Genomic DNA, 105,147 nt, shown 5'->3' with positions numbered 1-105,147 from the left:
CGTTGAAACAGGAAGCCCCACCCTCAAGCGCGAGCCGTCAGGCGAGCGGTAGGGTGGGGTAGTTCACTGGTTGCTAATCGGTAACACCTTCCCCCTTCCGCCCCCCTTTTAGGTGGTAGACCGTAGAAATGGAGTACGATGTCGACCGACGTATCCATCGACGCGGAGTGGGACGAGCTCTATATCGACGGTGAATGGCGGGCCAGCGAGAGCGGCGAAACGATCGACGTCGAGGACCCCTCGACGCGCGAAGTCGTCACCGAGGTCGCCGCCGCGACCGAATCGGACGTCGACGCGGCGTACGAGGCCGCCGCGGCCGCCCAAGCGGAGTGGGCCGACGCGCCGCCCGCACGGCGACAGGCGGTCATCGAGCAGTTCGACGAGGCCCTCCACGAGCACAGCGATGAGATCATCGACCTCCTCGCTCACGAGGTCGGCGGATCGGCGATCATGGGAGAGACGTCCATCCAGATCGCCGGCGACCACGCGAGCGAGGCCGCGACGCTGCCGCGCCGGATGAAGGGCGAACACGCCGCCTCTAACATCCCCGGCAAGGAGAACATCGTCCAGCGTGGCCCGAAGGGCGTCGTCACCGTCATCTCGCCGTGGAACTTCCCGCTGAACCTCTCGATGCGCGCCGTCGCACCCGCGCTCGCCGCGGGTAACGCGGTCGTCCTCAAACCCTCGACCGAATCGCCGATCACCGGCGGGCTCCTCTTCGCGAAGCTCTTCGAGGAGACCGACCTCCCCGAAGGCCTGCTGAACGTCGTCACCGGCCGTGGCTCCGCCATCGGTGATCGGGTTGCCTCCCACCCCGAGAGTGATGTCGTCTCCTTCACCGGAAGCACCGAAGTCGGTCAGCACGTCGCCGGTCTCGCGGGCGAGAACCTCGCCGTTCCCGCCATGGAGCTCGGCGGGAACAATGCCTTCGTCGTCACCGACGACGCCGACCTCGATCGCGCGCTCGACGGCGCGACGTTCGGCTCGTTCGTCCATCAGGGTCAGGTCTGTATCAGTATCAACCGCCACATCGTCCACGAGGACGTCTACGACGAGTACGTCGAACGCCTCGTCGAGCGCGCCGAATCGCTCCCGTTCGGGAGCGCACACGACCCCGAGACGATCGTCGGCCCGATCGTCAACGAGAGCCAGCGCGACCAGATGCTCGACTACGTTGAGCGGACGGTCGAGCAGGGCGCGACGCTCGAAACCGGCGGCGAGACAGCCGCCCTCGACGGCGTCGCGGACTCGCTCGTCGTGAAGCCGACGGTGCTCTCCGGCGTCACCAACGAGATGGCGGCGGCGTGCAACGAGCACTTCGGGCCCATCGCCCCCGTCATCCCCTTCAGCGACGTCGACGAGGCCGTCGAACTCGCCAACGACACCGAGTACGGCCTCTCCGGTGCGGTTCATTCAGGCGACCTCGAAGTCGCAAAGGACATCGCCGACCGGATGGAGACCGGGAACGTCCACATCAACGACCAGCCGATCAACGACGAGGCCCACGTCCCCTTCAGCGGCACGGGCGCGTCCGGCCTCGGAACCTACAACAGCGACGCCTTCCTCCACGAGATCACCGAGACGAAATGGATCTCGATCCAGCACGACGCCCGCGACTATCCCTTCTAGTCGACCTTTTACTGTGAGCGCGCGAAGCGCGCTCTGGTAAAAGCTCGACCAAAAGCCCGTCGCGACCCCCGGGGTTCGCTTGGGCCCGAGCGCTCCGCGCTCGGTGGGAAACGGAATGCACCGCACCGCCCCGAACCGGCGCACCGCTCCGCATCGTCTCGAACTGCTTCCTCGCTCCACATCGCCTCTCCGTCTTCGACCGCGATTCGCCGCCTCGTTTCCGCTCGTTCAGTAGCCAGTCGCGAGATACGTGTGGACGCCCTGCGGCTCTTCGAGTTCGTCGACGAGCGCGAGCGCGAAGTCCTCCATCGAGATGTAGCTCTCGCCCTCCTCGTCGGTGACGAGTTCGCCCTCCGCGGTGCGGTAGTCGCCGGTGCGCTCGCCGGGTTCGATGAGCGCGGCCGGGGCGAGATACGTCCAGTCGAGGTCGTCGGCCTCGCGGAGGATGTCGAGCGCGTCGATCGCGGCGCTCGCGACCGGCTTCCACTCCTCGGGGAACTCCGGCGTCTCGATGAGCGGCGTGCCGTCGCCGGCGTCGAGGCCACCCGCACCACCGGTCCAGACGAGTCGCATGACGTCCGCGCGGCGCGCCCCGTCGATCGCGGCGCGCATCATCTCCGAGAGGATCTCGGGCTCTTCGCCGTCGCTCGGGCCGAGCGTGGACGCGATCGCGTCGTGGCCCGTGGCGAGTTTCGTGACGTCGTTCGCGTCGGTCGCGTCGCCGGCGACCGCGACGAAGTCCGGATCGTCGATGTCGTCGATCCTGCCGCTCCGTGAGACCCCGGTGACGCGATGCCCGCGTGCGAGGAGTTCGTCCGCGACCCGGTGACCGATCCGTCCACTCGCGCCAAGGAGGAGTACGTCCATCTCGGCTGTTCCCTCCACGTCCGCCCGTATAGCGCTTTGCCAAACGGCCGTCACCGCGGGTTTCGAACCTCGCAGGACGGCGCAGTCTTTACCAGATTGAACGACGATCTAACGATCGTGAGCGCTATCGACGCGGAGCATCTCCGATTGACGTACGCGGACGGGACGGAGGCCGTCGCCGACGTCTCGTTGACCATCGACGAGGGCGAGTTCTTCGGCTTCCTCGGCGCGAACGGTGCCGGGAAGACGACCACGATCAAGATGCTGGTGACGCTGCTCCGGCCGACCGATGGCTCCGTGCGCGTCGCCGGCCACGACGTGACCGACGACCCGCGTGCCGTCCGCGCGTCCATCGGCTACATGGCCCAGGAGACGAGCATCGACGAGGAGCTCACCGCCCGCGAGAACATCCGATACGCCTGCGAGGCCTACGGCGTCCCGAAAGACGCGCGCGCCGATCGCATCGATCAGCTGCTCGACCTGGTCGATCTGGCCGACGTCGCGGACAAGCAGGCGAAGGGGTTCTCCGGTGGGATGCAAAAACGCCTCGACGTGGCGAGCGCGCTCGTCCACGAGCCGCCGATCGTCTTCCTCGACGAGCCGACGACCGGCCTCGACCCGAAGGCCAGAAACCGCCTCTGGGACTACTTCCGGCGGATCAACGAGCGCGGGACGACGGTCTTTCTCACCACGCAGTATCTGGAGGAGGCCGACCAGCTCTGCGAGCGCATCGGCGTCATCATGGACGGCGAAATCGAGGTCACCGGCTCGCCCGCCGAGCTGAAGTCGCTCGTCGGCGGTGACGTCCTCGAAGTCGAGTTCGACGAGCCGAGCGACGACGATCTCGAACGCGCCCGCGGGGTCGCCCTCGACTCGGCGCTCGTTGACGACCCCGCCGCCGTCGATTGTACCGAATCGGGGCTGGTCGTCACGTCCGATGCGGCTCGGCGTCATGGGACGGACCTGCTCGTCGCGCTCCGCGAGGCCGGCCTGACGATCGTCGGGTTCAACGTGCGGAGCCCGACGCTCGACGATGTCTTCCTCACCATCACGGGTGAGGCGTACGACGCCGGGGATGAGCGGCCCGCCGAGACGGACGCGACCGCCGTGGAGGGGGCGTAGTGAGCGCTGATCCCGCGTCGCGGACGACGGGCAACGACTTCCTCACGGATACCTGGGTGAACCTCAAACGCTGGATGTTGAAGACGACCCGGAACCCGTTCGTGATGACGTTCTCCCTCCTCAACCCGATCATGTTCCTCGTGCTGTTCACGCAGGTATTCGGCGGGGTCGTGGGGAGCGCGATCGGCAGCGACACCGGCGGTGGCGCGAGCTACGTCGCCTATCTCGTGCCGGCCATCGCCATTCAGGTCGCGCTCATCGGTGCGACCTCGTCCGGCATCGGGCTCGTCGAGGACATCGAGAGCGGGATGTTCGAGAAGGCGCTCGTCTCCCCGATGCACCGGGGGGCGATCTTTCTCGGGAAGTCACTCTCCGAGGTGTTGCGCATCGTCGTCCAGGTCTGCATCATCCTCGCGGTCGGCTTCCCGATGTTCCTCCTCGATGGTGGCTCTGCCGGGAACTACATCCAGACCGGACTGCTCGGCGCGCTCGGCATCGTTTGCGTCGGCGTCGTCTTCGCCGTCTGGTTCACGGCACTCTCGAACATCGTCGCGCTCGTCACACGCGATCAGGAGTCGACGATGATCGGCGTCAACATCCTCCAGTTTCCGTTGCTCTTCCTGTCGAGTGCCTTCCTTCCGCTCGACGCCCTTCCCGGGTGGGTGCAGGTCGTCGCTGCGCTCAACCCCGTTACGTACGGCGTGAACGCGGCACGCGCGATCATGTTCGGCCGCGACGTCGCGACGCCGATCGACGTCACAGCCTTCGGCGGCCTGTGGGACACGCTCGTTCCCGCGCTCGCCGTGCTCGTCGCGCTCGACGTCGTCCTCGGCGCGATCGCGGTTCGATACATCTCGCGGGCGACGAGTGCTGACGTGCGCTGAGCGCTCAGAATCCGCCGCGGCTGACGATCTCGTCGAGCGGCTTCCGGCCCTTCGGGGCTTCCTGCTCGCGGAGGTCCTCGGGAAGCGAGTCGGTGGGCGCGCGCTCGCCGATCGCGATCATCGCCTCCACGTCGTACGACGCCGGCGCGTCGAGCCGCTCGGCCGCCGCCTCGTGGTCGAAGCCGCCCATCGGGTGGACGACCAGCCCGCGGCGCGTCCCCTCCAGCGCGAGGTTCTCCCACGCCGCGCCCGCGTCGAAGCTGTGCGCGGACAGAGTATGGCCCTCCCCGTCCGTCGTCTTGGAGAAGAGGACGGCGAGCACTGCCGCGTCGGCCGCCCACGACCGGTTGAAGTCGTGGAGGAGATCGACGAACGTCTCCCACTCGTCGTCCCCGCGCGCGGCGTACGCGAAGCGCCACGGCTGGCTGTTTCGTGACGACGGGGCCCAGCGTGCGGCCTCGAACAGCGGGCGGTACGCCGACTCGTCGAGCGGCTCGCCGGTCATCGCGCGTGGCGACCAGCGATTGACGAACAGCGGGCCGACGTCCTCGCTCGGCTCGCGGTGCGCGGCGACCTCGTCAGTGAGCGACTGCGATGGATCGGTGTCTTCCATATCGCGGCGTAGCGCGCACGCCGGCATACGGCCTTCGGCTCCGGCGAGGCGGGTCGTGTTCCGGTCGAACGACTCGGGCCGGCGTTTTATTGAGCAGGACGCGTCCGCGCCGAGATATCGATGACGAGATATATACGCTCGGACGCGAACAACTCGGACGTATGCTTCGCCCTCCACGAACGCTCGCCCGGTGTGGCACGTATCGCGGGCGGGACGCCTATCGTGTTCGATCCGGCGTCGTCGCCGGCACGCGGACCGCTCCAACGGCCACGCGACCCGCACGGGGTGATCGGCGATGAGCTCGCAGGACCCGGATCCGTTCAGCATCGAGAGCGACGTCGAGCGCTGGCAGGTCGTCGCGGGCGCGGTCGTCGCCGTCGTGCTCGGGATCCTCAACTTCCCGGCCGTTCACGGCGCGCTCTACGGGCTCTTCGTCGGGACGCCGGCGCTCCTCCAGTGGGCCGCCGTCGCACTCGTTGTCGGTGCGATCGGCTATCGCCGGCGGAGTCGCCCGCTCGTGATGGCCGCCGTCGCGGTCTTCGTCGTTCTCGGTCTCTTCGCGGGGCCGATCGTTGGCGGCATCTACGCCCACGAGGACGTCGCCGACAGCATGGGGAACGAGGCGACGCAGCTCGACACGCTCCCGAACACCTCGACGGAGAACGTCCGGATGCTCCCGCGGAGCGTCGCGGACAACTACGCCCAGTCGTCGATGCAGTACCCCCAATACCGGCTCACGGGCTCGGACATCACGTACCGCAACGGGACCTACGAGTGGTCGTACGGCATCGTCCCCGACGCCTTCCTCGTCTCCGTCCTCGGGAATCAGCGCGGCGCGATGTACGTGAACATGACGACGACGAACAAGGACATCGCCACCGAGGAGACGCGCTTTACGAACGGGCGCGGGCAGCTCTTCTTCGACTCCTATCGCTATCAGAGCGTCCTCAGCGCGCCGCTCGAACGCCACGCTTGGGACACGACGTTCAACGCCCGCGCGAATGGGACGAGCTACATCGCCCATGCGACGACGACGTACGAGTGGAAGGTCCGGCTCTTCCCGCTCCCACAACTCTACGCCGTCCCGCAGTTCGGTGGCGTCGAGGTGATGCGCCCAAGCGGCTCGATTAGCCACCTGTCCCCCGAACAGGCCGACGAGTCGGCGCTCCTCCGCGGGCAGAACGTCTACCCCTACTCGCTGACGACGTATCGCGTCCAGTCGATGCAGTACGTCCACGGCGCGCTCAACAAGTGGTTCTGGAAGGAGGACGTCCTCAAGGTCGCGACCCTCCCGGAAGGCGGGAACGAATGGCCGCTCGTCGTCCCCACGGACACGGACAACGGGCTGACGTACTTCGTCGCGACCGAACCGACCGGGAGCGGCAACGGCGTCTATCAGATCTGGACGTTCGACGGGCAGACGGGCGATGTCGGCGTCCAGCAGTACGACGACGCCCAGATCGGCCCGCAGCGCGCGATCGACTTCGTCTCGCGCAACCCCGAAGTGAACCGCCTCTCGAACGCGCAGGCGGTCTCGCCGATCCCGATCGTGAAGGACGACGCCCTCTACTGGCACGTAAAGGTCGTCCCGCGCAGCGACTCGGGCGTCACCTACACGGCGTTCGTGAACGCCGGGACGGGCGACGTCACGATCCTCGAAGGCGACGACCCTGTCTACGCCTTCTTGACGAAGGCCGAGGTCGCGGCCATCGAGAACGAGACGAGCGGACAGTCCGGCCCGTCGGCAAGTGACACGACGGTCCGCGTCGTCGTCACGGACGCGAACGGGACGATCACCGGCACGCAGAACATCACCGTCCCCGAGGGCGGCGACGTGCAGGTGACTGTCGCGAATGACGCGCCCGGTAGCGCGAGCGCTGACGGCAACGCGACGGCTACCCGGTCCGGCTGAGCGCGCTGACAGCCCGATAGTCGACGATCCACGGCCGACGACGTGTGCCGCGTTTTCCAGTTATCCGTCGTACTCGTGGAGCGGCCGGCGCTCGATCCGTGATCGGAGGGCGCTCAGCGACGGCGCTGTCTCGGCGTCGAACTGCGCGCAGATAGCGGCGACTTCCGCGTGCGAGATTTTCACGTTCCCCTCGGTGACGACGTCCTCGGGTCGCGCCTTGAGCTCGCGGATCGTTCCGACGGCGAGTAAGTAGGGGATCGCCCACGCCGCGATGGTGTTGCCGCGCGTCTCCGGCATCGCGGTAAGCCACGTCTTCGCGCCGTCGAGGTACTCCTCCGCGCGTTCGGTAACGCGTTCGATCACGGGCGCGATCGCGTCGCTGCGCGCCGGGTCGGCGAGCGACGCCGGGGAGACGTCGTGGGCGTCGAGGAGTTCGGTCGGAAGGTAGACGTTGTTCTCGTCCTCGATGTCGCGCGCGGCGTCCTTCGCGACGTTGACCAACTGGAGCACCATCGCGAACGCCGTCGCGTTCTCCTCTAACGGCGTCCTCGTCGCCCGCGGTGCGCCGCGCGAGACGAGTCCCGTCACGAGCTCGCCGACCGTGCCGGCGGCGTACCAGCAGTACTCCTCGAGCTCGTCGAGGGTCCGGATCCGGAGCCCGCCCGCGTCCGCGTACCGCTCGACGAACATAGCCATGCCCTCGGTGAGTTCGCGGACGGCGGGCCGGATCGTCTCGCGTGATTCGGCGTCGAGCTCGCGGAAGACGCCGACGATACGGGGGGCGTTCGCCACGACCGTCCAGTCCTCGTCGGGGTCGTCGGGGACCCATTCGTCTACCGCCTCGCGAAACCGCTCGATTTCGACCGGTTCGTCGGGATCGAGCGCCCGACTGTACCGTTCGAGCAACTCCGATTGTGCCGCCGGATGGACGTGGTTTGCGTCCTCGACCGTGTCGGCGACGCGACAGAGGAGGTAGCCGACGCAGATTTCGCGCGCCATCGGCTCGTCGAGTTCCTCGATCGTCAGGCTGAACGTACGGGATACACCGTGCACGGCCTCGTAACACCACGCGACGTCGTCTGCTGGCGACCGGTTGGGGCGGTTCGGCGGCATTCGTTCGGACAGAGACGCCCTCCGAAGAAAAATGAGCGGGGTCTTCGACCGACCAACTGGCGACGCTTTGCCCCGTGTCGTCGCTCACCACGGAAGACCTTTGACTGATTAGTCAGTAAATATCGAGTAGATGCGTGACGATCACGGTCTCGGGAGGGCGATACCGCCGTCGGGGTGCGGACGCAGCGGACGGACGGTGTGCCGCCGACGCGGTCCGTCCGCGCCCACGGCGTGGGAGGTGGGGTACTGATGGGCCTCCGCGACCGGATCGAGGGGCTGTTCAAGGGGCCCGAGGAGTTCGACCTGACGAGCGGCGGGATCGCCAAGCCGCTGTTCTTCCTCTCGCTTCCGATCGTCATCACGAACCTCTTCCAGACCGCCTACAACCTCGCCGACACCTTCTGGCTCGGCCAGTACAGTACCGACGCGCTGGCGGCGATCAGCTTCGCGTTCCCGATGGTGTTCCTCCTCATCTCGCTCGGGCTCGGAATCTCCGTCGCCGGCAGCGTGCTCGTCGCCCAGTTCACCGGCGCGGGCGCGCAGGCCGAAGCCGAGTACGCTGCCTCGCAGACCGTCACGTTCGCCGTTCTCGCCTCCCTGCTCCTCGGCGGGATCGGCTACGTCTTCGTCGATGAGTTCCTCGCGATCATGGGTGCCTCGGCGGACGTCCTCCCGATGGCGACCGGCTACATGGAGTTCATCTCGCTCGGGCTCTTCTCCATGTTCGGCTTCGCCGTCTTCGTCTCTCTTATGCGCGGCTACGGCGACACCGTGACGCCGATGCTCGTCATGTTCGGTTCCGTCGTCCTCAACATCGTCATCGACCCGTTCCTCATCTTCGGCTGGGGGCCGTTCCCCGCGCTCGGGATCGAGGGGGCGGCCATCGCGACCGTGTTCTCCCGGGCGCTCGCGTTCGCCGTCGGCCTCGCGATCATGTTCCGCGGGACGCGCGGCGTCCGGATCCACCTCCGCGATATGGCTCCGGACTTCGACTACCTCCGGCGACTCGCCCGCATCGGCATCCCCGCGTCCGTCGAGGGGACGGGGCGCGCGCTCTCGATGAACCTCCTCCTGCTCATCGTCGCGTTCTTCCCCGACACCGTCGTCGCCGGCTACGGCATCGGGACGCGGGTCTTCTCCGTCGTCTTCCTGCCCGCCATCGCCGTCGCGCGCGGCGTTGAGACGATGACCGGGCAGAACATCGGCGCAGGCGAACCCGACCGCGCGGAGCGGGCCGCGACGCTCGCCGCACAGACCCTCTTCTGCGTCCTCACCGTTGCCGGAATACTGACGTGGATCTTCGCCGCTCCGATCGCGGACGTCTTCACGACCAACCCGGCGGTCGTCGACGCCGCCGCGACCTTCGTGCGGTACGTCGCGCTGACGTTCGGCTTCATGGGTGTGATGCGCGCGTACACGGGGAGCTTCCGCGGCGCTGGCAAGACGCTGACCGCCGCGGCGCTCTCCGTGCTGATGCTCGGCTTCGTCCGCTTCCCCATCGCCTGGTTCGCTTCCGGGTGGGTCGGCGAGACCGGGATCTGGCTCTCCTTCGCCGTCTCGAACGTCCTCGGCGCGCTCGTCGCCTACGCGTGGTACCGGCGCGGGGGGTGGCGCAGCGGCGACCTCACGCGCGACCGCGTCGATGTCGAGGACGCCGCGATCGAGGGCTCCTCGTCCGACGGTTGATGGCGTGTCCGGTCTCTCCGGGTCGAGCGGCGTCCGCCCGACCCCACCGTGTCCGCCGTTCCGGCGGGCCGGCGTCGTCGGTTGTCACTCGGCGGCCGAGAGGTCACGGTAGAGCGCGGACGCCCGCGTGTGGTCCTCGACGATGGCGGCCGACGGCGTGACACTCGTGCGGAGGTCGTCGAGTTCGTCGCGGAGGGTTTCGTATCGCTCGTCGTCGCGCAGCGCCGCCGGGTCGTGGGCGGCCTCAAGGGCCGCACGCCGCGACGCGAGCGCGTAGTAACGCGTCACGTCGCGCTCGTAGGTCCGCCGCTCGTCGAGGGCGTCGACCGTTTCGACGAGTCGTTCGCCGTCGACCGGCTTGACGAGGTAGTCGTCGATGTCGACGGTCGCGATCTCCAGACCGGGATTGATGCCGGTGACCGCGGCGACGAGCGCCCCGTCGGTCAGGTTATCGAGGTCGTCGAGGTAGTCGAGGCCGTCTCCGTCGGGAAGCCGGCGGTCGAGTACGACGATAGCCACGGCCGGGTCCGCAGCGTCGAGGGCGTCCGCAGCGGTGCCCGCCGTCCGGACGCTGTATCGGCTTTCGAGCCGCGTCGCGTACAGCGCCCGTAGCTCCGGATCGTCCTCCGTCACGAGCACTACGGGTGCCGTGTCATCCGCTCCCATGGGTTGGGGTATGCGTTTGGAAGGGAGGTATCTTACCCTGATATAGAATGCCTATTAAGTGTCAGAACGAGGTCGGCCCGAACACACATGACGGATGCTCGCGGATACGGGTGAATCACGGTGTGCCGCGTGTTCCCCGCCACGGTCGGCGCGACGCGCGGCGGGCGTCGGGCGGTCGCCGATAGCGGGCTACGGCGTGTGCGTGACGGTGGTCGCGTGGCGGACTGAGCGGCTGGCGGGCCGTTTGTCTGGTGGACTACCCGGACCATCGCGCGAACGTCGTGCCCGGATCGATGGGATACGTTGCGTCTCAGGCGCTGTCGCCCGCACCCGGCTCGGGCGTCTCGACGCCCTCCTTCGTGCGAATGCGCCACCCCGTAACACCCATCACGAGGAGAATCGCGGGGCTGAGGAAGCCGAAGAAGTAGTAGGGGGCGTAGCCGAGGAACTGGAGGTCGAGGAGCCCGCCGCTCCCCATGCTGACGCCGATCGGGACGACGCCGAGGACGCCGGCCATGTAGACGCCGCCGGAGTTCCACGGAACGAACGCGCTCGTGGTGGTCCCGGCGGCCTCGACGGCGCGCGAGAGGTTCGCCGATTCGAGCCCGAAATCGTCGTAGAGACCGCGATAGGTCATCCCGGGGACGACGATGCTGATGTACTGGTCTGCGGCGAGGACGTTCATCGAGAACGCGGTAACGGCCGTCGTAGCGGTGAGCGAGCCGACGCTCCGAGCGCGCGCGGCGATGGCGTGCGCGACGGCGGCGAGGACGCCCGCGCGGGTGAGCATCCCGCCGAGCGCGAGCGCCGCGAGGACGATGGTGACGACCCACGACGCGCCCGTGAGCCCTGAGGAGGAGAGGAGATTGTTGACGAGATTGGAGGCCGTGCTCGGGCTCGTTCCGCTCTGCGCGGCGGTGACGGCGGCCGTGACGGGCCCGCTGTGGAAGGCGAGGGGGTCGGTGGTGACGACGGGGCCCTCCTGGAAGACGATGGTGGTAAGGATGCCCGCGAAAACGCCGGTGCCGAGCGACGGGAGCGCGGGAACGCCGTAGAGCGCGAGCGCGAACGTGACGACGAGCGGGAGGAGGACGTAGAGACCGACGTCGTAGCTCCCGACGAGCGCGCTCCGGATGGCATCAACCTGTCCGGTGGGGATGTCGCCGCCCGCGTGGAGCCCGAGGGCGGCGTAGCCGACGAGTGCGATGAGGAACGCGATTGCGGTCCCGATGCGCATCGCGTCGACGTGCTCGAAGAGGTCGGTCTCGGTCGCGGCCGCCGCGAGGTTCGTCGTGTCGGAGAGCGGGCTCTGCTTGTCGCCGGCGTACGCCCCGGAGAGGATCGCGCCCGCGGTCATCGGCGCGGGGATGCCGAGGCCGTGCCCGATGCCGATGAAGGCGACGCCGAGCGTGCCCGCGGTCGTCCACGAAGAGCCGATGGAGAAGGCGACGACGGCGGCGAGGGCGCAGGCCGCGGGGAGGAACACCTTCGGCGTGAGGATGCCGAGGCCGTAGTACATGATCGCGGGGATGGTCCCGGCGGCGATCCACGTCGCGATGAGCGCGTAGACGATGAAGAGGATGAGTACCGCCTGCAACCCCATCGTGATGCTGTCCGCCGCGCCGTCGTAGAGCTCCCGCCAGTCGAGGTCGAACCACCGGCGCGCGCAGAGGGCGGTGAACGCGATCCCGAGGAGCAGGGGGAACTGCGGGTCGAGACCGAAGACGAGTCGTCCGGCACCAAGGAAGACGAGCATCCCGGCGACGGGGACGAGCGCCTGCGCGAGCGTTGGGCGGCGCTCCGGCGGGAGTTCCTCGTAGGAAAGCGGGTCGAAGTCGAGGTCGCTCATGGGTTCAGTTCACGCACACTCGGTAGCCGGCGCTCTTGTGCGTGTCGTCTCGGAAAAACGCTCTCCAGGTCACCGCGGGATCCGTTCAGGATCCGAACGCGAGTCCGTCCTCCACCGTCGGGTGACAGTCCGCACAGACGTGTCCGTCGAACCCGGCGTCGGTGTGTTTCCAGAGCTGTCGTGGCGAGCCACCGCAGCGATCACACGTGGGCATCGCACTCGTCACTTCTCCATTCTAGCACATAGTCGTTGCGCTCGTCCCCACCCCGTCGAAACTGTATGTGCGATATGTTCTCACACCCCTGATTCTCACGTCGTGGGAACCGGGTCGCGGTACTATGTGACAGTGCTTCGACTCACCGAACACGCGAGCGTTGGGTGACCTAACGATGCAAGCAACGACTACGGCCGCCGGCCGAGAACGTGAAGGGAACGAGACGACCACCGAGCGCGAAGACGCCTGTCCCGAATGTGGCGCTGCGCTCGAACACGACGAGACGCGCGGCGAGGTGTCGTGTCGTGCGTGTGGGCTCATCGTCGACGAGGACGTCGTCGATCGCGGCCCCGAGTGGCGCTCGTTCGAGGGCGACGACGGCGAGAACCGCTCGCGCGTCGGCGCGCCGACCACGAACCTGATGCACGATAAGGGGCTGAGCTCCGTCATCGGCTGGCAGGACAAAGACGCCTACGGGAAGCGGATCAGCGGCCGGAAACGCCGCCAGCTCGCCCGACTGCGCAAGTGGGACGAGCGCTTTCGCGCCCGCGACGACCAGGAGCGCAACCTGAAGCAGGCGCTCGGCGAGGTCGAACGGATGACGAGCGCGCTCGGGCTCCCCGAGACCGTCGGCGAGACCGCGGGCGTCGTCTACCGGCGCGCACTCGACGAGGACCTCCTCCGCGGGCGTTCCATCGAGTCGGTCGCGACCGCGAGCGTCTACGCCGCCGCGCGACAGGCCGGCGTCCCGCGCAGCCTCGATGAGGTAGCGACCGTCTCCCGGGTCGATCGCCTCCGCGTCCAACGCGCCTACCGGCAGGTGAGCCGCGACCTCGGGCTCGAAGTGCCCCCGACGGACCCACGCGAGTACGTCGAGCGCTACGCGAGCGACCTCGACCTTCCGAGCGAGACGGCACGCCGTGCCCGCGAACTCCTCGACGCCGCCATCGAGGCGAACGTCCATAGCGGCAAGAGCCCGACGACGATGGCGGGCGCGGCCGTCTACGCCGCCGCGCGCCTCACGAACCACTCGGTGACGCAGGCCGACGTGAGCGAGGTCGCGAACGTCGCCCGTGTCACCATCCGATCGCGGTACAAGGAACTCCTCGAAGCCCAAGAGTGACTGCCGTCACCGAGCGTGACGTCGCCGCACCGAACGGCCTAACCGCCCCGCCGCCGAACCTCGAGGTATGACCGGTCGTGACCTCTCGCCCGGCCGTGCCGCGGCCGCCGTTTCCGCCGCCGTCGTCGGGTTGTTCGCGCTCTACTTCGTCGCCACGACGCTCGTTCCCGACCTCTTCGGGTCGTGGCCGCGAATCGGCGTCGGTCTCGGCGTCGCCATCGCCGCCACTTGCTTCGTCGGCTGCTTCGCCGCACGAGCGCGAACCGTCGGTCCACTTCCGTGGCGCGTCGCCGACACCGCTGTCGCCGCGATCTCCGCCCTCCTCCTCGTGCAAGCGGTCTCCTTCGTCGTCAACGCCCCACTCGCCGTCACCGCCGACGGGGGCTCGCTCGCGTTCGTCCACCTCGTTCTCTGGGTCGGCGCGCTGAGTACGGTCGTGCTCGTCGGCACCGCGCTCCGCGCCGTTGGGGCCGGCCTCCCGGATCCCGCGCTGTGAGCCACTCTACGCCCCGTCGGCGTCGACCACACGCTTAATCCCGCTGCTGCTTTTCAGTGTACACATGCGCGCGTCACCGTTCGCTCCGGATCGACTCCTCGCCGGCGCGTTCGCGCTCGCGCTCGCCATCGCGACCGTCGTCGTCCTCCACGGCGACATCCACCCCTTCGTCGACGACATCCTCCGGCCGATCGCGTACGCCTCGCTCTGGGCGTTCTTGGGAATCTACGCGTTCGCGACGCTGTTCTGGACGTACGAGGTCGTCTCGTCGTGGCGCGACTACCAACCACCCGAGGCCGTCTACGACCCGGCGGACTGCCAGCTTCGCATCCTCACCGTCGACGCCGAGGCTGTCGTCCAGAAGACGGTCGACGCGCTCCCCGAGACCGTCGCGCCCGACGACAGGCACGTCATCGCCGAAGCGCCGATCGACGTCGACGGCGCGACGGTCCACGTCGTCCCCGACGACTTCGACAGTCAGGCCTCGAATAAGGGCCGTGCCCTGGAGTGGGCGCGCCTCAACGTCCCTTGTGAGCGCGAGTTCGTCCTCTTCCTCGATGAGGACTCCCACGTCCGGTCCTTTGATGGGTTTCCCGATGCCGATATCGTCCAGTTCCGCGAGTGGCCGGCGTACACGGGCTCGACGCTCGCCTTCTGGTGCGAGCTCGTCCGCATCGGCTATCAGGCAGAACAGCAGGGATTCGGCCTCCCGGGCGTCCCCCTCTACGCGTGGGGTGGGGGGATCGCGGTTCGCACGTCCCTCGAAGACGAGGTGACGTGGGAGTACCCGACGCTCATCGAGGACACCGTCTTCGTCTGGCGCGCCATCCTCGAACACGACGCCGAGTACGTCGTCACGGCGGATCGCTTCCGGAACCAAGCGCCGCCGTCGATCCGCGAACTGATCGAGCAGCGCCGTCGCTGGCTCTCCGGCGGCCTCCGCGACGAACCCGTCCTTCCGCGGCGCTACTGGGCGCTCTACGCCCTCCGGAACGTCACATGGGCGTTCTCTCCGATCACTCCCTTCCTCCTCCTGATCGTCGGCTATCTCCCCGGCTCGATGCCCGGCGTGCACCTCTATCACGTCCTCTCGTGGGCGATGTTCGCCTACGCGCTCGTCTGGTTCGTCCGCGGTTGGCGCTACTACGACGACATCGCCTATCGCCACTGGATCGCCGTCCCGCTCTACCGCTCGTCGTCGCCGTCCACTCGCTCGGCGCGGCGTGGGGGTTCGTCGACGAGCCCGACACCTTCCGCGCGACCGAGAAGCGCGCCCAGGAGCGCGACCGCGACTGAGGGCGTGGGAGCGACACGACCGCACTGTTCGTCGTTCCTCACTTTCGTTCGGCCCGACGTCGCCCGCCACTTTCGTATATCCCCACCGCCTCCTCCCGAACGTATGCCCGCACACCCGGAGCTGTTCCGACGCCGTGGCGACGTCCTCGCCGACGACCGCGGCTCGGGCTCCCCCGTCGTCTTCGCGCACGGGACGTTCATGGACCGGACGATGTTCGACCCGCAAATCGCCGAACTGACCCCGGAGTACCGCTGTCTCGCGTACGACTCCCGCGCGCGGACGGACGCCTACGCCGGCGACTACGACATCGACGATCTCGCGGCGGATTGCGTCGAACTGCTCGACGGAAAAGGGATCGACTCCTGCGTCCTCGTTGGCATGAGCGTCGGCGGCTTCACCGCGCTCCGCGTCGCGCTCGACTACCCCGACCGCGTGGACGGCCTCGTCCTGATTGATGCGCCCGCGGGCCCGACGACCGACGCGGAACGCGACACCTACGAGCGCATCGTCGCGGAGCTCCGCGAGAACGACCTCGTTCCGGGGACACTCGCCCGTCAGGTCGCAGAGCGCGTGACGAGCGAGACGACCCACAAGGAGCGCCCCGAACTCCTCGAGACGTGGGCCGAGCGCTGGGAGACCTACCCCGGCGACGCGGTCGCGAACGAGTACGAGGCGTGGTACGCGAAGGAGGGCGTCGAGGACCGCCTCGACGAGATCGATATCCCGGCGCTCGTCGTCCACGGCGAGGCGGACGTCTTCGACATCGAGCGCGCCGAACGCACCGCGGCGGCGCTTCCGGACGGCGACCTCGTGCGCGTGCCCGAGGCGGGCCACCTCTCGAACCTCGAACGCCCGGCCGCCGTGAACGACGCGCTCTCCGCGTTCGTCGCGGACGTGTACGACGACTGAGCCGAATGACGCGAACCGATGGTGATTTATCGGTTTAGGCTAGCCTAAACTACATGGCCGAACGAACGCGGACGCGACGCGACTACCTCGTCGGAACCGGTGCCCTCGTCGGCGGCGGGCTCCTCGCCGGTTGTAGCGGCGGTACGGGCGGGGAATCGACGAGCACGACGACGAGCGCGGAGTCGACCACCGAGCAGACCGGGACGAGCGAGTCCGGCGACGGCTCGTACACCGTCTCGATGGAGCCCGTCGGCGACGTAACCTTCGAGTCGGTCCCGGAGACGTGGCTCTCGTACACCGCTGACTACGCCGATATGGGCGTCGCGCTCGGGCAGGTCGACGGCCTCGAAGCCATCGGCGTCCCCGCGCGCTTCGGGACGCACTACTACGAGGGGCTGCCGGGCGTCTCCGTCGACAAGAGCTCGCTCACCCCGCTCTGGCAGGACGGTGGCACCAGCAAGGAACTCTTCTACTCGATCAACGCGGACGTCCACGTCGTCGACCCGAACTTCATGCGCAACCGCGTGCAGTGGAATCAGGGCGACGTCGACGAGATCGTCGAGAACATCGCGCCGTTCCTCGGTAACACGATCTTCACGCAGGTCTACGACTGGCACGACTACCAGTATTACTCCCTTTACGAGGCCTTCGAGAAGATGGCCGACCTCTTCGATCAGCACGCGCGCTACGAGGCCTTCAGCGCCTACACCGACGAGGTCACCGCGACCGTCGCGGAGCGGACACCCGACACCACCCCGGACATCGCGCTTCTCTACCCCGCGGGTATCCCGCCGGACTCCTTTTACCCCTACCTCATCGGCGAGGGGACGGCCTCCAAGCAGTGGCGCGAGCTTGGCGTCGACGACGCGCTCGCCGCGGCCGACGTGACCGACGCGCAGGCCGGCGGCGCGACGCTCGACTACGAGGCCCTCCTCGACATCGACCCGGATGCCATCGCCGTCCGCATCCAGGGGAACATCAGCGATCAGTACTTCCAGAATACGGTCGTCGAGCACCTGAAACAACACGAAGTCGCAAGCGAACTCAGTGCCGTCCAGAACGACCGCGTCTTCTACGCCGGCCTCACCTACCAGGGTCCGATCATCTACCTCTTCCAACTCGAGATGGCCGCGAAGGGGCTCTACCCCGACGCGTTCGACGCGGACGAGGAGCTCTTCGATCGCCAGCGCGTCGCGAACATCGTCAACGGGGAGTTCGACGCATGAGCGCAGACACCACGCGGGCTGTCGACGTCGTCGTCGTCGGTGGCGGACCGAGCGGCGCGAGCGCGGCGATCTTCGCGGCACGCTACGGCCTCGACACGCTCGTCTTCGATCGCGGCCCCGCCGCGCTCCCGCGGTCGGCATTCCTCGCTAACTACCCAGGGTTCCCCGCGGGCATCGACATCGAGACCTATCGCGGTCTCCTGCATGACCACCTCAACGAGGCGGGTGCCGACCTCGTCGCGGACACCGTCGAGATGGTCGAACACGCGGCGACGGGCGGGGACGCGAACGACGACGGTGCGATGCGCTTCGTCGTCTCCACGGCCGAGAATCGCACTGTCAGCGCGCGTCACGTCGTCGCCGCGTCGTGGTACGACGGCGACTACCTCCGCCCGCTCGTCGGCGACGAGGCCTACGAGCGCCACGAACACGACGGCGAGGAACACGAGCACTTCGACGGCGACTACCCCGACAGCGACGGCCGGACGGACGTCGAGGGCCTCTACGTCGCCGCGCCTGCCGGCCAGCGAAACGTACAGGCCGTGATCGCCGCCGGGCAGGGCGCACACGTCGCCCGATCGCTGATCAAGGACGTCCGGCTCGCGACCGGCTACCCGGCCGAACTCGCCGAGCACTACGACTGGCTGCGCTCCGCGAGCGAGTTCTCGGGCGACTGGGCGGAACGCGGGCGCTGGCGCGAGTGGTTCGACGAGCACGTCCCCGCCGAACGCGAGGGGGACGCCGACATCGCCGACCTCCGCGAGGCCTACATCGACGCCGCCTTCGAGACACGCCGCGACCCCGAAACAGTCGAGGATCTCCGCGAGCGCGCGCACGACCGTCTCCTCGAACACCTCGACGACGAGCGCATTCGGGCGTACGTCGCCGACCTCGACGAGACGGCGACGACCGCGACGGACGACGCCGACGACTGATCGGGGCACCGACGCGATCGACTGAACGCACCCTCGTCGCCAACTGAACGCACCTGCCGTCGCCGACTGGACATCCGTGCTGTCGTCGGTGGCTATCTTTAATCGAGGAGAGAATCCCGCCCTTCAGGGCGGGCGTGAATCCGGCACGGTGCGAACCAACCGCCGTCGGTTGCCCACCGAAACCCCAACGCTTAGTACATACCGTCTTGTACTCGTTATCAAGGGTTACGTCGGCTCTCGGCACTTGCGCGGGAGTAAGAGACGCGCTGAAACCAGCGTCCCGAGTATTTCGGGGCGTCGGTTCCCACGGGTCGGCTCTGCAACCGACTGCGGGGTTCGCGTCGTTCGTCAGCACGGGAACCCGGCCCACGGGCCGGGGAAGTGTGACCGGACCGACCGTGCCGCGAGGCATGACCGCTTGGGAGAGAGACGCCCCGAGAAACCGGGCGTTGATGACTCGCTTGCGGATGGGAGCGCCCGTGACAGCGTCCCCAGAACGCTTTGCGTTCTGGTGTGCGAACGAGACGCTTCGCGTCTCGTTAACGCCACAGGACGCTCCCGAGCGAGGGACGAAACCCGTCCCACCGACCTCGGGAGAGAGGGTCCTGAAACCTGCTCGGCAACAGGCCGGGTTTCCTCGTGCGGGGGAAGCCCCGTCGTTTACGACGGGGAGGATGTCACTACCGTCTGCCGCGCCATCCTCTCCTCGATGCGCAAGTTCACCGTCGGGCGGATCTGGGACATCCCGATCCGTATCGACCTCTCGCTCGTCCTCTTCCTCCCGTTACTCGCCTGGTTCCTTGGAAGCGAGGCACAGATCGACACGTACGCCGGCGTCATCAACGCCGTTGTGCCGCACGCCTACGACACGGCGACGCTCCACACCGGCGCGAACCCATGGCTCATCGGCGTGCTCGCCGCCGTCGCCCTCTTCGCCGGCGTCGCGATCCACGAACTCGGCCACGCTTATCGAGGAGGCCGTCGAGAACGACTGTTCACACATCGTGTTTGAGGATTTGACCCACATTCGGGAGAGTATCCCCGGGGCGACTTACGCGATGTAGCCCGCTTGGCCCATGAACGCGAGCGAGAGCGAAAAGGCGGTGACGAGCACCGCGATCAGCATCTCGGCGTAGAGGACGCGGCGGCCCCAGCGATACCAGGGCTCTGAGTCGGCGTCGGTCGCCATTCAGTCGTCACCCCCAGGGGCGACGGTCTCGGTGTCGGGCCCGAGCCAGCGTTCGCGCGAACCGATCCCGTACTGTGCGAGCGAGCGATCCGAGCGCATCACCCACACGAAGAACAGCGTGAACGGGACGAACAGCGCGACTGCGACGAGCGCGTACCCGCTGTGAATGTTCGGTACCCATCCGAACGCGAGCGGGTAGACGATGCCGCCGGCGGTCGAGACGCCGCCGACGAAACCGGCGGCGACGCCCGGCCGATCCTCGAACATCACGGGGACGATAGCGAAGACGCCGCCCGTCCCAAAGCTCACGGCGATCCCGAAACCGGCGAGGATGACGACGGACAGCGGGAGCACGCCAAGGTAGCCGGCAACGCTAAGCGCGCAGAGGAGCGTGATGATGAGACAGAGCGCGGTGAACAGCCAATGGACCCGCGGGGCGTACCCCTGTTCGGTCGAGAGGAACGAGTAGGGCGTCCACCCCTTGCGCTGCCAGAGGTCGGACATGTATCCCGAGAACGGCCGCCAGAGCGAGGCGTTGAACGACTGGACGGCCGCGAACGTCCCCGCGGCGGTCTGGATAGCCGCGACACCGGTGAAGCCGAGGCCGGCGATCGCGTCACCGAACCCGGTCGCGTAGTAGGTCGGGAGCCACGAGTTCATCGCGATCTCGAGGCCGAACGACATCGCGTAGGCGAGCATCAACCCGATGGCGGCAAAGCGCGTCCAGACGTAGAGCGTGGACTTCAGGTTCGAGTTCGCGCGCGCGGTTTCGGCGGTGGCCCGGTCCTTCGCGGGCTTCCCACGCCACTTGTAGACGACGGCGATGACGAGCGCGACGACGCCCAAGTGGAGGAAGGCCTGATCGAAGTTCGTGCCGTAGAGTCGCGGGAGGACGAGCGCGCCGACGCCCGCGCCGGCGTTCCCGGTGCCCGCGTAGATGCCCTCCGCGGTGCCGATCTCGTGCTCGTCGAACCACTGCGAGACGTGCTGGATGCCGACGACGAAGCTGATGCCGGCGGACGCGACGATTAGCCGTTCGACGAAGAGGACGTCGTAGTTCATCGCGAACGCGGACGCGATGCTCATCAGCCCGGAGTAGGCGAGGATGAACGCGAAGATGTTGTGCGCGCCGAAGCGATCGGCCGCCCACCCCGCGACGACCCGGCCGGGTGGCGCGAGCCAGAGCGCGCTCGACGCGAGTAGCGCCAGCCCTCCGGTCGTGAGGGTGAACGCGCTCGAAATCGAGGTGCTGAACGCCGCCGTCGAGAACCACATGAGGAACGCCCAGAAGAACCCGACGGTGGCGATGAGCAGTTGCTCGGTCTTCTCCTGCACGCGTCAGTGCACCTCCGTATCGCCCGGGTCGGCGACGTAGAACTCGTCGTGATACTCGGCCGTGATCTCGCGATCGGCACGGGCCGTCAGATCGGCGCACGCGTCAGCGGCGGTGTCGGTCGCGCGATCGGTGCCACTCGTGGTCTCGGTCGCACGATCGGCACGCGTCGCGGCATCGTCGCGTCCGTCGGCGCTCGTCCCGGTCGCCCCCAGCCGAACACGCTCATCGTCAGTCATCGCTCTCCACCCCCAGCGGGGTGCCCTCGGCGTCCGTCGGTGCGGGCCCGTCGCCGTCGGCGAAGGGGTACCACGCCTGCTTGGCGTCGGTGAGACACGGATCGACGTAGTCGGTCTCCTCGGGTTCGGCGAGCTCTGCGATCGTCTCGTGGCCCGTCGCCGCGACCCACTCGCGAAACGTCTGCCCCTCGTTGCGCATCTCGGCGTACGTCTCGATGATGTTCGCGAGGAGCCCGGGCACCTCGTCGGCGGGGACGCGCTGGTGGACCCAGTCGATGAACGTCGGCTCCTGCCCGATACTGCCGCCGACGCCGACGTCCATCGCTTCCACCATCTCGCCGTCCTTCCGGGCACGCATCCCCTGGAGGCCGATGTCGGCGCTCATCGCCTGCCCGCAGTCCGCCGTGCAGCCCGAACAGTGGATCTTCAGTTGCGTCACGTCGTCGGGGACGTCGACGTTGCGCTGGAGCCACCCGAGCGTCTCCGCCATCCGGGTCTTCGTCTCCGCGAGCGCGATCGAACAGAACTCCGTGCCCGTACACGCCATCCCGCCGCGCGTGAAGACGCTGGGATTCGGCGAGTAGGTCTCCAAGAGCGGCTCCTCCAAGAAGTCGTCGACGCGCTCGTCGGGAACGTCCATCACGAGGGGATTCTGCCGGCGCGAGAGCCGCACTTCGCCGCTCCCGTACTCGTCCGCGAGATCGGCGAGCTTGAGGGCGTCCGCGGCGGGCATCCGACCGACTGGGACGGAGACGCCGACGTAGCTCAGCTCCTCGGTCTGGTCGTGGACGCCGACGTGGTCGTGGTCGCCCTCGTCGTCCGACTTCCCCGCGTTGTAGGTGTACTCGTCCCGGAAGTCCGTGCCCGCGTGCATGAGGTCGAAGTCGAGGCGCTCGTCGAGTGTCTCGCGGATCTTCTCCGTCCCCCAGTCGTCGACGAAGAAACGCGCGCGGTTCTTGTTCCGGTTCTGTCTGTTCCCCTCCTCGCAGTAGAGTTCGACGAACTCCCGGACGGTCTCGTAGGCGTGCTCGGGCGTGACGAAGAGGTCGAGCGAGCGCGCCTTCCGGGGTTCGCGCCCGCCGAGGCCGCCGCCGACGCGGACGTTGAACCCCCGGACGTGTTCGCCATCGACCGGCCGGTGGGCGGGCTCTAAGGCCACGTCGTTGATCGAGTCCTGCGCACAGCCCTGTTTGCAGCCCGTCACGGAGATGTTGAACTTCCGCGGGAGGTTCGCGAGGTCGTCGTCGCCGCGGATGCCGTCCTCGATCTCGTCGAGCAACCCGCGCGTCGGGACGTACTCGTCGGCGTCCTTCCCGGCGACGGCACACCCGGAGATGTTCCGCATCGTGTCGCCGCCCGCGGAGCGACTGGAGACGCCGACGGCCTCCAGCTTCTCCCAGATCGCGGGGATGTCCTCCAGCTTCAGCCAGTGGAGCTGGATGGATTGCCGCGTCGTGTAGTCGATCCACCCGTTGCCCCAGCGCGGGTTCTCCGCCGGCCCGCGGGCGTACTCGTCGGCGACCTCCGCGATCGCGCGCAGCTGCTCGGGTTCGAGGACGCCCCCACAGTTGTTCAGCCGCATCATGAAGTAGCTCTCCTGCCCGTCGCGCTGGTGGAACACGCCCCAGAACTTGAAGCGGGTGAACCACTCCTCGCGCTCGTCCTCGGGGATCGACTCCCACCCGGACTCGGCGAACTCCTCGAGTTTCTCCCGCACCGCATCACCGTACATCCCCGCCTTGACGTCTTCCTTCTTGTGTGCCATTGTGTGTATGTATGGATGACCACTTCTTGGATTCAGAAGTGGACGAGCTTGGTCTGCTTTCGATGATGTGTGTCTACTCGGTAAGTAAAAAGCTTGTGAGTGATGTTCATCTATTTCCTAAGCTAGACTAAGGACATCAATATACACGGGAATTGAGGTTCGTATTTTTGCTAAATTTCCCCTATCTACACCCAATCATGGTATTTTGTCGCCACTTCGGGAGTCGAAGAGCCAGGAGAGGAATAACGGAGACCGGACGCGTCGGTGCGTCAGTCCGAGACTTCGCTCGCCGCGCCCGCACCGCTCGTCTCGACCGCGTCCGCGCCGTCCGTCCGCGGAACGAGGCGCGTCGCACACTGCTTGTAGTTCGGTTCCGCGGAGCGCGGGTCGACCGCGGGGAGGGTGAGCCGGTTTGTCGCCGGGTGGTGGATGGAGAGCCAGACGACGCCCGCCGGGACCGCCGGGTCGGTCGCGACGACCGCCGCCGCCGATCCGCGTCGGGTCTCGACGCTCACCCGGTCGCCGTCCGACGCGTCCGCGGGGTTCGCCCGCACCGTCGGCACCGCCGTATCGCCGCCGCGAGAGCGAACACCCGTGTTGTAGCCGTCGCTCTCCCGGCCCGTGGTGAGCGTCAGCGGATACGCGTCGCTCGTCGGCTCGGGGAGGTCGTCGTCGGGCGCGCCCGTCGAGAACTGTGCGTTCTCGCTGACCGTCTCGAACGTCCACCCGTCACCATCGCGATAGCGGTAGGCGACCGACGTCTCCGCATCCGGAGCCGGCCAGCGCACCGCGCCCACGTCGTCGAGTCGCTCGTAGGAGAGCCCCGAACAGTCCGCGGGCGTTCCGGCGGTGAGCGCCGTCATCTCCTCGAAGACCGCCTCGGGTTCCGGGTGGCGATCGAACGTCCCCGAATGCACGCCGTTTGCGACCGTCGCGATGATGTCGAGGTCGGTCCGCACGCCCGCCGGGAGGTCGGTGACGGCGCGCACGCGCGAGACGGCGCGCTCCATGTTCGTCGTCGTCCCCTCACTCTCGCCCCACGTCGCTGCGGGCAGGACGACGTCCGCGTACTCAACCGTCTCCGTGTGGAAGGCGTCCTGTGCGACGAGGAAGACGTCGTCCAGCTTCGCCGCCGCGTCGTCGGCGTCCGGGAGCCCCGCTGCCGGGTTCGTCGCCACCGTCCAGAGCACCTCGATCGACTCGCCGACGTCCGCGAACATCCCGACGGGACCCGGCCCGGAGTCGTCCGGGAGACGCTCGACGTCCACACCCCACGCCTCGGCGACGCGAGCGCGGGCGGTCGGGTCGTCGTAGTCGCACATCCCGGGCCATCCGCCCTTCGACGAGCAGACCCGCGTCCCCATCGAGTTCGCCTGGCCGGTCAGCGAGAAGGGGCCCGTCCCCTCGCCAAGATTCCCGGTGGCGAGACAGAGGTCGATCAGCGCGCCCGCCGTCGCCGTCCCGCGCGTGCTCTGATTGACGCCCATACCCCAGTAGAGGAGCGTCTTCGCGTCGAGCGCGTCAGCGAGCGCCTCGACGTCGCTTCGCTCGACGCCCGCCGCCTCGCAGGCCGCCTCGACCTCCGGCAGGTCCTCGCACGCCGCCGCGAACCCCTCCGTGTGCGCGTCGACGAACGCCTCGTCGACACGCCCGGTCTCGACGACGTGCGCGAGTACCGCACGGGCGAGCGTCAGATCGGCCCCCGGATCGGGCTGGACGTGTACGTCCGCGGCCTCGGCGCTGTCCGTCTCAACGGGGTCGACGACGATCAGCTCGCCGTCGCGCGCGCTGTCCGTCACCCACCGGAAGAGCACGGGGTGCGCAACGGCTGGGTTCGCTCCCCAGACGACGTGGCTCTCCGCCGCCGGGATGTCCTCGTAACTACACGGCGGCGCGTCGCTCCCGAACGCGTCGTAGTAGGCGGCGACAGCCGATGACATGCAGAGCGTCGTGTTCGCGTCGTAGTGGCGCGTCCCGATCGCGCCGCGTGCAGCCTTCCCAAGAGCGTACGCCGCCTCGTTCGTCTGCTGGCCGCTCCCCAGCACACCGATCGAATCGGGGTCGCGCTCACATGCCGTCCGCATCGCCTCGGTCACTTTCCCGACTGCGACGTCCCACGTCGTCGGGACGAGTTCGCCGTCGCGCCGGACGAGCGGGCGCGTAAGGAACGTCCCATCCGGGTCCGCCGTCTCGCTGACGCCGCGCTGGCAGGCGAGCCCGCGGTTCGTCGGGTGATCCGCGTTCCCGCGGACAGAGTCGACGCCGTTGCCGAGGTCCGCGCCGCGCTGGAGGTGCCCGCACCCGACCGCACACCGCATACACGTCGTCGGCACCCACCCGGTCATCGCCGCCCCCCCGTCGCCCACCCGCCGGCAGTTTCGCCCCTCAGAACAGAAACGATCGTACTCTTATCCATCGTCCTTTGCATAGTGTTTCCCACATAAGAAGATACTCGTTCCCAAACGACCAATTATCACCTTCTCAGTGTTCGTATCGAATACTATGCGGTGAGATCATATCATAAGTCTGTCATAGAGACAGGCTGTCACCCGGCAAATATCTCAAACCAGCGCACGGGCCGGACCTGATCGATCCGTGTCGCGTCTCTTTCACTCCGGCGTCGCGAGATCATCGGGCGCGCCGGCGAGCCCGCAGAGCGCGTCCGCCTCGACGTGGTGGAGGTCACCGGGGACGATCAGCATGTGGAGCGGGTCGCCGAAGTCCGCATCCGCGAGCGCGGCGAGGCGATCGGCACGGACGACCGGGTCGGGACTACCCGCACGCGCGACGACGACGCCGAGCGCGTCGGGGTCCCACGACTCCGCGAGCAGGCCCGCCGCGTAGTCCGCGCTCATGTACTCCTCAAAGTCGGGGTCCGCGCCCTCGGGGCCGCGACCGACCTTGATGTCGAGATAGCAGAGCGTGTGCAACCCCCGGGTGCGGTTGTCCTCGATGGTGTCGATCACCGAGCCCGGGACCACGTCCGCGCCGTGCGCCCACTCGAAGGGGAGCGTTGTCGCCTTTCCGAAACGGTAGTTCTGGAGGCCGGTGAGCGACGAGGCGGCAGATTCGGCGGTCGGCGCGTGGATCACGCGCGTCTCGATGCCGCGCTCGTGTGCGCGCAGGCGGAGATCGACGTGCGTCGTCGAGATCATCGTGTCGCCAGCGGTGAGGAAGACAGCGTCGCCCGACGCGCCGGCATCGAGGATCGGCTCCGGGCGCTGTTCGACGCCCACGCGGTCTCGAACCTCGATCTCGACGTCGTGGGACGCCTCGATGTCGGCGACGTCCGCGCCGACGAGATGGCTCGTGTAGAACTCCGCGAAGACCGCATCGGCATCCGCGTCGGCGATCGCGTCCCGCCCCTCGACGGTGATGGAGGACTCGTCGTAGAGGCCGAGTCCGACGAACGTGAGCATACGTGCGAGTGGGGTCGCGGCGTGGATACGGGTTTCGTTGCGCGGGATCACTGGTACGGCCACGCGGAACGCCAGCCGTAAGGCTGGCGGGCGCGCAGATTGCGTATGCACGCGTCCTGCGTCCGCGTCCCGACCGAAGAGGGCGAAGCGACGCGCCGCCACCTCGCCGACACCGACCTCATCGTCGAGTCCCTCGACATCGTCGTCGAGGACGGCGCGCTCTACATCCCGGTCACAGACCCCGACGCCGTCCCGGAGGAGTACGAGGTCGTCGAGCGTGACGTCCCCGAACGCGAGACGCCCACGTCCCCCGCCGACGTCTTGGGCTTTGAGCCGTCGTACGAGCGCCTCGGCGACGTCGTCATCCTCGACGAGGACGACCCGGCACGCGCCGCGCGGATCGCCGACGCCATCGTCGAGTCGAACGTCCGCGCAGAGACGGTCGTCAACCGCGCCTCGAAAGTGAAAGGCGAGACGCGCGTCCGCGACTGGGACGTGCTCGTGGGTGACAACACGGAGACCGTCCATCGCGAGTACGGCTGCGAGTTCGCCCTCGACATCGCCGAGGTGTACTTCTCGCCGCGCCTCGCCACCGAGCGCCATCGCGTCGTCCAGCAGGTCGACGCGGGCGAGCACGGCTTCGACATGTTCGCGGGCGTCGGCCCGTACGCGATCCCGATGGCGAAAGCCGGCGCGGACGTCGTCGCAGCCGACATCAACGAGGCCGCAATCGACTACCTCCGCGAGAACGCCGAGCGCAACGACGTCGCCGAGCAGATCACCGCGCACTGCGGGGACGTTCGGGAACTCGTCGCCGACTACGAAGGGCGGGCTGATCGACTCGTGATGAACCTCCCCCACACCGCAAACGAGTTCCTCGACACCGCCGTCGCCCTCGCCGGCGAGGAGTGCGTGCTCCACTACTACGACATCCAACACGAGGACAATCGATACGCACCTGGCGAGGCCGCTATCCGCGCTGCCGCCGAATCCAACTACAACGTGACGGTTGAGACGCGCCACACCGTCCGATCGTACGCGCCACACGAGTACAACGTCTGTCTGGACGTCCGACTCACCCGCCGTGACTAGTCGCGGCGTCGCACGGGCGACCCCGACGGCGTGGTGCTGCGGCAATACTGAGCCTCGATTCGCAAGCCTTATTTCTTCCATCCGGCTACGGGAGAGTGAGTACGAGCGCCCGACGCGGGCGACGTGCGCCGGAGTAGCTCAGCTGGCAGAGCGATTCCTTCGTAAGGAATAGGCCGAGGGTTCAAATCCCTCCTCCGGCTTCTTCCGTTCGATCACGAACCGAGGACAGTAGCGCCGACTCATCTTCGTTGTGCCATCCGTGAATCAGTTGCAGGAGTGATGGGTGGTCATCCGGCGACCCGTTCTAGAATCTGTCCACAGCGTGCGAGGGAGCCACGCGTACTATGGGTCTCGGGTGAGTAGCACGTCGTATGCAAGCCGCCGAACTCCTCGTCGAGTGTCTGGAACGGGAGGGGGTTGAGCACGTTTTCGGACTGCCAGGTGAGGAGACCGAAGACCTCCTGTTCGCAATGCGGGACTCCACGGTCGAGTTCGTCCCGTGTCGCCACGAGCAGGGCGCGGCGTTCATGGCGAACGTCCACGGTCGACTCACCGGCGAGGCTGGCGTCTGCCTCTCGACGCTCGGACCCGGGGCGACGAACCTCATGACGGGCGTCGCGGACGCGAACCTCGATAAGGCACCGGTCGTCGCGCTGAGCGCACAGGGTGGCCTGGAGCGCCTGCATAAGGAGAGCCACCAGGCGCTCGACATCGTCGGGCTCTTCGAGCCGATCACGAAGTGGAACACCCGAATCTCCGACCCGGAGATCGTCCACGAGTCGGTGCGCAAGGCGTTCAAGCTCGCGGAGCACGAGAAACCGGGCGCGACGCACCTCGAGCTTCCGGAGGACATCGCCGCGGAGGAGACCGAGGCGACCCCGCTGCCGAACCGGGGGAATGTCCGGCGGCCCGACCCGGACGTCCAGTCCGTCGAACGCGTCCTCGAACTCCTCGACGAGTCGGAGCGCCCGCTCGTCATCGCGGGCAACGGGGCGGTTCGGACACGGGCGGCGCGCGAACTGCGGAACTTCGTGGACGAGACGGAAATCCCGGTCGTCTCGACGTACATGGGGAAGGGCGCGGTGAGCGATGCGGACGCACACTCGCTGATGACGCTCGACTCGGGCGACGATGCGGAGGCCTCCTCGGCCATCGCGTCCGCGGACCTCGTCGTCACGGTGGGGTACGATATCGCCGAACACGACCCCGCGGGGTGGAATCCGAGCGCGGAGACGACCATCGTGCACGTCGACTCGGAGCCCGCGGAGGTGTACGAACACTACAACCCGGACATTGAGGTCGTCGCCGACCCGGGCGCGACGCTACGCGCTCTCACGAGCGCCTGCCCGGACATCGACGCGAATTACGACGACGCGTGGTACGCCGACCTCCGCGCGGATATCGTCGAGGACGTCTCGGCGCGCGGGAGTGTCGACGACGACGTGACGGTTCGCGGGGCGCTCCCGTACCTCCGCGACGCCCTCGCGGACGACGACGTACTCGTCTCCGATGTCGGGAGCCATAAAATGGCGATCGCGCAGAACTACCCGACGTACGAGTCCAACACATGCATCATTTCGAACGGCCTCGCGTCGATGGGGATCGCGGTGCCGGGCGCGCTCGCGGCCGACCTCGCGGTCGATTCGAACGTCGTCGCGGTGACGGGTGACGGTGGCTTCCTGATGAACGCCGCGGAGCTGGAGACGGCGAACCGACTCGGCTGCGGGTTTACCGTCGTGCTCTTCGTGGACGACGACTACGGTCTCATCAGCGAGAAGCAGGAGGCCGATCGCGGCGAGCACTTCGGCACGGAGCTCGACAACCCCGAGTTCGGCGCGTTCTGCGAGAGCTTCGGCGCAGAGCATTATCGACCGGAGAGCTGGGACGAGATCGACGCGGCGTTCGCGGACGCGACGGCGAGCGGCGACCTGAGCGTCGTCGAGGTCCGACTGGACTAGGGCGAGGCGGGAGGACGAGGTGAGGAGACGGGACACCGAGATGGGAGACGGAACACCGAGATGGGAGACGGAACACCGAGATGAGGAGACGGGACACCGAGGTGAGGAGAGCGAAGTGAGACATCCGGCGCGCCCCCGGACCGACCCGTAGCTACAACTGTCGGGCGGCCGTTGTCTCGCGCATGGAACGCGTGAACCCGGCGACGGGCGAGGCGCTCGAATCGATGGAGTCGGACGGCGAGACGGGTATCGAGGACGCGCTCGCGACGTCCGAGGAGGCGTTCGAGTCGTGGCGTGACGTGCCGCTCGGCGAGCGGGAGGAGCTGCTCGCGAACGCGGCGGACGTACTCCGGGAGAACAGCGAGGAGTACGCAGAGGTGATGACGGAGGAGATGGGCAAGCCGATTGCGGCGGCGCGCTCCGAGGTCGAGAAGTGCGCGTGGGTCTGTGAGTATTACGCCGAACACGCGAGCGAACACCTCCAAGACGAGCGAATCGGGACCGAGCCAGGCGTGGACTCCTTCGTCTCCTACGAGCCGCTCGGCCCGATCCTCGCCGTGATGCCGTGGAACTTCCCGTTCTGGCAGGTGTTCCGCTTCGCCGCGCCGCACCTCACGTCGGGGAACGTCGGCCTCCTGAAACACGCCTCGAACGTCCCGGGCTGTGCCGAGGCCATCGAGGAGGTGTTCCACGAGGCCGGCTACCCCGACGGCGTCTTCCAGACGCTCCTCGTCGGCTCCGACGCCGTCGACGACATCATCGAGGACGATCGCCTGAAGGCTGTGACGCTCACCGGGAGTGAACCCGCGGGGCGTGCCGTTGCGGAGACCGCCGGCGCGCAGATCAAGAAGACCGTCCTCGAGCTCGGCGGGAGCGACCCGTTCGTCGTCCTCGACGACGCGGACGTCGAGGCGGCGGCCGCGACCGGTGCGCGCGCCCGCACCATCAACTCCGGGCAGTCCTGCATCGCGGCGAAGCGCTTCATCGTCGTCGAGGACGTCTACGACGAGTTCGTGGAGGCGTTCGTCGAGGAGATGAACGCTCTCACCGTCGGCGACCCGCGCGACGACGTCGACCTCGGCCCGCAGGCCCGCGAGGACCTGCTGGCCGACCTCCACGACCAGGTCGAGCGGAGTGTCGAGGCCGGCGCGACGGTCGAGCTCGGCGGCGAACCCCTCGATCGGGACGGCTTCTTCTATCCACCGACGGTGCTGACGGACGTCCCGCGAGACGCGGCGGTCGCGACGGAGGAGGTCTTCGGGCCGGTCGCGCCGATCTTCGAGGTCGCGGGCGAGGCTGAGGCGATCGCGCTCACGAATGACACCGACCTCGGGTTGGGTGGATCCGTCTGGACCGAGGGCCGCGAGCGCGGGAAACGCGTGGCTCGGGAGATCGAGAGCGGCGCGGTGTTCGTGAACGAACTCACGAAATCCGACCCGCGTCTACCGTTCGGCGGGATCGGTGACTCCGGCTACGGACGCGAGCTCGGCGAGATGGGGATCCACGAATTCGTGAACCGCAAGACTGTCTGGGTGCAGGACGCCGAGATGCCGGAGGACGAACCCGCTGGGGAGTAACGAGATCCGGGGGATCTCGGGGAAACGTGAGCGGCACAAGCCGCGGGTAGCGCGGTTCCGAGCGGTAGCGAGGAACCGCAGTAAGGCGAGCGCGAGCGAAGCGACGTCCTCGCGGCACACCCGCTCATCGTCGTTCGCTCGCGTGCCCACGGGCTCGGCATCGAAGACGGCAGTGAACGTCGGGACGCCGTTCCCGGTGGCCGAGAACGTCGCAATCACGAAGGTCGTCATACGCGAGGTCAGCGTCGCGGGCGGCATCAAGTGTGGGGCGATGTGCATACCCGAGATGTACGGTTCACGACGGTTGACCGTTACTAGGAGCGTTTTGGAGTGGTGGGGACCGCTCAGTCTCCGTTGGAGCAACTACGGATGACTCCGGGGGTCTCGGCGGCGGGGACATTCCCCCATTCTGTGCCTGCACCCCCACACACCACTGCTGCAAGTGTTTCGACGATCGGAACGGGGGGTGGGGGGATCGGGAGTGAGAGATGAGGGAATTAGGTGTGGAGATAATTAAGAGTGGAACGAGCACTGTGACCAGGCGGGGCGGATCAGCGACCCACCCCCACACACCACTGCTGCAAGTGTTTCACCGATCAACGGGGGTGTGGGAAAGAATGGGTCGGGATGAGTCGAGGTGAGTCCGCGTCCGTGGAGCTAGTCCAGCGAAGAGGGAGAATAATCCGGTCGATATGAAAGAACCCGACCGGTATGGAGACCACGACCGGCATGGGGAATCCGGCCGACACCGGCGACGAACTCCGCTGTACGCCCGGCAAAACGGACGAAACAAACGCAACACCTGCAACAGTTGCATCGGTGGGTTTTAGCCCACCGGGTGATTCCGTCGGGGTATGACGGTGTTCGAGCGGACCCACGCCATCTTCGACGACGAAGACGTGCTCCGCGATGACTACCAACCGGAGCGGATCGAGGAGCGCGACGAGGAGTTAGAGGAGTACAAAGCGTACTTCCAGCCGGTGATCAACGGCAAACAGCCGCGGAACATCTTTCTCTACGGGAAGACCGGCGTCGGGAAGACGGTCGCCACGAAATACCTCCTCTCGCACCTCGAACGCGACGCCGAGCGCTACGACGACCTCGACGTCACGACGGTCTATCTCAACTGCGAACACCTCACCTCCTCCTACCGCGTCGCCGTCAACCTCGTGAACGAACTCCGCGACGACGGCGAGCAGATCTCGACGACCGGATATCCCCGTGACGCCGTCTACGATATGCTCTGGGAGGAGTTGGAGACGGTCGGCGGGACGATCCTCGTCGTCCTCGACGAGATCGACTACATCGGCGACGACGACAGCCTCCTCTACCAGATCCCGCGGGCGCGCTCGAACGAGAACCTTCACGACGCAAAAGTCGGCATCATCGGCATCTCGAACGACTTCAAGTTCCGCGAGCAACTCGATCCGCGAGTCGAGGATACCCTCTGCGAGCGCGAGATCCATTTCCCGCCGTACGACGGGAACGAACTCCGGAATATCCTCGAAAAACGCTCGTCGCTCGCGTTCGAGGACGGTGTGCTCTCCGAGGACGTCGTCCCGCTCTGTTCGGCACTCGCCGCCCAGGATCGGGGAAGCGCCCGACAGGCTCTCGATCTCCTCTTCGAGGCTGGCGACCTCGCGCGGCGGAACGGCGACGAGCGCGTCATCGAACACCATGTCCGCAACGCCCGCGCACGCTTGGAGAAGCGACAGATCGAGGAGTCGATGAAGGACCTGACGAGTCACGACCACCTCACGCTCTACACGATCACCGCGCTGACGGTCTTCGGCGAGGAGATGCCAGTTCGTCGACAGACGATCTACGACCGCTACGAGGACGTCGCGACGAGTACCGATCACGATCCGCTCGCGATGCGGAGTCTCCATGCACACCTCTCCGATCTCGTGATGCTCGGCATCCTCGAACGCCACGAGCGCAACGAGGGACGGAGCGGCGGCGCGTACTACGAGTACGAACTCGGCGTCGACCTCGACGCCGTCGTCACCACGCTCGACGGCCTCGCCATCACCGGCAGCCTCAACACCGACCGTCTCCGGGCCGCCGCAGAACGCCAAGGGCTCATCGACTCGTCCTCGCAGTAACGATTCCGCTCCGACCGATCGAAACGTCCCGAAACGCCGGAAAAGACCAGAAACAGCCGTTTCGAGCATCCTTCGTCGTTCTCTCTTTCAGAAGCACGACGGAAGCTAATTCGATATGAATAGCTTTTACGGTAGAGGGAATTATAACTAACACACGTATCGCTAACAGTGTGTATAGCTATCTCTACTACTAGTTCTAGCTAGTAACTAGCTAGAAGAAGAAGAATCGGGACGAACGGACTCGTGGTAGCCAATCGGCGTCTTCACTCTTCATACGCACTCTTGACGGTGTTACAGTCACCTCGTGTTCGTCGCCATCCTACGGAAGCAACCCACTCAGAAATCAGCGAAACACTTGCAGCAGTGGTGTGTGGGGGTGGGGGTTGATCTGTTCCGCTCGGTTCCATCGTTCGGTCACCACCCCACACCGATCCACGAAACACTTGCAGCGGTGGTGTCCCCCCGTCTACCGCGACGGGCCCCACGTCTATCGATCACGACAGCAGAGGCTCCACACCCATCCCACACCTACCCCCATCCCACCTCCTTCACCGAGAACACTTGCAGCGGTGGGGTGTGTGTCCCACCTCCCCCATCCATACCCATCGCGTCACGCGTAGGTCTGACGGGCGAGCGTCGTGCCGTTCGCGGCGCGAACGGTTACGGTGTCACCGCCGTTGTTCCACAGTGCGCTCCCCGCGTTCCAGTAGTAGTGGCCGTTCCCGTCAGTCCCTGTGCCGGTGTGGAGCGTGAGCGACGCGCCGGGGGCGAGCGTCGCCCCAGCGGGGAACGTGTACGTGTGCCCCACGGCGTCGCTCACCTGTACGCCGCCGAAATCGAGTCGGTCGCGGCCCGTGTTTCGCAGAACGACGTACTCGTCGTTCAGGTTCTCGTTGTCGGGGCCCGCGGCGTCGGCGTGGGCGTCGACGTCGATTGATCCCCGCGCGTTCGCCGCACCACCGCTGCCCTCGGTCGTCCCATCGCCATCGTTGCTTGTCGAACCCCTACCGTCAACCCCGAGCGCCGCACACGTCCAGAGGCCCGTGCGGTTCTGGTACGCGGCCGCCTCGAAGCGATGGAAGGCGGTATTCCGCGAGAAGTCGCTCGCGTCGTAGACGCGCGCGAGACCGTGCTCGACGAGCGCCGCATTGTGGTTCGTCCCGTTGACGTAGACGTACGCGAGCAGTCGACCGTAGTACCCTCGCCGATCGGTGTTCGGGTCGAACGCGAGCGTGACGTCCGCGCCCGCGAGGCGTGCCGCCGTGTAGTCGCTCGCGTTGTGCCCCCATCCGCGGAGGCAGTCACGTCCGGCGCTCGTGGTGGGGACGCCGCGGAACTCCCCCGGCGTGTTCGCGACCCACACTTCTGGGGTGTCGACGCCGACCAATCTGATCGTCTCCTCGGTCCCGTTCGCAAGCCTGACATCGACGGTGTCGCCGTCCGCGATGTCGACGACGGTGGCATTCAGCGTCGTCGCGAACGCGGATGCGCCACCCGCGTCGGTCATCGTATCCCCGGTGGCGTTCACACTCGCGTTCGTCACTCCGCCCGCACCGCCAGTGAGTGCCGTCGTCGTATCCGTCTCGTCCGTTCCGCCCATCCCGCCCGTGGCGCACCCGGCAAGCACGCAGAGGACGCAGAGGAGGAGTATGATTCCGGTGTGGCGTCTCACGCCTGTCGTTTCGGGCTTCGACCCTTAACAACCCTAGCCCGGTCAGTCCGGCGACGTCACCGTCGCCCCGCCAAGCGCGTCGGTGACGGCTGCTCGGATCGCCGCGGACTCGACTTCCTCGACGACGACGGTCTCATCGGCGGTGGCTGCGAGGCGCTCGTTCACACCGGCGTCGCGCGCATCGGTGGGGACGATCACGACGTCCGCGTCGCGGCAGTACCCCGCAGCCTGCTCTCGTGCGTCGTCGTCCACGGGGCCGAAGGGCGGCGTCGTCACCGCGTGGCAGTCGAGTCGGCGCGCGGCCTCGTGATCCATGCTTCCCGCGACGACCGGGCCGACGGTGACATGGTAGCCGGCCTCGGCGAGCGGTTCAAGCAGGCCGACGGCGGCGTCGCCGGCACCCAGGACGTGCGTGTGCGCGTCGGCGTCGTCGGCGTGCGTGAGCGGCGTAACGGCGGGCGTACCAGTTACGGGGTCGGTTCCGATGGCGGCTGTCGCGTCGAAGGCGTCGCGGAGCGTAGCGCGCGTCACCACTTCGCCGGGCGGGCCAGCGGCGTGGACGCGTCCGTCCGAGATCACGACAAGGCGATCACAGTAGCGCGCGGCGAGTGCGAGATCGTGGATCGCGGCGACGGCGCGTCGGCCCTCGTTGATGAGCCCACGTACCAGATCGAGCGTGCGGATCTGGTGGTTGACGTCGAGGCCGGCGGTCGGTTCGTCGAGCAGCGTTACGGGTGTATCCTGCGCGAGCGCGCGAGCGAGGAGGACGCGCCGGCGCTCGCCACCGCTGATCGCGGTGACCGGCCGGTCCGCGAGATTGGTGAGCTCGCACCGCTCAAGCGCTGCCTCAACGTGCGTCGCGCCGTCCGCGTCGTCGGCGGGACGGACCCGCGAGCGGTAGGGATGTCGCCCCATCGCGACGACGTCGCGGACGGCGAAGTCGAAGGAGAACGAACTCGACTGAGGGACGACGGCGACGCGGCGGCTCGCGGCCTTCGAGGCGAGCGCGTGGATATCGTCGCCGTCGATACGAACCGTCCCCGCGTCGGGTGTGAGGTAGCCCGCGAGCGTCCGCAGGAGGGTAGTCTTGCCCGCGCCGTTCGGGCCGACGAGGCCGACGAGCTCGCCCGACTCGACGGTGAGCGAGACGCCATCAAGGATGTCGGTGCCGCCGAGGGAAACGGAGAGGTCGTTCGCGTCCATTTAGAGTTCGTGCACCTCGCGTTTGCGGAGGAGGTAGAGGAAGAAGGGCGCGCCGACGAACGCGGTAGCGACGCCGACCGGGAGGCTGGTAGCTCCGAGACGCGTGGCCGTGTCGACGGCGACGAGGAAGACGCCGCCGGCGAGCGCGCTCGTCGGGAGGAGGATGCGGTGGTCGGGACCGACGAGGAGGCGCATGACGTGCGGGACGACGAGGCCGACGAAGCCGATGATCCCGACGAACGCGACGCACGCCGCGGTGACGAGCGCCGAGACGGCAAGGAGGACACGCTTGGTGCGCTCGACTTCGATTCCGAGCGCGTGGGCGTCCTCCTCGGAGAGCAGGAGGACGTTCAGATCGCGCGCGTACGCGAGCAGAATCACAATCCCGACGAGGACGACAGGGAGCGCGATCGCGACCTCGTTCCACATCGTGTTTCGGAGACTCCCCATCAGCCAGATGATCGCTTCGCGGAGGCTGTGGTCGTCGGTACGGACGAGGAGGAAGCTGACGACCGCGCCGAGGAACGTCTGGACGGCGACGCCGGCGAGGAGGAGGGTTGCGACCGGCGTCCGACCGTTTTCAGTGGCGATGGCGTAGACGCCGAAGGCGGCGATCAACGCCCCGCAGAACGCGGCGAACGGGAGGCCGAGTGGGAGCGCGACGCCGGCGGCGATGACGATCACCGCGCCCGCGGCCGCGCCGGAGGAGACGCCGATGATCGCGGGGTCGGCCATCGGGTTGCGAAAGAACCCCTGCATCACGGTCCCCGCGCTGGCGAGGCCGGCACCGACGACGGCCCCGAGGGCGACGCGCGGCATGCGGAGGGTCGTGACGACGAAGGGATACGGGTAGGGGACGCTGACGCCGGTCGAAACGCCGAGTGCGTTCAGAACGCTTGCGACGACGAGCCGCGGCGGGATGTCGATGGTTCCCATCGCGGCCCCAACGACGCAGACGACGACGAGCAGGACGGCGAGCGTGCTCGTCCACGCCGCGACGCGGAGCCGACCCGTGGGCATCGGGCACAAGTCCGGTTGCAGTAGGTAAATACTTATTGAACAGGCGGTGACGGGGAGACGTGAAACGACAGCTGTGCCTCGTCGCACTCGTCCTCGTCGCCACGCTCGCCGGGCCGACCGGCGGCGCGCTCGCGACGACAACGGACGACACGCCGTCGGCGATCGACGTGCCGACGGCCGCGACGAACAATACGACGGACGATACGAATACGACTGATACGAACACGACCGATACTAACACGACCGACACCAATACGACCGATACTAACACGACCGACACCAACACGACCGACACCAATACGACCGATACTAACACGACCGACACCAATACGACCGATACTAACACGACCGATACCAACACGACCGACACCAACACCACGTACTCGACCGTCCCCTCAACGTGCACGTACCCGTTTACCTCGACGGACGCAACGGGGACGAGCGTTACCGTTGAGGGCGCACCCGAGCGAATCGTCGTCGTCGGTGGGAGCGCCACGCAGACGCTCTGGGAGATTGGGGCGCAGGAGCGCGTCGTCGGCCTCTGGGACTCCTCGTACACTGCGTATCTCGACAACGCGAGCGCGAAACCAAACGTCGCGAACTCGTTCGGGTACGCCGAAGTTCCGGCCGTCCTTAATCAGTCGCCCGATATGGTGTTGCTCGCCAATATCCAGCATAACAAGACTGCACAGCGACTCCGACAGGCCGGCATCACCACCTACAAGTTCGAGGCTGCATCGAGCATTGAGGACATCTACGCGAAAACGCGGCTGACTGGCCACCTCGTCGGGAACTGCACGGGTGCGGAGAACACGGTGAGCTGGATGCAGGATCGGCTCAACACAGTTGAGGAGGTCCGTGAGCGCGCCGACAGCACGCCGACGATGTTCTACCCGATGGCGGGAAGTTACACCGCCGGGTCGGGGACGTTCGTCTCGGACGTGATGCGCCTCGGTGGCGCACATAACGTCGCGCTCGACGCGGGTATCACGGGCTACAAACCGTATAGCGAGGGGTTCATACTCAAGCAGTCGCCGGAATGGCTCCTCGCCACGTACTCGCTGCCGGAGCACGGTGAGGCACAGAACCTCCTCCCGAAGACCCAGGAGATCAACCAGACCGAAGCCTACCGCGAGGACCGCGTCGTCGCGGTGAATGCGAACTACGTGAGTCAGCCCGCACCGCGCGTCGTCTACGCCATCGAGGAGATCGCACAGATCGTTCACCCGGATGCGTGGGCGGCCGTCCATGGGCGTTCAGACCCAATCGACGATGATGACGATAACGACGTCGACTGGGCGGACCTCCAAGACGACGGTTCGAGTGACGCAGCGACGAACGAAACGGCGATGACCAACGAGACCGCGGCGAACGCGAGTGCGGGCTCGGCCGTGACGCTCGTGCGCGAGAACGGGAGCGTCACCGCGACCGTTCGTAACGCCACGGGGACCGTCTCCTTCGACCTCACGAAGGTCACGGGTGCGAACGCGAGCGCGAACGTGAGTGCGAACCTGACAGCAGCGAACGCGAGCCTGAATGCGACGGCGGCGAACGCCAGCACGAACGCGACGACGCTTACAGGTGCGAACGTCTCGCTACGTGCGGGCACGAACGCGAGCGAGCTGACGTTCACCGCGAGCGATCCGACTACGGCGGTGCCCACCGGTGCGGCCGCACTCGATGAGGCGACTCCGATGCGGTACTTCAGCGCGAACGTCTCCGGCGTCGATGCGGACGCCATCGCCACTGCGACGCTCCGGTTCCACATCGCACCCGCTGACCTCCCGAACGGCACCGAGCCGGCGGACGTCGCCCTCTATCGCTACCACAACGCCTCGTGGAACTCGCTCCCGACCGAGCACCTGAACGGGAGCGCGTACGCCGCGACGACGCCCGGTTTCTCCGCGTTCGCGATCGGCGCGTCGAACGAAACGGCCGCGCAGAACGCGACCTCGACGACCGGCGCTGAAAACACGACAGGTACGTCGACGGTGTCGCTGAACGTCACGTCGACGACCGCAACGAACGCGACTACGACGGCGAACACGACGACAACGACCGCGACGAGCACATCGTCGGGCTCCTCGCCCGGCTTCGGGCCCACGGTCGCTGTGCTGGCGCTCTCACTCGTCGCGTTCCTGCTGCGGCGGCGCTGAGGGCCCCCGCGCCTCCGACACGCTTTACCCACGGCGTCGACTAGCCGGCGTATGGTCGAGAACGTCATCTGGCCGGCGTACTTCGACGCGACGCTCTCACGTCGCGAAGGCCGGCGCGTCCCGCGCTCGCTCGCCGTCGACGATCCGACGGTGGACGAGATCGCGCAGGCCGTCGGGCAGGTCGGCTACGATGCAGTGATCGAACGCGAGAAGGCCTATCCGCGGCAAGGATGGACGGAGTCGGGTCGCGTCCTCGTGAAGGACGCCGACGACGCCGGGAAGTCCGACCTCCTGCAGGCCATCGGCGCGTACGTCGCCACCCTCCGCGAATGAAGCGCGCGGGCGACGTCGTCCGGAGCGCGCAGGGGCTCGCCATCGTCCGCTGTCCCGACGACGACCACCCCGACATCGGCGCGGAAGTCGTGGACGAACGCCTCACCGACGTTGGGCGCGTCGTCGACGTCTTCGGGCCGGTCTCGAAGCCATACCTCGCGGTGACGCCGGACGACGCGACGCCCGCCGAGCTCCTCGGCGCGAAGCTCTACGTCCGATAGAGCGCAGATTCTTTCCCGACGGCGGTCCGTATCCGCGCATGTGAGCGACTGTGTCTTCTGCGAGATCGTTGCCGGTGAGCAGTCCGCACACCACCTCTACGAGGACGATCGGACACTCGCGTTCCTCGATACCGCGCCCGCCACCGAGGGCCACGCGCTCGTCGTCCCGAAAACCCACCACGAGACGCTGACGGACATGCCGGGTGACCTCGCGAGCGCCGTCTTCTGGACGGCCCAGCGGGTCGCGCGCGGCGTCGAGGACGCCATCGAACCCGATGGCGTGAGTGTCGTGCAGTCGAACGGTGCGGCGGCCGGACAGGAAATCGCGCACGCGCACGTCCACGTCGTCCCGCGTTACGAGGACGACGACGTGACGCTCGCGTGGCCCGACGACGCCGAAGTGGACGCGGAGACAGCGCGTCGTCTCCGCGAGCACGTCTGACCCGAAAGGGCGAAGGACCGTCCGCGGGTCGTCGCGGGTATGAACCAGCGACAGGGCGTGCTCGCCGCCTGCGGGGGGATCTTCGCCACCTTCCTCGCGATCCAACTCGGCGCGCTCGCGCTCGTCCGGCCGTTCAAGGCCGCGGGCTACCAGACCGTGCAGGATCCACAGAACCCGATCAACAGCGTGCTCTACGTCGGCGTCCTGCTCGTCGCGACGGCCGCGATCCTCGTCGCGCTGAAGTACGGCGGCAAACGCGTCCTCCGGGCGTTCATCGTCCTCACGGGCGCGATGATCACCGTCTACGTCGCCGGTGTCCTCCCCGGCGTGATCGTCGGGGGCCCGGACGGCGTGAACGTCCTCCCGTGGCTCGCCGCCGCCGTCCTCGTCGTCGCCCTCTACGTCTACCCCGAGTGGTGGGTAATCGACCTCGCGGGGGTCGTCATGGGCGCGGGCGCGGCCGCCCTCTTCGGCATCAGCTTCGGCGTGCTCCCCGCCATCGTCCTCCTCGGCGCGCTCGCCGTCTACGACGCCATCAGCGTCTACGGCACTGAACACATGCTCACGCTCGCCTCCGGCGTCGTCGAGCTCAAAGTCCCGGTACTGCTCGTCTACCCCACGGTCCGGGGCTACTCCTTCCGCGAGCGCGCCGCGGCAGTCGCCGAGCGCGATGACGAGACGGACGACGAAGCGGGAGAAGACGACGGCGAGACGGACGACGTCGAATCGACCGATCACGAGGGCGAGGCCGAAACGCACGGCGAGGAGGGCCGCGACAGCATCATGATCGGTCTCGGCGACGCCGTGATGCCGACGGTGATGGTCGCCTCCGCCGCCTTCTTCGTTACGGACGTCCCGAGTATCGGCGGCGTCCCGATCCCCGCTGCGACCGCGATCGTCGGGACGATGCTCGGGCTTCTGATCCTCCTCCGCATGGTCCTGCAGGGCCGCGCGCATGCCGGCCTCCCGCTCCTCAACGGCGGCGCGATCCTGGGGTATCTCGTCGGCGCACTCGCCGCCGGCCTCTCCGTGATGTCGGCGCTCGGCCTCGGCCCGTACCTCTAGCTCCGCGGCCGACCGATTCCGTGGAGCCCGTCAGCGGCGGAGATGTACACCGCACCGTCGACGGGCGTGACGCCGTCGATACCGCGGACGACCGTGTCACCGATGTTCGCTGATCCTGTTCCGTACCACCAGCGTTGCCGCCCATCCGCGACGTCGAACGCCCGGAGCGTGTCCCGGTCCACGGCGTAGAGCGTTCCACCGCGACGTCCCACCGGACGGCCCGCCTCCCCGAACTCAGTGACGACGCGCCCGTCAGAGGGATCGAGTGAGACGAGGGGGTCGCCACCGACGTGTACGGCATCACCCGCGACAACGGGCGTACCGACGATGGCGGCATCGCCGAGTGCTCGCCACCGGTCCTCACCCGTCCGGACGTCGACCGCGACGAGACCGGCGGCGTCGTCGACGACGAACACCGTTTCGTTCGACACGACCGGCGTGCTCCCTCTAACGTCCGAGAGCGCGCGATGCCATCGCGTCTCGGCGGTGCGTGTCTCGATCGCGTGTATGCCGTCTTCGCCCGTGAGGTAGACCGTATCGCCGGAAACGGCGACCGGCGAGCCGGCTTCTCCCGTGGTCTCGTGTCGCCAGCGCGTCGCACCCGTCTCGGCGTCGAGTGCGCGGAGATGGGCGTCAGTGTTCTCGTCGCCGCGGGTGCGAACGTAGACGACCCCGCCGGCGACCGTCGGTGGTGCCCGCACTCCCGGCATCTCGGGCCCGCGCCACCGGATCGCATCACCCGCGACGTCGAATCGGTATGCCCGCTCCGCGTCCGTTCCGTAGACACCGCCGTCGACAACCGTCGGCGGGCTATTCGTGCCGGTGACGGCGAGCGAAACGTGGCCGGTTTCTGCGGCTGTCCCCGAATCGCGCCGTGTGAGCCCCGTCCGCGATGTATCGGTGTGCCAGTTGTAGAGCGCGCCGTTCGCGACGGCAGGCACGTCGCCCGCGTCGAGTATCCAGTACGTCTCGATATCGGGCAGACCCGTCCCGTCCGCGACGACGGCGGCGTTCGTGGCGTCGTACCGATGACTCGGCCACGTCCCGGCGGCCTCGAGGGCAGGCGAACCGGGGGGTTCGGCCGATACACCCGTGTCCGTTCGGCTGCCACCGCCGCCGCAACCGGCGAGAGTCGCAGCGAGGCCGGTACCGAGCGCTTGGAGGGCGCGGCGTCGCGTTCGGGGGTGTGTCACGTATTTGCGTGCATTTGGCGCGACCAAGTGTCTTCGGGTGCTCGAACACCGGCACCGAGTCTATCGCGTCGGTCCGAAGCCGTGGAACCCGTCCGCCGCGTTGACGTACACCGCGCCGTCGACGGGCGTGACACCACCGATCGACTGCGAGATCACGTCCGTCACCTGCACTCGCTCCGTCTCGTACGACCACAGTTCGCCGTCGCCGTTGACGTCGATCGCCCGGAGCGTCCCGCGGTCGGCCGCGTAGACGACGTCGCCGGCGAGCGCCGCCGGCGTGCCACCGCCGCCGAGGCGCGACACAATCGACCCGTCCGCGGGATCGAGCGCCGCAACCCCGGACTCGGTGCCGACGTAGAGCGCGTCGGCGGTAGCGACCGGCGCTGTCGGGAGCGCGTTCCGCCACCGAACGTCGCCACTCGCGGCGTCTACCGCGACGAGCGAGTCATCATTCTCGCCACCGAGCGCGTACACCGCCCCATGCGCCGCGACCGGCGTCGACCACGACTCGGAGACTGCGGGCTGGTGAAAGACGCGCTCCCCGCTCGTGGCATCCACGGCATGGAGGCCGTCGCGCGCCGCGACGTACACCGTGCCGTCCGCGATCGCGGGCGTCCCCTTCGTCTCCGCGGCGGTGTCGTAGCGCCAGCGCTCCTCCCCGCTCGCCGCGTCGAACGCGCGGAGGTGTGCGGGCACGTCCTCGAACCCGCCGCTGTTGACGTAGACGACGCCGTCCGCGACGGCCGGCGGACACTGAACCCCGTCCATCTTCGGGCCGCGCCATAGTACCTCGTCTCGTTCGGCGGCGAGACAGAACACCTCGATGAAGGTCGAGACGTACACACGATCGTCCGCGACGACTGGCGGACCGTTTACGCCGTACTGGACGAGCGACGTGCGCGACGACACGGCCATCGTCGCCGGATCGCGCCGTGTCAGGTCGGTGTGGTCCTGGTCTCGCCGATAGGTGTTGTAGAGGGTTCCGCCGTCGACGACCGGTGTGTATCCGGCGTCGAGTCGCCAGTACTGCTCGCCGTCACGTAGACCCGCACCGTCCGGGTTCGTGGCGGTATTCGCGGCGTCGAAGCGGGGCTGTGGCCACACCCCGGCGGGCGAGAGTGCGGGCTGGCCAGGCGGCTCCGTCGTCTCGCGCTCGTCGATGCCCGCGCCGGTGCCGCGAGGGGTCGTCTCACCACCGATTCCGCCGTCCACACAACCGGCGAGGGCCGCGACGAAACCGGTGCCGATCGCCTGGAGGGCGCGGCGTCGTGTTCGGGGACGTGTCACATGGCTCGATTCACTTGGGTTCGGTAAATGTCTTCGGTGGCGAGGCGCGGAACCAAAGGGTGTATGACCGCTTCGGTGCGTGGGTCGGCGTAATGACGCACGCGAACCGCACCGAGTTCGGGGTGGGCGGGCGTGTCTAACGCCGTCGATACCGGCCCGGACGCGACGACTGCGCGACGGACTGCCGCGGACGCCGAGCGCGTCGTCGTAAAGGCGGGAACGAACTCGCTCACCGACGACGAGTCGAACCTCGACGACGACAAACTCGACAAGCTCGTCGACGACATCGCCGCGCTCCGCGCACGCGGGAAGGAAGTCCTCCTCGTCTCCTCGGGCGCGGTCGGGGCGGGGATCGGGCTGCTCGACCTCGACGAGGACCGCGAGACGGTTGAGGAGTCCCAGGCGCTCTCGACCGTCGGGCAGGGCCGGCTGATGCATCGCTACACGGAGAGCTTCGGGCGCTACGACACGCAGGTCGCCCAGCTCCTCCTCACCCAACACGACCTGGAGGACCCCGAGCGCTACACGAACCTCCAGAACACGATCGAGACGCTCTTCGAGTGGGGCGTCGTCCCGATCGTGAACGAGAACGACGCCGTCACCACCGCCGAGATCCGTATCGGCGACAACGACATGCTCTCCTCGTCGCTCGCCGTCGGCATCGACGTCGACCTGCTCGTCACGCTCACGGACGTCGGCGGCGTCTACACCGGCAATCCGAAGCACGACGCCGAGGCTGAACGCGTCGAGGCAGTTGGCGAGAACTACGACGAGATCCAGGGTCTCGTCGACGAGACGGCGACCGGCGCGTTCGGCGGCATCCAGACGAAAGTCCAGGGCGCGCGCAAGGTCGCCGAACACGGCTCGCCCGCGATCATCGCGGCCTCGGACGCACCGGACGTCCTCGAACGCGTCGCTCGCGGCGAACCCGTGGGAACGATATTCCTCCCGGTCAACGGTGACGACGATGAGTGAACCATCCACCGAGACGAAGGTTGAGACGGCCGAAGCGGCCGCGCTCGACCTCGCGAACGTCAGCGACGATGATCGAAGCGGAGCGCTCCACGCCGTCGCGGACGCTATCGAGGACGCCGAGGCGAAGATCCTCGCGGCGAACGAGAAAGACGTCGCCGCTGCCGAGGAGAAGCTCGCCGCGGGCGACTACACGCAGTCGTTCGTCGATCGGCTGACGCTCGACGCCGCGAAAGTCGAGAGCATCGCGGAGATGGTGCGCAGCGTCGCCGAACAGGACGATCCCCTCGGTGAGACCCTCGAAGCGCGACGCCTCGACGAGGCCCTCGAACTCTACAAGGTCGGCGTCCCGATCGGCGTCGTCGCCACCGTCTTCGAGTCCCGGCCGGACGCGCTCGTCCAGATCGCGGCGCTCGCACTCAAATCCGGCAACGCCGTCATCCTCAAGGGCGGTAGCGAGGCGACGCACTCCAATCGCGTCCTCTACGAGCTGATCCGTGAGGCGACCGCCGACATGCCCGACGGCTGGGCGCAGCTCATAGAGGCCCGCGAGGACGTCGACACCCTCCTCGGGATGGACGAGTCGGTCGACCTCGTGATGCCGCGCGGGAGTTCGGCGTTCGTCCAGTACGTCCAGGACAACACGAAGATCCCCGTCCTCGGGCACACGGAGGGCGTCTGCCACGTCTACGTCGATTCGGTGGCCGACCTCGATATGGCCGCGGACGTCGCTCTCGACGCGAAGGTCCAGTATCCCGCGGTGTGCAACGCCGTCGAGACCCTGCTCGTCCACGAGTCGGTCGCCGCCGACTTCCTCCCCGGGATGCTCGCGCGCTACGCCGACGCCGGCGTCGAACTCCGCGGGGATGAGCGCACACGGGAGATCGCCGCTGACGCGGACGACGCCACCGACGTCGCGCCCGCCAGCGAAGCCGACTGGACGCAGGAGTACGGCGACCTCGTGCTCGCCGTGAAGGTCGTCGACTCGCTCGACGACGCCGTCGCGCACATCAACACGAACGGCTCGAAGCACACCGAGTCGATCCTGACGGACGACGCGGATCGCGCCGGCGACTTCATGCGCCGGATCGACGCCGCATCCGTCTTCCACAACGCCTCGACGCGCTTCGCGGACGGCTATCGCTACGGCCTCGGCGCGGAGGTCGGCATCAGTACGGGCAAGATCCACGCCCGCGGTCCCGTCGGTCTCGATGGCCTCACGACGTACAAATACTACTTGGAGGGCGACGGCCAGCGCGTCGCCTCCTACGCCGGCGAGAACCCGAAGCCGTTCCTCCACGAGGAGTTCGAGGGGGAGTGGGTGCCTGGGCACCTCGCCTCAACGCGCTAGCGACGACGCGGAACGAGCGAACGCCTCACTCCTCCGACTGTTCCTCGCCATTCGCGCCGACGCCCTCCAGTCCGAGCGTCTTGGCGAGTCGTGCAGTCACGACGGTTTCGACGAGGTCGCAGAGCACCTCGCTGTCGGCCGCGTCGTCGGCGAAGAGCCCGAGCGGGATCTCGCCGCCCGCCATCTCGCGGTGGCCGCCAGCGTTCCCCACGTCGGCGAAGGCCTCGGAGAGCGCGTCGCCGACGTGGACGCGAGAGTCCGTCGAGCGCGCGCTGAGTTGAACGGTGTCCTCGACGATGCCGAACACGATCGCGGTCTCGACGCCCTCCAACGTGGCGAGATAGTCGGCGGCCTGCGGGAGGGCGTCGCGCTCGCTCGTCCGGCCGACGTTCGAGAGGAGCGTCGAGCCGTGGATCGTGCGGTGCTCGATCGAGGTGGCGATGGCGTCGGCGGTCGCACCGCTGACGGCCGGCGAGGCGAGTTGGCGCAGGAGGTCGCCGTCAGTCGATTCATGGAGGAATCCGGCGGCGTCGTATTCGGCGCGCGTCACGCCCCGGAGAAAGCCTAGCGTCTCGCGGCGGATGGCGAACAGCAGTGCGGTGGCGAGCGTCGCGTCGAGTTCCACGTCGAGGTCGCGGACGTACTCGGTGAGGATCGTCGCCGTCGCGCCGACGTCCTCGCGGTGGTCGACGAAGCGCGCGTCGAGCGACTCGTGTGGATGATGGTCGATCACGATGTCGACCGGTGTGCCCTCGGGGACGCGGTTGTTCGCGCCCGGAACACCATGATCGACGAACGCGAGCAGCGACCCCTCACTCCGGTTCTGGACGGTTTCGGGGTCGAGCGCTTCGAGGTCGACGTCGAGGAGGTTGACGAACGCGCGGTTCTGCTGGTGGGAGATCTCGCCGCTGTAGAGGATACGTCGCTCGTCGACGCCGGCGCTCGCGGCGAGACGTCCGAGTGCGAGCGCGCTCGCGAGGCAGTCCGGGTCGGGGTTGTTGTGACAGACGATCGTGAGCTCCGTCCCCTCGGCGAGCAGGTCGCGGAGGTCGGCGGCGGTCATACGGGCCGGTTCGCGGCCGGGACGGATAGTGATGGGTGGCCGTCGCACCACACGCGACCCAGGACGTCTCCCTCAGCGGACGATGAGGGACCGTTCGATCGCCGACCGGGTTCGTTCCACGCGCTCGCTCTCGCGGGCGAGTGCCGACAGGACCGGATAGGTCGTCGCCGTCTCGCCGTAGACGTACTTCTCGAAACTCGGCGCGTCGAGCGCCGAGGGAACCCGACGATCCGGGCGGAGGTCACCGCTCTGCCGGCGCTCCGCGAGTGACTCGCAGCGCGCCGCGAGGTCGTCGAGGTCGTCCTGGAGACGGCGGAGTTCGTCAGGAGCACACGAGTCGAACGGCCGCGAGTCGATGACCGTCCGCTCCGTCTCGATATCGGCGAGCGCGTCGGCGGCGGCGTCGAGCGCGTTGCGTTCGTCGACGAGCGCGTCCCGGACCGCCACACGGCTCTCCCGTGCATCGCGGGCCGCGGCGACGAGTTGCTGTTGGAGGAACGCGGGGAGGCCGGGTTCGTCGCGGATCGCGGCGGCGAGCGCGGGACCGAACTCCGCTGCGAGGTGCGTTGTGTAGGATTCGCCGTACTCCTCGTCGTAGTGCGGGACGGCCATCACCGTCTCGACGTACGCCTCGCGGACTCGCGAGGCGGCGCGCGCCCCACCGTGCGTCTCACCGAGTGGGCCGGTGTAGGGGTCGCGGGACGCCGACGTCGTCGGGAGCGCGCCGACGCGACGAGAGAACGCTTCGAAAGCGTCACATTCGGCGTCGAGGACGTCGCGTTCGCGTTCGAGGGCTCGCCGTGCGGTTTCGAACCCGTCGCCGATCGGCGTTCGGTCGCCACCCGTTTCGCGTGTGTCTGCGCGTATCGCCATATCCCCGCCGACGGAGGTTGAACAGGTGTAGCTTGCTAGGAGGGGTATAGTGACCTCAATAGCTCGACGGCGCGCCGTATTCAGTATGTGATCGTTTCACTAGTGGAGAGACGCCGCGCTATCGGATCGACGCGAGCGATACAGGTCACGCCCGTCGCGAACTGACGCCACGGTGAGAGCATTCGCGAGAGGACAGCCGGCACGCACGCGGCGAGCGCCCATTAACCACCTCCCGCGCCTAAAGACGGGGTATTCGCTCGTCTCTTTATCACAACTACCATACTCCGGGCCCCCGGAGGTGCCGACAGCAGGTGACTCTTGTGACCGAGAAACGCGAATACACGGGCGACTATCCCGACAAGACGCTGTACATCCCCGGCCCGACCGAAGTCCGCGAGGACGTCATCGACGAGATGGCCCAACCGATGTTCGGCCACCGGATGGACCGGATGACCGACCTCTACACGACCGTCGTCGAGGACACGAAGGAGTTCCTCGGCACCGAGAACGAGCTCATCGTCCTCACGGCGTCCGGGACGGAGTTCATGGAGGCCGCGATCCAAAACCTCGTCGAGAACGATGTCCTCGTGACGACCTGCGGGAGTTTCAGCGAGCGCCAGGCGAACGTCGCCGAGCGCCTCGGGAAGGACGTCGACACCCTCGAGTACGAGTGGGGGAACGCGGTCAAGCCCGAGGACGTCCGCGAGCACCTCGAGGAGAGCGAGACGACCTACGACGTCGTTACGTGCGTGATGAACGAGTCCTCGACGGGCGTGCGCAACCCGATCGAGGAGATCGGCGACGTCGTTTCGGAGTACCCCGAGACGCTCTTCGTCGTCGACGCCGTCTCCGCCCTGGGCGGTGACCTCGTCGAGATCGACGATCACGACATAGACGTCATCTTCACGTCCATCCAGAAGGCGTTCGCGATGCCGCCCGGCCTCGCGGTCTGCGTCGTCAGCGACGACGCCTACGAGCGCGAGGTCGAGTCCGACTCGGCGTCGTGGTACGGCGGCTTCCAGCGCTCGCTCGACTACTACGACCGGAAGGGCCAGACGCATTCGACGCCCGCCATCCCCGTCATGCTCGCCTACCGCAAGCAGATGAAGCACATGCTGGATGAGGGCCACGAGGCCCGCAGCGAGCGCCACCGCGAGATGGCCGAATACACTCGCGAGTGGGCGAACGAGCATTTCGACATGTTCCCCGAGGCGGGCTACGAGTCCCAAACGGTCTCGTGTATCGAGAACACGCAGGGTATCGATGTCGCCGCGACCATCGAGGAAGTCTCCGAACAGTACGACTTCGTCTTCTCGAACGGCTACGGCTCCGCGCTCGGCGAGCAGACGTTCCGCATCGGCCACATGGGCGAACACGACGTCGAGAGTATCCGCGCGCTGACGGACGCCATCGAGGACGTCGCCGACTTGTGAAGACGTGATCGGCTGCGGGCGGGAACGTGTCTCGACCCGTCGCCGTCACTCGGACGGCGACTCCGCCCCGTCGGCGTCCGCCTGCTCCTCGACGGGCATGATCACCGTCTCGTCGAGGCGACCGAGGACGGTCGGGCTGACGATGCCGACGAGCTCGGCCGCTTCGTCATCCGCGTCCTCGATGTCCAGCACGTCCGCGAAGAATCGGCTGAGGACCTCGTGCTCCTCGTGGAGCGACGACGCTTCCCGGCGGCCGGCGTCGGTGAGTCGGACGCCGTAGTACGCCTCGTACTCGGCTAACCCATGTTCCTCCAGGCGCTGGATCGCCTCCGTCACCGTCGGCTGGGACCGCTCGACGGCGTCCGCGATCGCGCTCGTCGACACCCGGTCGTCGGCCGCGTCGGCGAGTTCGTAGACCGCCAACAGATACTTCGTCGCGATCGACTCGGTCACGGTTCCGGGGTCTCGTCGGCAATCTCGTTTGCCTCACACTCCCCGTCGCCAAACAGGCGGACGAAGCGTGCGGCCCAGAGCTGACCGCGCCGGCGACGTCGTCCCGCCAGAGCATGGGTCGTCACCATCTGTCACATGACCGCCCCGGGTCGACTCGACGTATCTCGTCCGATCTCGAACATACGTTTTAGGCCCCCCTAAAACACTATAACTACTTCGGTGTTTAGGGACGCCTAGAAGCGTTACGAAACCGGACGCGTACTGGGGGGAGTCGTTCGTCCGCACGACGCTCTCGATCCCGATCCCTCCTCCGACGACGTTGCTAAACGGTCGGTACGGTCACGCCGATGTCGCAGCCACAACAGTAATGAGTGGTGCGTGATAGATGTTGGCCGTACCGGGCACATCAAGGGCGACGTTCCGCCCCGTGGCCTACTCGAGATCCGTGTACGACGCCGAAGACGATCAGCCTACGCTGTGAGTTAATACGATGGACGCACGCCTAGTAACACCGACGTCGATGGAGGGATCGCATGGCAACTGACGACAACGATGGGGCCTCGAGGGGGCTCCAAACCGACTTCTTCCACCCCGAATCCGAACGCGAACCCGGCGACACGAACATCCAGAAGTGGGGGTTCGACGTCCACCCAGTCGTCTTCCCCGTCTCGCTTGCGCTCATCGCGGCGTTCGTCGGCGCGACGCTCGTCCTCGGAAGCGACGCCGCGGGTGCGTACGCTGCCGTCAGGTCCTTCTTCAACCAGAACTTCGGTTGGTTCTTCCTGCTCGCCGTCAACCTCTTCATCGCCGTCCTGCTCTTCTTCGCGTTCAGCAAGTACGGGAAGATTCGTATTGGCGGAGTCGAGGCGGAAAAGGAGTTCAGCGACTTCTCGTGGATGGCGATGCTGTTCAGCGCCGGCATGGGAATAGGGCTGATGTTCTTCAGCGTCTCCGAACCCCTCTACTACTACGCGAACGTCCCCGGCTTCTTCGCCGCCGAGGCGGGAACGGGGAGGGCGGGCGTCGCCGCGCTCGCCCAGACGTTCTTCCACTGGGGATTCCACCCGTGGGCGATTTACGGGCTCGTGGGACTCGGCCTCGCGTTCTTCTCCTTCAACCGCGGGCTTCCGCTGACGTTCCGCTCGATCTTCTGGCCGCTCCTCGGCGAGCGCATCTATCGGTGGCCCGGCCACCTCATCGATCTCGTTACCGTCTTCGCGACGCTGTTCGGCCTCGCGACCTCACTCGGTTTCGGCGTCAAGCAGATCAATACCGGCCTCTCTTACATCCTCGGCCCGCGGATGCTCGGTCTCGCCGCGATCCCACGCGGGATAACGGTCCAGGTCCTCCTCATCGCCGCCATCACCGGCATCGCGACGCTCTCCGTCGCTGCCGGTCTCGAGGGTGGCGTCGAGCGGTTGAGCACGCTGAACCTCTATCTCATGTTCGCGCTGCTCGGCTTCGTCCTCCTCGCCGGCCCGACCGTCTACGTGCTCGGCGTCTGGGCACAGGGTCTGGGTTCCTACTTCACCCATCTACCCGGACTCGCATTCTTCACGGGTGTCCTCGGCCCCGGACAGGGCACCGTACACACCTGGACGGTGTTCTACTGGGCGTGGTGGATCTCCTGGTCGCCATTCGTCGGACTCTTCATCGCGCGCATCTCGAAGGGCCGCACCATCCGCGAGTTCGTCGTTGGCGTCCTCGTCCTCCCGTCGCTCTTCTCGACGTTCTGGATGGCAGTCTTCGGCGGGACCGCGCTCCACAACTCCCTCCTCGGGAACGGTGATGTCCTCGCGCTCTATCAGGAGTTCAACCAGACGATCGCGACGTTCGCGATGCTGCAGGAACTCCCGCTCGGCGCGATCTCCGGGCTGCTCGCGACGCTGCTCGTCGTGACGTTCTTCGTGACCTCCTCGGACTCCGGATCGCTCGTCGTCGATCACCTCACCTCCGGTGGCAAACAAGATGTTCCGCGCACCCAGCGCGTCTTCTGGGCGGTCACCGAGGGCGGCGTCGCCGCACTTCTCATCTGGGGTGGCGGGCTCTCCGCGCTCCGCACGGCCGCCATCGCGACCGGCTTTCCGTTCGCGATCATCCTCGTCGTGATGTGCTACACGGTCTACCTCGGATTGCAACAGGAGTACGAGATCCTCCAGTCCGAGGAGTTCGCCGACCGGATCCAAGACCTCACCGAGGAGGACGTCGCCATCGACCGCTCGCGCGAGGACGTCGTCACCGACGTCCGTGAGAATCCGGAGAGCGCCGACGACTGATGGGGCGGCATGTTTCTGCGTTGCTCGCCGCCGGCGGCGTGATCGCGCTCTTCGCGCTCGCCCTCTACGCGATGGCAGTCGGCCGCCTCGGTATCGCGGGCGTCACGTTCCTCAGCGCGAGCGTCCTCATCTACCTCCGCGAGCGATTCCTCGCTGACTGAGTTCGGAAGGCGTCCCCACCAACGGATGCGATCCCCATGCACCGCTCGTTGCTCGATGGTCCGCATCCGAATGGCGGCCTGGGCGCTTTCGCACTCGTACTCCGTGGCATCGGTGCGCCGGCCTCGAACGCCTCAACGAGTGGATCGCCCGCCTCGAGGAGGAAGCGATGATTCCACTCGTCGGCGACGTCGCCCGTACACAGAATCAAAGAGAATACCCGCGCCTTTGGGCGGTATCAGAACGCTCTGTGTTCTGGTCGGCGAACGAGACGGCAGAACCGTCTCGCCAACGCGGGATATCGACGGCATGAGACGGCGGGAGGAAAGGAGTGCTCCGGCAGGGATTCGAACCCTGGTCCTTGCCGTGAGAGGGCAAGATGATTGGCCGGACTACACCACCAGAGCACGGTGGCCGACGCATCGTGCGTCTCCATCTGTTTGGAAGGCCGGGTCGTATAAAAACTCGTTGAACCGGGACCGGGGTGGGATCAATACCCACACGACACCCCCCCGTCGTTCGCGGACGGACGCACGGATCGAGCGGGCGATCAGCGGCGTCCGTCGCACCCACGCCCTACGGTGCGAGCCGGTTCTTGCGGTTCTTCATCGTCGCCTCGTACTGCTCGAAGGTGATGGGACACCACTCCTCGGCGAGGGCGAGGATATCTTCGGTGAGCCCGCGGATCTCCCACTGCGCGTCGGCGGCGGCGCGCATGTCCGCGATGTGCATGAGCATGCGGGCGTTGAGGCTCATGACGACGTTGACCTCCGTCCCGATGGGCAGCACGAAGCGGGCGTCCTCCGGTGGCATCCCGAGGTCAAGGAGCTCCTGGTAGTCCGCGACGGCGCGCTCGACGGATTCCGCGAACACCTCACGGCGCTTCTCCACGGTCTCCTCGTCGACGGCACCACCCTTCTGGTTGCGCCCGATCCAGTCCGGGTCAGTGGCGGACGGCGGTGTGACGACGAGTTCGCCCTCACGGACGTCGGCTGGGTCGACGTCGTCGAAGGCGACGTAGCGCATCGACTGCACGTCGAAGGAGACGTGGCGGTGGCGGGTAATCTGCGCCATACAGGAGCGGCTCATCCCTTTTACGTGGACGGTGGCCTGCACATGCTCGAACGGCCCGAAGTGGCCGTGGTTCAGCAGGTGCGAGATGAGCGTCCGCTGTTTCTCCTCGGTCGTCTCCCCCTCGATACCCTCCATGACTGACTCGAAGGACTGCTCTGCCCCGTACTCGCTCATGTAGTCGTTGCGCGCGGCGCGACAGATCACCTCCTCCGGGTTCGGCGTCGCCTCCAAGAGCTGAATGTCCATGCGTGAGCGGAGGGTGCCGGGCGTGAAAAACCTTCGTCGAGACGGCGCTTCTCCCGTGCCGCACACCCGAGCCGCCCGTGACGGCGAACACGTTGAAGTGAGCGGCGGGCGCACTCCGGAACGTGACGTACACCAAAGCGACCGCCGCCGACGCGGAATCGGTACTCCCGGACAACGTCGAGGGAGAGCTGTGGATGATGCGCGACGTCCTCGAGACGGAGTCCCTCGGGTTCAGCGTCCTCGCCCTCGAAGCCGGCGAGGAGACGATGAGCCACGACCACCTCGACGACGATCTCGAAGAAGTCTACTACGTCGTCGAGGGCGGCGTCGACGTCGACTTCGGCGACCGCACGGCCTCCCTCGACGCGGAGGAGGCGATCCGCATTAGCCCCGACGAGGAGCGGATCATCCGTAACCGCGATTCCTTCTCGAAGCTCGTCCTCGTCAGCGCGCCGGTGTAGCTCTCGACCGCGCGTTTTTCACCCTCGCACGCCGAGAACGGATATGATCACGAACTGCTCGGCGGGCGTTGCGGCGTTCACCGCGAACGTCTTTCTCGTCACCGGCGAGCGCACGGTCCTGGTCGATGCGGGTGCGAACTACGACGTCGTGAGCGCCGTCCGCGAGCACGTCGACGACCTCGATGCGGTCGTCCTCACGCACACGCACCCGGATCACGTCGAGAACGTGCCGGCGCTTCGCGAGGCGTTCGGCATCGAGACGTGGGGGTTCGACCCGGCACGGGAGCACGTCGACCACGGGATCGCCGACGGCGGAACGGTACAACTCGGCGACCACGATTACGAGGCACTCCACACGCCCGGTCACAAGGACGACCACCTCGTCCTCCTGTCGAGCGCGGCGGGCGTCGGATTTGCCGGCGATCTCGTCTTCGCCGGTGGCTCCTTCGGCCGCACCGACCTGGAGGAGGGCGACGCGAGCGCGCTCGTCGAGAGCATCGAGCGCCTCCACGCCGCACTCGACGGGCGGGGGATCGAGACGCTCTACACGGGCCACGGGCCGACGATCGACGACCCGGTCGCGGACGTCGCGTCCTCGCTCCGCGCGGCGCGCTTCGCGCGTTGAGCTGATCCTACGCCTCGTCGCCGGTCTTCAGCCCGTAGTAGCCCGGGTCCTCGTCGCTCGGCGGTTCGGCGACGACGAGCTCGTCGCCGTGGAAGAGCACCCACGGGATCGCCCAGTCGAGGAGCACGCCCTCCGTCGCGGCCTCGAGCTCCGCGTCCGGGTCGAGGTCTTGGAGGAGGCGTGCGATCTCGTAGACGGTGTACATCGCGTCGTCGTCGAGCAGTTCCGCCGGCGCGTAGAAGTCACAGGGGTAGAGCGCGTCGAACTCGCTCTTCGGGCGCGGCATGGTGGCGATGACGATACCGGACGGCAAAAACGCCCCGTCTCGGACACGGCGCTCGAAACGAGGCGTGTGTTTATCAGCGCAAACCGGAAACGATGGTCCCAATGGCTGTGGAGCATCACCCGAACGGGACGATCGACGGGGATGTCCTCGTCGCGACCGTCCGGGAACACGGTGCGGCACTACGGGGCTGTTGGACCTTCGACACCGACGGCTACGAGACGCGATACCTCCGCGGTGACGTCGCCGACGCCACCGCAGAAACCGACATCGAACGCTACGTAGACAACGAGCGGTACGCGTTCGTCACGCACGACACCTACGACCGTCTCCACCCCTCGACCTTTCGCTACACCGTCCGTGGCTTCGATGGCTTCGAGGTGTTCCGCCTCGTCTTCGAGGATCACGTCGGCGTCCTCTGCAGTTTCGATGGCGCGAGCGGGCGGGATTACGGCGCGCTCGCCGACGAAATCGACGCGCTCGCCGACGACGGACACGGGCAGTTCACGCCGCGCTGAGCGGTCGCTCGTCGTGTCGTGTGACGTGCGAAAAAACGTGGTGGGTCGCTACGACGCGGTGCTCGCGGGCCCGACGCCCGCGGTTCGATCGCGGGTTCTCGAAAGTCGCGTTATTCGAAGCGCGCGACGGCCTCTTCGTACCGGTCGGCGGGCGTCTCCCAGTCGACGACGTCGAAGAACGCGTCGATGAAGTCGCCGCGAGCGGGACCGTAGTCGTAGTAGTAGGAGTGCTCCCAGACGTCGAGGGCGAGGATCGGCTGTGCGCCCCAGAGTGCGCCCTGGTCGTGCTTGTCGACGACGAGGTTACGCAGCTGGTTGCTGTGCGTGTCGTAGACGAGCAGCGCCCAGCCGCCGGCGGCCGACGCCGCGGCCTCGAACTCGCCCTTCCACGCCTCGTAGGAGCCGAAGTCCTCCTGAATGCGCGCGGCGAGCGCGCCGGCGGGCTCGTCGCCGCCGTTGGGACTCATGGACTCCCAGAACAGCGTGTGGAGTACGTGTCCGGAGCCGTTGTGCGTGACGTTGCGGATGGCACCGGCGGAGTCGGAGAAGTCGCCCTCCTCGCGGGCCTCCTCGAGCGTCTCCTCGGCGCTGTTCCAGCCGTTCACGTAGCCCTGATGGTGGGTGTCGTGATGCCAGTTGAGCACCTGCTCGCTAATCGAGGGTTCCAGTGCGTCGTAGTCGTACGGAAGCGGCGGCAGTTCGTAATCAGTCATGTGTATCTCCTCCATCAGAACGTCCGTCCGGCGTGCTGTTAAAGGTTGAGGAGGGGGCGGATAGCACGCAACACGGTGGGGTTTAGAAGGGCGGGCCACGAACGCCACAGCGTGTCGTACGCCGCCGCGTTCGTCGACCTCGACGGAACCGTTTGGCGTGGACGGAGCGCCATCCCCGGTGCGAACGCGGGGCTCCACGCGCTCCGCGATACCGCCGTTCCGATCGTCTTCCTCACGAACAACACGGGTGTCCGTCGCGACGCCGTTACCAGTCGCCTCGACGCGATCGACATCGTCTACGAGGACGAACCCGTCGTGACCGCGGCGTGGGCGACCGCCGCCTATCTCGCCGAGCACCGCCCGGACGCCGACGTCCACGTCATGGGCCGGGACACTGTCGAGGCCGAACTCGAAGACGCCGGGCTCACCCTCGTTACGGAGAGCCAGGCGGACGTCGTCGTCGTCGGCTACGACGACCGCGTGAGCTTCGCGCGCCTCACCGGTGCGCTCCGGGCGTTCGGGCCGGGAACGGTCTTCGTCGCGACGAACCGTGACCGGACGACGCCCGAGGAAGGCGGCCCCGTCCCGGGCGCGAACGCCTTCGTGAGTGCCGTCGAGGGGATGGTCGAACAGGACCCCGTAGTCGTCGGGAAACCCGAAACGCGGATGGCCGACCTCGCCGCCGCCCAACACGACGTACCCGTCCACGACTGCCTGATGATCGGTGACAACCTCGAGACGGACATCCTGATGGGCGAACGCGCCGGGATGGACACCGCGCTCGTCCTCTCGGGCGTCTCGACGCGCGAGGACGTCGCGGCCTCCGACATCGAGCCGACGTACGTCGTCGAGGACTTGGGGGAGATCGCGGACCTCCTCTGAGGGCGCGCTACTTTTCGCCGCGCGCGGCCTCGAACGCCTCGATCGCTGCCTCGCGGCGCTCGCCGTGATCAACGATCGGGTCCGGGTAATTGGGCGCGAGGTCGGCGCGCTCCGCGGCGTCGAGGTCAGGCCAGTCGTGAATCTTCCCCGCCGGAACGTCCGCGAGTTCGGGGACGTACGCCGTCACGTAGTCGGCGTCGGGGTCGTACTTCTCGCCCTGCGTCTGGGGGTTGAAGATGCGGAAGTAGGGCTGGGCGTCCGTTCCCGTCGAGGCCGCCCACTGCCAGCCGCCGTTGTCGTTCGCCGTGTCGTGGTCGACGAGGTGCTCCCGGAAGTACCGGTAGCCGACGCGCCAATCGGTCAGGAGGTCCTTCGTGAGGAACGACGCGACGATCATCCGCACGCGGTTGTGGACGTACCCTTCGCATTTCAGTTGGCGAATCCCCGCGTCCACGATCGGATAGCCCGTCTCGCCGGCCTTCCACGCCGCGATCTCGGCCTCGTTGTTGCGCCACGGGATCGGGTGCTCGTAGTCGTCGTAGTTCTCCGAGACTACCTCGGGGTTGAAGTAGAGCACCTGCGTGTAGAACTCGCGCCACGCGAGCTGACTCTGGAACTCCTCAACGCTCTCGCGGTCGTCGTCGGTTTCGGCCGCCGCCAGCGCCTCGGCCGTCCGCGCGTACGCCTCGCGCGGCCCGAGCGTGCCGTAGGCGAAGTCCTGCGAGATCCGCGCCGTCCCCTCGCGCGCGGGGTACTCGCGGCCCTCCGCGTAGTCGTAGACGTCGGCCACACAAAAGTCGTCGAGACGCGCCGTCGCAGCGTCGTGGCCCGCTTCGGGAAGGTCAATTTCGGGCGCATCGAAGCCGAAAGCGTCGATCGCGGGCAGGTCGTCACCCGCGACGTCCGCGAGCCGGTCGGCCGCGGGGGCGTCGAACGGGTCGGGTTTGTCCCGGTCGCGCCACTTCTTCCAGAAGTAGGTGTACACCTGATAGGGGTTACCCGCGTTCGTCCGGATGTCGCCGGGTTCGTGGATCACCGCGTCGTGGTGCTGGTGGGTCTCGACGTCCGCTATCGAGAGGGCGTCCGCGACGACCTCGTCGCGCTCCTGAGCGAGCCCCGAGTAGTCCGCGTTCCAGTGGACCGCCTCGGCGTCGTAGTCGAACGCGAGGTCGGGGAGGACGCCCGACGGGTCACCGTGGCGTACGAGGAGGTCGCTCCCGCGCTCGCGGTACGCCGCGCGCAGGTCGGCGAGCGCGTCCAGCATGAACGCCACGCGACGGTCGCTCCCGTGGGCGAGCACGTCGTCGTCGAAGACAAACACCGGGAGAACCTCGTCATCGCCGTCGACCGCGGCGTCGGCGGCCGCTGCGAGTCCACGGTTGTCGTGGAGGCGAAGGTCCTGCCGGTGCCAGAACAGTTGCATGGGCGGGGGGTCGGCCGGCGGCGGGATAACGATACTGCCCGCCACCGCCTCCACCGACCGCCCCGCCTCATCCTACTGCCACCGCCGCCTCGTCGCCCTGCCGACTTAAAGATCCGGCGTCTGGTAGGTGTTCGGCGTCCCCGTGATGCGGACGGACTGCCCGTCGACGAACGACGCGGCGTCGCTCGCGAGGAAGCGCACGAGGTCGGCGACTTCTGCCGGTGTTCCCCACTTCCGGTCGGCGTTCCCGCGCTCGATCTCGGCGTCGTAGCCGAAGTTCTCGCGGAGTTTCTCCGTGGCGATGAACCCCGGCGAGACGGCGTTGACGCGGACGTCCTCGTCGGCCCAGTCGCGCGCGAGCGTCCGCGTGAGCGAGATGACGCCGCCTTTTGCGGCGCTGTACGGGCCCATGCCCTCGACGCCGTATTCGCCGGCCATGCTCGCGACGTTCACGACGGCGCTCGGGTCACCGGCTTGCAGCGCGTCCGCGAAGGCGTGCGTGACGTTGTAGACGCCGGTGAGGTTGACGTCGACGACATCGTCCCAGACGTCACCGCCCACCTCGTCGAGCGGCATCAGGCCCGCGCCGCCGCCCGCGTTGTTCACGAGGATGTCGACACCGCCGAAGGCCTCCTCGGTGGCTTCGGCGAGCGCCGCGACATCGTCGCGATCCGTGACGTCCGCCTCGACGGGTTCGACGTCACCGGGAAGGTTGGCGAATTCGTCCGCGACGGCCTCGACGTCGTCGAGGGTGCGCGAGCAGACGACGACGTTCGCGCCGTCCGCTGCGAAGACCTCGGTGATCGCGCGGCCGATGCCGGCCGACGCGCCCGTGACGACCGCCGTCTGCCCGTCCAGACTGCTCCGGGAACGCACCGTCTCCGTGGTTTCGCTCATACCCGATCGAAGCGCCGTCCTGCGGTTAAACGCCGAGGACGCGGAGAGGGTCGCGGGTTCCGCGTCTTAGGGGAGTTACGAGTGGTCGCGGGTACCGCATCTCACGGAAGCCACGAGAGATCCCGTCGACCGTCGAGGATCGGGTACGTCTCGTCGCGGCGTGCCTCCAGCCACGAGAGGAGGCGCGCGGCCCACCGGAGCTTGTGGCGTTTCGCGTCGCTCGGGGCGTCGTCGAAGTCCCAGCCGGCGAAGACGAGGTCGGCCGCGCCGACGGCGTCCGCGAGGAACGCCGCACGGTCGCCGTCGGTGAAGCCGCCGAAGTTATGCACGCCGTCGACGGGACGGGCCTGCGTCGTCCCGAGGACGTGCGCGTCGTCGAGTTTCGGCACCCACTCGGCGACGAGGTCGCGGTTGTCGCCGTGGGCGTGTGCGGCGACGGGCGTCCCCTCGCGGGTCAGCGCGCGCGTCGTCTCCGGGTTCTTGTCGAGATCGGTGACGTGGACGTCGACGTTCACGCCGTGCTCGCGACAGACGTCCGCGGCGGTCGAGGCGACGAACGCGCGGTCGGCGGCGGCGACGACATCGAGGTCGTTCACGAGTCCGGGTGCGGCCCCGACGACGGCGACCGTCTCGCCCGTCGCGTCGAGGCGCGAGACGTCGAAGCCACTCACGAGTGCGGCGAGCTCGTCGCGCGCGGCCTCGTCGCCGGTACGGTCGTAGCCGAAGTCGCGGAGGATCGCCTCGTAGGTGGGTTCCCAGGTGTGAAACTGCACGGGTAGCTACTCAGTGTGGGGCCGCGAGAAATTTCGGGTCGCGGTGGTTCGAGCCGAGCCCCCGCAGTTTGTAGTGTACTCCTACCAGCGCGGGGCCTCGGCCTCCAATCCGGGGTTGCAGGGCGTTCGGCATAAGCTTTCTCGTTAGTCGATACTCGCCCGGATCTCCCCCGCGATCCCCGCGAGCGCTTTCGAGGCGCTCGTTATCCGGTCCGCGAAGGACTCCAATTCCGTTGTCGTCCCGGCAACGAAGAGGTCCTCGCCGCCCGTGCAGACGACGCCGGTGTCGGACGCAGCGTCGACGAGCGTCTGTCGCATGTCTGACGGCGCGCGAACCTCGTAGGCGTGCGCGACAGCATCGGGGGCGGCCGCGTTGTCCCCACCCAGGCGGTCGATGTGGCGCTCGGCCTCCCGGACGGTCGTGACGTCGAGCTCTTCGACGGCCCGATCACGATGGCGCTCGCGAGCGAAGGCGTGCCCGACGAGCGCGGCGTCGCGGGTCTCCGCAACGTCGTGCGTCCGGATTACGTGCGCGCCGCGCTCGACGGCCATCGACGTCGCCGCCAGCGAGACGGGGAGCGCGTCCTCCGTCGAGCGATCCGCGATGTCGCGCAGGAAGTTCTTCCGGTTGATCGAGACGAGGAGTGGGCGGCCGTACCCGCGGAACTCGCGGAGGCGCTCGAAGGTCTCCCGGTCGTCCGCGAGGGTCTTCGCCTCGGACCAGCCGCCGAAGGCCGGGTCGAGGATCGTCTTCTCGGTGAAGCCGTTTCGCGCGAGCGCGTCGTAGATGTCGTCGACGTCCTCGATGGCCCCCGGACGTTCGAGGTCGGGTGGCGACGCCATCTTCACGACCGCGGCGTCGTGTTTCTCGCAGACGGCGGGCATCTCGGGGTCCGCGAAGCCGCAGATGTCGTTGACCATGTCGAAGCCCTCCTCAAGGGCGGCGTCCGCGACCGCGGCGTAGCGGGTCTCGATGCTGAAGACGACGTCCGCCTCGACGCGCTCGATCGTCTCGATCGCCGTGTTGAGGCGTTCGAGCTCCTCGGCCTCGTCGAGGACGTCGAGGCGCTTGTTCGCGGATTCGAGGCCGACGTCGACGATATCAGCCCCCTCCGCGACGAGGTCGGACTCGACGTAGGCGGCGGCCTCGTCGGGGTCGTCGAAGACGCTCGGCGAGTACGGCGACTCCTTCGAGACGTTCAACACCCCCATGATCCGCGGGGGGTGGTCGTCGCCGATCCGCAGGCCGGCGGCGTCCACGGTATGCATACGTGAGTGCGGGAGTGCCACTACAATAGTACCCGCGGTCGCGGCCGACCCTTCCCGCGGTGCGCGCCGCTTTTGTCCGCACGGCGACTAGCCGACAGCGATGGGAGCCAGCCCGCCCGCCGTCGCCGTCGTCGACGCCGAGACGTCCGGGAACGTCGGCACGATCGCCCGCGCGATGAAGAACTTCGGCTTCGAGGATCTCTATCTCGTCGACCCACCCGACCTCTCCCGGGAGTCCGAAGCCTACGGCTACGCCGGACAGGCGAGGGAGGACATCCTCCCGGAGGCCGAGGAGGTCGACCTCGACTATCTCGTCGAGCACTTCCACACCGTCGGCTTCACCGCGATCACGAACGAGGACGCGACCAAGCACGTCCGCTTCCCCTTCCGCACGCCGGACGAGCTCGCGGGGAGCCTCCGCGACGTCGAGGCCCCGACGTGTCTCGTCTTCGGGCGCGAGCGCGTCGGCCTCCACAACCGCGAGATCGAGCGCTTCGACGAGGTGTGTTCGATCCCCGCGAGCGCCGACTATCCCGTCCTGAACCTCGGGCAGGCCGCGACCGTCGCGCTCTACGAACTGCGCGACCTCACCGTCGACGAGACCCAACTCCCGGACGTCGCCGTCCACCGCGCGAAAGAAGCGGAGATCGAGGCGTTCTACGACCATTTCGAGGACTTTCTCGCGCTCGTCGACTACCCCGACGAGAAACGGGCGAAGACCGGCCGGATGGTCCGGCGCATCCTTGGGCGCGCGCACCCCACGGGCCGGGAGGTTAACACCCTCCACGGCATCCTGCGCCGCGCGCGCTGGCACATCGAGGGGAACGGCCGGAAGGACTCGGTCGACGACGAGGGCTACTGAGGCGGGCGTCGGCTACGAGTCGCGCTCGACGCGCTCCCGATAGACCGACAGGACGCCCCAGACGAGGAGCGCGACGGCGAAGCCGTACGCGGCGATCTTCGGCACGATGTACGGCTCGGGGACGCGCTCGGTAGCGACGACGCGGACGAGCGCGTAGCCGCCGTCGGTGCGGACGAGCGCCGCCGGGTATTTCGTGTGACTCGTCGCGTTCCCGTCGAGGGCGTCACGGACCGGTGCGGCGGCATCGGCGGGTGCGATTGCAAGGTCCTCGGCGACGGTACGCGCGGAGACCGGCGTCGCGTCGAGGGTGATGGTTCCGTTCGCGACGCGGGCGTTGATCCGATAGTACTGATCGCCGGGATCGTCGGCAAGATATCGGAACGACGTCATCCGCTCGACGGCGGGCGAGACGGCGTCGACGGGCTGGGAGACGGTGTCGTTGGCGGCGCGGTGGACGAGTTCGAGCTGGTCGGCGACGCCGTAGCCGACCGCCGGATGGTGGTGGAGCGTTGCGACCGTCTCGCCGTCGTCGAGGGCGAGCGGCGTCGCCCCGTACGTGTAGCTGTCTTCGAGACCCGGAGCGTCCCCGACGATCGGCTGCGTCAGGATCGCCAGTCCGACGAGGAAGACGACGGCGGTGCGTGCGGAGACCACGATCGGGCGTAGGGACGCCCACGCCATAAGTCGCGGCGGGTTCGGGCCACGGGGCGGCGCGCGTCAGTCGGACGTTTCGGAGTTCGTGTAGCCGCCGGCGTACGACGTGCGGTCGTCCGGGTTCGAGGTGCGGCGGAGGACGTGCCGGCGAACGAAGCGGACCAGCCGGCGGAACGTCGTGCCGAAGCGTGCGCGCTCGACGAGGAAAAAGCCGGTGAGGACGGCGAGGAAGCCGACAGCGGTCGCGGGACCGACGCCCTCGCCGAGCAGGGCAACGCTCATGACGGTCGCGACGACCGGCTCGAGGTAGCTGACGAGGTGAACGGTGCTCGGCCCGGTCCGATCGAGGAGCTCGAAGTAGAGGAGGAAGGCGAGCACACCCGAGACGCCGGTGAGATATGCGAGCGAGAGGACCGCGGTCGGCGTCCAGTGGATCGCGGCGACCGACTCGCCGCGGAGGCCTGCGCCGCCGAAGAGGAGCGCCGCGCCGACGAGCATCGTCCACGCCTGCATCGAGCGGAGGGGGAGCGACGTGGCGAGCGGTCGCGTGAGTACGCCGCCGAGCGCGAAGGTGGCGGTGCCGATGACGACGAGCGCGATCGGCACGAGGCCGACACCGGCGAGCGCGCCGCCGCCGGGCGCGGCGATGGCGACGACGCCGAGAACCCCGAGGGCGAACCCGACGATTTCGACGCTGCCGATCGAGTCCTCGGAGAGGACGAGGCTGGCGAAGACGGCGGTGAGGACGGGAGCCATCGAGACGATGACGGCTGCGACGGCACCGGGGACGTGGCGCTCCCCGAGGTAGAGGAGGCCGTGGTAGACGGCGATCACGAGGACGCCGCCGATGGTCACTTGGAGCCACTCAGCGCGCGTGCGCGGGAGCCAGCGCTCGGTCGTGCAGACGGCGTATCCGAGGACGACGAGACCGGCGATCCCGAAGCGAAGCGCCGCGAAGAGCAGCGGCGGGAAGTCGTGGAGACCGGCCTGGATGGCGACGAACGACGTCCCCCAGAACGCCGCGAGCGCCGCGAACATCGCGGCGGTGGCGCGGGGGCCGTGGAGGGTATCGGCGAGAGACATCTGTCTACGAACGGGTAGTGGACGGATAGTGTTAAAGTTGTCTACAAGGATTGGGTTATTTCCCGTAGCAATCTCTAACGTAATGCATTACGGTGAGAAATGTGTGGTGGCACGATGCATGATGAGCGTCGCGCCGTGCCGGTGGAGTATTACGGCGGTCGTCCGACTACGGTCGTATGGACGAACGGGACGTACGCCTCCTGAAGGCCATCTCCGATCTCGGCACCGGGAGCCCCGAACAACTCCACGAGGAGACGGACATCCCCATCTCCACCATCCACTACCGGCTGAACAGCCTCCGCGAGGCGGGGATCATCGAGAACGACCTCTACGACCTCGACCTCGACGCCCTCGGTCTCGGCGTCACCGTCGTCATCGAGGTCTACACCTCGTACAGCGGGAGCTATCGCGGCGTCGCCACCGAGCTCGAAGAGATCGAGGGGGTCACGCAGGTCTTCTTCACGATGGGCGAGTACGACTTCATGGTTCTCGCGCGCCTCCCCGACTCCGACGCCGTCGAGCGCCTCATCACGGACTTCGAGGCCATCGACGAGGTCGATCGGACGAACTCGACGTTCGTCACCTCGCGCACGAAGGACACGCCCCGGCCCTTGCAGACCTACTCGCTCGACACCCTCCTTGACGCGCTCGTCGACGACGAGTCGGAGTAACCTCCAAACGAGAGGCGAAAAATCGAACGGATTTCAGCTTCGTTTCTGGATCTCCTCGCGCAGCACCTCGCTGACGAGGTCGCCCTCCGCTTTGCCGCGCAGTGCGCCCATCGCTTCGCCCATCAGGCCGGAGAACGCGCCCATGCCCTCCGCCTCGATCTGCTCTTCGTTACGCTCGACGACCTCGACGACGGCGTCGCGAACGACGTCCTCGTCCGCGGAGCCGAGGCCGGCCTCCTCGGCGGCTTCGGCTGCGGTGCGATCCGGCTCCTCCGCGAGCGCGGTGAGGAGCTCGGGGACGCCCTCCTGGGTGATCTCGTCCTCGGCGACGAGATCGAAGACGCCGTGGAAATGCTCGTCCGCGAGGTTCTCGACGGGGACGCCGTCGCGGCGCAGGCTCGTCACCGTCGACTCAACCGTGCGCGCCGCGAGGTTCGGGTCGACGCCGCGCTCCACGGCGTCCTCGAAGAGCCGCCAGCGCCGCCCGTAGGCGACCTGCTCGGCGACGTCCTCGTTCAGGTCGAACGCCTCGGTGTAGCGCTCGACCTTCTCCGTGAGGAGCTCGGGTACCTCGACTTCGGAGGGGTCGGGCTCCACGGGCGGCACGTCCGTCTCCGGATACATCCGCGCCGCGCCGGGGAGCGGGCGTAGGTACTCCGTCGTCCCGTCCTCGTTCGCCCCGCGCGTCTCCTCGGGGACGCCCTCCATCGCCGTGCGCGCGCGATCCGCCGCAGCTTCGGTCGCACCGCGCGCGACGTCCGCTTCCGCGGCGACCATCGCCACCGCGTCGTCCTCACCCGCGCCGACCGCCTCGCGTAGCGCGGCGACTTCGTCCTCGGTGACGCCGTACGCCGGCAGTTCGTCCGTGTGGAAGATGCCGCCCGCGCCGTGGCGCTTCGCGTGATCGGAGAGCTCGGTCCCGAGCCGGCGATCCGGCTGGAGCTCCTCGCCGACGAGACCGTCGAAGCCGTAGAGCGGCACGGCGAACACGAGCCCGTCAGCGTCGAGCGCGCCGCGGACGACTGACGAGTCCGTCTCCGCGAAGACGTCCGTGACGTCCTGCACCTCGCCCACGGAGGCGTCGCGCTCGGCGAGTTCGTCGGCGATTTCGAGGAGGCGGACCTGGCGCTGCACTTCGAAGCGCACGAGATCGTCAATGTCGTCGAGGCTCTGGACGCCCTTCATCTCGACGCGCGCGCCGTCGGCGATCGAGACGTTCACGTCCTGCCGAATGGTACCGAGGCCGCGTTTGACCTGTCCGGTCGAGCGAAGCAGCATCCCGATGCGTTCTGCGGCCTCGCGAGCCTGTTCGGGGCTGCGGATGTCCGGTTGCGTGCCGATCTCGACGAGGGGGATCCCGAGGCGATCGAGCGCGAATGTCGCGCCCGCGTCGCTCTCCTCGACGCGCGCTGCCGACTCCTCCTCGAGCATCATGTCCTCGATGCCGACGGCCCCCTCGCTCGTCTCGATCTCGCCGCCCTGCGCGACGAGCGACGAGCGCTGGAAGCCCGACGTGTTCGAGCCGTCGATGACGACCTTGCGCATCACATGAGCCTGGTCGAGCGGCGTCATGTCCATCAGCGCAGCGACCTCGAGGGCGACGTCGAGCGCCTCCTCGTCCAGTCGATGGGGCGGCTCGTCGTCCTCTTCGACGAGACACGTCGTGTCGAAGGCGAGATACTCGAACTCACGTTCGACCTGCGACTCCTCAAGCGCCGCCTCGTCGATCTCGCCGAGCTCGCTCTTCGTCGGGTGAAGGTAGCGTGTGAACGCTCGGTCGTGCTCCTCGGGTTCGCGTCGCGTCGTCGGACACGCGCAGAAGAGTTTCGTCGCCGTATCGAGTTGCTGGTGGATCTCGAGGCCGGCGACCAGCCCCAGGTCCTCGTAGTCGAAGTCGCCGTCGGTCATTACCTGAGGGTGTGCGGCCGAACGGTAAAAAACCGTTCAGTGCGAGTCGTCCACGTCGCGCCGCGCACCGACTGCCGCGCACGCCCGCTCGACCACGCGTTCGCGCAGCGCGGTCGCACGCTCGGCGTCGCAGTCGAGCGCCACCGCGTCGCCGCCCGCGGTGTCGACCGCTACCGACGCGAGATCGCGCCGGCGCTGGAAGACCGTCGCGACGTCCGAGACGGTCTGAACGCGGTCGTGCGGTACGACGCGGGTTCGGCGCGTCCAGAACCCACGCTGGACGACGACATGGTCATCGGTGCGGGCGACGCCGAGGTTCCGCCACTTCAGGTGTGCTGCGACGGGCGCGAGGATGATGAGGAGTGCAGGCGTCCACGCGAACGGCAGCGGCGTCACGAACGCGTCGACGGCCATCGTGAGCGCGAGGAGGACGCCGACGCCGATAGCGTAGCGGATCGCGTACCGCTGTCGGGCCCGCGTTGGCGGGCGCTCCACCGAGGCGTCCGCGAACGGTTCGAGGTCGCGCGCGAGCGCGAGGACGTCCTCGCGGGTCGCGAGCGGCACCGCGGCCGCCGACCCACCGGTCGTATTCGACCCCGCGGAGCCCGCCGTCACGACTGACAGCGACGCGTAGCCGAACGCGCGTTCGAGCGCCGTCTCCTCGACGGTGAGCGTCTGGAGTTTCTCCAGCGGGATCGTCCCCGTGTAGCGCCGGCCGAGGCCGCGCTCGTACCGGAGATCGTCGCCCGCGCGCACGAGGCGGAAATCGTAGTAGCGCGCGAACGTGCGGGCCGCGCTCGCCACCCACAGCCCGAGCGCGGTGAGGACGGCAACGAGGAGCGCGAGGACGGTCGTGACGCCCGCGAGGCCGCCGACGAGCGGCGCGAGCATCGGCCCAACGACCGGCTGGGCGACGAAGACCACCGAGAGGAGCCGCACGTCGAAGGAGAGCACGCTCGCGAGCAGCAGGCGTCGCTGGCCGAGGTCGAAGATCACCTCGCTCGGGGCCCCCGCGACGTCGTTCGTCCCGTCCTCGCCAGCGGCGGTCCCGGCCGTATCGACGTCGGTCCGATCGGCACTAGCGGCCCGCTTCAACCGCCGGAGCTCCGTCTGGAGGTCGTCGGCCGCCGCCGCGCTCACGCATTCGAGCACGGCCTCCGTACCGCCCCCGCCCGCCGTCTCGACGCGGACGGTGGCGATCCCGAGAACGCGCTGCCCGATGCTGCGCGAGACGTCCACGTTCTGCACGCGCTCGATCGGGATCTCGCGCTCGCGGCGCGACAGTACGCCCGAGTCGAGTTCGAGCGTCGTCCCCGCGAGGGTGTACGTGAAGCGCCGATAGCGCGCGACTTCGTAGCCGACGAGGGCGAGGAGCCCCACGACGAGCGCGCCGACGACGAGGCGCGCGTCGACGAACGGGATTGAGGACGCGCCCGCGAACGCGACGACGACTCCCCAGCCGAGGCTCACGACCCGGCGACCGATCCGGTAGACGACGCTGAGTGGATGGAGTCTCATACGGCGTCGGTGGGTTCGCTCTCGATCGCGAGATCACGTAGGCGCTCTTGGAGGGTTGTCGCACGCTCGGCAGCGAGTCCCGGGATCGAGACGTCCGCGCCGCGCGAGCCCGCGGTGTAGACGACGACCGTCCCGAGCCCGAGGAGCCGCTCGATGGGACCGCGCTGGCTGTCGACGTGCTGGACGCGGACGTACGGGACGACCGTGCGAACGCGCGTGAAGACGCCGCGCTCGATGTAGAGGGTGTCCTCGCGGACTTCGTAGCGCCACAGCCGGTAGCGAAGCGCCGCGTAGCCGACGCCGAGGACGAACGCGACGCCGAAGACGACGCCGGCGACAAGCACCGGTGAAAGCGCGAGCGAGAGCGGATCAACGTACGCGATCGCGCCCGTGATCGCCGCGAGGACGACCGCGGTGACGAACGCACCCGCCGCCCACTGGACGAGGACGCGGGAGTGGAGGCGCTCCATACGCATCCGTCGGGTATGCGCGGTGAAAGAACACCGGGGTCGGCGGGCGGGCGAAGCACCGCGTTACTCGCACCTCGTTTCGCTCAGCGTTCGTTCATTCGCGGCGCGGACGCGCCGCGTTACTCTTCCCCGAGGATCCCGCGATGCGTCATCTTCTCCGGGTCAAGCACCTCATCGGCCTCCGCCTCGGTAAGGTAGCCCTCGTCCACCGCGACCTCGCGGACGGTTTTGTCCTCCGCGATGGCCTTCTTCGCGACCTTGCTGGCCTTGTCGTAGCCGATCGCGGGATTGAGCGCCGTCGCGAGCGCCATCGATCGCTCGACCTGTGCCTCGCAGTGTGCTTCGTTCGCCTCGAGTTTCGCGACGAACTTCTCCGCGAACGCCTCGCTTCCGTTCGCGATCAGCGTCGCGGATTCGAGGAAGTCGAAGGCGAGGACGGGCTTGTAGAGGTTGAGGTCAATCTGGCCCTCGGCGGCCCCCGAGGAGATCGCGGCGTCGTGGCCGACGACCTGCTTGTGGACCTGGTTGATCGACTCCGCGACGACCGGGTTGATCTTCCCGGGCATGATCGAGGAGCCCGGCTGGTTCTCCGGCTGCTCGATCTCGCCGAGGCCGTTGCGCGGGCCGGATGCGAGCAGGCGGAGGTCGTTGGCGATCTTGTTCAGGCTCCCGGCGACGGTGCGGAGCGCGCCGTGTGCCTCGCTCATCGCGTCGTGGGCGGCCTGTGCCTCGAAGTGGTTGTCGGCCTCGCGGAACTGGACATCCGTCTCCTCGCTGATGTACTCGGCGGCGCGCTCGGGGAACTCGGGATGGGTGTTGAGCCCCGTGCCGACCGCGGTCCCGCCGAGGGCAAGCTCGCGAAGGTGGGCCTTCGTGTTCTCCACGCGCGCGAGGCCCTTCTCGATCTGGGCGCGATAGCCGCCGAACTCCTGACCGAGACGGACCGGCGTCGCGTCCTGGAGGTGCGTTCGGCCGGTCTTGACGACGCCGTCGAACTCCTCTTCTTTTGCCTCCAGTGCGGCGACGAGCGTTTCGAGTGCGGGCCCGACGTCCTTCTCGACGGCGACGAGCGCGGCGACGTGCATCGCGGTCGGGATGACGTCGTTCGAGGACTGGCCGAAGTTCACGTGGTCGTTCGGGTGGATCTCGCGCGTGCCGACCTCGCCGCCGTAGATCTCCGTCGCGCGGTTGCCGATGACCTCGTTGGCGTTCATGTTCGTCGAGGTGCCCGAGCCCGTCTGGAAGACGTCGACGGGGAACTGGTCGTCGTGCTCGCCGGCGATAACCTCGTCGGCGGCCGCGACGATAGCGTCGGCCTTGTCCTCAGGGATCAAGTCGAGGTCGCGGTTGGCCTGCGCGGCGGCCTTCTTCACGACGCCAAGGGCGTGGACGAACGCCGGCTGGAAGCCGCGCCCGCTGATCGGGAAGTTCTCGACGGCGCGCTGGGTCTGTGCGCCCCAGTAGGCGTCCGCGGGGACCTCTATCTCTCCGAGGCTGTCCGACTCGACGCGGTAGTCTTCGTCGTCACTCATGGCCGGTGGGTCGCGCGGCGACGCGTAAAACCCACCGGTCCGCCACCGCGGAGCCGAATGACCAGAGACTCACTCGGACTGTTGTTAATAATAACTATTTTGTAGCTGAGCGACCCAGTATCAGTTGGACACACAACCATGACAGAAAACGACTCCGAGAAGGCGCTGTCGCGGCGACACTATCTGACGGCGGCGGGCGCGACGGGCGTCGCGGCGCTGGCGGGCTGTGCAAACGGCGGCAGCGGCGACAGTGACGGCGGCAGCGGGGGGTCGAACACCCTGGAGATCCTGCACGGCTGGACGGGTGGGGACGGCTCGGCGGCGTTCCAGAGCATGCTGGAGGGGTTCAAGGAGGCGTATCCGGACGTCACGGTCAACGACAAGGCGATCGGCGGCGGCGGGAACACGAGCCTGAACACGCGCATCAACGTCCGGCTCGGCAACAACAACCCGCCGAGTTCGTGGGCTGAGTGGCCGGGCAAGAACCTCCTCCAGTTCACCGAGGCCGGCCTCCTCGGCGACATCGAGGAGTCCGTCTGGAGTCAGAACAACATGAAGGAGGCCTACGTCTCCGGCCCGCAGGAGGCTGCCAAGCCTGACGGGACGTACGTCGCCGTCCCGACGAACATCCACCGGATGAACACGCTGTTCTACAACCCCTCGGTCGTCGACGAGGCCGGCGTCGACGTCTCGGCCATCGAGACGCCGAGCGACCTCACCGACGCCCTCGCGAAGGTCGAGGAGAACACTGACGCCATCGGCATGGCGCAGTCCACCCAGTCCCCGTGGACGACGATTCAGCTCTGGGCGACCGTTTACCTCGCCCAAGCCGGCTGGGACACCTATCAGGACTTCATGGCCGGCGAGGCCGACCCCGGCCCGATCGCCGACGCCTTCAAGACGATCAACGCGTACAGCGACTACTTCAACTCGGACGCCGGTACCGTCGGCTGGCAGGAAGCCAACAACCTCATCATCAACGGGAACGCGGCGTTCTTCCACCAGGGCGACTGGGCGGCCGGCATGTACGCCGGCACCGAGGACTTCGAGTACGGCACCGACTGGGACGCCATTACCTTCCCCGGGACGGACGGGTTCTACTCGCTCAACATGGACTCGTGGACGTACCCGTCGAACAACCCCTCGCCGGAGGCCGCCACGAAGTGGCTCACCTACGTCGGCACCAAGGATGCACAGGTCCGCTTCAACACGGAGAAGGGCTCCATCCCGCCGCGTAAGGACGTCCCCATGGACGAGTTCGGTGAGTTCCAGACGAACCAGTACAGCGACTTCCAGGAGTCGAGCGCCCAGCCCCCGAGCGTCGCCCACGGCCTCGCGACGACGGCAGAAGTGCTGAGCAACCTCAAGACCGCTGTCAGCCAGAACTACTCCGGCTACACCGACTCGGCAGCCGAGAAAACCGCACAGGCCTTCGTCGACGCCTTCGGTAACTGAGCGATCGATGCGTGGAAAGATAGCGACATTCGTCCGGCGGCTCGTCCGCCGAAACCGGGTACGCGCCGACGGCGGGGAGGTAAACGCCACCCGCGACGGCGGCTTCGTGAGCGACGAGTTCACGTCCTCGCTCCCGTACTGGCTGCCCCCATTCATCATCATGGGGCTGGCCGTCTACGGGGCGATCCTCTGGAACTTCGTCCTGAGCCTCACGAACAAGTCGGGGTTCGGAAGCGCGGACTACACGAACCTCGACTTCGAGATGTACGCGAAGGCGTTCAGCGACACCGTCTTCATCGGGGCGTTACGGAACACGTTCGCGCTCCTCATCGCGTTCACGGTGCTTTGTCTCGTTGTCGGACTCGTCGTCGCGGTGCTCGTCGATCAGGGTATCCGCTACGAGAACACCTTCCGCACCATCTACCTGCTCCCGATGGCGCTCTCGTTCGTCGTCACCGCCCAGTTCTGGCTCTGGATGTACAACCAGCAGAACGGGCTGATCAACATCATCCTCGGTGTCGTCGGCCTCGGGCCCTACGAGTGGATCGGTAACCCATCCCTCGTGCTCGGTGCGGTCGTCTTCGCGCTCATCTGGCAGTTCAGCGGCTACGCGATGGTCGTCTACTTGGCCGGCCTGCGTGCGATCCCGACCGAGCAGTTCGAGGCCGCACGCGTCGACGGCGCGACGACGCTCCGGATGTACTGGCGGGTCATCCTCCCGCAGCTGAAGGGCGCGACCATCTCGGCGTCCGTCGTCCTGATGGTGTTCGCGCTGAAGGCGTTCGACTTCCTCTACTCCCTCACCGGGAGCTACTACCCGCCGAAGGGGTCGGACATCCTCGCGACGATGATGGTCCGACAGGCGTTCGTCGCCAACAACCGGGCGTACGCGGCCGCCATCGGCATCATGCTGTTCGCGCTGGCGCTCGTCGTCATCGCACCGTACCTCCTCTACCAGTACCGCGCAGGTGAACTATGACAAACACGAACTCACTCTCCGGACGGAACTGGCGACGGTCGGCGCTCTACGCCGTCCTCGTCCTCCTGGTCGTCTTCTACCTGATGCCCCTCTGGACGGGGCTGATGGCGTCGATCAAGGCCGACGTCCTCGCGACCGCACCGTTCCTTCCGCCCGCCCCGGGCGGCTTCACGACCATCCACTGGACGCGCGCCGCCAACGCGCTCGCCGGCGGGCTCGTGAACAGCCTCATCCTCGCCATCCCGGCGACGATCCTCTCGGCGCTCCTCGGGAGCATGGCGGCCTACGGGCTGACGACGCTCGAGTGGCGCTATCAGGTGCCCATCCTGATGTTGTTCATCGCGGGCATCTTCATCCCGTACCAGGCCGTCCTCATCCCGCTCTCGAAGTTCTGGGCGTCCATCGTCCCGATCAGCGACCTCGTGGGATATATCGGGCTCGCCGGCTGGGTCGGCGACCTCATCGGCCTTATCATCACACACGTCGCGTACGGGATCCCGATCTGTACGCTGCTGTTCCGCACCTACTACAAGGACTTCAACGACGAGATGATCGAGGCCGCGCGCATCGACGGTGCGACGACGCACAAGATCTACCGGCGGATCATCCTCCCGCTCTCCGTGCCGATGTTCGCCGTGACGCTCATCTACCAGTTCACGCAGGTCTGGAACGACCTCCTGTTCGCGCTGGTGCTCATCGGGCCGGGTGCGGGTGCGCCCGTCACCGTCCCGCTCAGCCAGCTCGGTGCGAGCCTCTCAGAGGTCGGCTTCGGGATCCGGATGGCCGGCGCGTTCGTCGCCGCACTCCCGACGATCATCGTCTACGTCCTGTTCGGCGACCAGTTCGCGGAAGGGGTCTCCACCTAACACACTATGGCTACACTCGAACTCGACGACATCACGAAGCACTTCGACGACGACGGCGAGACGATCGTCGCCGTCGACGACGCCAGTATCGACATCGACGACGGCGAGTTCCTCGTCCTCGTCGGCCCCTCCGGGTGTGGGAAATCCACGACCCTCCGGATGATTGCCGGCCTCGAAACCATCACGAGCGGCGAGCTCCGGATCGGCGGCCGGCGCGTCAACGAGGCGAAACCGCGCGATCGGGACATCGCGATGGTGTTCCAGTCGTACGCGCTCTATCCGCACATGTCCGTGCGGGAGAACATGAGCTTCGGCCTCGAGGAGTCCACCGATCTCTCCGACGACGAGATCGACGCGCGCGTCGAGTCCGCGACGGACACGATGGGTATCACGGATCTCTTGGATCGCAAACCCACCGAGCTCAGCGGCGGCCAGCAACAGCGCGTCGCGCTCGGGCGCGCGATCGTCCGCGAACCCGAGGTCTTCCTCATGGACGAACCGCTCTCGAACCTCGACGCGAAGCTCCGCGCACAGATGCGCACGGAGCTCCAGCGCCTGCAGGAGGACCTCGACACCACCACCGTCTACGTCACGCACGACCAGACGGAAGCGATGACGATGGGCGATCGGATCGCCATCCTCAACGACGGGATCCTCCAGCAGGTCGCCACGCCCTTAGAGGCGTACCACACGCCCGCGAACCAGTTCGTCGCGGGGTTCATCGGCGAGCCGTCGATGAACTTCTTCAACGTCGAGCTGGAGGGCGAGTCCGTCGTCGGCGACGGCCTCGATTACCCCGTGAGCGACGGCGTCCGGGAGAAACTCACGACCGATTCGCTCATCCTCGGGATCCGCCCGCAGGACATCGAGCTGGTCGAGGACGTCGAATCGGGACACGACGTCGCCGTCACCGTCGACGTCGTCGAGCCGATGGGCGACGAGAACAACATCTACCTCTCGCTCCCGGAGACGCGCGATGGCGAGACGTTCATCGCGAACGTCGACGGCCGGTCGCTCGTCGCGGAAGGCGAGGACACGGTCGCCCGCATCCCCGAACAGGCGGTCCACTTCTTCGACCGGCGGAGTGGTGAGGCGCTGCGCAACCGGGAGTTCGACGACGCCGATGTCGATCTCTCGCTCTAGCGACGGTCTCCCGCTCTAACGACGATCTCCCGCTCTAACGTCAACGTTCGTTTCTCCGCTTCTCGACACGACGATCCGCGACGTCGCGGTTTCGCGTACGCACACCGGGAGTGCGCGCTGTCTCGAATTGCGTTCTCAGGCGTCGTCGGGCGTCTTCGTCGTTAGTTCGAGCGCGTGGATGTCGGTCGTCATCGCGTCGCCGAGCGCGTCGTACACCTGCTGGTGTTGATCGACGATCGTCTCGCCCTCGAACGTCGGCGAGACGACGGTCGCGGCGAGGTGATCGTCGTCGTGTTCGCCGCGCGCGCGGCTGACGTCGGCGTCACACTCGGGGAGCGCGTCCTCGATCCGTCGCTGGACTTCCTCGGGACTCATGGATGAAGGATGGACGCGCGCGGACAAAAGGGACGCGGACGACTCAGGTCCAGCGATCGAGGCCGGTCTGCGTGAGGCTCTCCTCGATGCGCTCGAAGGCGCGCGCGGTCTCGTCGGCGGGGATCTCCCATTCGTCGGCGAGGTAGGCGCGCGCGGCGTCGAGGTCCGGATCGATCTCGGCGTCGTAGTCGTAGTCGTCGGTGACGTCGGGGTCGAGGAACAGTTCGCGGATGCGATCAGCGTCGTCGATGTATTCGTCCTCGGCGTCGAGGACGCCCCAGAGGTCGCCGTGCTCTGTTACGGCTTGCAGCGCGGTCTTCGGACCGTAGCCGCGCAATCCATCGTTGAAGTCGGTGCCACAGAGGATACCGACGTCGACGAGTTGCTCCCATGTGAGGTCGTGCTCGGCGAGGGTCGCGTCAAAGTCCATGCGCTCGACGTCGCCCTTGCTCGTGAGTTGGCGTAGCGTCAGGGGCGCACCGAGCAGGAGGCAGTCATAGTCGTCGCTCCCGACGTAATCCACGCGATCATCCGTCCGGGCCATGTAGGAGGCCTGCGCTTCGCCCTCGGCGGGGGCCTCGATCATCGGGACGTCGAGGAGGCGGAGGAGCTCGCGCGTCGTCTCGTGGATAACGTCGGTGAGGCGCTGGGTCTGCGAGTCGAGGCGCGCGACTTCGAGGGCGTCGCCGGCTTCCCGGGCCTCCTCGAGTTGTACCTCGCGCTTCTCGCGTTCCGCGCGCCGCTCCTCGACCTCCTCGTCCTTGAGGCCGACGACGCGGCCGTCGAAGACGAAGACGGGCGTGAGATCGTTCTCGAAGAACTTCGGGAGGCCCTGTACGACGCCGATAAGGTTCGGAACCTCGGTGCCGTCTGCGGTCGTGTAGGCGTCGTCGCGGGTGAACCGGACGGTCGTGGTGAGATACTTATACAGCCAGTTGTGCGCGTCGACGGCGACCGTCCCGTCGAGTTCGTCGAACCCGACCTCCTCGATGACGGCGAGCTGCCGGAGGTCCGCGTTTCCCATACGCGCCCTATCGGCGGGCGGGCCTTAACGCTCGCCTTCGCCGTCGGGGGCGGCCACGACCGCCGGAGGCCCATCACGCGCGGCGAGGAACGCGGCCTCGCCGTCGCTGAGGTCGCGCTCGCGGTAGGTGTCGAGTCCGTCGGCGTAGTGCTCGGCGCGCGCGTCGCATGGCCGTTCGAGGACGAGTTCGGCGAGGCCGGCCCGCTCGCCGGTGTAGCCGAAGCCAGCCTTGTGGAGCGCCTCGTAGGCGTAGGGGTTGTTGACGTCGATGCGGACGCGCGCGTAGCCGTCGGCGAGCAGGCGTTCCGCGGCGAACGCACAGAGGCGTACGCCGATTTCCTCGCCGCGTCGATCGTCGCGGACGGTGACGTAGCGGAGGACGACGGTGTCGGGGTCGGTTCGGTGCGGGCTGAAGGAGACGGCCCCGAGCACGCCCTCGGCTTCGCGCTCGCGTGCGTCGGGCGGCCACCCCTCGCGCTCGTGCATTCCGTCCGCGACGGCGACGGCCTTCCCGGCGTCGCCCGTGACGAACTTCCCGGCGTAGCTGAAGCGCCGCCAGTCGAGCCGGAGACGGGGCGCGTTCGGCGGGCGGCCGAGGAGGGCGAACTCCATACGTCCGATCGGAACTCGATGGCCTTGTGGATGGCGTCGCGAGCGCCCGGAACCGATACGGGAAAGCCGTGGTCGACCCAATACCTCGCACATGTCGCTCCTCGACGTCGATCGCCGGACGGTTCGGACGTTCGCGATCGCCGACCTGCTCGCCATCGTCGCGTTCGTGCTCGTGGGCGAGTTCCAGCACGGCATGCTCGCGTACAGCCTGACGCACCCGCTTCGCTTCCTCGGCGTCCTCGCGCCGTTCCTTGTCGGCTGGGTCGTCGCGGCACCGCTCTGCCGGGCGTACAGCACGCGGACGGACGCGGCACGCGGGCTCGTGGGCTGGACGGTCGCTTCGTGGCTCGTCGCCGACGCGCTCGGGCAGGCGCTCCTGCTGACGGGTGCGTTCCCCGTCGGCTACGATCCGGTCTTCGCGGTCGTCGTCGCCGTCTTCGGGACGCTCTTCCTCCTGCTCGCGCGCGGCGTCGTGTGCGCGACGCGCCTGCGCTGAGCGACCGGCGTTCCGCTCCCAGGGCAGGGGCCGACGCGCATCATAAGTTATAGATACGATATACAGTAGCAACTCGTCAATCATGGAAAACACTTATATGAATGACTCGCATACTATGTAATACATTATGACGAGTTATTACGACCACATCCTGGGGTTGATCCCCCTCGCGTTCGTCGCCGTCGCCGCCGCAGTTACCCTCCTCGGCTACTCGACGATGATCGCGATACCCGCGGCCGGTGGTGTGGGCGTCGTGCTCGTCGGCCACGCGCTCTTCGTCAGCGGGCCCACGGACGACCGCGGCGTCACCCCGATTACGTCGGCCCCGACCGGACCGGCCGCGGCGGACGACCGCGCGCCGATGCCAGCGGCTGAATAACCCCTCAATCCTTTTCCGCCCCCTCGTCTAACGTTCGGCCATGACCGACTGCCTGTTCCTCGGGAGCGACGAGGTTGCGGACCTCGCAGACCCCTCGGACTATGTCGACGCCGTCCGTGACGCATATCGCCAGCGCGGCGAGGGTGCGCCCGCCGAGCCCCGGACCAAACTCACCAACGAGGAGCCGCCGGGGATGTTCACGACGTACGCCGCCGTGCTCCCCGAGACGGGTGCGATGGGCGGCTACATGTACAGCGCGGGCTTCGGCGAGCGCGACGCGTGGTTCATGACGCCGCTCTTCGACGCCGAGAGCGGCGAACCGCTGGCGCTCCTCGACGGTGCGAGCATGAACCCGTTCAAGACCGGCGCAGCGGGCGCGGTCGGGACGGACGTGCTCGCGCGGCGCGACGCCTCCTCCCTCGCGATCATCGGCAGCGGCGCGCAGGCCCGCGGGCAGCTGCACGCCATCGCCACCGTCCGGGACCTGGAGACCGTCTGGGTCTACTCCCCCACCAAAGAGCACCGCGAGGGCTTCGCGGGCGAGATGAACAAGCGCCTCGACGCTTCGGTCGCTGCCGTCGCCTCCTCCGCGGCCGCAATTGAGGACGCCGACATCGTCGTCACCGCGACGAACGCGTCCGAACCAGTCTTCGACGGCGACCACCTCGAACCCGGGACACACGTCACCGCGATGGGGCAGTACGACCCCGAGAAGCGCGAACTCGACGCGCGCACCCTCGAACGCGGAACGTACGTCCTCGACCTCGAAGCGCGCGCCGACACGGACGCCGGCTCGTTCATCCAAGCGAAAGCCGACGGCGTCGTCGACGACGGGGACGTCTACGGCGAACTCGGCGACGTCCTCGTGAACCGGCTGCCGGGACGCGAGAGCGACGCGGAGATCACGATCTTCGACTCCGGCGGCACCGCGATCGAGACCGTCGCGGCCGCACACATGCTCTACGAGCGCGCGGCCGACGAGGGGCGCGGGCACACGATCGACTTCGCGCCCGCGAGCGACGCGCTAACCGGCGAATAACCCTATTCTTCGAGGTGCGCGACGACGCGCTCGCGGATCGCCTCGCGCGTCCGGTGGCTCCGTTCGGCGTCCGAAGCCACTTCGATCACCTGTGTCCCGTCGCTGTCGAGGCTCGCCCGATACGCCTCCGCGAAGTCGTCGTGGCCGTCGGCGCGGACGTAGTCGAAACCGTAGAGGTCGGCCGTCGGCGCGAAGTTGAGGCCGTGCGGCGTCTTGAACTGCCCCTCGAACGGCGGGTCGAAGGCCTCAATCGGGAGCATGTGGAAGATACCGCCGCCGTCGTTGTTCACGAGGACGATCGTGGCGTCGACGCCACAGCGCGCGAGCGCGAGCAGGCCGGTCAGATCGTGGTAGTAGGCCAGATCGCCCGTCAGGAGGACGAGCGGGTCGTCCGTAGCGCTCTCCGCGCCGAGCGCGCTCGAGGTGATGCCGTCGATGCCCGACGCCCCGCGATTGCCGAGAACAGTGAGAGCGGCGGTGCGCGGCGCGCCGAAGCGATCGACGTCGCGGACGGGCATGCTGTTCGAGACGAACAGCGTCGCGGGGTCCGGGGCGTCGGCGACGACGCGCCGGGCGATCGCGCCCTCGAAGCGCTCGTCCGTCGCGTCGACCTCGGCCTCGTGGACGCGCTCGGCGCGCTCGAAGGTCGACGCCGGCCAATCGGCGTCGGTGCTCTCCGCATCGAGGCGCTCTGCGAGGTCGACCGCGAGCCGCCCCGGCTCGGCCGTTACGAGATCCGCCGCACGGAACGTCGCCTCGCGCCACTCGCCCGCGGGATCGACGACGAACTGCCGTGTCCCGGTCCGTGCGAGGTAGCGTCGCAACGGCTTCGAGGTCGGCGACGCACCGACGCGGAGGACGACGTCCGGGTCCGGCCAGTCGGCCGTGACGCGCTCGGCGAGATAGCCGTCGTATCCTCCGTAGACGGGGACGTCGGCGGCGTGTGGCCCGTAGCGGAGCCCGGAGAGCGGGTCGGCGAGGATCGGGAAGCCACTTGCCGTGGCGAGCGCGACGAGTTCGGGCGCATAGTCGCGGTCAGTCGGCCCGGCGACGAGTAGGCCGCGCTCGGCCTCCTCGATCACGGCAGCGAGGTCGGCGAGCGTTGCGTCGTCGAGCGCCATCCGGCCCGGCGTCGTCGTCACGAACGATCCGTCGCGACCGCGTGCGGCGAGTTCGTGGGCGTCCTCCCACCCCTCCGGGACGGCATGGGGCGAGTCATCGGGCACTGCGGTCGGTTCGAGGGGTTTCGCGAACGGGACGTTGAGGTGGACGGGACCCGGATGGGTGCCGGTCGCGGCCGTCACGGCACGGTCGACGCGCACACGGGCCGAACGGAGCGTTCGGTCCTCGACTGCGGGCTCCGAGAGATCCGCGTAGTAGCGGACCGCGTCGCCGTAGAGCTTCTCCTGGTCGATCGTCTGGTTCGCGCCGCTGTCCCGAAGCTCCGGCGGACGATCCGCCGTCAGGGCGACGAGGGGGACGCGTGCCTGATTCGCCTCGATCACGGCCGGGTGGAAGTTCGCCGCAGCCGTCCCCGACGTGCAGACGAGCGCCACGGGATCGCCGGCACGTTTCGCGCGGCCGAGCGCGAAGAACGACGCGGCACGCTCGTCGAGATGCGAGAAGACAGTAAGATCGGGGTGGGCGTCCGCAGCGACGGTTAACGGCGTCGAGCGACTCCCCGGCGCGACGCAGACGGTCGAGACGCCCGCCTTCACGAGTTCGTCGACGAGGACGCGTGCGTACAGCGTCGCGCGGTTGGGCGCGCTCATCTCTCTCCCTCCCCGGTCGTGGCCCCCTCGCCCGTCTCGAAGACGTCGAGGATCGGCCGGTACTTCAGTTGGACCTCCGCCCACTCGGTGTCCGGGTCGGAGTCGGCGACGATACCCGCACCCGCGAACGGCCGGACGTGCGTCTCGTCGGCGAGCGCGGAGCGGAGCGCGACCGCGAACGTCCCGTCGCCCGACCGGTCGAACCAGCCGACCGGGGCGGCGTACCAGCCCCGATCGAACGTTTCGGTCTCACGGATCACGCGGAGCGCGGCGTCCGGCGGCAGCCCGCCGACCGCGGGCGTCGGGTGGAGTGCCTCGACGAGGTCGAGGACGTGCGCGTCGCTCGACGCCGTGATCGGCGTGAAGAGGTGTTGGACGGTTTCGAGCTTGCGCACGCGTCGCTCGCCCGTCTCGATAGCCGTCGCAACGCCGGCGAGCTGGTCACGGATGCGTTCGGTGACGACGTCGTGCTCGTGGCGGTACTTCGACGACGAGCGGAGGTCGGCCGCGAGCTGCTGATCTTCGTCGGGTGTCTCACCGCGCCCGACGGTCGCCGCGAGCGCACCCGTCCGCACGTCCCGATCCGCGCGGGTGACGAGGCGCTCCGGCGACGCCCCGAAGAACGTCGCGCCGTCGGTCGGCCGGAGCGCGAAGCGGAAACACGACGGGTACGTGTCGCCGAGGCGCTCCATGGCGTCCGGGAGCGAGAACGCCTCGACGAGCGTCACGTCGAGCGCCTGGGCGAGCACCACCTTCTCCAGTTCGCCCGCCGTGATGCGCTCGGTCGTGGCCGTCACCTGTTCACGCCACTCCGCACGCGACGTGGTGCGCGCCGTCGCGACGACGCCGGGTGGCGACGCCGCCGCCCGTTCATCGGGTGCGAACCGCTCGCGGACGTCCCGGAGCGTCCGCTCGACGGCCGCCTCGCTCGCATCCGGCCCGTGCGCGTTCACGGTCACCCACGTTTTCCCGGTGCCCGTGACGACCTGGACGTGCGGGAGGACGAACGACGAGGTCGGAAAGCCGTCCCACGGGCCCGTCCCCGTGTGCCCGTCGTGGAACGCGAACCCGCCGAGAAAGCGGGGGCGGGCCACCGCGGGGGCCGCTGCCGGTCGGTCGAGCGACGCGAGCACGTCGTCCGCCCGCTGTCGGACCGCCGCGAACCGTTCGGGGCCGTCGGCCGTCACCTGCGCTGCGGCCCCGTAGCCGACGATACCGGGCTCTTCGGGGGCCGTCCACACGACGTTCGGCCGCCCGAGCGTCCGCAATACGCCCGTCAGTGACGCGTCCGGTAATCGGAGCGTCCGACTGACGAGTTCCGCAGCGTCGGCCCGCGCGACGCCCTCACGAGAATCCATCTAATCGAACCGACGGCCGGGGCCGCCTTAGCCCCTACGACCGACGATCTGTTTCGGTCGTGTGCGGAACGCGGACGCGTCCTCCGGAACGACGGGGCCGCTACGCGCCGTCCGAACTCCGCTCTCGTTCCGACGGGCCCGGAACCAGCCACGCGGGCACGACCCGCGTGAGGACGACCATTCCCCCTAACTCGACGAGGGTCTGCGTGACGACGACTGCCGGGGCCAGTTCGTAGCCCGCCGGGAGCGCCAGCGCCAGCGGGAGGACGACCAGCGAGTTCCGCGTGGTGGACGTGAACACGAGCGCGCGACGCTCGCTGACGTCCATGTCGAACAGATCAGCTGCGAATCGCCCGAGGAGCGACATGACGAGGAGGAACGCGACGTACACCGGAACGACGACCGCGATCCGCTCGATCGAGTCGGCCACGCGGGGCAGTTGTGAGGCGATGACGACGAACAGCGTCAGCCCCATCAGTGGAACGGGCAACACCCTCATCGCGTCCTGCCAGGACTGGCCCCGCGACGACCGCTCCGCCCAGAGCTCGGTGAGCCACGCGAGCGTCAGCGGGAGCGCGATGAGGAGCGAAAACGCCTCGATGAAGGGGCCGGCGTCGATGGCCGCCGCAACCTCTGCGCCCATGAAGAACCAAAGGTACACCGGGAGCAAGAGGAGTTGGACCACCAGCAGGACCGGCGTCGTCGCAGTGAGCTGTTCGGCGTCGCCACCGGCGAGGTCGGTGAAGGCGATGACGTAGTCGATACACGGCGTCAGGAGGACCAAGAACACGCCCACGAGGACAACCGGCTCGGGCGGGAGAAACCGGGTGAGCCCCCACACGACGACGGGGACGACGAGGAAGTTCATCCCGAGCGCCGCCGCGATGAACCGGCCGTTCGTGAACGCGCGTCGAAACCGCACGAAGGGAATCTCGAGAAACGTCGCGTAGAGGAGCACCGCCAGCACGGGCTCGATGAGCTCCCCGATGACGGGGGCCGACCCGGGACTCGCGACCCCGACACCGACCGCCAGGACGACCCCGAGCGCGTAGACGGCGAGCTGCTGTCGCTGGAGCCAGTTCGCCGTGCGCATTCAGCTGTATCGCTCCTCGCCCCATGGATCGGCGGTGACCGAGTAGCCCCGTTGCTCCCAGTAGCCCCGGTCGGGTTCGGTGAGGAGGGTGACGCCGTCGACCCACTTCGCGCCCTTGTAGGCGTACTTGTGTGGGGTGACGACGCGGAGCGGGCCGCCGTGCTCGCGCGGGATGTCATCGCCGTCGTATCCCCACGCAAACAGCACCTCGTCGCGCGCGACGGCGTCGAGCGGGAGGTCCGTCGTGTAGCCATCGAGAGCGTGGAACATGACGTGGACGGCGTCGGAGTCGACGCCAACGGCGTCGAGGAGCGTCGTCGCGGTGACGCCAGTGAACTCGCAATCGAACTTGCTCCAGCCGGTGACGCAGTGGAAGTCCTGGCGCTGTGTCTCGCTGGGGAGCGCGCGGAACTCGTCCCACGCGAACGAGCGGGCGGTCTCGACCGCACCGCCGACGTCGAACGTCCACGTCTCCGGGTCCCACGCCGGCGTCCCCTCCATCGAGAGGACCGGGAAGCGCTCGACTTCGCGCTGACCCGGTGGGAGGCGCTCGTCGCCGAACTCTCGGTAGAGGTCCGTTACGTCGCGGACGTCGGTCCCGTCCATACCGACGGCTACGGTTCGGACGCCCCTGAGCGTACCGGTATCGGGAAACACCACGGATGGAACGGTAACTCCAGTTCCCGATACGTAAACGTGAGTTCCGTGAAGGGGAAATCGGCCCGCCAGGTTTATACCAAGCGACGCCAAATCTCGGAACAGACGAATGCCAAAGGTGGAAATCAACATCCCCGACCACATCGAAATGCAGATCGCCCAGCTCGTCGAACAGGGTGAGTTCCTCACCCGGGAGGACGCGATCAAGGACCTCCTCTCCGCCGGCGTCAAGGCGTACAAGACCAGCGGCCCGATGGACGACGACGAGCCCGGCCTCGAAGACGAGGGCATGATGGGCCACGACGACGAGTACGTCTTCTAACTCGCTTTTTCCCGTATGTGACCGGCTGGCGAGCAAGGTTTAACCCTCGGTACGTCCAAATCGCGGTATGCACAAGGACGAACTGCTCGAACTCCACGAGGAGATGGTGGAGATCATGGAGACGTTCTCGGAGTACGAGGGCGTCGACGAGAGCGTCTTCGAGCCCTACGAGGAACTCGACATCGACCCCTCCCACGTCCACAAGTCGAAGAGCGAGCACAAGCACGCGGTCTTCGTTCTCGGAAACGCGCTCGCCGTCGCCATGAGCGAGGACGAGTTCTCGAACGCCGGTCGGATCTCCAAGCGCATGGAGGAGCTCGCGGACGACGCCGGCGGCAAGCTCTGATCTCCGGAAAACGTTTTACGTCGGTGCCGCCACGGGGGGCGTATGCAGACACGCACAGCCGAGCGCGTCGAGTCGTGGGACACCCGCCCGTATTCGGGCGGTGCGGACGCGCTCGCTGAGCTCGCAGCTGCGGACTTCTCCGGCGTCGTCGCCGCCGGTGGCGCACACCTCTTCTTCGTCAACGGCCGTGCCGTTACCGTCGCGGACGGCACCGTCGCGGACGTCGCAAAGGACTCGGGCGAGGTCCGGAGCGCGCCGGAACGCTCGTTGGCCCTTCTCCTCGCGATGCACGAATCGGGTGGCGAGACGCGCGCGCGCTACTACACGAACGAGACGCCGCTCGCCGAGACGGACGAGGCGCTCCGCGACGCGGGATTCACTGGCTACATCGAACTCTCCGAGAACGTGCTGAGCGGCGACTACTACGTCGCGTACTACGGCGGCCGGTCGTTCCCCGTCGCCTTCGTCGGGAACGCCCCGGAGGTGTTCACTGGCGAGGAGGCTTTCGAGCGTGCCGCCGACGAGGTTGGCGTCTACGAAGTCGTCTCCACCGATCTCGCGTTCCCCGACCTTCCGGAACCCGAGGAGCCGGTCGACGAGACAGCGGCGATCGGTACCGAAGCGACCGATGCCGAGGCGGACCAGTCACCGGAAACGGCTCCTGAATCGGGTTCTGAGACGCTGGAAGCCGACGACGCGACGACGAGCGGAACGACGACCGACGACACCGACCGAGTCGGCGACGACAGCGATGTCGTCCCCGACGAGCTCGCTATCGCAGCTGCCGGGCCGGCCGATGGGAGCGACGCCGAGACGACCGACACGGCGGATGACGCGGCGACGGGCGACGACGAGACGGATGCTGCACCGAATACCGGTACGACGACTGATGCACCGGATAGCGAGGCGACGAGCGGCGTACCGATCGGCGACGTACAGGATGACGAAACGACCGACGACGCACCAGACGGCGAAACGAGCGCGCGGAGCGACACGGATGGCGAGAGCGCGCTGGAGCCGCTCGAAGCCGGGAGCGACGTCGAGCGCGACGACACGACGGCCGACGCGAGGACCGAATCACCATCGGACGCAGCGGGTCAGTCGGGACCCGACGCCGAAGCCGAGCCGGCACCGGATACTGGAGACGAGCCAGCACTCGACACTGACGACGCATCGACGACCGACGCCGAGACGACCGTTGAGGGGGCCGAGGCCGAGCACACCGACGGGATGACGGTGGACAACGGCTCGACGGCGGGCAAATCGGCGGATGGAGACGAGCCGAGAGCCGGAGACGCCTCGGACACGACGAACGAATCCGACACATCCGCCGAACGCGGTGCGGCGGCGCAGGAAATCCCGACGGCCGAGCACGAGGCGCGCGTCGCGGAGCTCCGCGAGGCGATCGAGGAGCGCGAGGCGCGCATCGAGGCATACGAGGATCGCCTCGCCGAACGCGAAGAGCGCGTCGAGACGCTGACGGAGCGGGCGGAGAGCGCCGAAGCGGCGGTCGAGAAGCGGGAGGCGGAACTCGATCGGCTTCGTGGGGAGCGCGACGATCTCCGCGAGACGGTCGCGGCGCTGGAGGAGCGCGTCGCCGACCTGGAGGCGGACCTCGAAGCGGCGGGCGGGCGGGTCGATCCCGCGACGGAGCGCGATCCCGAGGATGTGCTCGCGGGCACGAACCTCTTCGTGCGCTACGAATCGAAGGCTGACCCGACGCTTTCCGCGCTCGGCGAGGCCGACCCCGAGGCGATCGACGCGAACCTCAGGCTCGAACACCACACGAGCTTCGACGCGGCGGACACGACGGTCGCGGGCGACGACTACCGAACGTTTCTCGAGGCATCCGCGCCCTTCCGGTTCGTCTCGTGGGTCGTGCGCGAACTCCCCTTTGAGATCGCCGAGACCGGCCATCGAACCGGGCTCGCAGATCTCTACGAGGCGATCCCGGAGATCGACCGCGCGGAACTCGACGGGACGGTGTCGGTCACGACCGAGGACGGCGAGACGGTGACGAAGTCGTTCGACGTCGTGTTACGCGACGGGATGGGTGAGCCGCTCGTCGTCGCCGCGCTGAACACGAGCCGTGAGCCGGTAACTGGGGACGAAATGGAGGCGCTGACGGCGGCGGCCTCGGCTGTCTGTGCGGGCGTGGAGACGCTCGGGGCGGCCGTGTCCGTCACGGCGTCGTTCTTCGAGCCGGACGCGCTGGAGACGGCGAACGACGCGGCAGCGAGCGGTGGCTTCCTGCGTCGAAGCGAGAAGGAGAGTTACGTCAAAGTCGCACGCAAACGCGGCTACCACCTCTGTCTCGTGGAGGATCGCGCGGGATCGTTCCACGTCACCGTGCCCGAACTCTAGTTCTCCGCTTCGGCGGCCGATTCGATCTTCATCGAGTGGAGTTTCGTGACGGTCTCATCGACTTTCTCGTCGAGTTCCTCGACGAACTCGTGGGTGTGGTCGGTCGTGATCGCCCCCTGGCTCGACGGCTCGATGAGGTTCTCCTCTTCGAGGACGCGGAGGGAGTAGCGCACCTTGTGGTGCGGGTAGCCGGTTTCGTTGGACATCTTGACGATCCCGATGGGTTCGTTCTCGATGACCATGCGGAGCACTTCGAGGTGGCGTTCGAGCATATCGACCTCTTTCTCAAGTCGGTCTATCATGGCATTTGTTAACTTGTCGGGGCAACCTTTAAAGGTTGTCCTATACCTCGGAAAATGCGGGCGTGTCCCGTGGTTTCACACGGGGAGGATTTACGTCTTTCTGCCCCGAACGATGGGCCCGTTCGTGGGTAGCGAAACGGAGACGCCAGCAAAGCGTACCCATGTATGTGTATATATTCGGAGCATGGACCGTAACGGGTTTCACCGAGGGGGCGGAACGTCCGGCGTATGACCGTTACCATCGTCGGCTCGCAGTTGGGCGACGAGGGCAAAGGCGGCGTCGTCGACATCTTCGGCGATGCCGTCGACGTCGTCGCTCGCTACCAGGGCGGCGACAACGCCGGCCACACCGTCGTGCACGAGGGCGAGGAGTACAAGCTCTCTCTCGTGCCCAGCGGTGCCGTCCGCGGTAAGACCGGTGTCCTCGGCAACGGCTGTGTCGTCAACCCCGAAACCCTCTTCGAGGAGATCGACGCCCTCCAAGAACGCGGTCTCGACCCGGACGTTCGGGTCGCCCGCCGTGCGCACGTCATCTTCCCCTATCACCGCGTCCTCGATGGTATCGAGGAGGAAGCGAAGAGCGAGGACGGCGAGGAGGTCGGTACCACCGGACGCGGGATCGGCCCGACCTACGAGGACAAGGCCGGCCGTCGCGGAATTCGAGTGGGTGACCTCGTCGACCCCGAGGTGCTCAGGGAGAAACTGGAGTACGTCGTCCCGCAGAAACGCGCGCTCGCGGAGGACGTCTTCGGCGTCGAGGTCGGCGACGAATTCGACATCGACGCCCTCCACGCGGAGTACAGCGAATACGCCGAGCGCCTCGTTGAGGAGGACATGCTCGTGAACGCCGGCGACTTCCTCGCGCGCGAGCTCGATCGCGACGCGAACGTCATGTTCGAGGGTGCACAGGGGACCCTCATCGACATCGACCACGGCAACTACCCCTACGTCACGTCCTCGAACCCGACCGCGGGCGGTGCGTCGACCGGAACCGGCCTCGGCCCGAGCGTCGTCGGCGAGGGCGACGTCATCGGTATCGTGAAGGCCTACCTCACCCGCGTCGGAAGCGGGCCACTCCCCACCGAACTCGGCGGCGTCGAGGGCGATACGCCCGACTACACGAACGGCGAGGGACGCCAAGAGGAGCTCGCCACGTACATCCGCGACGAGGGCGGCGAGTACGGCACTGTCACCGGTCGCCCGCGCCGCGTCGGGTGGCTCGACCTCGCGATGTTGCGCCACTCCACCCGCGTCAACGGCTTCTCGGGCATCGTCATCAACCACCTCGACGTGCTCGCCGGCTTGGACGAGGTGAAGATCGGCGACGCGTACGAACTCGACGGCGAGACAGTCGAGACGCTTCCCGCGACGACGGAGCGCTGGGCTGCATGCGACCCCGTCTTCGAGACGTTCGACGGCTGGGACGAGTTCGACTCCGAGGTCGTCGCCGAGGAGGGATACGACGCCCTCCCCGCGGAAGCGCGCGACTACGTGGAGTACATCGAGGCCGAGCTCGGCGTCGATGCCTACGCCCTCGGCGTCGGGCCGGGCCGCGAGGAGACCGTCGTACGGACGAACCCCTTCGGGGAGTAACGGCTTCTCCCGCGCGGACCCGTCGGAGTGGGTAACGCGCAGGCGAACCGAACCGACGATCGCTGGGAGTGAGGAAGGCTTTTGGGTGGCCGCCACCCACGCTCACGGTATGAAACGGGACCTCATGGACATCGTCTGCTGTCCGCTCGACAAGCACGACCTCGACCTCGACGTCGAGGCCGAAGAGGACGGCGAGGTCGTCTCCGGGACGCTGACGTGCACGGACTGCGGCGAGACCTACCCGATCGAGGACGGCATCCCGAACCTCCTCCCGCCGGACATGCGCGAGGAGACGCCGGCCTAACCCGGCACAAACGACCGCAACGGACGAACCTTTTTGCCGTCGGGCGTCGTCTGCCCGGCCGAACGTGCCTCTGACGCTCACGGTCGACCTGAACGACGACCACGCGCACGCGCTCGACGCGTCGCCCGTCCCCTTCGAGACGGACGGCTCGTTCGACGTCGAGATCGTCAATCACGGTGCCGGGAGCCACGTCCACGTCCACACCGACGAGGCCCTCTCGCGGGTCGCGAGCCCGGAGAGCGGCAACTACTACGTCCCACCGGAGTCGCGCGAGCGGATCAGCGTCGCCGTCGGGGAGCCGGGGCCGCGACCCGTCGAGGGATCCCTCCAGATCGCCGCGGGCTACGGGGCCGAACGACTCGACATCCCCGTCCGGATCGTCGAGCGCGAGACGCCGAACAGCGTCGACGTCGACGAGTCGCTCGGCGAAGTCACGATCGACGAGCAGGACGAGAGCGGGCCGGCTCTCTGGACGTTCGTCCCCGCTGCCGTCGCCGTCGTCGGCCTCGCGTTCGCGGTGCTCGCCGTCCTTCTCGTCGGCGAGGTCGTCGGTGTCGTCGTCGCCGCGCTCGCGATCGCCTGCGGCGTCGCGGCGTGGTACGCGCTGCGTTAGTGGTCGGCCCCGAGGTCGCGGCCGCGTTTCGCGCGGAGGTAGCGCGCCCGATAGCGGTTCGCGCCGTCGCCGAGATCGGCCTCGCGGATCTCGTCCACGCGGTCGTCTGCGACGGCGTCGATGCGGTCACCGAGTCCCTCGAACTCGCTCTCGGAGAGCGTTAGCTCGTAGGTCTCCTCGGGTTCGCCTTCGAGTTTCGTGAACTCGCGCGCCGCCGCGACGAACAGCGAGCAGGGCTCGCGACAGGGGAACTCGCCGTCGCCGCGCGGGACGTCGAGTTCGGTGTCGGCGTCGTGGTCCCACTCGCGGCGTTTCAGACACTGACTATCGACGCAGCACGCCTCGGCGGCCCACGCGAGCGCGTCGGCCGGGAGGTCGGAGACGAGGTCGTAGATGCCGGTCTGGCGCGCCGCCGTCTCGCGCCAGTGGGTGACGTCGAGATCACCGGCACGCTCGCGGTGCCAGTTGGCGATCGTCGCCGGATAGACGAAGTCGACGGTCTCAACGAGGTCGTCGCCGTCGAGATCGACGAACCGCCAGCCGTGCGGGAGCGACGGGGCGGTCGAGAGCGGCCGATATCGGCCGTCGTCGTCGTGCTTGACGAGGTCACGCGCGTCGCGCGGATCGCGGTAGTCGTCGAGATCGCGTGGATCGGCGTCCGCGTCGTCTTGGTGGCGCACGTCGTAGACGCGCTCGCCGCCCGCCCCGCGGAGGCGGACGCGAATCCATAGTTCGCCCCATGTGCGAACGCGGCCGCCGTCGCGGAGGGTGGCGAGCCGGGCGCGGGCATCCGTGGTGTCGTCATCGCTCTCCGCACGACCGTCACCGTCGGCCACGCCCTTGACGGGCGCGCCTTCGAGCCACCGGAGGAACGCCCGGCGTGCGGTCCCGTGTCCGCCGACCGTCTCCTCCCAGTAGCGCCAGTTGGCGACGTACGGATCACCGTCGGCGAGGGCTGCGAGCTCGCTCGTGTCGATCCCGCGTTTCGAGACGGCGGGCGTCTCGAAACGATAGCCGTACGTGGTGCTCTCGACGACGAGCCCGTCGAAGTCGATGCCGTCGACGGCCGCGTCGAGGAGCGCGGCGGCGTCACTCGTCATCGCGACTCCCCCGCGGCCGCATCAGGATTCGCGTCCGATCCGCCGCGTGTCCTCTCGCGAACGGCCTTGATGGCGTCCGTGACGTCCGCACCCGCGTCGGCCGCCCGTTCGAGGATGACGTCCGCAACGAGCGGTTCGGTGCCGACCGCGCCCGCGTACCATATGTCGACGCTGTCGACCGCGGTGGGGACGTCGTACCCCTCCCGATAGTCGTCAGTGAGGCCCATGTCCTCCGGGATGTCCTCGCGGGTGTGGAAGCCGTCCGCGACGAAGAGCGGCACGACGACGACATCGTCCGTCTCGAACAGTGTCGCAACATCGTCGACCTCCGGTTCCTCGTCCATGAACACCGCACGAACGTCGGCGAACAGCCCGCTCGCGCGGAGCCGGTCGGCGTGGTAGTAGATCGCCTTCGCGGAGTTCTCGTTGCGTTCGGTGCCGTGGCCGACGACGGCGAGGCCGAAGTCCGTGAGGTCCTCGCGCTCAGTGATCGAGCGCGCCCGCTCGACGATGACGTCGCCCATCGCGTCGTGCGTCCCCACGGGCCCGCAGTAGTGGACGGTCTTCCCGACGTCCGTCGCCGTGAGGGTGGCGTGGTCGGCGTCGGTCCCGTCGGAATCCCAGTCGTCGACATCCCACCCGGCTAAGCGGAGTTCGCGCGGGATGACGCGCTCGGTGAAGTAGCCCTCGGAGACGAACAGCGGCACGACGTACACCGCCTCGGATTCGAGGGTGCGCAACACCTCGCGAAAGGACGGCTCCTCCTTCCAGAAGGCCTCCCGTACTTCGTCGAACGCGCCGGTCGCGCGGATCGTGTCGGCGTGCGCGAACGTTGGCTCGCTCGACCCCGGGTTGAGGTGCGAACCGTGCGCCGCGATGACGAGCGCTTGCATGGACCAGGATTGGCGCGCGCCGACCTTAGGACCACCGTCTCCCGCAGTCCGCCGCCCGACGCGCTTGGATCGGTGTCGTCCTCATGTCGCGGCGTCACCCCGCATCGAACTGTCGCCCGCACGTCGCAAACGTTACTTCCTCGTTGTCCCTGCGGGCGAGTATGACCGAGACGCTCGCCGAGCGCACGCGGGACGCGCTCCGCGACCACCCGTTTCTCGCCACGGCGCTACGCGCCGGCGTCGTCAACTACGCCGCCGCGGCACGCTTCCTCGGCCTCGACGACGATGCGGACGTCGAGGCAGCCGCGACCACGCTCCGCCGCTACGCTGACGACCGTGACGAGTACGCTACCGAATCACGGGAGGTGCGCGTCACGATGGAGAGCGGCCTCGGGCGCGTCGACGGCGACGGCCTGCTCGTGGTGAACGGCGTCGGTTTCGCACCCGGTGAAGGTTCGCTCACGGGCGTGCTCGCGACCGGGGAGGTGGACGCGGCGGCGCTCGGTGTCGTCCTCGGCCGACTCGCGACAGAGGAAACACCGGTCGAGGCCGCGGGTGTCGCTGGCGACGGCCTCCTCGTCGTCGTGAGTCGCCGCGACGGCCCGGACGCTCTGCGTGCGGTCGAGGCGGCGCTCGACGCCGTGCCGACGGCCGACTGACAAGGCGGCGTGACGACCGCGAGAGCGATGGTTTAACCACCGGGGTCGCCCTATCCGGCGACCATGACGCTGCGCGTGCGCAACACGCTCTCCGGCGAGACGGAGGAGTTCGTCCCCGAGGACCCCGACAACGTCCGCCTCTACTACTGCGGGCTGACGACCTCGGATCCTCCGCATCTCGGCCACGCCCGCTCGTGGGTGCACGTCGACGTGATGAGCCGTTGGCTCCGCTTTTCGGGTTACAACGTTCATCACGTCGAAAACCTGACCGACGTGAACGAGAAGATCGTCGCGCGCGTCGGGCGCGACGGCGACGACGAGAACGACGTCGCCGAACACTACATCGCGGAGATCGTGGAGTCGATGCGCGCGCTCAACCTCGAACGCACCGAGGTCCGCCCGCGCGTCTCCGAGCACGTCCCGGAGATCATCGACCTCGTGGAGACCCTCGTGGAGAGCGGCCACGCCTACGAGGCTAACGGCTCCGTCTACTTCGACGTCACCACCTTCGAGGAGTACGGGAAGCTCTCGAATCAGAGCTTAGAGAACATCGAGGAGCAGGGCGACCCCGACGAGCGCTCGGAGAAACGCAACCCCGCGGACTTCGCGCTGTGGAAGGCGGGCGGCGTCGACACGGGGGCCATCGAGCGCCACCGCGGACGCGATCACCCGGGGACCCCCGCCCACCCCGAAGGCCAGACGTGGGAGTCGCCGTGGGGCGAGGGGCGACCCGGCTGGCACATCGAGTGCTCGGCGATGAGCATGACGCATCTCGGCGAGACCCTCGACATCCACGTCGGCGGGCGCGACCTCGTCTTCCCGCACCACGAAAACGAGATCGCTCAATCGGAAGCCGCGACCGGCCACACGTTCGCGAACTACTGGCTCCACTGCGCGCTCTTCGAGATGGACGAGGAGAAGATGAGTTCGAGCCTGGGCAACTTCGTCACCGTGCAGGACGCCGTCGCGGAGTACGGCACGGACGCCCTCCGACTGTTCATGGTGTCGGGGACGTACAACAGTCGCCAGACGTACTCCGAGGAGGCGATCGACGAAGCCGTCGAGCGCTGGGAGCGCCTCTCGCGGTGCTACGACGACGCCGTCGCCGCCCTCGACTCCGTGGACGCGCACACGAAGACCGTCGACGACGACCTGCGCGACGCGACCGAGACCGCGGGGGCGGACTTCGAGGACGCGATGGACGACGACTTCAACACCCGCGAGGCGCTGAGCGCGCTCTCCGACCTCGCCTCCGCGATCAACGTCCACCTCGCGGAGCACGACGCGTACGACTATCGTGGGCTCAAGGACGCCGTCGAGGCCTTCGAGACGTACGGGGGCGACGTCCTCGGCTTCACGTTCGGTGGCGAGGCCGGCGGCGACGTCACGCTCACCGGCGATCTCGTCGAACTCGTGTTGGAACTCAGAGAGAAGGCGCGCGACGCCGGCGAGTACGAGCGCGCGGACCGCCTTCGAAACGAGTTAGAGGCGCTCGGCGTGACTGTCGAAGATACTGACAGCGGTCCAACGTATCGGCTCTGACGGCCGGTGTCTTTTTTCCGACGTGGAGAATAACCCGGTGTAGAGATGCGAGATCGGCTTTTCGCGGTCGCGGGGGTGCTGTTGCTCGTCTCCTTCGCCGGGTGTTCGATGCTCACCGGGGGGCCGGTGACGTTCGGCGCGAACAAGGCCACGGTGAGCGAGCAGGCGCTCTCCCAGACCAACTATGAGGAGCAGTCGGTGAACCAGTCCGTCATCACCCGGAACGTCAGCGCGGCCGGCCAGTCGAAGACGGTGAAGGTGACGAACTGGATCGCCCAGTACGACCGTTCGGTCGACCTCGGGCCGCTTGGCTCACAGCGCGCCGCGGTGTTCAGCGTCGTCGCCAGCCCGCAGGTAAACGTCCTCGGCAAGTCGTTCAACCCGATCGGTGACTACCCGCGCGAGCGGATCGTGATGATGCTCCAGTCGCGCTACGAGAGCATCGACAACGTCCAACCCGTCGGGAACTACTCGGCGACGGTGCTCGGGCACAACACCACCGTCGGGAAGTTCAGTGCCGAGGCCAAACTCGTCGGCGGGCAGTCCGCTGACGTCTACGTCCATGTGACGCGCGTCCAAGACGGGGACGACTACGTACTCGCCGTCGCCGTCTACCCGCAGCACCTCGACGACACCGAATCGGAGCACGTCCGAACGCTGCTCGGCGGCGTCCAGCACGACACGAGCAGCGAGTAACAACCGACGACAACGCTTTTCGTCCGTCCGGGCGACCCTCGCCGTATGCATCGGCTCGCTGGCTTCGGTCTCCTCATCAGCGTGCTCGGCGTCGTCGGATACGTCGTGGGGGTTCTCTACTCCTACCCAGGCCGTTCGTTCGCCATCACCGCAGTAATGGTCGGCATCACGCTCTGTGCGATCAGCGAAGGCCGCCTCATCGGGGGAGAAGAATGACGGTCAGTGCCGTCGTCTACGCGTCCGATGGCGTCACGACCTACGACGACCTCGACGCCGCGAAGGCGGCCGCCGGGACGACGTGGGTTCGGCTCGCCGAGCCGACATCCGACGAACTCGAACGCGTCGCGTCCGTCTACGGTCTCCACCCGCTCGCCGTCGAGGACGTTCAGAACGACGTCCGGCCGAAGATCGAGGAGTTCGACGATCACGCGTTCGTCCTCGTGAAGGCCGCCCGGCTCGCCAGCGGCGACACCTCCTTTCGCGGCGAGCTGCTCACGAACCCGATCGGCCTTTTCGTCGGTAACGACTGGCTCGTCACGCACGCGGTCGACGACTGTCCGGCCGTCGAGCGGACCTGGCAGTTCGTCCGCACCGAGGACGACAGGGTCCTCCAGCGCGGCCCGGACTTCACCGCCTATCGGATCGTCGACGCCGTCGTCGACGACTACTTCGGCGCGCTCGACGACGTCGAGGACCGCCTCGAATACGTCGAGGACACCGTACTCGATGAGACGGAGGGCGACGTGCTCGCGGAGATCAACGACGCGAGGCGCGAGCTGCTCGCGCTTCGCAAGCTCCTGTGGCCGACCCGCGACGCCATCGGTGCCCTCTCGCGCGGCGATCCCCCACAGATCCGCGAGGGGACGGAGAAGTACTACCGCGACGTCTACGACCACCTCGTCCAGCAGGTCGATCTCGTCGAGACGTACCGCGATCTCGCCGCCGGCGCGCGCGACATCTACCTCAACACGCTCTCGATGAGCACGAACGAGGTGATGAAGAAACTCACCGTCGTCGCGACGATCGTCCTCCCGCTCACGCTCGTCGTCGGGATCTTCGGGATGAACTTCGCCGAGGCCCCGTGGAACATGCCCGAGCTCGCGTGGCCGTACGCCTACCCCGCCGTCATGCTCGGCATGGGGGTCGTCTCCCTGATCCTCCTCTGGTACTTCCGCCGCGAGAGCTGGCTCTAGGCGAGACAGACGGGCACGACGAGGACGCCCATCAGGTGGACGCGACGCGCGCCGAAGTGCGGCGGGACGAACCCGAGGAGCGTCGCGCCGGCGAGTACGGCGAGGCCGATCGGGCCGGCGAGCACGACGCTCAGTATCGCGACGAGGGCGCACGCACCCGCACAGACCCACGCGGTCGGGAGCGCGGTGACGGTGGCGAGGTATCGCTCACCGACGGCGACGACGAGGACGACCCCGATCGCGGCGGCGAGAAGGAGGCAGGCGACGTAGAGCGGGAGATCGAGCGGCGCAGCGCTCCGATCGAGCGCGACGACGACGCCGGTGTGCGCCTCACCGAGAGCGACGAAGGCGAAGAGGGCGAAGATCGTGTTACTGGTGTTGACGCCGCTCGTCGCGACGAGGAACGCCCGATCCCCCGTCGCCTCGTCGAGTCGGGGGAGCGCGGCGAGCGCGACGACGGCCGCGACGGCGCTCGACACCCCCGCCACGTAGCTCACCGCCGCACCGGCGACGGCCCCGGCGAGCGCCGCGAGCGAGGTGGTCCGTTTCGGGGCGCGGATCACGGCGTCGGCCTGTGCGGGCGGCCCGTGGCCGCGGAGCGCTGTCAGCAACACCGGCAGCCCGAACAGCCCCGCGAACGCCGGCATCAGGAGGTCGCCGTCGCCGAGCAACGGGTGCACCGGGAGGTCGAGCGCGACGAGGCCGAACGCGCCGGTGAGCGCGAACGCGAGACACGCCCCGACGCGTCGCCGTCGCGTCGGCTCGGTGAGGACGAGGAAGACGACGACGGCGGCGAGGAGGACCGACAGGTGTGCCCGGACGGCGGGCGCGAGCGGGCGGACGAGGAGCGTGACCGGCCAGCCGAGGAGACACGCGAGCAGGGCGGCCGCGCCGCTACCGAGCGCGGAGAGCCGGAGTGCCTCGCGCCCGCGACCGTCGAGGACGAGGCGGTGTCCCGGGAGCGTTGAGGGTGCCATTGCGGCGTCGGGGACGCCGAGCGCGAGCGCGGGCACGACGTCGAGGATCGAGTGAACGACGCCGGCGACGAGCAACGTGATCGCGACGCCGCGTGCCGGACCGGGGAGCACGGGTGCGGCAGCCGCGAGCAGTATGGCGAGCGTGTTGACGTGGAGGCCCGGCGTTAAGCCGGAGCACGTCCCCAGTGCGACGCCGACCACAACGCAGGCCAGCGCCACCGCTGCCGACTGCGTTTCCAGGCCGAGGTGGACGCCAAACGCGTACATCGGAGTGAGGTGGGCGCGCGATCGGACTTGAATGCGCGTACGCGCGCGGTGTCGTCCCACCTCTGAACGGCGCTGTCGCTACGCGACGCGGCGTCGAAAGAAAGAACGTGATTGGGTGTCGCGGGGCGTTAGCCGAAGAGGTCGCCGAGACCCTCGCCGGAGGCCTCCTCGTCCTCTTCTTCGCCGCCTTCCTCCGCTTCCTCAGCGGCCTCGGCTTCCTCGGACTCCTCCTCTTCGGCCTCGGACTCCTCGGCACCGCCGGAGGCGGCACCACCGGACGCGCCGGCGGCCGGGACGGCCGCGGCGGACTCGATGGCGTCCTCGATGTCGACGTCTTCCAGCGCGGCGACGAGGGCCTTGACGCGGGACTCCTCGACGTCGACGCCGGCGGCCTCGAGAACCGCCGTGACGTTGTCCTCGTTGATCTCGTCGCCCGATTCGTTCAGGATGAGCGCAGCGTAAACGTATTCCATTGTTATAGGTGTTGTGGGGGTGGGTTAGTTAGTCGCCGAACATGTTTCCGAGGCCTTCCGCGCCGTCGTCGTCGTCGCCCTCGTCGTCGGGCGCTTCGGACTCGGCTTCGTCCTCGGTCTCGTCGGCGTCCGGTTCGTCTTCTTCGGGCTCCTCCGTCGTGGACTCGGCGGGCGCTTCCACGCCGCGGAGCTCCTCGGGGAGTGCGTCCTCGTCGTCGATGTTGGCGGCGAGCGCGCGAACCTGCGCGTCGGCCGTGCTGACGAGGTCGTCCATCAGGTCGGGGCTCTCGATCGCGGCCTCCAGACCGACGCTCTTCGCCTCGCCGGACGCCTTGCGAAGCATGTCCGGGGCGGTGGCGGCGGTCGGGTATTCGGCGTTGATGGAGAGGTTGCGCGCCGAGGCGACGGCGGACTGGATGTCCGCGCGGTACTCCTCGACGTCGATCGCGAGGTCCTCGGGGTCGAAGAGGACGCCCTCGCTGTAGACGCTCCGGAGGTCGAGTCCGACCTCCTTGGGCTCGATGCCGAGTTCACCGAGAACGTTGGCGACGTCGTCCGAGACGACCTCGCCCTCCTCGGTGACGACGGAGTCGGAGAGCACCTGAATGGAGCCCTCCTGAATGCGTGCGTCAGCACCGATCTGCTGGAGTTCGCCGACGAACGGGCCGGGGTCGATCCCAGTGTCACCCTCGGGGATGACGATGTCGTTCGGGGCGACCTCGCCCGCGTTGATCGGCGCGGGCGTCTTCGAGGCCTCGAGTTCCTTGTAGAGGCCGAACGGGTTGTCGTTCGTACCGACGAGCCCGACCTGCCCGGTGAGGAACTCGGTAAGCTGTTCGAGGCCGTCGTCGACCTCGTCGAGCGCGCGAGCGAGGAGCGTGTTCCGGCTCATCCGGAGCTCGGCGCTCCCGTGGAGCTCGCGGCGCATGTCCTGGAGCTGGCGCGAGGGGATGCCCGCGACGTTGACGACGCCGACGGAATCGTAGGACCGGAGGAACTCGGTGAGTTCTCCGACTTCCTCCTTCTTCCACTCGGGAATCGTCTCGGTGGTACGCTCGGATACGGACATTTAGGCCACCTCCTCGGACGGGCCCATCGTCGTCTTCACGTAGATGGAATCGATGTTGAGCGGGCCCTTTTCGAGGTTCGCGTGCAGGCGACGGACGATAACGTCGATGTTCGACGCGATCTCCTCGGCGCTCATGTCCTCCGCACCTACGCGGGTGTGGAAAGTGCGCCGGTCGCGCGAGCGCAGCTGCACGGTGTTTTTCATTCGGTTGACGGTTTCGACGACGTCGTCGTCGGGCTGGAGCGGGGTCGGCATCTTCCCGCGGGGACCGAGAACCGTACCGAGATAGCGACCGATGTCCTGCATCAGGGACGCTTCCGCGATGAAGAAGTCGGTCTCGTCGGCGAGGTCCTTCGCTGCGTCGTCGTCGTCGCCAAGGTCTTCGAGGTCGTCGCCACCGAGGACGTCGTCTGCGACGTCTTCGGCGCGTACGGCCGTCTCGCCTTCGGCGAACACGACGATATTGGTCTCCTGTCCGGTGCCCGACGGCAGCACGACGCTCTCGTCGACGCGGTTCGACGGGTCGTTGAGGTCGAGGTCACGAAGGTTGATCGCGAGGTCGACCGTCTCGCGGAAGTTCCGCGGCGGGGCGTCCTCGATCGCGTTCGCGACTGCCTCTTCTATGTTGTCTGCCATCTTTCACCTCCGTAGTGTGTTTGCCCCCGTCAGGGGAGCTGCTACGGGTCAGTGAAACAGGCTACGCCTGTCTCCTCTGAGGAGAGACGGATGCGACGCATAAAAGCGTCGTTTTAACTGCTCCGTGGGCCGGTCTCACGGTCCGTCTGTGCCGGGACGGTCGTCTTCGACTCGGAGCGGTGCGCCTATGCACTGGCCGCCCGTTGATCGGACAAGATGCGAACGCGACGTGACGTTCTCGCGACGACGGGAGCTGTCGGTGCAGGACTACTGGCGGGTTGCGCGTCCTCGGGCGGGAACGGGGGCGAAAGCGACGGCGACGACACGGCGGAATCAACCACGACCCGCGACCTGGTCGACGTCGACGTCCCGGACGACCCGGACGTCACGCCCGTCGAATCGCTCCCGACGCCCGTCCGGGGTGACCCGGACGCCGCGGTGACGGTGCAGGTTTTCGAGGATTACGCCTGCCCGCACTGTGCGACCTACGCGACGGAGGTCATGCCCCGACTCGTCGAGAGCTACACACAGCCCGGCGAGATCCGCTACGAGCACCACGACTTCCCGCTCCCCGTGAGCGAGGAGTGGTCGTGGGCGGCGGCGAACGCGGCCCGCGCGGTGCAGGACGCCCTCGACGACGCGGCGTTCTTCGAGTACACGCACACGCTGTTCGCCCACCAAGACGCGTACGTCGGTGCGGGCGCGACCGGCTACGACTACCTCGCGACCGTCGCCGCGGACCTCGGCGCGGACCTCGGCGCGGACGCGACGACGGTTGTCCGGGCCGCAAAGGGCGGCAAATACGATCCCGTCCTGAAGGCCGATCGACAGCACGGCCGCGATATGGGCGTCCGGGGCACGCCGACGGTGTTCGTGAACGGGACCGCGACCGACAGCCCGGGGTACGACGCGATCAGCTCGGCGATCGACGAGGCGCGCTCGACCTGAACCGACGGCGACCGGCTGGCGGTCCCGGATCGGTACGTGGCTGGCGGCCGCGGACCGGTACCTGTTTTCTCGCGCGTGGGCTACGTGCGTGTATGCGACGACGAACGTATCTGGCCGGTGTGGGCGCGCTCGTTGCGCCCGCGATCGCCGGCTGTGGCGACGGATCGTCCGCTTCTGAATCGACGTCGACGACGCCCCTCCCACCGGACACCGTTCGGTGTGCCCTCGTCGACTACGCCTTCCGACCGGGGACGGACGACCCCCTGACGATCGACACGGGGACGACCGTCCGGTTCGTCTGGCGGACCGGCGGACACAACGTCGTGCCGACGGAGCAACCGGCGGGCTCGGACTGGACCGGCGAACCCGATATCCTTCCGCGCGGACACACCTACGAGTACGAGTTCACCGTCCCGGGGCGCTATCACATCGTCTGCGAACCCCACGTCAACCTCGGGATGGTCGGCGATATCGTCGTCGCGGACAGCGGGACGACGGAATCGTGAACGCGATCCGGGGGGTGATTCCTCGACAAGCCTCGGGGGTTGACCCCGAGGCCGTTGACGGACACGGGAAGGTGGTTCGGATGCGGTGATACCTACCGGAGACGACCCCTACTACGGGAGAACGTCGAAAGAGACCTATATCGGTCTAGGCAAAGGGCTTAAATCTATCGGTGTCATTGATGCAATTACATGGCACGCCGCAGCCGCCAGCAGGAGCGAGACGTCGAGGCGGAGACAACCGACGGGGAGCAGGAGGAGACGCGCACCTGTCCGGAGTGCGAGTCCACCAACCTCTCGGTGAGTGCGGACCAGGGGGAGCTCATCTGTGAGGACTGCGGCCTCGTACTGGAGGAGGACAACGTCGACCGTGGGCCGGAGTGGCGCGCGTTCAACCACTCCGAGCGCCAGCAGAAGAGTCGTGTGGGCGCGCCGACCACACAGACGATGCACGACAAGGGCCTCACCACCCAGATCGACTGGAAGGACAAGGACGCCTACGGGCGCTCAATCTCCTCGAAGAAACGCTCGCAGATGCACCGCCTGCGCAAGTGGCAAGAGCGCATCCGGACGAAGGACGCAGGCGAGCGCAACCTCCAGTTCGCGCTCTCCGAGATCGACCGGATGGCGTCCGCGCTCGGCGTCCCGCGCTCGGTCCGGGAGGTCGCGTCCGTCATCTATCGCCGCGCGCTCAAGGAGGACCTCATCCGCGGGCGCTCCATCGAGGGTGTCGCCACGTCCTGCCTGTACGCCGCCTGCCGCAAGGAGGGGATCCCGCGCTCCCTGGAGGAAGTGGCGGAGGTCTCCCGCGTCGACCAGAAGGAAATCGGGCGTACCTATCGTTACGTCGCCCAGGAGCTCTCCCTCGAGATGGAGCCGGTCGACCCCAAACAGTTCGTTCCGCGCTTCGCGAGCGAGCTCGAACTCAACGAGGAGACGATCGCGAAGGCCAACGAGATCATCGACATCTCCGCCGAGCAAGGGCTCCTCTCCGGGAAGAGCCCGACCGGCTTCGCGGCCGCCGCGATCTACGCCGCCAGCCTCCTCTGCAACGAGAAGAAGACCCAACGCGAGGTCGCCGACGTCGCACAGGTCACCGAAGTCACCATCCGCAACCGGTATCAGGAGCAGATCGAAGCGATGGGCTTCGAGTAACGTCGAGCTGATCAAGGCCGATCGGTCCCGCGCGCGTGAGGCTTACGCGTCGAACTCGCTCTCGACGCGCACCACCTGTTTTCCGACGTTCTCACCCTCGAAGAGGCCGACGAAGGCGTCGGGGGCGTTCTCTAATCCATCGACGACGGTCTCGCGGAACGCGATATCGCCGCTCTGCACCCACCCGACGAGCCGTTCGGTTGCCTCGGCGAACCGCGGGGCGTAGTCGCCGACGAGGAGCCCCTCAACGCGTGCGCGTTTCTCGACGAGCGTGTGGAGCTTTCGGGGGCCGGTCGGAACACCCTCCTCGTTGTAGAGGGCGATCTGCCCGCAGACGGCGACGGACGCCCGAACGTTCAGGTGCTCGAAGACGGCGTCGGTGATCGGACCGCCTACGTTGTCGAAGTAGCCATCGACGCCGTCGGGTGCGGCGTCGCCGAGCGCCTCGGCGACGTCCGCCTCCGCGTAGTTGATCCCGGCGTCGAAGCCGAGATCGTCTTTGAGGTGGGCGACCTTCTCGTCGCTGCCGGCGATCCCGACGACACGACAGCCGTTCAACGCCGCGATCTGACCGACGACGCTCCCAACGGCACCCGCGGCGGCGGAGACGACGACGGTGTCGCCCGGGTCGGGGTCGAGGACGTCCGTGACGCCGAAGTAGGCGGTACGACCGGGCATTCCGAGGACACCGAGTGCAGCCGAATCGCTAACACCGCCGGTTTCGATGCCGACGAGCTCGTCGCCGTCCGCGACGGCGTAATCGGCCCATCGGAGGTTCCCGGTAACGGTGTCTCCCGCTTCGAAGTCAGGGTGGTTCGATTCGACGACCTCACCGACGACGCCGCCCTGCAGGACGTCGCCGACGGCCCACGGTTCGGCGTACGACTCCTCGTCGCGCATCCGCCCGCGCATGTACGGATCGACGCTGAGATAGCGGGTGCGCACGAGCACCTCGCGCGGGCCGGCCTCGGGGACGTCGGCCTCGACGAGGTCGAAATCGTCGTCGACCGGTTTACCTTCAGGTCGGCGCGCGAGCACGAACTGGCGATTGGTCGTCATACGTCATGAATGGACGCCGACCCGGACGTGTGTTGCGGTGGCGGCGTGACCCGTCGCTTCCGCGGTGGATGAACGTTGTCACGATCGCCCTCCCATCGACGGAGCGGCTGCCGGCCGAATGACCTACTCTCCGTCCTCGGCGGGCCGCCACGTACCGTCGACCCACTCGACGCGTCCCTGCGCCTCGAGGCGATTCAAGCAGCGCTCACAGAGCTGCATTCCGAACCCGTCCGTCGCCACGTCCACACGGGTTGCGAGGTCGCGGAGGTTCCACTCTTCGTCCATCTCTTCCGTCACCGCGAGTAGCGCCTCGTACACGTCCTCCTCGATCTGGGGGTTCGTCATACAGACAGGTGTCGTCCCAATAACATATAAATAATCGCCCCCTTCCGGACCGCAGACATGTTCCGATAGACCGGTAGTGATACCCTGACACGAACGTAATCGCGTCCTACCAGCCCTCAGATCGTGACGCGCCCATCGGTCGCGGCCGCCTCGGAGAGCGCGTCGATGGCGCGCATGTTCGCGACCGCGTCCTCCCCGCCGGTCCGGGGCGTCATCCCGCTCTCCACGCAGTCGGCGAAGTGTTCGGCTTCGCGGGCGTACTGGTCTACCGGCTCGAACGTCTCCGTTACGGTCCGCCCGTCGCGGGCGTACTGGAGTTCCGCGGGCGCGTCCGCGGGGACGTTGAACGCCGGCGTCGCCTCGATCCAGCCGTCGGTCGTCTCGATCCGGTAGCGCTGGTGCTCGGGCGCGTCGAACCAACAGCGGAGGGTCGCACTCGCACCCGCGGCGTACTCGAATGTCCCCGCGAGGCGCGTGTCGACCCCGCAGTCGCGACTGTCGTGCGTCGTCGCAGTGACGGCGTCGGGTTCGCCGAGGAAGGTCCGAAGGGCGTTGACGGGGTAACATCCGACGTCCATGAGCGACCCACCGGCGAGCGTCGGATCGAGGCGGACGTCGTCGGGGCTCCCGCGGAGGGGGAAGCCGAACGACGCGGACGCGGAGACGACGTCGCCCATCCCGTCGAGGAGCTCGACGACGCGCTCGGTGCGGGGGTGGTAGCGGTACATGAAGGCCTCCATGAGCGTGACGCCCCGGTCGGCGCAGTGCTCGACGACGTCGCGGGCCTCGTGGGTGTCCCGCGCCAGGGGTTTCTCGCAGAGCACGGGGAGGCCGGCGTCAGCGGCGCGCGTCGTCCACTCGGCGTGGAGCCCGTTCGGCAGCGGGTTGTAGATCGCGTCAACGTCGGCCTCAAGGAGTGCTTCGTAGCTCCCGAACGAGGCGGGAATGTCGTGAGCGGCCGCGGCGTCTGCGGCGCGCTCGGCGTCGCGCGAGGCGATGGCCGCGACCTCGTGTTCGGTGCGGGCGACGCCAGGAACGAAGGCGTCGAGGGCGATGTGCGCGGTGCTGAGGATACCGAATCGCATATCGGCTTCCTCGCGGGGCCGACGGGAAAAGCTGTCTGTCGCCCCCGCCCTCAGTCGCTTCCGGCGTCAGTCGCTACCGGCGTCGAGGACGTCCTCAGCGCGTTCGATTTCGCCGTCCCACTCGTCCATGCCGCCGGCGACGCTGTACACCTCGCTGGCGTCGCCGTACTCCTCGACGAAGCGGGCGGCCTGCTGGGAGGACTTCCCGATGTAGCAGAGGAACGCGACGGTGTCGTTCCACTCGCGTTCCTCGACGATTTCCTCGAGTTCCTCGATGGTGAGGTTCTCCGCGCCCGGGACGTGGCCCTCCTCGTAGGCCTCGGGGTCGCGGATGTCGACGAGCGTGAAGTCGTCGTCGGCGAGTCGCTCGCTGGTCTCGGTGGGGGTGAGTTCCTCGGACATGCTCAGTTCTTGCGGAGGTAGATGCGATAGACGCCGTCGCCGCTGCGCCAGACGGTCGCCTCGGCGTCGTCGCCGACGGCCTTCGGGACGTTCTCGGTGCAGGGGACGTGGTTCGTCTCCTGTACGAGGAGGTCGCCCGACTCGAGCTGTTGGAGGCCCTTTTTCGCCTCGACCTGCGGGTACGGACAGACCTCGCCCATCATGTCCTGGGTGAGGTCGGCCTCCTCGTAGAGCTCCTGTGCTGTTTCGTCGTCCAGTTCGTCCGGCGAGTCGATGACGTCGTCGATGGATGGCATTGGTGTGGTGTAGTCGCTCAGTAGGTGTTTGTTTGACGGTTCCGTTAGATCGCGCAGCCGACCTCGCGATAGATCCAGTGGGTCATCACGTAGACGCCGGCGATGATACCGATCGTCGCGATGAACGAGTGGACGGAGAGCTCGGCGAGCCCGGAATAGATGTTTCCGATGTTACATCCAGGGGCGAGCCGCGAGCCGGCACCCATGGCGAAGCCACCGAGGACGGCGTTGGGGAGGCGGCGCTTGCGCGGCATCCGGAGGGAGAAGTCCCCGCTCCAGTAGGCGGCGAGCGCGGAGCCGAGGATGAGGAACAGGATCATCACCATGTCGACCGTGAGGCCGACGCCGGCACCGCGGAAGAGGACGGACCCCCAGTAGGTGAACGAGCCGGCGTCGACGCCGGCGAACGAGAGGAGGTAGCCGCTCCACCGGGCCTTAGTGACTAACGCAACTTCTGAATGAATCCGTCGAGGTGATTTTCGATCCACGAGCCTGCGAAACTCAG

103 protein-coding genes, 2 tRNA genes and 3 pseudogenes are annotated in these 105,147 nt (G+C 67.7%); 53 read left to right on the top strand and 55 right to left on the bottom strand.

Annotation, left to right across the window (positions count from 1 at the left end; genetic code table 11):
- Positions 1-138 precede the first annotated feature (138 nt).
- Complete coding sequence (locus ABDZ36_RS08410; protein ID WP_211311995.1) at positions 139-1,629, top strand: aldehyde dehydrogenase family protein; 1,491 nt, start codon at positions 139-141, stop codon at positions 1,627-1,629.
- A 228-nt stretch (positions 1,630-1,857) separates the two neighbouring features.
- On the opposite strand, the gene ABDZ36_RS08405 is transcribed toward ABDZ36_RS08410, so the two are convergent.
- Positions 1,858-2,496, bottom strand: a complete 639-nt coding sequence (locus ABDZ36_RS08405) for an NAD(P)-dependent oxidoreductase (RefSeq protein WP_211311994.1) — start codon at positions 2,494-2,496, stop codon at positions 1,858-1,860.
- A 117-nt stretch (positions 2,497-2,613) separates the two neighbouring features.
- Here ABDZ36_RS08405 and ABDZ36_RS08400 point away from each other — a divergent pair, with 117 nt between their 5' ends.
- Together ABDZ36_RS08400 and ABDZ36_RS08395 are read left to right on the top strand one after the other, a co-directional pair.
- The gene (locus ABDZ36_RS08400; protein WP_211311993.1) at positions 2,614-3,618 is read left to right on the top strand and encodes an ABC transporter ATP-binding protein; all 1,005 of its coding nucleotides are present in this window, start codon (positions 2,614-2,616) and stop codon (positions 3,616-3,618) included.
- The gene (locus ABDZ36_RS08395) at positions 3,618-4,502 is read left to right on the top strand and encodes an ABC transporter permease (protein WP_211311992.1); all 885 of its coding nucleotides are present in this window, start codon (positions 3,618-3,620) and stop codon (positions 4,500-4,502) included. The genes ABDZ36_RS08400 and ABDZ36_RS08395 overlap by 1 nt, the downstream gene beginning before the upstream one ends.
- Positions 4,503-4,506: 4 nt before the next feature.
- Here the strand turns inward: ABDZ36_RS08395 and ABDZ36_RS08390 are convergent, their stop codons facing one another.
- Positions 4,507-5,115 carry a nitroreductase family protein gene (locus tag ABDZ36_RS08390; RefSeq protein WP_211311991.1) on the bottom strand — a complete coding sequence of 203 codons (609 nt, stop codon included), beginning with the start codon at positions 5,113-5,115 and terminating at the stop codon, positions 4,507-4,509.
- Between the two features lie 295 nt (positions 5,116-5,410).
- On the opposite strand from ABDZ36_RS08390, the gene ABDZ36_RS08385 reads away from it, so the two are divergent.
- The gene (locus tag ABDZ36_RS08385; RefSeq protein WP_211311990.1) at positions 5,411-7,027 is read left to right on the top strand and encodes a hypothetical protein; all 1,617 of its coding nucleotides are present in this window, start codon (positions 5,411-5,413) and stop codon (positions 7,025-7,027) included.
- A 60-nt stretch (positions 7,028-7,087) separates the two neighbouring features.
- Here the strand turns inward: ABDZ36_RS08385 and ABDZ36_RS08380 are convergent, their stop codons facing one another.
- Complete coding sequence (locus tag ABDZ36_RS08380) at positions 7,088-8,140, bottom strand: phytoene/squalene synthase family protein (protein ID WP_211311989.1); 1,053 nt, start codon at positions 8,138-8,140, stop codon at positions 7,088-7,090.
- Between the two features lie 249 nt (positions 8,141-8,389).
- On the opposite strand from ABDZ36_RS08380, the gene ABDZ36_RS08375 reads away from it, so the two are divergent.
- Positions 8,390-9,826 (top strand): MATE family efflux transporter, encoded by a 1,437-nt coding sequence (locus ABDZ36_RS08375; RefSeq protein ID WP_211311988.1) that lies wholly within the window; start codon positions 8,390-8,392, stop codon positions 9,824-9,826.
- A gap of 84 nt (positions 9,827-9,910) precedes the next feature.
- Here ABDZ36_RS08375 and ABDZ36_RS08370 read toward each other — a convergent pair whose 3' ends face one another.
- From ABDZ36_RS08370 to ABDZ36_RS08360, 3 genes are all read right to left on the bottom strand, one after another.
- Positions 9,911-10,492, bottom strand: coding sequence for a HalX domain-containing protein (locus tag ABDZ36_RS08370; RefSeq protein ID WP_211311987.1), 582 nt, complete (start codon positions 10,490-10,492; stop codon positions 9,911-9,913).
- Between the two features lie 310 nt (positions 10,493-10,802).
- Positions 10,803-12,341, bottom strand: coding sequence for an arginine/ornithine antiporter ArcD (gene arcD, locus ABDZ36_RS08365; RefSeq protein ID WP_211311986.1), 1,539 nt, complete (start codon positions 12,339-12,341; stop codon positions 10,803-10,805).
- Positions 12,342-12,426: 85 nt separating this feature from the next.
- Positions 12,427-12,555 (bottom strand): hypothetical protein, encoded by a 129-nt coding sequence (locus ABDZ36_RS08360; RefSeq protein WP_343749273.1) that lies wholly within the window; start codon positions 12,553-12,555, stop codon positions 12,427-12,429.
- 175 nt (positions 12,556-12,730) lie between these two features.
- Here ABDZ36_RS08360 and ABDZ36_RS08355 point away from each other — a divergent pair, with 175 nt between their 5' ends.
- The 6 genes and pseudogenes from ABDZ36_RS08355 to ABDZ36_RS08330 all read left to right on the top strand — a co-directional run.
- Positions 12,731-13,678 carry a transcription initiation factor IIB gene (locus tag ABDZ36_RS08355; protein WP_211311985.1) on the top strand — a complete coding sequence of 316 codons (948 nt, stop codon included), beginning with the start codon at positions 12,731-12,733 and terminating at the stop codon, positions 13,676-13,678.
- A 67-nt stretch (positions 13,679-13,745) separates the two neighbouring features.
- On the top strand, positions 13,746-14,174 hold the full coding sequence (locus ABDZ36_RS08350) for a hypothetical protein (protein WP_211311984.1): 429 nt from the start codon (positions 13,746-13,748) through the stop codon (positions 14,172-14,174).
- A gap of 64 nt (positions 14,175-14,238) precedes the next feature.
- Positions 14,239-16,380 (top strand): alpha/beta fold hydrolase, encoded by a 2,142-nt coding sequence (locus tag ABDZ36_RS08345; protein ID WP_211311983.1) that lies wholly within the window; start codon positions 14,239-14,241, stop codon positions 16,378-16,380.
- Positions 16,381-16,433: 53 nt separating this feature from the next.
- Positions 16,434-17,606, top strand: a complete 1,173-nt coding sequence (locus ABDZ36_RS08340) for an ABC transporter substrate-binding protein (protein ID WP_211311982.1) — start codon at positions 16,434-16,436, stop codon at positions 17,604-17,606.
- Positions 17,603-18,541 (top strand): FAD-dependent oxidoreductase, encoded by a 939-nt coding sequence (locus tag ABDZ36_RS08335; protein ID WP_211311981.1) that lies wholly within the window; start codon positions 17,603-17,605, stop codon positions 18,539-18,541. The genes ABDZ36_RS08340 and ABDZ36_RS08335 overlap by 4 nt, the downstream gene beginning before the upstream one ends.
- A 965-nt stretch (positions 18,542-19,506) precedes the next feature.
- A pseudogene (locus ABDZ36_RS08330) lies at positions 19,507-19,596 on the top strand (RNA-guided endonuclease TnpB family protein); the annotation flags it as partial.
- On the opposite strand, the gene ABDZ36_RS08325 reads toward ABDZ36_RS08330, so the two are convergent.
- The 6 genes from ABDZ36_RS08325 to dph5 form a co-directional block, all read right to left on the bottom strand.
- Positions 19,593-19,730 carry a hypothetical protein gene (locus tag ABDZ36_RS08325; protein WP_211311979.1) on the bottom strand — a complete coding sequence of 46 codons (138 nt, stop codon included), beginning with the start codon at positions 19,728-19,730 and terminating at the stop codon, positions 19,593-19,595. The pseudogene ABDZ36_RS08330 and the gene ABDZ36_RS08325 sit on opposite strands and share 4 nt — an antisense overlap.
- On the bottom strand, positions 19,731-21,065 hold the full coding sequence (locus ABDZ36_RS08320; RefSeq protein WP_211311978.1) for an MFS transporter: 1,335 nt from the start codon (positions 21,063-21,065) through the stop codon (positions 19,731-19,733).
- A gap of 3 nt (positions 21,066-21,068) precedes the next feature.
- Positions 21,069-21,302 carry a hypothetical protein gene (locus ABDZ36_RS08315; protein ID WP_211311977.1) on the bottom strand — a complete coding sequence of 78 codons (234 nt, stop codon included), beginning with the start codon at positions 21,300-21,302 and terminating at the stop codon, positions 21,069-21,071.
- Positions 21,295-23,067, bottom strand: a complete 1,773-nt coding sequence (locus ABDZ36_RS08310; RefSeq protein ID WP_211311976.1) for a nitrite/sulfite reductase — start codon at positions 23,065-23,067, stop codon at positions 21,295-21,297. The genes ABDZ36_RS08315 and ABDZ36_RS08310 overlap by 8 nt, the downstream gene beginning before the upstream one ends.
- Positions 23,068-23,336: 269 nt before the next feature.
- Positions 23,337-25,412: an assimilatory nitrate reductase NasA gene (gene nasA, locus ABDZ36_RS08305; protein WP_211312027.1), complete on the bottom strand. Its 2,076-nt coding sequence runs from the start codon at positions 25,410-25,412 to the stop codon at positions 23,337-23,339.
- Positions 25,413-25,676: 264 nt separating this feature from the next.
- Complete coding sequence (dph5, locus tag ABDZ36_RS08300; protein ID WP_211311975.1) at positions 25,677-26,486, bottom strand: diphthine synthase; 810 nt, start codon at positions 26,484-26,486, stop codon at positions 25,677-25,679.
- Positions 26,487-26,591: 105 nt separating this feature from the next.
- On the opposite strand from dph5, the gene ABDZ36_RS08295 reads away from it, so the two are divergent.
- The 5 genes from ABDZ36_RS08295 (at position 26,592) to ABDZ36_RS08275 (ending at position 33,218) form a co-directional block, all read left to right on the top strand.
- Positions 26,592-27,578 (top strand): class I SAM-dependent methyltransferase, encoded by a 987-nt coding sequence (locus ABDZ36_RS08295; protein ID WP_211311974.1) that lies wholly within the window; start codon positions 26,592-26,594, stop codon positions 27,576-27,578.
- A 127-nt stretch (positions 27,579-27,705) separates the two neighbouring features.
- Positions 27,706-27,778: transfer RNA gene (locus ABDZ36_RS08290), tRNA-Thr, on the top strand.
- Between the two features lie 171 nt (positions 27,779-27,949).
- On the top strand, positions 27,950-29,536 hold the full coding sequence (locus tag ABDZ36_RS08285; protein ID WP_211311973.1) for an acetolactate synthase large subunit: 1,587 nt from the start codon (positions 27,950-27,952) through the stop codon (positions 29,534-29,536).
- A gap of 182 nt (positions 29,537-29,718) precedes the next feature.
- Positions 29,719-31,113, top strand: coding sequence for an NAD-dependent succinate-semialdehyde dehydrogenase (locus ABDZ36_RS08280; protein WP_211311972.1), 1,395 nt, complete (start codon positions 29,719-29,721; stop codon positions 31,111-31,113).
- Between the two features lie 854 nt (positions 31,114-31,967).
- Positions 31,968-33,218, top strand: coding sequence for an orc1/cdc6 family replication initiation protein (locus tag ABDZ36_RS08275; protein WP_211311971.1), 1,251 nt, complete (start codon positions 31,968-31,970; stop codon positions 33,216-33,218).
- A gap of 610 nt (positions 33,219-33,828) precedes the next feature.
- Here ABDZ36_RS08275 and ABDZ36_RS08270 read toward each other — a convergent pair.
- From ABDZ36_RS08270 to btuC, 3 genes are read right to left on the bottom strand one after another with little or no spacing between them, the layout of a single operon-like run.
- Positions 33,829-34,890 carry a lamin tail domain-containing protein gene (locus ABDZ36_RS08270; RefSeq protein WP_343749272.1) on the bottom strand — a complete coding sequence of 354 codons (1,062 nt, stop codon included), beginning with the start codon at positions 34,888-34,890 and terminating at the stop codon, positions 33,829-33,831.
- A gap of 42 nt (positions 34,891-34,932) precedes the next feature.
- On the bottom strand, positions 34,933-36,093 hold the full coding sequence (locus tag ABDZ36_RS08265) for a heme ABC transporter ATP-binding protein (RefSeq protein ID WP_211311970.1): 1,161 nt from the start codon (positions 36,091-36,093) through the stop codon (positions 34,933-34,935).
- Positions 36,094-37,113: a vitamin B12 ABC transporter permease BtuC gene (gene btuC / locus ABDZ36_RS08260; RefSeq protein WP_211311969.1), complete on the bottom strand. Its 1,020-nt coding sequence runs from the start codon at positions 37,111-37,113 to the stop codon at positions 36,094-36,096.
- Between the two features lie 59 nt (positions 37,114-37,172).
- Here btuC and ABDZ36_RS08255 point away from each other — a divergent pair, with 59 nt between their 5' ends.
- Genes ABDZ36_RS08255 through ABDZ36_RS08235 form a run of 5 tightly spaced genes read left to right on the top strand, consistent with a single transcriptional unit; the run spans position 37,173 to position 41,330 of the window.
- On the top strand, positions 37,173-39,269 hold the full coding sequence (locus ABDZ36_RS08255; RefSeq protein ID WP_211311968.1) for an ABC transporter substrate-binding protein: 2,097 nt from the start codon (positions 37,173-37,175) through the stop codon (positions 39,267-39,269).
- Between the two features lie 51 nt (positions 39,270-39,320).
- Positions 39,321-39,602 (top strand): signal recognition particle subunit SRP19, encoded by a 282-nt coding sequence (srp19, locus tag ABDZ36_RS08250; protein WP_211311967.1) that lies wholly within the window; start codon positions 39,321-39,323, stop codon positions 39,600-39,602.
- On the top strand, positions 39,599-39,823 hold the full coding sequence (locus ABDZ36_RS08245; protein WP_343749271.1) for an H/ACA ribonucleoprotein complex subunit GAR1: 225 nt from the start codon (positions 39,599-39,601) through the stop codon (positions 39,821-39,823). Before srp19 ends, ABDZ36_RS08245 begins: the two co-directional genes overlap by 4 nt.
- Before the next feature lie 40 nt (positions 39,824-39,863).
- Positions 39,864-40,265: an HIT family protein gene (locus tag ABDZ36_RS08240; protein ID WP_343749270.1), complete on the top strand. Its 402-nt coding sequence runs from the start codon at positions 39,864-39,866 to the stop codon at positions 40,263-40,265.
- A 39-nt stretch (positions 40,266-40,304) separates the two neighbouring features.
- Complete coding sequence (locus ABDZ36_RS08235) at positions 40,305-41,330, top strand: presenilin family intramembrane aspartyl protease PSH (protein ID WP_211311965.1); 1,026 nt, start codon at positions 40,305-40,307, stop codon at positions 41,328-41,330.
- Here the strand turns inward: ABDZ36_RS08235 and ABDZ36_RS08230 are convergent.
- A complete protein-coding gene (locus ABDZ36_RS08230; protein ID WP_211311964.1) occupies positions 41,327-42,523 on the bottom strand; it encodes an outer membrane protein assembly factor BamB family protein in 1,197 nt (398 codons plus the stop codon). The genes ABDZ36_RS08235 and ABDZ36_RS08230 overlap by 4 nt on opposite strands.
- 60 nt (positions 42,524-42,583) lie before the next feature.
- Entirely contained in the window at positions 42,584-43,810 is a 1,227-nt protein-coding gene (locus ABDZ36_RS08225) for an outer membrane protein assembly factor BamB family protein (protein ID WP_211311963.1), read from the bottom strand.
- A gap of 132 nt (positions 43,811-43,942) precedes the next feature.
- Between ABDZ36_RS08225 and proB the strand changes: the two genes are divergently transcribed.
- Both proB and ABDZ36_RS08215 read left to right on the top strand, forming a co-directional pair.
- Positions 43,943-44,785: a glutamate 5-kinase gene (proB, locus tag ABDZ36_RS08220; RefSeq protein WP_211311962.1), complete on the top strand. Its 843-nt coding sequence runs from the start codon at positions 43,943-43,945 to the stop codon at positions 44,783-44,785.
- The gene (locus ABDZ36_RS08215; protein ID WP_211311961.1) at positions 44,778-46,133 is read left to right on the top strand and encodes a glutamate-5-semialdehyde dehydrogenase; all 1,356 of its coding nucleotides are present in this window, start codon (positions 44,778-44,780) and stop codon (positions 46,131-46,133) included. The genes proB and ABDZ36_RS08215 overlap by 8 nt, the downstream gene beginning before the upstream one ends.
- A gap of 25 nt (positions 46,134-46,158) precedes the next feature.
- On the opposite strand, the gene ABDZ36_RS08210 is transcribed toward ABDZ36_RS08215, so the two are convergent.
- Positions 46,159-47,196, bottom strand: coding sequence for a DHH family phosphoesterase (locus ABDZ36_RS08210; RefSeq protein ID WP_211311960.1), 1,038 nt, complete (start codon positions 47,194-47,196; stop codon positions 46,159-46,161).
- A 72-nt stretch (positions 47,197-47,268) separates the two neighbouring features.
- Positions 47,269-48,069: a DUF7260 family protein gene (locus tag ABDZ36_RS08205; protein ID WP_211311959.1), complete on the bottom strand. Its 801-nt coding sequence runs from the start codon at positions 48,067-48,069 to the stop codon at positions 47,269-47,271.
- Between the two features lie 320 nt (positions 48,070-48,389).
- Between ABDZ36_RS08205 and ABDZ36_RS08200 the strand changes: the two genes are divergently transcribed.
- On the top strand, positions 48,390-49,502 hold the full coding sequence (locus tag ABDZ36_RS08200; protein WP_211312024.1) for a pyridoxal-phosphate-dependent aminotransferase family protein: 1,113 nt from the start codon (positions 48,390-48,392) through the stop codon (positions 49,500-49,502).
- Between the two features lie 45 nt (positions 49,503-49,547).
- Here the strand turns inward: ABDZ36_RS08200 and ABDZ36_RS08195 are convergent, their stop codons facing one another.
- On the bottom strand, positions 49,548-49,955 hold the full coding sequence (locus tag ABDZ36_RS08195) for a metal-dependent transcriptional regulator (RefSeq protein ID WP_211311958.1): 408 nt from the start codon (positions 49,953-49,955) through the stop codon (positions 49,548-49,550).
- 533 nt (positions 49,956-50,488) lie between these two features.
- Between ABDZ36_RS08195 and ABDZ36_RS08190 the strand changes: the two genes are divergently transcribed.
- Together ABDZ36_RS08190 and ABDZ36_RS08185 are read left to right on the top strand one after the other, a co-directional pair.
- Positions 50,489-52,231, top strand: coding sequence for a BCCT family transporter (locus ABDZ36_RS08190; RefSeq protein WP_211311957.1), 1,743 nt, complete (start codon positions 50,489-50,491; stop codon positions 52,229-52,231).
- Positions 52,231-52,392, top strand: a complete 162-nt coding sequence (locus tag ABDZ36_RS08185) for a hypothetical protein (RefSeq protein ID WP_211311956.1) — start codon at positions 52,231-52,233, stop codon at positions 52,390-52,392. The genes ABDZ36_RS08190 and ABDZ36_RS08185 overlap by 1 nt, the downstream gene beginning before the upstream one ends.
- 119 nt (positions 52,393-52,511) lie before the next feature.
- Here the strand turns inward: ABDZ36_RS08185 and ABDZ36_RS08180 are convergent.
- The 3 genes and pseudogenes from ABDZ36_RS08180 to thyX all read right to left on the bottom strand — a co-directional run.
- Positions 52,512-52,583, bottom strand: a pseudogene (locus ABDZ36_RS08180) (6-pyruvoyl trahydropterin synthase family protein); the annotation flags it as partial.
- Between the two features lie 139 nt (positions 52,584-52,722).
- Positions 52,723-52,797, bottom strand: a tRNA-Glu gene (locus ABDZ36_RS08175).
- A gap of 169 nt (positions 52,798-52,966) precedes the next feature.
- Positions 52,967-53,710 (bottom strand): FAD-dependent thymidylate synthase, encoded by a 744-nt coding sequence (gene thyX / locus ABDZ36_RS08170; RefSeq protein ID WP_211311955.1) that lies wholly within the window; start codon positions 53,708-53,710, stop codon positions 52,967-52,969.
- 122 nt (positions 53,711-53,832) lie between these two features.
- Here thyX and ABDZ36_RS08165 point away from each other — a divergent pair, with 122 nt between their 5' ends.
- Together ABDZ36_RS08165 and ABDZ36_RS08160 are read left to right on the top strand one after the other, a co-directional pair.
- Positions 53,833-54,171 (top strand): cupin, encoded by a 339-nt coding sequence (locus tag ABDZ36_RS08165; protein ID WP_211311954.1) that lies wholly within the window; start codon positions 53,833-53,835, stop codon positions 54,169-54,171.
- 43 nt (positions 54,172-54,214) lie between these two features.
- Positions 54,215-54,796 (top strand): MBL fold metallo-hydrolase, encoded by a 582-nt coding sequence (locus ABDZ36_RS08160; RefSeq protein ID WP_211311953.1) that lies wholly within the window; start codon positions 54,215-54,217, stop codon positions 54,794-54,796.
- 7 nt (positions 54,797-54,803) lie between these two features.
- Here the strand turns inward: ABDZ36_RS08160 and ABDZ36_RS08155 are convergent, their stop codons facing one another.
- Positions 54,804-55,082 carry a DUF5827 family protein gene (locus ABDZ36_RS08155; RefSeq protein WP_211311952.1) on the bottom strand — a complete coding sequence of 93 codons (279 nt, stop codon included), beginning with the start codon at positions 55,080-55,082 and terminating at the stop codon, positions 54,804-54,806.
- A 101-nt stretch (positions 55,083-55,183) separates the two neighbouring features.
- Between ABDZ36_RS08155 and ABDZ36_RS08150 the strand changes: the two genes are divergently transcribed.
- A complete protein-coding gene (locus ABDZ36_RS08150; protein ID WP_211311951.1) occupies positions 55,184-55,597 on the top strand; it encodes a DUF7522 family protein in 414 nt (137 codons plus the stop codon).
- Between the two features lie 110 nt (positions 55,598-55,707).
- On the opposite strand, the gene sod is transcribed toward ABDZ36_RS08150, so the two are convergent.
- Complete coding sequence (gene sod, locus ABDZ36_RS08145; protein WP_211311950.1) at positions 55,708-56,310, bottom strand: superoxide dismutase; 603 nt, start codon at positions 56,308-56,310, stop codon at positions 55,708-55,710.
- A 111-nt stretch (positions 56,311-56,421) separates the two neighbouring features.
- Between sod and ABDZ36_RS08140 the strand changes: the two genes are divergently transcribed.
- The gene (locus tag ABDZ36_RS08140) at positions 56,422-57,192 is read left to right on the top strand and encodes an HAD-IIA family hydrolase (protein ID WP_211311949.1); all 771 of its coding nucleotides are present in this window, start codon (positions 56,422-56,424) and stop codon (positions 57,190-57,192) included.
- A gap of 7 nt (positions 57,193-57,199) precedes the next feature.
- Here the strand turns inward: ABDZ36_RS08140 and ABDZ36_RS08135 are convergent, their stop codons facing one another.
- The 4 genes from ABDZ36_RS08135 to folP form a co-directional block, all read right to left on the bottom strand.
- A complete protein-coding gene (locus ABDZ36_RS08135; protein ID WP_211311948.1) occupies positions 57,200-58,615 on the bottom strand; it encodes a cryptochrome/photolyase family protein in 1,416 nt (471 codons plus the stop codon).
- Positions 58,616-58,720: 105 nt separating this feature from the next.
- Positions 58,721-59,512, bottom strand: a complete 792-nt coding sequence (locus tag ABDZ36_RS08130; protein ID WP_211311947.1) for an SDR family NAD(P)-dependent oxidoreductase — start codon at positions 59,510-59,512, stop codon at positions 58,721-58,723.
- A 101-nt stretch (positions 59,513-59,613) separates the two neighbouring features.
- The gene (locus tag ABDZ36_RS08125) at positions 59,614-60,285 is read right to left on the bottom strand and encodes a 6-hydroxymethylpterin diphosphokinase MptE-like protein (RefSeq protein WP_211311946.1); all 672 of its coding nucleotides are present in this window, start codon (positions 60,283-60,285) and stop codon (positions 59,614-59,616) included.
- A 144-nt stretch (positions 60,286-60,429) separates the two neighbouring features.
- Positions 60,430-61,554 carry a dihydropteroate synthase gene (gene folP, locus ABDZ36_RS08120; RefSeq protein WP_211311945.1) on the bottom strand — a complete coding sequence of 375 codons (1,125 nt, stop codon included), beginning with the start codon at positions 61,552-61,554 and terminating at the stop codon, positions 60,430-60,432.
- Between the two features lie 100 nt (positions 61,555-61,654).
- Here folP and ABDZ36_RS08115 point away from each other — a divergent pair, with 100 nt between their 5' ends.
- Entirely contained in the window at positions 61,655-62,416 is a 762-nt protein-coding gene (locus tag ABDZ36_RS08115; protein ID WP_211311944.1) for an RNA methyltransferase, read from the top strand.
- A gap of 12 nt (positions 62,417-62,428) precedes the next feature.
- Here the strand turns inward: ABDZ36_RS08115 and ABDZ36_RS08110 are convergent, their stop codons facing one another.
- Both ABDZ36_RS08110 and ABDZ36_RS08105 read right to left on the bottom strand, forming a co-directional pair.
- Positions 62,429-63,070, bottom strand: coding sequence for a DUF8127 domain-containing protein (locus ABDZ36_RS08110; RefSeq protein WP_211311943.1), 642 nt, complete (start codon positions 63,068-63,070; stop codon positions 62,429-62,431).
- A gap of 63 nt (positions 63,071-63,133) precedes the next feature.
- On the bottom strand, positions 63,134-64,153 hold the full coding sequence (locus tag ABDZ36_RS08105; RefSeq protein ID WP_211311942.1) for a DMT family transporter: 1,020 nt from the start codon (positions 64,151-64,153) through the stop codon (positions 63,134-63,136).
- 176 nt (positions 64,154-64,329) lie between these two features.
- Here ABDZ36_RS08105 and ABDZ36_RS08100 point away from each other — a divergent pair, with 176 nt between their 5' ends.
- Positions 64,330-64,824 (top strand): Lrp/AsnC family transcriptional regulator, encoded by a 495-nt coding sequence (locus ABDZ36_RS08100; RefSeq protein ID WP_211311941.1) that lies wholly within the window; start codon positions 64,330-64,332, stop codon positions 64,822-64,824.
- A 33-nt stretch (positions 64,825-64,857) separates the two neighbouring features.
- Here ABDZ36_RS08100 and gatE read toward each other — a convergent pair whose 3' ends face one another.
- From gatE to ABDZ36_RS08080, 4 genes are all read right to left on the bottom strand, one after another.
- On the bottom strand, positions 64,858-66,732 hold the full coding sequence (gene gatE, locus ABDZ36_RS08095) for a Glu-tRNA(Gln) amidotransferase subunit GatE (protein WP_211311940.1): 1,875 nt from the start codon (positions 66,730-66,732) through the stop codon (positions 64,858-64,860).
- Between the two features lie 36 nt (positions 66,733-66,768).
- Entirely contained in the window at positions 66,769-68,250 is a 1,482-nt protein-coding gene (locus ABDZ36_RS08090; RefSeq protein ID WP_211311939.1) for a PH domain-containing protein, read from the bottom strand.
- Positions 68,247-68,720, bottom strand: a complete 474-nt coding sequence (locus ABDZ36_RS08085; protein ID WP_211311938.1) for a PH domain-containing protein — start codon at positions 68,718-68,720, stop codon at positions 68,247-68,249. The genes ABDZ36_RS08090 and ABDZ36_RS08085 overlap by 4 nt, the downstream gene beginning before the upstream one ends.
- A 119-nt stretch (positions 68,721-68,839) precedes the next feature.
- On the bottom strand, positions 68,840-70,252 hold the full coding sequence (locus tag ABDZ36_RS08080) for a class II fumarate hydratase (RefSeq protein ID WP_211311937.1): 1,413 nt from the start codon (positions 70,250-70,252) through the stop codon (positions 68,840-68,842).
- 138 nt (positions 70,253-70,390) lie between these two features.
- Here ABDZ36_RS08080 and ABDZ36_RS08075 point away from each other — a divergent pair, with 138 nt between their 5' ends.
- The 4 genes from ABDZ36_RS08075 to ABDZ36_RS08060 are packed head-to-tail and all read left to right on the top strand — an operon-like array spanning position 70,391 to position 74,695.
- Complete coding sequence (locus ABDZ36_RS08075; protein ID WP_211311936.1) at positions 70,391-71,707, top strand: ABC transporter substrate-binding protein; 1,317 nt, start codon at positions 70,391-70,393, stop codon at positions 71,705-71,707.
- 7 nt (positions 71,708-71,714) lie between these two features.
- Complete coding sequence (locus ABDZ36_RS08070) at positions 71,715-72,686, top strand: carbohydrate ABC transporter permease (RefSeq protein WP_211311935.1); 972 nt, start codon at positions 71,715-71,717, stop codon at positions 72,684-72,686.
- Entirely contained in the window at positions 72,683-73,552 is an 870-nt protein-coding gene (locus tag ABDZ36_RS08065) for a carbohydrate ABC transporter permease (protein ID WP_211311934.1), read from the top strand. The genes ABDZ36_RS08070 and ABDZ36_RS08065 overlap by 4 nt, the downstream gene beginning before the upstream one ends.
- 6 nt (positions 73,553-73,558) lie before the next feature.
- Positions 73,559-74,695, top strand: a complete 1,137-nt coding sequence (locus ABDZ36_RS08060; RefSeq protein ID WP_211311933.1) for an ABC transporter ATP-binding protein — start codon at positions 73,559-73,561, stop codon at positions 74,693-74,695.
- 135 nt (positions 74,696-74,830) lie between these two features.
- Here the strand turns inward: ABDZ36_RS08060 and ABDZ36_RS08055 are convergent, their stop codons facing one another.
- Genes ABDZ36_RS08055 through ABDZ36_RS08045 form a run of 3 tightly spaced genes read right to left on the bottom strand, consistent with a single transcriptional unit; the run spans position 74,831 to position 76,706 of the window.
- Positions 74,831-75,070: a BolA/IbaG family iron-sulfur metabolism protein gene (locus ABDZ36_RS08055; RefSeq protein WP_211311932.1), complete on the bottom strand. Its 240-nt coding sequence runs from the start codon at positions 75,068-75,070 to the stop codon at positions 74,831-74,833.
- Between the two features lie 43 nt (positions 75,071-75,113).
- Entirely contained in the window at positions 75,114-76,094 is a 981-nt protein-coding gene (fen, locus tag ABDZ36_RS08050) for a flap endonuclease-1 (protein WP_211311931.1), read from the bottom strand.
- A gap of 24 nt (positions 76,095-76,118) precedes the next feature.
- Positions 76,119-76,706: a GNAT family N-acetyltransferase gene (locus ABDZ36_RS08045; protein WP_211311930.1), complete on the bottom strand. Its 588-nt coding sequence runs from the start codon at positions 76,704-76,706 to the stop codon at positions 76,119-76,121.
- A gap of 91 nt (positions 76,707-76,797) precedes the next feature.
- On the opposite strand from ABDZ36_RS08045, the gene ABDZ36_RS08040 reads away from it, so the two are divergent.
- The 3 genes from ABDZ36_RS08040 (at position 76,798) to ABDZ36_RS08030 (ending at position 78,620) form a co-directional block, all read left to right on the top strand.
- Entirely contained in the window at positions 76,798-77,202 is a 405-nt protein-coding gene (locus ABDZ36_RS08040) for a DUF3054 domain-containing protein (RefSeq protein ID WP_211311929.1), read from the top strand.
- Positions 77,203-77,329: 127 nt separating this feature from the next.
- Positions 77,330-77,581 carry a DUF8015 family protein gene (locus ABDZ36_RS08035; protein ID WP_211311928.1) on the top strand — a complete coding sequence of 84 codons (252 nt, stop codon included), beginning with the start codon at positions 77,330-77,332 and terminating at the stop codon, positions 77,579-77,581.
- Positions 77,582-77,621: 40 nt separating this feature from the next.
- Entirely contained in the window at positions 77,622-78,620 is a 999-nt protein-coding gene (locus ABDZ36_RS08030) for an ornithine cyclodeaminase family protein (RefSeq protein ID WP_211311927.1), read from the top strand.
- Between the two features lie 2 nt (positions 78,621-78,622).
- Here the strand turns inward: ABDZ36_RS08030 and menD are convergent, their stop codons facing one another.
- From menD to ABDZ36_RS08010, 4 genes are all read right to left on the bottom strand, one after another.
- Entirely contained in the window at positions 78,623-80,392 is a 1,770-nt protein-coding gene (menD, locus tag ABDZ36_RS08025) for a 2-succinyl-5-enolpyruvyl-6-hydroxy-3-cyclohexene-1-carboxylic-acid synthase (protein ID WP_211311926.1), read from the bottom strand.
- Positions 80,389-81,750 carry an isochorismate synthase gene (locus ABDZ36_RS08020; protein ID WP_211311925.1) on the bottom strand — a complete coding sequence of 454 codons (1,362 nt, stop codon included), beginning with the start codon at positions 81,748-81,750 and terminating at the stop codon, positions 80,389-80,391. Before ABDZ36_RS08020 ends, menD begins: the two co-directional genes overlap by 4 nt.
- Positions 81,751-81,850: 100 nt before the next feature.
- Positions 81,851-82,843 (bottom strand): arsenic resistance protein, encoded by a 993-nt coding sequence (locus ABDZ36_RS08015; protein WP_211311924.1) that lies wholly within the window; start codon positions 82,841-82,843, stop codon positions 81,851-81,853.
- Positions 82,844-83,449 carry a sulfite oxidase-like oxidoreductase gene (locus tag ABDZ36_RS08010; protein WP_211311923.1) on the bottom strand — a complete coding sequence of 202 codons (606 nt, stop codon included), beginning with the start codon at positions 83,447-83,449 and terminating at the stop codon, positions 82,844-82,846.
- A gap of 160 nt (positions 83,450-83,609) precedes the next feature.
- On the opposite strand from ABDZ36_RS08010, the gene ABDZ36_RS08005 reads away from it, so the two are divergent.
- The 3 genes from ABDZ36_RS08005 (at position 83,610) to ABDZ36_RS07995 (ending at position 86,532) form a co-directional block, all read left to right on the top strand.
- A complete protein-coding gene (locus tag ABDZ36_RS08005; protein ID WP_211311922.1) occupies positions 83,610-83,822 on the top strand; it encodes a DUF7120 family protein in 213 nt (70 codons plus the stop codon).
- Positions 83,823-83,889: 67 nt separating this feature from the next.
- Positions 83,890-84,168 (top strand): UPF0058 family protein, encoded by a 279-nt coding sequence (locus ABDZ36_RS08000; RefSeq protein ID WP_211311921.1) that lies wholly within the window; start codon positions 83,890-83,892, stop codon positions 84,166-84,168.
- A gap of 42 nt (positions 84,169-84,210) precedes the next feature.
- Positions 84,211-86,532: a DUF7527 domain-containing protein gene (locus ABDZ36_RS07995; protein WP_211311920.1), complete on the top strand. Its 2,322-nt coding sequence runs from the start codon at positions 84,211-84,213 to the stop codon at positions 86,530-86,532.
- On the opposite strand, the gene ABDZ36_RS07990 is transcribed toward ABDZ36_RS07995, so the two are convergent.
- The gene (locus tag ABDZ36_RS07990; RefSeq protein WP_211311919.1) at positions 86,529-86,834 is read right to left on the bottom strand and encodes a hypothetical protein; all 306 of its coding nucleotides are present in this window, start codon (positions 86,832-86,834) and stop codon (positions 86,529-86,531) included. The two genes, ABDZ36_RS07995 and ABDZ36_RS07990, sit on opposite strands and share 4 nt — an antisense overlap.
- 228 nt (positions 86,835-87,062) lie before the next feature.
- On the opposite strand from ABDZ36_RS07990, the gene ABDZ36_RS07985 reads away from it, so the two are divergent.
- The 3 genes from ABDZ36_RS07985 (at position 87,063) to ABDZ36_RS07975 (ending at position 89,344) form a co-directional block, all read left to right on the top strand.
- Entirely contained in the window at positions 87,063-88,427 is a 1,365-nt protein-coding gene (locus ABDZ36_RS07985; protein WP_211311918.1) for an adenylosuccinate synthase, read from the top strand.
- Between the two features lie 109 nt (positions 88,428-88,536).
- Positions 88,537-88,731 carry a methytransferase partner Trm112 gene (locus ABDZ36_RS07980; protein ID WP_211311917.1) on the top strand — a complete coding sequence of 65 codons (195 nt, stop codon included), beginning with the start codon at positions 88,537-88,539 and terminating at the stop codon, positions 88,729-88,731.
- 64 nt (positions 88,732-88,795) lie between these two features.
- Positions 88,796-89,344, top strand: coding sequence for a DUF7524 family protein (locus ABDZ36_RS07975; RefSeq protein WP_211311916.1), 549 nt, complete (start codon positions 88,796-88,798; stop codon positions 89,342-89,344).
- Here the strand turns inward: ABDZ36_RS07975 and ABDZ36_RS07970 are convergent.
- Positions 89,341-90,444 carry a DR2241 family protein gene (locus ABDZ36_RS07970; RefSeq protein ID WP_211311915.1) on the bottom strand — a complete coding sequence of 368 codons (1,104 nt, stop codon included), beginning with the start codon at positions 90,442-90,444 and terminating at the stop codon, positions 89,341-89,343. The two genes, ABDZ36_RS07975 and ABDZ36_RS07970, sit on opposite strands and share 4 nt — an antisense overlap.
- Positions 90,441-91,337: a CbiX/SirB N-terminal domain-containing protein gene (locus tag ABDZ36_RS07965; protein ID WP_211311914.1), complete on the bottom strand. Its 897-nt coding sequence runs from the start codon at positions 91,335-91,337 to the stop codon at positions 90,441-90,443. The genes ABDZ36_RS07970 and ABDZ36_RS07965 overlap by 4 nt, the downstream gene beginning before the upstream one ends.
- 161 nt (positions 91,338-91,498) lie before the next feature.
- Here ABDZ36_RS07965 and ABDZ36_RS07960 point away from each other — a divergent pair, with 161 nt between their 5' ends.
- The 5 genes from ABDZ36_RS07960 to corA all read left to right on the top strand — a co-directional run bounded on the left by ABDZ36_RS07960 (position 91,499) and on the right by corA (position 95,427).
- A complete protein-coding gene (locus tag ABDZ36_RS07960) occupies positions 91,499-91,996 on the top strand; it encodes a DUF7523 family protein (RefSeq protein ID WP_211311913.1) in 498 nt (165 codons plus the stop codon).
- Positions 91,997-92,059: 63 nt separating this feature from the next.
- A complete protein-coding gene (cysS, locus tag ABDZ36_RS07955; RefSeq protein WP_211311912.1) occupies positions 92,060-93,538 on the top strand; it encodes a cysteine--tRNA ligase in 1,479 nt (492 codons plus the stop codon).
- Between the two features lie 45 nt (positions 93,539-93,583).
- The gene (locus tag ABDZ36_RS07950; RefSeq protein WP_211311911.1) at positions 93,584-94,234 is read left to right on the top strand and encodes a DUF6517 family protein; all 651 of its coding nucleotides are present in this window, start codon (positions 93,584-93,586) and stop codon (positions 94,232-94,234) included.
- Positions 94,235-94,279: 45 nt separating this feature from the next.
- The gene (locus ABDZ36_RS07945; protein WP_211311910.1) at positions 94,280-94,450 is read left to right on the top strand and encodes a hypothetical protein; all 171 of its coding nucleotides are present in this window, start codon (positions 94,280-94,282) and stop codon (positions 94,448-94,450) included.
- Complete coding sequence (corA, locus tag ABDZ36_RS07940; protein ID WP_211311909.1) at positions 94,447-95,427, top strand: magnesium/cobalt transporter CorA; 981 nt, start codon at positions 94,447-94,449, stop codon at positions 95,425-95,427. The genes ABDZ36_RS07945 and corA overlap by 4 nt, the downstream gene beginning before the upstream one ends.
- On the opposite strand, the gene ABDZ36_RS07935 is transcribed toward corA, so the two are convergent.
- The 4 genes from ABDZ36_RS07935 to ABDZ36_RS07920 all read right to left on the bottom strand — a co-directional run bounded on the left by ABDZ36_RS07935 (position 95,424) and on the right by ABDZ36_RS07920 (position 98,849).
- A complete protein-coding gene (locus ABDZ36_RS07935; protein WP_211311908.1) occupies positions 95,424-96,671 on the bottom strand; it encodes a tripartite tricarboxylate transporter permease in 1,248 nt (415 codons plus the stop codon). The genes corA and ABDZ36_RS07935 overlap by 4 nt on opposite strands.
- Positions 96,672-96,799: 128 nt before the next feature.
- Complete coding sequence (rpl12p, locus tag ABDZ36_RS07930) at positions 96,800-97,144, bottom strand: 50S ribosomal protein P1 (RefSeq protein WP_211311907.1); 345 nt, start codon at positions 97,142-97,144, stop codon at positions 96,800-96,802.
- A gap of 28 nt (positions 97,145-97,172) precedes the next feature.
- Positions 97,173-98,213, bottom strand: a complete 1,041-nt coding sequence (locus ABDZ36_RS07925; RefSeq protein ID WP_211311906.1) for a 50S ribosomal protein L10 — start codon at positions 98,211-98,213, stop codon at positions 97,173-97,175.
- Positions 98,214-98,849 (bottom strand): 50S ribosomal protein L1, encoded by a 636-nt coding sequence (locus tag ABDZ36_RS07920; RefSeq protein ID WP_211311905.1) that lies wholly within the window; start codon positions 98,847-98,849, stop codon positions 98,214-98,216. It abuts the gene before it with no gap.
- Positions 98,850-99,065: 216 nt separating this feature from the next.
- Here ABDZ36_RS07920 and ABDZ36_RS07915 point away from each other — a divergent pair, with 216 nt between their 5' ends.
- The 3 genes from ABDZ36_RS07915 to ABDZ36_RS07905 all read left to right on the top strand — a co-directional run bounded on the left by ABDZ36_RS07915 (position 99,066) and on the right by ABDZ36_RS07905 (position 101,455).
- On the top strand, positions 99,066-99,797 hold the full coding sequence (locus tag ABDZ36_RS07915; protein ID WP_211311904.1) for a thioredoxin domain-containing protein: 732 nt from the start codon (positions 99,066-99,068) through the stop codon (positions 99,795-99,797).
- 92 nt (positions 99,798-99,889) lie between these two features.
- The gene (locus ABDZ36_RS07910) at positions 99,890-100,303 is read left to right on the top strand and encodes a plastocyanin/azurin family copper-binding protein (protein WP_211311903.1); all 414 of its coding nucleotides are present in this window, start codon (positions 99,890-99,892) and stop codon (positions 100,301-100,303) included.
- 189 nt (positions 100,304-100,492) lie between these two features.
- Entirely contained in the window at positions 100,493-101,455 is a 963-nt protein-coding gene (locus ABDZ36_RS07905) for a transcription initiation factor IIB (RefSeq protein ID WP_211311902.1), read from the top strand.
- A gap of 42 nt (positions 101,456-101,497) precedes the next feature.
- Here ABDZ36_RS07905 and ABDZ36_RS07900 read toward each other — a convergent pair whose 3' ends face one another.
- The 6 genes and pseudogenes from ABDZ36_RS07900 to ABDZ36_RS07875 form a co-directional block, all read right to left on the bottom strand.
- Complete coding sequence (locus tag ABDZ36_RS07900; protein WP_211311901.1) at positions 101,498-102,514, bottom strand: NADP-dependent oxidoreductase; 1,017 nt, start codon at positions 102,512-102,514, stop codon at positions 101,498-101,500.
- A gap of 123 nt (positions 102,515-102,637) precedes the next feature.
- Entirely contained in the window at positions 102,638-102,859 is a 222-nt protein-coding gene (locus ABDZ36_RS07895; RefSeq protein WP_211311900.1) for a hypothetical protein, read from the bottom strand.
- Positions 102,860-102,975: 116 nt separating this feature from the next.
- On the bottom strand, positions 102,976-103,944 hold the full coding sequence (locus ABDZ36_RS07890; protein ID WP_211311899.1) for a Gfo/Idh/MocA family protein: 969 nt from the start codon (positions 103,942-103,944) through the stop codon (positions 102,976-102,978).
- Positions 103,945-104,010: 66 nt separating this feature from the next.
- On the bottom strand, positions 104,011-104,346 hold the full coding sequence (locus ABDZ36_RS07885; RefSeq protein WP_211311898.1) for a rhodanese-like domain-containing protein: 336 nt from the start codon (positions 104,344-104,346) through the stop codon (positions 104,011-104,013).
- 2 nt (positions 104,347-104,348) lie between these two features.
- Complete coding sequence (locus ABDZ36_RS07880; RefSeq protein ID WP_211311897.1) at positions 104,349-104,642, bottom strand: sulfurtransferase TusA family protein; 294 nt, start codon at positions 104,640-104,642, stop codon at positions 104,349-104,351.
- A gap of 44 nt (positions 104,643-104,686) precedes the next feature.
- Positions 104,687-105,082, bottom strand: a pseudogene (locus ABDZ36_RS07875) (YeeE/YedE thiosulfate transporter family protein); the annotation flags it as partial.
- Positions 105,083-105,147 lie beyond the last annotated feature (65 nt).

Source organism: Halarchaeum salinum (genome assembly GCF_039520965.1).
GTDB classification, from domain to species: domain Archaea; phylum Halobacteriota; class Halobacteria; order Halobacteriales; family Halobacteriaceae; genus Halarchaeum; species Halarchaeum salinum.
Note: the sequence above shows the minus strand (reverse complement) of the source record. Positions and strands in the feature narration are given on the sequence as shown.

What these genes read in the sequence shown, in the direction of transcription:
- ABDZ36_RS08015 (WP_211311924.1), bottom strand. Translation starts at nt 82,843, where the DNA reads ATGCGCACGGCGAACTGGCTCCAGCGACAGCAGCTCGCCGTCTACGCG.
- ABDZ36_RS08090 (WP_211311939.1), bottom strand. Translation starts at nt 68,250, where the DNA reads ATGAGACTCCATCCACTCAGCGTCGTCTACCGGATCGGTCGCCGGGTC.
- ABDZ36_RS08010 (WP_211311923.1), bottom strand. Translation starts at nt 83,449, where the DNA reads ATGGACGGGACCGACGTCCGCGACGTAACGGACCTCTACCGAGAGTTC.
- ABDZ36_RS08280 (WP_211311972.1), top strand. Translation starts at nt 29,719, where the DNA reads ATGGAACGCGTGAACCCGGCGACGGGCGAGGCGCTCGAATCGATGGAG.
- ABDZ36_RS08390 (WP_211311991.1), bottom strand. Translation starts at nt 5,115, where the DNA reads ATGGAAGACACCGATCCATCGCAGTCGCTCACTGACGAGGTCGCCGCG.
- ABDZ36_RS07985 (WP_211311918.1), top strand. Translation starts at nt 87,063, where the DNA reads ATGACCGTTACCATCGTCGGCTCGCAGTTGGGCGACGAGGGCAAAGGC.
- ABDZ36_RS07945 (WP_211311910.1), top strand. Translation starts at nt 94,280, where the DNA reads ATGCATCGGCTCGCTGGCTTCGGTCTCCTCATCAGCGTGCTCGGCGTC.
- ABDZ36_RS08325 (WP_211311979.1), bottom strand. Translation starts at nt 19,730, where the DNA reads ATGGCGACCGACGCCGACTCAGAGCCCTGGTATCGCTGGGGCCGCCGC.
- ABDZ36_RS08360 (WP_343749273.1), bottom strand. Translation starts at nt 12,555, where the DNA reads ATGCCCACGTGTGATCGCTGCGGTGGCTCGCCACGACAGCTCTGGAAA.
- ABDZ36_RS08350 (WP_211311984.1), top strand. Translation starts at nt 13,746, where the DNA reads ATGACCGGTCGTGACCTCTCGCCCGGCCGTGCCGCGGCCGCCGTTTCC.
- thyX (WP_211311955.1), bottom strand. Translation starts at nt 53,710, where the DNA reads ATGGACATTCAGCTCTTGGAGGCGACGCCGAACCCGGAGGAGGTGATC.
- ABDZ36_RS07950 (WP_211311911.1), top strand. Translation starts at nt 93,584, where the DNA reads ATGCGAGATCGGCTTTTCGCGGTCGCGGGGGTGCTGTTGCTCGTCTCC.
- ABDZ36_RS07890 (WP_211311899.1), bottom strand. Translation starts at nt 103,944, where the DNA reads ATGCGATTCGGTATCCTCAGCACCGCGCACATCGCCCTCGACGCCTTC.
- ABDZ36_RS08035 (WP_211311928.1), top strand. Translation starts at nt 77,330, where the DNA reads ATGACGAGTTATTACGACCACATCCTGGGGTTGATCCCCCTCGCGTTC.
- ABDZ36_RS07910 (WP_211311903.1), top strand. Translation starts at nt 99,890, where the DNA reads ATGCGACGACGAACGTATCTGGCCGGTGTGGGCGCGCTCGTTGCGCCC.
- ABDZ36_RS08405 (WP_211311994.1), bottom strand. Translation starts at nt 2,496, where the DNA reads ATGGACGTACTCCTCCTTGGCGCGAGTGGACGGATCGGTCACCGGGTC.
- gatE (WP_211311940.1), bottom strand. Translation starts at nt 66,732, where the DNA reads ATGACCGACGGCGACTTCGACTACGAGGACCTGGGGCTGGTCGCCGGC.
- ABDZ36_RS08345 (WP_211311983.1), top strand. Translation starts at nt 14,239, where the DNA reads ATGCGCGCGTCACCGTTCGCTCCGGATCGACTCCTCGCCGGCGCGTTC.
- ABDZ36_RS07885 (WP_211311898.1), bottom strand. Translation starts at nt 104,346, where the DNA reads ATGTCCGAGGAACTCACCCCCACCGAGACCAGCGAGCGACTCGCCGAC.
- dph5 (WP_211311975.1), bottom strand. Translation starts at nt 26,486, where the DNA reads ATGCTCACGTTCGTCGGACTCGGCCTCTACGACGAGTCCTCCATCACC.
- ABDZ36_RS08285 (WP_211311973.1), top strand. Translation starts at nt 27,950, where the DNA reads ATGCAAGCCGCCGAACTCCTCGTCGAGTGTCTGGAACGGGAGGGGGTT.
- ABDZ36_RS07905 (WP_211311902.1), top strand. Translation starts at nt 100,493, where the DNA reads ATGGCACGCCGCAGCCGCCAGCAGGAGCGAGACGTCGAGGCGGAGACA.
- ABDZ36_RS08235 (WP_211311965.1), top strand. Translation starts at nt 40,305, where the DNA reads ATGAACCAGCGACAGGGCGTGCTCGCCGCCTGCGGGGGGATCTTCGCC.
- folP (WP_211311945.1), bottom strand. Translation starts at nt 61,554, where the DNA reads ATGCATACCGTGGACGCCGCCGGCCTGCGGATCGGCGACGACCACCCC.
- ABDZ36_RS08265 (WP_211311970.1), bottom strand. Translation starts at nt 36,093, where the DNA reads ATGGACGCGAACGACCTCTCCGTTTCCCTCGGCGGCACCGACATCCTT.
- menD (WP_211311926.1), bottom strand. Translation starts at nt 80,392, where the DNA reads ATGAGCGCGCCCAACCGCGCGACGCTGTACGCACGCGTCCTCGTCGAC.
- ABDZ36_RS08370 (WP_211311987.1), bottom strand. Translation starts at nt 10,492, where the DNA reads ATGGGAGCGGATGACACGGCACCCGTAGTGCTCGTGACGGAGGACGAT.
- ABDZ36_RS08130 (WP_211311947.1), bottom strand. Translation starts at nt 59,512, where the DNA reads ATGAGCGAAACCACGGAGACGGTGCGTTCCCGGAGCAGTCTGGACGGG.
- ABDZ36_RS08310 (WP_211311976.1), bottom strand. Translation starts at nt 23,067, where the DNA reads ATGGCACACAAGAAGGAAGACGTCAAGGCGGGGATGTACGGTGATGCG.
- ABDZ36_RS08105 (WP_211311942.1), bottom strand. Translation starts at nt 64,153, where the DNA reads ATGTCTCTCGCCGATACCCTCCACGGCCCCCGCGCCACCGCCGCGATG.
- cysS (WP_211311912.1), top strand. Translation starts at nt 92,060, where the DNA reads ATGACGCTGCGCGTGCGCAACACGCTCTCCGGCGAGACGGAGGAGTTC.
- ABDZ36_RS07915 (WP_211311904.1), top strand. Translation starts at nt 99,066, where the DNA reads ATGCGAACGCGACGTGACGTTCTCGCGACGACGGGAGCTGTCGGTGCA.
- ABDZ36_RS08275 (WP_211311971.1), top strand. Translation starts at nt 31,968, where the DNA reads ATGACGGTGTTCGAGCGGACCCACGCCATCTTCGACGACGAAGACGTG.
- ABDZ36_RS08055 (WP_211311932.1), bottom strand. Translation starts at nt 75,070, where the DNA reads ATGAGTCCCGAGGAAGTCCAGCGACGGATCGAGGACGCGCTCCCCGAG.
- ABDZ36_RS08245 (WP_343749271.1), top strand. Translation starts at nt 39,599, where the DNA reads ATGAAGCGCGCGGGCGACGTCGTCCGGAGCGCGCAGGGGCTCGCCATC.
- ABDZ36_RS08210 (WP_211311960.1), bottom strand. Translation starts at nt 47,196, where the DNA reads ATGACCGCCGCCGACCTCCGCGACCTGCTCGCCGAGGGGACGGAGCTC.
- ABDZ36_RS08150 (WP_211311951.1), top strand. Translation starts at nt 55,184, where the DNA reads ATGGCTGTGGAGCATCACCCGAACGGGACGATCGACGGGGATGTCCTC.
- ABDZ36_RS08100 (WP_211311941.1), top strand. Translation starts at nt 64,330, where the DNA reads ATGGACGAACGGGACGTACGCCTCCTGAAGGCCATCTCCGATCTCGGC.
- ABDZ36_RS08215 (WP_211311961.1), top strand. Translation starts at nt 44,778, where the DNA reads ATGAGTGAACCATCCACCGAGACGAAGGTTGAGACGGCCGAAGCGGCC.
- ABDZ36_RS07880 (WP_211311897.1), bottom strand. Translation starts at nt 104,642, where the DNA reads ATGCCATCCATCGACGACGTCATCGACTCGCCGGACGAACTGGACGAC.
- rpl12p (WP_211311907.1), bottom strand. Translation starts at nt 97,144, where the DNA reads ATGGAATACGTTTACGCTGCGCTCATCCTGAACGAATCGGGCGACGAG.
- ABDZ36_RS08185 (WP_211311956.1), top strand. Translation starts at nt 52,231, where the DNA reads ATGGGGCGGCATGTTTCTGCGTTGCTCGCCGCCGGCGGCGTGATCGCG.
- corA (WP_211311909.1), top strand. Translation starts at nt 94,447, where the DNA reads ATGACGGTCAGTGCCGTCGTCTACGCGTCCGATGGCGTCACGACCTAC.
- ABDZ36_RS08085 (WP_211311938.1), bottom strand. Translation starts at nt 68,720, where the DNA reads ATGGAGCGCCTCCACTCCCGCGTCCTCGTCCAGTGGGCGGCGGGTGCG.
- ABDZ36_RS08160 (WP_211311953.1), top strand. Translation starts at nt 54,215, where the DNA reads ATGATCACGAACTGCTCGGCGGGCGTTGCGGCGTTCACCGCGAACGTC.
- ABDZ36_RS07900 (WP_211311901.1), bottom strand. Translation starts at nt 102,514, where the DNA reads ATGACGACCAATCGCCAGTTCGTGCTCGCGCGCCGACCTGAAGGTAAA.
- ABDZ36_RS08385 (WP_211311990.1), top strand. Translation starts at nt 5,411, where the DNA reads ATGAGCTCGCAGGACCCGGATCCGTTCAGCATCGAGAGCGACGTCGAG.
- ABDZ36_RS07995 (WP_211311920.1), top strand. Translation starts at nt 84,211, where the DNA reads ATGCAGACACGCACAGCCGAGCGCGTCGAGTCGTGGGACACCCGCCCG.
- ABDZ36_RS07965 (WP_211311914.1), bottom strand. Translation starts at nt 91,337, where the DNA reads ATGCAAGCGCTCGTCATCGCGGCGCACGGTTCGCACCTCAACCCGGGG.
- ABDZ36_RS07970 (WP_211311915.1), bottom strand. Translation starts at nt 90,444, where the DNA reads ATGACGAGTGACGCCGCCGCGCTCCTCGACGCGGCCGTCGACGGCATC.
- ABDZ36_RS08335 (WP_211311981.1), top strand. Translation starts at nt 17,603, where the DNA reads ATGAGCGCAGACACCACGCGGGCTGTCGACGTCGTCGTCGTCGGTGGC.
- ABDZ36_RS08075 (WP_211311936.1), top strand. Translation starts at nt 70,391, where the DNA reads ATGACAGAAAACGACTCCGAGAAGGCGCTGTCGCGGCGACACTATCTG.
- ABDZ36_RS08070 (WP_211311935.1), top strand. Translation starts at nt 71,715, where the DNA reads ATGCGTGGAAAGATAGCGACATTCGTCCGGCGGCTCGTCCGCCGAAAC.
- ABDZ36_RS08295 (WP_211311974.1), top strand. Translation starts at nt 26,592, where the DNA reads ATGCACGCGTCCTGCGTCCGCGTCCCGACCGAAGAGGGCGAAGCGACG.
- ABDZ36_RS08045 (WP_211311930.1), bottom strand. Translation starts at nt 76,706, where the DNA reads ATGGAGTTCGCCCTCCTCGGCCGCCCGCCGAACGCGCCCCGTCTCCGG.
- ABDZ36_RS08375 (WP_211311988.1), top strand. Translation starts at nt 8,390, where the DNA reads ATGGGCCTCCGCGACCGGATCGAGGGGCTGTTCAAGGGGCCCGAGGAG.
- ABDZ36_RS08030 (WP_211311927.1), top strand. Translation starts at nt 77,622, where the DNA reads ATGACCGACTGCCTGTTCCTCGGGAGCGACGAGGTTGCGGACCTCGCA.
- ABDZ36_RS08060 (WP_211311933.1), top strand. Translation starts at nt 73,559, where the DNA reads ATGGCTACACTCGAACTCGACGACATCACGAAGCACTTCGACGACGAC.
- ABDZ36_RS07990 (WP_211311919.1), bottom strand. Translation starts at nt 86,834, where the DNA reads ATGATAGACCGACTTGAGAAAGAGGTCGATATGCTCGAACGCCACCTC.
- ABDZ36_RS08135 (WP_211311948.1), bottom strand. Translation starts at nt 58,615, where the DNA reads ATGCAACTGTTCTGGCACCGGCAGGACCTTCGCCTCCACGACAACCGT.
- ABDZ36_RS08340 (WP_211311982.1), top strand. Translation starts at nt 16,434, where the DNA reads ATGGCCGAACGAACGCGGACGCGACGCGACTACCTCGTCGGAACCGGT.
- ABDZ36_RS08020 (WP_211311925.1), bottom strand. Translation starts at nt 81,750, where the DNA reads ATGGATTCTCGTGAGGGCGTCGCGCGGGCCGACGCTGCGGAACTCGTC.
- ABDZ36_RS08190 (WP_211311957.1), top strand. Translation starts at nt 50,489, where the DNA reads ATGGCAACTGACGACAACGATGGGGCCTCGAGGGGGCTCCAAACCGAC.
- ABDZ36_RS08000 (WP_211311921.1), top strand. Translation starts at nt 83,890, where the DNA reads ATGCACAAGGACGAACTGCTCGAACTCCACGAGGAGATGGTGGAGATC.
- ABDZ36_RS08080 (WP_211311937.1), bottom strand. Translation starts at nt 70,252, where the DNA reads ATGAGTGACGACGAAGACTACCGCGTCGAGTCGGACAGCCTCGGAGAG.
- ABDZ36_RS08205 (WP_211311959.1), bottom strand. Translation starts at nt 48,069, where the DNA reads ATGGCGATACGCGCAGACACACGCGAAACGGGTGGCGACCGAACGCCG.
- ABDZ36_RS08315 (WP_211311977.1), bottom strand. Translation starts at nt 21,302, where the DNA reads ATGACTGACGATGAGCGTGTTCGGCTGGGGGCGACCGGGACGAGCGCC.
- ABDZ36_RS07895 (WP_211311900.1), bottom strand. Translation starts at nt 102,859, where the DNA reads ATGACGAACCCCCAGATCGAGGAGGACGTGTACGAGGCGCTACTCGCG.
- sod (WP_211311950.1), bottom strand. Translation starts at nt 56,310, where the DNA reads ATGACTGATTACGAACTGCCGCCGCTTCCGTACGACTACGACGCACTG.
- btuC (WP_211311969.1), bottom strand. Translation starts at nt 37,113, where the DNA reads ATGCCCACGGGTCGGCTCCGCGTCGCGGCGTGGACGAGCACGCTCGCC.
- ABDZ36_RS08380 (WP_211311989.1), bottom strand. Translation starts at nt 8,140, where the DNA reads ATGCCGCCGAACCGCCCCAACCGGTCGCCAGCAGACGACGTCGCGTGG.
- ABDZ36_RS07960 (WP_211311913.1), top strand. Translation starts at nt 91,499, where the DNA reads ATGACCGAGACGCTCGCCGAGCGCACGCGGGACGCGCTCCGCGACCAC.
- ABDZ36_RS08355 (WP_211311985.1), top strand. Translation starts at nt 12,731, where the DNA reads ATGCAAGCAACGACTACGGCCGCCGGCCGAGAACGTGAAGGGAACGAG.
- srp19 (WP_211311967.1), top strand. Translation starts at nt 39,321, where the DNA reads ATGGTCGAGAACGTCATCTGGCCGGCGTACTTCGACGCGACGCTCTCA.
- ABDZ36_RS08155 (WP_211311952.1), bottom strand. Translation starts at nt 55,082, where the DNA reads ATGCCGCGCCCGAAGAGCGAGTTCGACGCGCTCTACCCCTGTGACTTC.
- ABDZ36_RS08040 (WP_211311929.1), top strand. Translation starts at nt 76,798, where the DNA reads ATGTCGCTCCTCGACGTCGATCGCCGGACGGTTCGGACGTTCGCGATC.
- arcD (WP_211311986.1), bottom strand. Translation starts at nt 12,341, where the DNA reads ATGAGCGACCTCGACTTCGACCCGCTTTCCTACGAGGAACTCCCGCCG.
- ABDZ36_RS07935 (WP_211311908.1), bottom strand. Translation starts at nt 96,671, where the DNA reads ATGTACGCGTTTGGCGTCCACCTCGGCCTGGAAACGCAGTCGGCAGCG.
- ABDZ36_RS08005 (WP_211311922.1), top strand. Translation starts at nt 83,610, where the DNA reads ATGCCAAAGGTGGAAATCAACATCCCCGACCACATCGAAATGCAGATC.
- ABDZ36_RS07980 (WP_211311917.1), top strand. Translation starts at nt 88,537, where the DNA reads ATGAAACGGGACCTCATGGACATCGTCTGCTGTCCGCTCGACAAGCAC.
- ABDZ36_RS07925 (WP_211311906.1), bottom strand. Translation starts at nt 98,213, where the DNA reads ATGTCCGTATCCGAGCGTACCACCGAGACGATTCCCGAGTGGAAGAAG.
- nasA (WP_211312027.1), bottom strand. Translation starts at nt 25,412, where the DNA reads ATGACCGGGTGGGTGCCGACGACGTGTATGCGGTGTGCGGTCGGGTGC.
- ABDZ36_RS07920 (WP_211311905.1), bottom strand. Translation starts at nt 98,849, where the DNA reads ATGGCAGACAACATAGAAGAGGCAGTCGCGAACGCGATCGAGGACGCC.
- ABDZ36_RS08115 (WP_211311944.1), top strand. Translation starts at nt 61,655, where the DNA reads ATGGGAGCCAGCCCGCCCGCCGTCGCCGTCGTCGACGCCGAGACGTCC.
- ABDZ36_RS08410 (WP_211311995.1), top strand. Translation starts at nt 139, where the DNA reads ATGTCGACCGACGTATCCATCGACGCGGAGTGGGACGAGCTCTATATC.
- fen (WP_211311931.1), bottom strand. Translation starts at nt 76,094, where the DNA reads ATGGGAAACGCGGACCTCCGGCAGCTCGCCGTCATCGAGGAGGTCGGG.
- ABDZ36_RS08065 (WP_211311934.1), top strand. Translation starts at nt 72,683, where the DNA reads ATGACAAACACGAACTCACTCTCCGGACGGAACTGGCGACGGTCGGCG.